This is a genomic window from Pseudomonas sp. SR18 (assembly GCF_023701505.1).
Classification (GTDB): Bacteria; Pseudomonadota; Gammaproteobacteria; order Pseudomonadales; family Pseudomonadaceae; genus Aquipseudomonas; species Aquipseudomonas cyclaminis.
On record NZ_JAMQAU010000002.1, the window covers coordinates 340,459 to 453,030 of the forward strand.

Sequence of the window (112,572 nt, forward strand, 5' to 3'; positions counted from 1 at the left end):
GCGCACCGCCTGGAAAACGGGCACGTCATGGGGTTTTCATGATGCGTGGAGCGCCGGTCTGGTCGGCCCGTATGTGCTGGTGGTGTGGGTGGGTAATTTCGATGGTCGGCCGAACCCGGCGTTTATTGGCGCCAAGACGGCCGCGCCGTTGTTCTTCCGCATTGCGGACGCGTTGCCCCTGGCCTTGCCCAACGTCGCGATCAAAGCCGACAAGCCGCCCGCCGGGCTGGTGCGCATCGATATCTGCGCCGCCTCCGGCGAGCTGCCCAACCGCTGGTGCCCGCAAACCCGCAAAACCTGGTACATCCCCGGCGTCTCGCCGATTCGTGTGTCCAACCTCCACCGCCCAGTGCTGATCGACACACGTACCGGCAAAGCCGCCTGCCCGCCATTCGATCCGCAATACACGCGAGAGGAAATCTTCGAATTCTGGCCCAGCGACGTGCAACGCCTGTACCGCGCTGCCGGCCTGCCCCGCCGCACGCCGCCCAGCGTGATGAAAAACTGCCAACCCAACCGCATCACCGACCAGAGCGAAGCGCCGCAGATTCGCTCACCGCTGACCCAGGTGAGCTACCAACTGCGCCTGTCCCAACCCCAGGAAAGCATCCCGCTGAACGCCAACGCCGCCAGCGATGCGGCGACCCTGTATTGGTTTGCCGACCAGACCCTCATCGGCCAGGGCCCACCGCAAGCCACGCTGAACTGGCGGCCGGGCAAGTCGGGTGAATATCGGTTGCGGGTCAGTGATGATCAGGGGAGGAGTGCGAGCCGGGGGTTGCGGGTGGAGTTTGTGCCGTGAGCTTGGTTCAGTAAAAGCGCCGGTGCAGATCCGGAAATATCATCTGGGCGAACCAGACGGGCAACCCAGGAAAAATTGAGCGTGATTTCGCCGACGGCGCTTCGACCACCCCCAGATCAATCAATTTCTTGAGCTGGTCGCTCGCCACGCGGTCATGCAGACCGGAGAACACTTTGAAGTCCGCACGGGCGATCTCTCCCTGCGTAAGCAAGATATGGATTGCCTTGGCCATTTCTTGCTTGAATCGACGCAGGGAAACCGGGGGACGGCCAGACAGGCTCCAGCCAGTGGTTTCCAGACATGAATTTATGCGTCATTTCGCTCATCTTTTCCGATTTATTTTCGGATCTATTTTTCCTGTAAGTCCAATACTAGCGGGATTAATAGAGAGTTTTATACATCTCTTTCCTCAAGATTTTTCCGATTTATTTTCTGTTTTTTTCTAACCGGCTAATTCAAGGTAGCTCGACTCCCCGCCTCCGGTAGCACCCGACAACCAACCCCATACAAAGCTCAGTCTGGTAAGCCCGGACTTATCCACAGCCACCGTGCCTCGCGACCATCCGGACAGCAGATCACCGTCCAGCGTCAGGCACTGAAACAGCAGCTCAATGGTGTCGGCACCGGTGACGCGACCGACTTGCGTCCCCATGCGGATTCGGCCGCCTTGGTAGGTGCTGGAAATGGCATCGCCGTCGACAAGGTAATGAAACACCGTGCCGGTACCGGAAACGCCATGGGTGTTGCTGGCGACGGCAAACCGGCGATTGTGCAAAAGCTCGCCGGGTTGGGGAAAGGAAGAAGGGGTCAACGTAGCGTCCTTGCGTTGAAACCTGGAGGCCGCGGGGGCCTCCAGGTACGTGGGGTGTTACTCGACTGTCACCGATTTGGCCAGGTTGCGCGGCTGGTCAACGTCGGTGCCCTTGAGCACGGCCACGTAGTACGACAGCAGTTGCAGCGGGATGGTGTAGAGGATCGGCGACAGGGTGTCGTTGATGTGCGGCATGTTGATGACGTGGGTGCCTTCAGCGTTGGTCATGCCAGCTTTCTCGTCGGCGAATACCACCAGTTGGCCGCCACGGGCGCGTACTTCCTGCAGGTTGGATTTGAGTTTTTCCAGCAGTTCGTTGTTCGGCGCCACGGTGACCACTGGCATGTCGTCATCCACCAGGGCCAGTGGGCCGTGTTTGAGCTCGCCGGCTGGGTAGGCTTCGGCGTGGATGTACGAGATTTCCTTGAGCTTGAGGGCGCCTTCCATCGCCACCGGGTATTGCGCGCCACGGCCGAGGAACAGGGTGTGGTTCTTGTCGGCGAATAGCTCGGCGACTTTCTCTACCACGCTGTCCATGGCCAGGGCTTCGCCCAGGCGGGTCGGCAGGCGGCGCAGTTCTTCCACCAAGGTGGCTTCGACGCCTTCGGCCAGGGTGCCGCGCACTTGGCCCAGGGACAGGGTCAGCAGCAACAGGCCGACCAGCTGGGTGGTGAAGGCTTTGGTGGAAGCCACGCCGATTTCGCGACCAGCCTGGGTCAGCAGGGTCAGGTCGGACTCACGCACCAGCGAGCTGATGCTGACGTTGCAGATCGCCAGGCTGGCGAGGAACCCCAGCTCCTTGGCGTTGCGCAGGGCGGCAAGGGTGTCAGCGGTTTCGCCGGACTGGGAGATGGTCACGAACAGGGTGTCGGGCTGCACCACCACCTTGCGGTAGCGGAATTCGCTGGCGACTTCGACCTGGCAAGGGATGCCGGCCAGTTCTTCCAACCAGTAACGGGCAACCATACCCGCGTGGTAGCTGGTGCCGCAGGCGACGATCTGCACATTGCGCACTTTGGCGAACAGCTCGGCGGCTTGTGGGCCGAATGCGTTGACCAGCACTTGGTGCTGGCTCAGTCGACCTTCCAATGTGCGTTGGACCACGGCCGGTTGCTCGTGGATTTCCTTGAGCATGAAGTGACGATATTCGCCTTTGTCGGCGGCTTCGGCACCGTCACGGTATTGCACGGCTTCGCGTTCGACGGAGTTGCCGTTCACGTCCCAGATCGCCACGCTTTCGCGGCGGATGTCGGCAATATCGCCCTCTTCCAGGTACATGAAGCGGTCAGTCACCTGGCGCAGGGCCAGTTGATCGGAAGCGAGGAAGTTTTCCCCCAGGCCCAGGCCGATCACCAGCGGGCTGCCACTGCGGGCGGCAACCACGCGGTCGGGTTGGCTGGCGCTGACCACGGCTAGGCCATAGGCGCCGTGCAGTTCCTTGACCGTGGCCTTGAGGGCGGTGGTCAGGTCGCTGTGGTCCTTGAGCTTGTGGTTGAGCAGGTGGGCGATGACTTCGGTGTCGGTGTCCGAGGTGAACACGTAGCCCAGGCTCTTGAGTTGCTCACGCAGCACTTCGTGGTTTTCGATAATGCCGTTGTGCACCACGGCCAGGTCGCCGGAGAAGTGCGGGTGGGCGTTGCGTTCGCACGGCGCACCGTGGGTGGCCCAACGGGTGTGGGCAATACCCAGGCGGCCGACCAGCGGCTCGCCGGCCAGGGCCTGTTCCAGCTCGCTGACCTTGCCTGGGCGACGCATGCGCTCAAGCTTGCCGGCGTTGCTGAAGACGGCCACACCGGCGCTGTCGTAGCCACGGTATTCCAGGCGCTTGAGGCCTTCGATCAAAATCGCGGTCACGTTACGTTCGGCGACTGCGCCTACAATTCCACACATGGTGCTTCTCCTAGATGATTGCCGCGCATATCAGCGTAATGCCGCGGGCTTGGATCTGGTCGCGGGCCTCAAGCGGCAGGCGATCATCGGTGATAAGGGTATGGACGCTGCTCCAGGGCAGTTCCAGGTTGGGAATCTTGCGGCCGATCTTGTCGGATTCGACCATCACCACCACTTCACGGGCGACCTCGGCCATCACGCGGCTCAGGCCCAGCAGTTCGTTGAAGGTGGTTGTACCGCGCTGCAGATCAATGCCGTCGGCCCCGATGAACAGTTGATCAAAGTCGTAGGAACGCAAAACCTGCTCGGCAACCTGGCCCTGGAACGAGTCCGAGTGGGGGTCCCAGGTGCCGCCGGTCATCAACAGCACTGGCTCATGTTCCAGTTCGCTCAAGGCGCTGGCCACGTGCAGGGAGTTGGTCATCACCACCAGGCCGGGCTGGTGGCCGAGTTCCGGAATCATGGCGGCGGTAGTACTGCCGCTGTCGATGATGATGCGGGCGTGTTCGCGCAGACGCATCACCGCCGCACGGGCAATGGCCCGCTTATGGGCCGAGACCGGTTGAGCGGCATCGCCGACCAGTTCCTGGGGCATGGTGATTGCGCCACCGTAGCGGCGCAGCAGCAGGCCGTTGCTTTCGAGGGCGGCCAGGTCCTTGCGGATGGTCACTTCCGAGGTTTCGAAACGTTTGGCCAGTTCGTCCACGCTGACTTCGCCCTGTTCATTGAGCAAGGCCAGGATGTTGTGGCGTCGTTGGGGTGTATTTCGTTTCGACATGGTGATGATAAGTTTCGTTTCGAAAGATAACGAAGGCAATCAAAACCTATTGAGAAGGTAGCGTCAAGCGTCGGGATAAGATTTTTCGAACAACACATGACAAATGTGGGAGGGGGCAAGACCCCTCCCACATTGGAGCTAAGTTACCTGGGGATGTGGATAACTCAGGTCTTTTTGATTTTGACCGGGCGTTTCCAGCCGTCGATATTGCGTTGGCGGGCGCGTGCTACGGCCAATTGGGACTTATCCACATCCTGGTTGATGGTTGAGCCCGCGGCAGTGTTCGAACCATCGCCGATTGTCACAGGTGCAATCAGCGAATTATTCGAGCCGATGAATACGTCCTCACCAATCGTCGTCTGGTACTTGTTGGCGCCATCGTAGTTGCAGGTGATCGCGCCGGCGCCAATGTTGCTGCGAGCACCGATCACCGCATCACCCAGGTAGGCCAGGTGGCCGGCCTTTGCGTCGTCACCCATTTGCGCGTTTTTCAGTTCGACGAAATTGCCGACATGCGCCCTGGCGCCCATCACCGTACCCGGACGCAACCGTGCAAACGGGCCGGCGTCGCTGCCCTCGCCCATCACGGCACCGTCGATATGACTGTTGGCCTTGACCACCACGCCTTTACGCAAGGTGCTGTCCTTGATCACACAGTTCGGGCCAATCACCACGTCGTCTTCGATGATTACGCGACCTTCCAGGATCACGTTGATGTCGATCAGCACATCTCGGCCCACAGTCACTTCACCGCGCACGTCAAAGCGAGCCGGATCACGCAGGGTCACGCCGAGCGCCATCAGGCGACGGCCTTCGCGCAATTGATAGTGACGCTCAAGCTCTGCAAGCTGCTTGCGGTCGTTGGCGCCCTGCACTTCCATCGGGTCGTGGGGCTGTTCGGTGGCGACCAGCAGGCCATCACTCACGGCCATCTCGATGACGTCGGTGAGGTAGTACTCGCCCTGGGCGTTGTTGTTGGACAGGCGGCTCATCCAGTCAGCAAGCTTGTTCGCAGGGACGGCGAGAATCCCGGTATTGCCTTCGGTGATGGCGCGTTGGGCTTCGCTGGCGTCCTTGTGTTCAACGATGGCGGCGACCTTGCCGTCAGCATTGCGCACGATGCGCCCGTAGCCGGTGGGGTCGTCCAGTTCAACGGTGAGCAGGCCCATCTGGCCAGGCACTACGTGCTTGAGCAGGCGTTGCAGGGTTTCCACTTCGATCAGCGGCACGTCGCCATAGAGGATCAGTACCGTATCGGCGGTGATGAACGGTACGGCTTGCGCGGTGGCGTGGCCGGTGCCCAGTTGCTTGTCCTGCAATACGAAATTCAGGTCGTCCGCGGCCAGGCGCTCACGCACGGCATCGGCACCGTGGCCGATCACCACGTGGATGCGTTGCGGGTCCAACTGCCGGGCGCTGTGGATAACATGGCCAAGCATGGAGTTGCCGGCCACCGGGTGCAGCACCTTGGGCAGGGCTGAACGCATGCGGGTGCCCTGGCCTGCGGCGAGAATGACGATTTCAAGAGACATGAATGGCTACCAATCCTGGGCGGTCCGGGTTCAGACCAGAGAAGTGTTTTGCTAAAAAAGAAAAAGGGTAGCCGAGGCTACCCTTTTTAATCAATCGCGCTTGAAGCATTGCGGCTAGGCCGCTTACTTCTTGCGGATCTGCTGGAGCGTGCGCAGCTGGGCTGCAGCCTCGGCCAGACGTACAGCAGCAGCGCTGTAGTCGAAGTCCGCACCCTTTTCGTTCAGGGCCTTCTCGGCAGCCTTGACGGCTTCCTGAGCGGAGGCTTCATCCAGGTCGCCAGCACGTTGCACAGTGTCGGCAAGTACCTTGACCATGTTCGGCTGAACCTCAAGGAAACCACCGGAGATGTAAAACACCTCACGTTCCCCGCCTTGCTTGGTCAGAGTGATCGGACCTGGCTTCAAGCTGGTGATCAACGGCGCGTGGCCCATGGCAATACCCAGGTCACCGAGTTCGCCGTGTGCAATCACCATTTCTACCAGACCGGAGAAAATTTCCCCTTCCGCGCTGACGATATCGCAATGGACTGTCATAGCCATCTGATTGCCTCAACCTGATGAGCGCCCGTTTCCGGGCGCCTGGATTACAGTTTCTTGGCTTTCTCGATCGCTTCTTCGATGCCGCCGACCATGTAGAACGCTTGTTCTGGCAAGTGGTCGTAGTCACCGTTGAGGATGCCTTTGAAGCCAGCAATGGTGTCTTTCAGGGAAACGTATTTACCCGAAGCACCGGTGAAGACTTCAGCCACGAAGAACGGCTGCGACAAGAAGCGCTGGATCTTACGAGCACGGTTTACCAACTGCTTGTCGGCTTCCGACAGCTCGTCCATACCCAGGATCGCAATGATGTCCTTCAGTTCTTTGTAACGCTGCAGCACGTACTGAACGCCGCGAGCGGTGTCGTAGTGCTCCTGGCCGATCACGTTCGGGTCCAGCTGGCGCGAAGTCGAGTCCAGTGGATCGACCGCTGGGTAAATACCCAGGGAAGCGATGTCACGGGACAGAACGACGGTGGCGTCCAAGTGGGCGAAGGTGGTCGCTGGCGACGGGTCGGTCAAGTCATCCGCAGGTACGTATACCGCTTGGATCGAAGTGATCGAACCTTCCTTGGTCGAAGTGATACGTTCTTGCAGAACGCCCATCTCTTCAGCCAGGGTCGGCTGGTAACCTACTGCAGAAGGCATACGGCCCAGCAGTGCGGATACTTCAGTACCGGCCAAGGTGTAACGGTAGATGTTGTCGACGAACAGCAGAACGTCGTTACCTTCGTCACGGAACTTCTCGGCCATGGTCAGGCCAGTCAGTGCTACGCGCAGACGGTTACCCGGCGGCTCGTTCATCTGACCGTAAACCAGTGCCACTTTGTCCAGAACGTTGGAGTCCTTCATCTCGTGGTAGAAGTCGTTACCCTCACGGGTACGCTCACCCACACCTGCGAACACGGAATAACCGCTGTGCTCGATGGCGATGTTACGGATCAGTTCCATCATGTTTACGGTCTTGCCTACACCGGCACCACCGAACAGACCGACTTTACCGCCTTTGGCGAACGGGCAAACCAGGTCGATAACCTTGATGCCGGTTTCCAGCAGGTCGTTGCCGCCAGCTTGTTCCGCGAACGAAGGTGCTGGACGGTGAATGCCCCAACGCTCTTCGGTGTCGATCGGACCCGCTTCGTCAATCGGGTTGCCCAGTACGTCCATGATCCGGCCCAGGGTCGCTTTACCGACCGGTACGGAAATGGCAGCGCCAGAGTCGATAACGTCCAGACCGCGCTTCAAGCCTTCGGTGGAACCCATCGCAATGGTACGAACTACGCCGTCGCCCAGCTGCTGCTGAACTTCCAGAGTAGTTTCCGCGCCTTGTACTTTCAGCGCGTTGTAGATGCTCGGTACGCTGTCGCGTGGAAATTCCACGTCGATAACGGCGCCGATGATTTGAACGATACGTCCGCTACTCATAGCTGGATCCTCTGAATATTTGAACCGTTAAACCGCGGCAGCGCCGCCGACGATTTCCGAGATCTCTTGGGTGATCGCAGCCTGACGCGCCTTGTTGTAGATCAGCTGCAAATCGCTGATCAGATCACCGGCGTTATCGGTAGCGTTTTTCATCGCGATCATCCGCGCCGCTTGTTCAGCTGCGTTGTTCTCGACCACCGCCTGGTACACCTGCGACTCCACGTAGCGCACCATCAAGCCGTCAAGCAGCTCTTTAGCGTCTGGTTCGTAGAGGTAGTCCCAGTGGTGCTTGAGTTCCTGATCCGGAGTCGCCACCAGTGGAATCAATTGCTCCACGGTTGGCTGCTGGGTCATGGTGTTGATGAACTTGTTGGATACCACGGACAGGCGGTCAATCCGGCCTTCCAGGTACGCATCCAGCATCACCTTCACACTGCCGATCAAATCATTGATCGACGGCTCTTCACCCAGGTGGCTGATAGCTGCAACGACGTTACCGCCGAAGTTGCGGAAAAAGGCCGCACCCTTGCTACCAACGACACACAGATCGATCTCGACGCCGTTTTCGCGGTTTACCGCCATGTCCTTGACCAGGGCCTTGAACAGGTTGGTATTCAAACCACCGCACAAACCACGGTCACTGCTCACTACCACATAACCCACACGCTTAACTTCGCGGTCGATCATGAACGGGTGGCGGTATTCCGGGTTGGCGTTGGCCAGATGCCCAATTACCTGGCGGATACGCTCCGCATAAGGACGGCTAGCAGCCATGCGCATTTGTGCCTTGCGCATTTTGCTGACCGCCACTTTTTCCATGGCGCTGGTAATTTTTTGCGTGCTTTTGATGCTCGCAATCTTACTGCGAATCTCTTTTGCGCCTGCCATGTAACACCTATCAGGTTAGCAAGCGGGAGCCTTGCGGCTCCCGCTGCGGCTTACCAGGTTTGGGTGGCCTTGAACTTCTCGATACCGGCTTTCATGCCAGCGTCGATATCGTCATTGAAGTCACCCTTCACGTTGATCTTCGCCATCAATTCGGCGTGATCGCGGTTGAAGTAAGCAATCAGCGCTTGTTCAAAGCTGCCGACCTTGGCGATTTCAACGTCGGTCAGGAACCCACGCTCAGCGGCATACAGCGACAACGCCATGTCAGCGATCGACATTGGGGCGTATTGCTTCTGCTTCATCAGCTCGGTAACGCGCTGACCATGCTCAAGTTGCTTACGGGTCGCTTCGTCCAGGTCAGAAGCGAACTGGGCGAATGCCGCCAGTTCACGGTACTGAGCCAGAGCGGTACGGATACCACCGGAGAGCTTCTTGATGATCTTGGTCTGAGCGGCACCACCCACACGGGATACCGAAACACCGGCGTTCACTGCAGGACGGATGCCCGAGTTGAACATGGCCGATTCCAGGAAGATCTGACCGTCGGTGATGGAAATCACGTTGGTCGGAACGAACGCGGAAACGTCGCCAGCCTGGGTTTCGATGATCGGCAGTGCGGTCAGGGAACCGGTTTTGCCGGTCACTGCGCCGTTGGTGAACTTCTCTACGTACTCTTCCGAAACGCGGGATGCGCGCTCCAGCAGACGGGAGTGGAGATAGAACACGTCGCCTGGGTAAGCTTCACGGCCTGGTGGACGGCGCAGCAGCAGGGAGATTTGGCGATAAGCCACTGCCTGCTTGGACAGATCGTCATAAACGATCAGCGCGTCTTCACCGCGGTCGCGGAAGAATTCACCCATGGTGCAACCGGAGTACGGTGCCAGGAATTGCAGCGCAGGAGATTCCGAAGCACTGGCAGCCACGATGATCGTGTTGGCCAGGGCGCCGTTTTCTTCCAGCTTGCGAACGACGTTGGCGATGGTCGATTGTTTCTGACCAATAGCTACGTAGACGCAGAAAATGCCGCTGTTCTTCTGGTTGATGATCGCGTCGATTGCCAGAGCGGTTTTACCGATCTGACGGTCACCGATGATCAGCTCACGCTGGCCACGGCCGACAGGAATCATGGCATCGACAGCCTTGTAGCCAGTCTGTACAGGCTGGTCTACCGACTTACGCCAGATCACGCCCGGAGCAACTTTCTCGACCGCGTCGGTCTCGGTGTTGCCCAGTGGACCTTTGCCGTCAACAGGGTTACCCAGTGCGTCGACTACGCGACCCAGCAGTTCCTTACCAACCGGAACTTCCAGGATGCGGCCTGTGCACTTGGCGCTCATGCCTTCAGCCAGACTGGTGTACGCGCCCAATACAACGGCACCTACGGAGTCTTGCTCCAGGTTGAGGGCCATACCGTAGACGCCGCCCGGAAACTCGATCATCTCGCCGTACATTACGTCGGCCAGACCGTGAATCCGCACGATGCCATCAGATACGCTGACGACAGTGCCTTCGTTACGGGCTTGGGAGGTCACATCGAGCTTGTCGATGCGGCCCTTGATAATTTCACTTATTTCGGAAGGATTGAGTTGCTGCATTGCTCTGCTGCCCCTTCAAACTCAAGATTTCAATGCTTCGGCAAGATTCGCGAGTTTGCCGCGAATCGAGCCATCGATAACCAGGTCGCCGGCGCGAATGACAACACCCCCAATGAGGGATGGGTCTTCCGCAACTTGCAGGCGCACTTCCCGGTCGAGTCGTGCACTGAGAACCTTGGCGAGTTTGTCTTGCTGTTCTTGGTTCAATGCAAAAGCACTGGTCACTTCAACGTCTACCGATTTCTCTTGCTCGGCCTTGTACAGGTCGAACAGAGCGGCAATCTCCGGCAGAAGCAGGAGACGGTCGTTTTCGGCAATGACGTTGATGAAGTTCTGTGCCTTCACATCAAACTTGTCGCCGCACACTTCAATAAAAGTGGCGGCCTTGTCTGCGCTCGTCAGTCGCGGGGCCTTGAGCACGCGCTGCATGGTGTCGTCTTGCGACACTGCTGCAGCCAGGCCGAGCATGGCTGACCAAGAGGCCAGCTGCTGGTGGGCCTGGGCGTGCTCGAAGGCTGCCTTAGCGTAAGGTCGGGCCAACGTGGTCAATTCTGCCATGATCGCCCTCGCTTAAATTTCAGCAGCCAGTTTGTTAACCAGCTCCGCGTGCGCGTTTTGATCGATTGTGGCACCCAGGATCTTCTCAGCACCGCCAACGGCCAGAGCACCCAGTTGGGCACGCAGCGCGTCTTTGACACCGTTCAGTTCCTGCTCGATCTCGGCCTGAGCCTGAACCTTCACACGGTCAGCGTCGATACGGGCTTTTTCAACAGCCTCTTCAACGATCTGGTTACCGCGTTTCTTGGCTTGCTCAATGATTTCGGCTGCTTGAGCTTTCGCTTCGCGCAGTTGTTGACCCGCTTTATCTTGGGCCAACTCCAGGTCGCGAGCTGCTCGTGCTGCAGCGTCCAGTCCATCCGCGATCTTCTTCTGACGTTCGTGCAGAGCTGCGATGACCGGAGGCCATACGAACTTCATGCAGAAAACGACAAAAATCAAGAACGCTAAGGACTGACCAATAATGGTTGCATTAATGTTCACGCCAATACCTCGCTCATTCGTTGCACAACACACCAATCACTCGAAAAGACGAGTGATTAACCGGCGAGTTGACCAACGAAAGGGTTCGCGAAGGTGAAGAACAGAGCGATACCAACACCGATCATGGTCACGGCGTCGAGCAGGCCGGCGACGATGAACATTTTAACTTGCAGCATTGGAACCATTTCTGGCTGACGCGCTGCGCCTTCCAGGAACTTGCCGCCCAGCAGGCCGAAACCAATGGCAGTACCCAGGGCGCCCAGGCCGATCAACAGTGCAACAGCGATAGCGGTTAGACCAACTACAGTTTCCATCTTTCCTCCCGACTTTTACGTCGTATGGTTTAGGTTTTTTAGATTTTAAAGCGGTAAAACAAATCGTTTCATAGCCCTGTTGGGCCACCTTCCCGTTTCACCGGGAAGGACATCAGACTAGTCGAGACTGGTCTTAATGGTTCTCTTCGTGCGCCATCGACAGGTAGACGATGGTCAGCATCATGAAGATGAAGGCCTGCAGGGTGATGATCAGGATGTGGAACACAGCCCACGCCCACTGCAGAACAATGCCCAGGCCGCTAAGCCAGAGCAGGCCGCTGCCGAACATCACAGCGATCAGAATGAACACCAGCTCGCCGGCATACATGTTGCCGAACAGTCGCAGAGCCAGGGAAATCGGCTTGGCGATCAGAGTCACGAATTCCAGCAGGAAGTTCACCGGGATCAGCAGGGCTTGAACGAAGATGTTCTTGCTGCCGAACGGGTGCAGGGTCAGTTCGCCGATGAAGCCGCCGATGCCCTTGATCTTGATGCTGTAGAAAATGATCAACGCAAATACCGACAGGGCCATGCCCAGGGTAGCGTTAGGGTCAGTGGTCGATACGGCACGGAATGGAATGTGCGGATCGCCGGAAATCGCCATGGCCAACTGAGGAATCCAGTCAACCGGGATCAGGTCGACGGCGTTCATCAGGAACACCCAGACGAAGATGGTCAGCGCCAGCGGTGCAATCACCGGGCTACGGCCATGGAAGCTGTCTTTCACGCTGCCATCGACGAATTCGACCAATACTTCAACGAAGTTCTGCAAAGCACCTGGCTGACCCGAAGTCGCCTTCTTTGCCGCCATGCGGAAAATCAGGACGAAGATCAGACCCAGTGCGACCGACCAACCCAGAGTGTCCAGGTGGAAAGCCCAGAAGCCCATTTCTTTGGCTTCTGCTGCGGAGTGGGCAAAGCCCCAGCCGCCGTTGGGAAGCTGACCGAAGGTCAGGTTCTGCAAGTGGTGCTGGATATAGCCCGAAGCGGTTGTTTCTGCCATGGTTGCCTCAAACGCCCTAAGGTTTCGAAAGTCTTGTTTTCATTAGCAGGGGAGCGAACCAGCTGACCAGTTGGGTCAACACGAAGACGCCGAATACAGCCAGCGGCGCCAATGGCTTCACACCTGCAAAGGTCAGTGCAAACAGCACTGCCGTCAAAATCAGTTTCCCTGCCTCGCCAGCATAAAAAGACCGGACGATAGCCTGGGCTGCTCGGGCGCCGGAAAACCGAAAGGCCCTGTGAGCAAAATACATATTGGGCAGCAAGGCTATCAGGCCTCCGCAGAGTCCTGAATATCCGGCTACGACTCCATGCCAGTACCAAAGCGCCAATGCGGCGATCAGCAAGATGACAAATTGAGCCAATAAAACCGGAAAAACGGCCAAGCGATGGAACGGCAACGTGTTTGGCGTGCGGGTTTCCATCACTCTTGCTCCTCAATGGTCGGCTGCCGGAAATCAATAACTTGGCATAATTTGTGCCGACAAAATGCGCGCAGAGTATAGGGGCGGTTCTGCCCCTATTCAACTGCCGGGTAGTGATTTCCGATCACGCGCTACATAAGCAAATGTTTCAGCGGATGTGGGCAAGGACGCCCTGAAGCTCATCGAGGGAGTTATATCCGATCACCAATTGGCCTTTGCCCTTCTTGCCGTGGCGAATCTGCACCGCAGAGCCCAGGCGTTCGGCCAGGCGTTGCTCAAGACGCGCGATATCCGGATCAGGTTTGGCGGTTTCGACCGGTGCAGGTTTGCCACTGAGCCACTGGCGAACCAGCGCTTCAGTCTGACGAACGGTGAGCCCTCGTGCGACAACGTGTCGCGCCCCTTCAACTTGTTGATTTTCCGGCAAACCGAGCAAAGCACGGGCATGACCCATTTCCAGATCGCCATGGGACAACATGGTCTTGATGACTTCCGGCAATGCGATCAAGCGCAGCAAGTTAGACACGGTGACGCGGGATTTGCCCACCGCATCGGCCACTTGTTGCTGGGTCAACTGGAATTCCTGCTGCAGACGCTGCAATGCGATCGCCTCTTCGACCGGATTGAGATCTTCACGCTGGATGTTCTCGATCAACGCCATGGCGATGGCGGTTTCATCCGGCACATCACGCACCATCGCAGGGATGGTCTCTTTGCCGGCCTGCTGGCTGGCACGCCAGCGACGTTCACCGGCAATAATTTCAAAACGACCACCGCCAATCGGACGCACCACGATCGGCTGCATCACGCCCTGGGCCTTGATCGAGTTGGCCAGTTCTTCCAGCGCCTGTGGATCCATGTCCCGGCGTGGCTGGTATTTGCCGCGCTGGATCAGGTCCAGGGGCAAGTGCTGCAGCTCGCGCTCGTCGGCCTGCACCGCTTGTTCTTCAAGCGATGTGACGGTCGGACCACTCAACAGTGCATCCAGTCCACGTCCGAGACCTCGTTTCTTGACGGCCATGGGGATTCCTTAAGTTGGCTGGGCTGCAGCGGTGCGAGAGTTGCGGCGTTGGCGGCGAACCATCTCGCCGGCCAGAGCCAGGTAGGCAATGGCGCCACGGGACGATTTGTCGTACGCCAACGCGGGCATCCCATAGCTTGGCGCTTCGGCCAAACGAATGTTGCGCGGGATCACGGTGTCGTAAAGCTGCTCGCCGAAGTGTTCCTTGAGCTGTGCCGACACATCGTTCATCAGGCTCAGGCGCGGGTCGAACATGGTGCGCAGCAAGCCTTCGATCTGCAGGTTCGGGTTGAGCAACTCGGCGATCCGCTTGATGTTATCCACAAGGTCGCTCAAACCTTCCAGCGCGTAGTACTCGCACTGCATGGGGATAATTACCCCATCGGCAGCCACCAACGCGTTGAGTGTCAGCATCGACAGCGACGGTGGGCAGTCGATCAAGATGTAATCGTAGTTCTCGCGGATCGGCGCCAAGGCGCTGCGCAGACGGCTTTCTTTCATCTGCATTTCCAACAGCACCACTTCCGCCGCGGTCAAATCGCGGTTGGCCGGCAGCAGTTGATAACCGCCGTGTTCGGAATAGTGCATGGCCTGGGCCAGGTCGCACTCACCGATCAGCAAGTCATAGACCGAGTTTTCCAGGCCGTGTTTATCCACACCGCTACCCATGGTGGCGTTGCCCTGTGGATCGAGATCGATCAACAGCACCCGGCGCTTGGTCGCGACCAGGGATGCTGCGAGGTTGATGCAGGTGGTGGTTTTGCCCACGCCACCTTTCTGGTTCGCTATCGCGAATACCTTAGCCATTCTTGCTTGTGTTCCCAATCATGCCGTGCGGCGCAGTATCAGCAGATGGCGTTGGCCTTGGCAACCGGGTACGGCCAAGGCGTGTTCGCTATCGAGGTGGAAGTCTGTCGGCAATGCTAACAGCTCATCGCTTGGATGGACGCCCTTCATTGCCAGCCAGCGGGTATCGCGGTCACCCAGGTGGCGTGTCCAGTTGCTGAAGTTCTCCATGCTGCTGAACGCCCGGGAAACAATTCCGTTGAAAGGCAGTTCAGGCTTGAATTCTTCGACACGGCTGTGGATAACATGGAGGTTATCCAGCTTGAGTTCGAGTTTGACCTGGGTCAGGAAGCGGGTTTTCTTGCCGTTGCTGTCCAGGCAAGTCACTTGGGACTCGGGAAACAGGATGGCCAGGGGAATACCCGGCATGCCGCCGCCACTGCCCACGTCCAACCAGCGACCGTTTTCGATAAACGGCATCACGCTCAGACTGTCGAGCAAATGCCGGGACACCATCTCGTCGGGATTGCGCACCGCGGTAAGGTTGTAAGCCTTGTTCCATTTGATCAACAGGGCCAGATAGCCCAGCAGCAACTCGTGCTGGACTGCGGTCAGATCAACGCCCAACTGGCGTGCACCTGTGGATAACTCTTCGGCATGTTGCAAGGTGACCAACGAACTCAAGCGCTTTGCTCCAACTGACGGCCCGCGCCGCGTTTTTTCAAATGAATCATCAACAGCGAAATGGCTGCCGGAGTGACGCCGGGGATACGTGAAGCCTGGCCCAGGGTTTCTGGTCGAGTTATCCCCAGCTTGCTTTGAATTTCTTTCGATAGACCGGAAATTCCGGTGTAGTCGATATCCACAGGCAACTTGGTGTCTTCACTGGCGCGCAGTCGAGCAATCTCGTCCTGCTGGCGATCAATGTAACCGGCATATTTGGTCTTGATTTCGACCTGCTCGGCGACCTGTGGATCTTCTGCGCCGCTCCCCGTCACTTCGACCAAGCCAGCGTAGTCGATTTCCGGACGGGAAAGCAGATTCAGCAAGTTGTACTCGTGGGTCAGCGGCGTGCCGAATTTTTCGGAAATTGCGTCGCCCTGCTCAGTGCCTGGGCGAACCCAGGTGCTTTTCAGGCGCTGCTCTTCCAGTGCAATGCTTTCGCGTTTTTTGCAGAAGGCTGCCCAGCGCGCGTCATCGACCAGACCCAGTTCGCGACCTTTTTCGGTCAAGCGCAAGTCGGCATTGTCTTCACGCAGGATCAGGCGATATTCGGCGCGGGACGTAAACATCCGATACGGTTCCTGGGTACCCAGGGTAATCAGGTCGTCGACCAACACGCCGATGTAGGCTTCATCGCGGCGCGGGCACCAGCTGTCTTTGCCCTGAGCACGCAGTGCCGCGTTGGTTCCGGCCAGCAAGCCTTGGGCGCCGGCCTCTTCGTAACCGGTTGTGCCGTTGATTTGGCCGGCGAAGAACAGCCCGCCGATCACTTTGGTTTCCAGGCTGTACTTCAGATCCCGCGGATCGAAGTAGTCGTACTCGATGGCATAACCGGGGCGCACGATGTGCGCATTTTCCATGCCGCGAATCGATTGCACGATCTGGATTTGCACGTCGAACGGCAGGGAAGTGGAAATCCCGTTCGGGTACAGCTCATGAGTGGTCAAGCCTTCGGGCTCGATGAAGACCTGGTGACTGTCCTTGTCGGCAAAGCGGTGGATCTTGTCTTCGATCGACGGGCAATAACGCGGGCCAATCCCTTCGATCACGCCGGAATACATTGGCGAACGGTCGAGGTTCGCGGCAATGATCTCGTGAGTCCTGGCATTGGTGTGGGTAATCCAGCAGCTCACCTGTTTTGGATGCTGCTCTTTGGAGCCCATGAACGACATCACCGGGATCGGCGTATCGCCGGCTTGCTCGGTCATCATCGAGAAATCCACAGAACGCCCATCGATACGCGGCGGGGTCCCGGTTTTCAGGCGACCGACACGCAGTGGCAATTCACGCAGGCGTTTTGCCAGAGCAATCGACGGCGGATCACCGGCTCGGCCACCGGAATAATTTTGCATGCCGATGTGGATAAGTCCGCCAAGGAACGTACCGGTGGTCAACACCACGGATTCAGCGAAGAAACGCAGACCCATTTGGGTGACAACACCTTTCACCACGTCTTGTTCGACGATCAGGTCATCGGCTGCCTGTTGAAATATCCACAGGTTCGGTTGGTTTTCCAGGGTTTCACGTACCGCAGCCTTGTACAGGATGCGGTCGGCTTGTGCCCGAGTAGCACGCACGGCGGGGCCTTTGCGGCTGTTGAGCACGCGAAATTGAATACCACCTTTGTCGGTCGCCATGGCCATGACGCCGCCAAGGGCGTCGATTTCCTTGACCAGATGGCTTTTGCCGATCCCACCAATGGCGGGGTTGCAACTCATTGCACCGAGGGTTTCCACGTTATGCGTGAGCAACAGGGTTTTTACGCCCATGCGTGCTGACGCCAGTGCTGCCTCGGTACCGGCATGACCGCCGCCGATGACGATCACTTCAAAACGGGAAGGGAAATCCACCACGCACCTCGTGCCTGCTTATGTAGGTAATCAGGAATTGATTGTTGAAAGAGTTTTAGAGCTTTGGCGGCAAGTATAGGGACTTAGCCCTTCCTAAAGAACCCTTTGCACAAAATTTAACCAGCTGTGGATGAATCACTGACAATAGAAATTAAAAAGAAAGAAATTTATAAGATCTTTGTTTTTATGTTTATTTCTACTGAGCAACTTTTCTGTGGATAGATCTATACAGCCCTTTATTTCCGTCGTGTACAGCGATTCAAAAGTCTGTGGTCATGTGCCAATGAGGCCCTTGGATAAGTGCTTTAAGCCTGTGGATTAAACAGGTGGTTATCCACAGATGAGTTTTTGCTCAGGTTTCAGGCCCTGTTATCAACTGGGCACAGGGGCGGTTATTCACAGGGCTTAATCCACAGAAATTGTTGAATTGGGCTGTATTTCACCCACGATGAGGCCATCCAAACTCATCAGTCCGTTGGAGCGGGCGGTAGAAAGAGGGCTATTGTGAGAAAACGATAGGGCAGTTAATAATAGCGATTATCATTAAGCCACCTTGTCTCGCTCCTATGTCTGCTCCTTCGCACACAGCTGTAGTCCAGCACATCTACGAGCAACACCATTCCTGGCTGCACGGGTGGCTCAAAGGCAAGTTGCATAACACCTGCGATGCGGCCGATGTGGCCCACGATACGTTCGTGCGTATCCTGGGCGGTCGTCATGCATCGCAGATCCTGGAACCGCGCGATTACTTGGCGACCATCGCCCGCGGGTTGGTGATTGATCGGTATCGCCGGCACGCCATTGAACAAGCCTATAGGCAGACTTTGGCCGAACGCCCTGAAGTCATGGCCATCAGTGAAGAAGACAAGGCAATCATCATTGAAACGCTGGTGGCTGTGGACAAAGCGCTTTGCGGCCTCGGTGATCGGGCGCGGCGAATCTTCATGCTCTCGCAGATCGACGGGCTGACTTATCAACAGATCGCTGATCAACTGCAGGTTTCACTGACCACGGTGAAAAAGCACATGATCCGCGCACTGACGGAATGCTCGCTGATCATGGCCACCTTGTAATGGCGGCCCCTGATCGCAAAATCTTCGAAGCGGCTGCCAGTTGGTATGTGCAGTTTCAAGCCCAACCACCCACTCCGGCCGAACACCATGCCTGGCAGCAATGGCTCAATGGAGATCCTTCCCACCAGGCCGCGTGGAACCAGATGGAGCAAGTGCAGCGCAGCCTTGGCGCACTGCCTGCGGATTTGACGCGCCGTGCGCTGTCCAACACGCAACAACGCCGCCAGGTACTGAAGTGGATGTTGCTGCTGGGTGGCACCGGGTATTTGGGGTGGAATGTTCAGCAACATACGTCCCTGGGCAACGTGTGGGCCGACTACCGCACCGGCGTAGGTGAACACCGGCGCATCGCGTTGGCCGACGGCACGCAGGTCGATCTCAATACCCACACCTCGATAGACGTGGCGTTCGATGCGCGCCAGCGATTGATCCGCCTGCGTGAGGGGGAAGTACTTATCCACACGGGCAAGTCTGGCGGGCAGACACCGTTTTACGTCGAAACCCGCCAAGGCCGGGTTCAGGCATTAGGCACGCGGTTTACTGTACGCCAGCTGTCGGATTCCACACGCGTTGGGGTACTGGAAGATCGGGTCAGCGTGTCGCCCGCAGATCAACCTGACCACAGCCAAATCCTCAGTGCGGGTGAAAGCGTCGACTTCGACCGCCACAAGGTTGGGGATAACCATCCGTATCGCAGCACTCAAGCCGCCTGGGTCGACGGGCAATTGATTGTGCTGGATGCTCGGCTGGGTGATGTGATCGACGAGCTTGCCCGCTATCGGCCGGGCGTCTTGCAGTGCGACGCAGCCTCTGCACGTCTGCGCGTCTCCGGAACGTTCCGCCTGGATTCCACCGATGCCGTGCTTTCCAACCTGCAAGCGACCCTGCCTATCCAGGTGAAATACTTCACTCGGTATTGGGTATCGGTAAGTCGAACCGGCTGATCGCAAAAATAATCTACAGGGGGGGTTATCTTTTTTTTACCTGGCGCGGCCCTACAGGTAATCACGATGCTACCTTCAGGGCTTACCCACCTATGCGCCTTCTCACCAAGCTTCGCCAGCGACTTTCTTACCACGGCATAACCTACGGCCTGCTGACGGGCACTGTAGCCACAACGGTTGCTTTGCTCTCGACCGGCGCCTTTGCAGCCGTTACGGTGCAGCACTACACCATTGCTGCCGGGCGGCTGGACAATGCCTTAAGCCAATTTGCCGCCAAGGCCAATGTGATTCTGTCGTTCTCGCCTCAGCAGACCGCGAGTTTGAGTACGCCAGGGTTGGAAGGTGACTATTCGGTGGAACAGGGTTTTGCGCTATTACTGCAAACCTCAGGCCTGCTGGCTGTCGTCCAGGCCCCTGGAAGCTATGTGCTGCAAGCCGTGCCATCCGGGCAACTCACGCTCTCACCGACCACCGTGAGTACTTATCAACAGGACGGTTTTAATCAAGAGATTGCCGGGGATGTAGGCTACAAGGCGCTAAACAGCCGCATCGGCACCAAGACCAGTACGCCCTTGTCGGAAACACCGCGCTCGGTATCGGTGGTCACCGGCCAACGCATCAAGGACCAGAAATCCCAGACGCTGACCGAAGTATTGGGTTATGTGCCCGGTATTTTTGCGCCGCCCTTTGCCGCCGGCGATAGCCTGGCAGGGGATTTGTTCTTCATTCGCGGTTTCAACGCCACCGATTACGGCTACGGCCTGCTGCGTGATGGCCTACGTGTACAAGGGAATCGGTACGACACCACTAGCGAACCCTACGGCTTAGAGCGTGTGGAAATCTTCCGTGGGCCCTCTTCACTGCTGTACGGCGAAAATGCCCCAGGTGGGCTGGTGAACCTGGTGAGTAAACACCCTACTGCGACGCCACAGGGTGAGGTGCAGTTGGGTTATGGCTCCCACAACCGTCGCCAGGTGGGTGTGGATATCTCCGGCCCGCTCAATGAAAACGGGAATATCCTCGGGCGGGTGGTGATGCTTGGGCGTAAATCCGATACGCAAACTGACCATGTCCCGGATGATCGGCTCTACATTGCGCCCTCCCTGACCCTTAACTTCGATGACTTCAACACCCTGACCCTGCTGGCCAACTACCAGAAAGACCACACCAACCTTGAACTCGGCCTACCGGCTGCCGGCACCTTGCTCACCAATCCCAACGGCAAGCTGTCCAAACACACCATGCTCGGTGACCCGGATTGGAATACCTTTGAGCGCGAAGCCTGGAACACCGGTTACGAATTCAGCCACAGCTTCAATGACGATTGGCAGTTTCGCCAGAACTCCCGCTACATGCAGTCACGTATCACCCGTCATGAAACCTGGCCGGGCGACTTGAACAACCAAGGCTTCGGCACGCAACTGAACATGAATGCCTACGACCGCTACAACAAGTCGATGGTTTACTCCCTGGATAACCAGCTGGAAGGCAAATTCCAGCTGGGCAGCCTGGAAAACACGCTGCTGTTCGGCGCGAGCTACGACCGTACTTCGTTTAACCAGGACTGGGATGCGGGGTTCGCCGGCACGATCAATGTGTATGACCCGGTGTATCTGCGTGACCCGACCACCCCGCAGGCGGTGCAAAACACCTTGCTCGCGCAACAGATGAAAGGCGTTTATGCACAGATCCAAAGCAAGTACGACCATTGGTTGTTCCTGCTCGGTGGGCGCCAAGATTGGGTCGACAGTGATTTCCGGGACAAGGTAAAAAGCGCCACGGACTCCAGCACCACCGAGCAGAAATTCACCTACCAGGGTGGTGTGATGTACCAGTTCGACAACGGCCTGACGCCGTATGTCAGCTACTCCACCGCATTTGTCCCGGTGCAGCAGATCTCGGTGGCGGGCTCACCGCTCAAGCCCATCACCAGCCGGCAATACGAAGTGGGCTTGAAATACGAACCGATCGGTTGGGACACAGCGATGACGTTGTCGGTGTACGACTTGCGCAAACAAGACGATACCTATCTCGACAGCACCACCAATACCTACCGCCAAGTGGGAGAAAGCCGCGCCAAAGGTGCGGAACTAGAAATCAACAGCAACATCACACCGAACCTGAATCTGACGGCGGCCTATACCTATACCGACGCACGGATTACCAAGGACACGGCCGGTTCGTTGGTCGAAGGGCACCAGATGACAGGTGTTCCACGCAACCAGGCCTCGGTGTGGGGCAAATACCGATTCTTGGATGGCCAACTCAAAGGCCTTTCCCTGGGCGGTGGCGTGCGCTACTTCGATAGCGCCTATTCCTACACCAAGCCGACTCTCTACGGGAAGCTCGACCCCGGCAGTGTCACGTTGGTGGATGCCGCGATTGGTTACCAGATTGATACCCACTGGTCGATCGACCTGAATGCCAAGAACCTCTTCGACAAGGAATATGTATCTGGTTGCAACGACGCAGGGCGCTGCTACTGGGGTGACAGCCGTACCTTGCTCGGTACGGTGTCTTACAACTGGTGAGGCGCTGTGGATAACTCGGTTATTTGCCGATACAGAAACTGGAAAAGATCCGCCCCAGCAAATCATCGGAGCTGAACGCGCCAGTGATTTCCCCCAGCAGCTGCTGTGCCTGACGCAGATCTTCGGCCAGCAGCTCCCCTGCCCCCGCCAAGGTCAGCTGAGCACGTCCGTGCTCCAGGGCTGCGCTGGCATGACGCAGTGCCTCCAAGTGCCTGCGACGGGCACTGAAGCTGCTTTCGGAGGTCTGCTCGTAGCCCATGCAGGCCTTGAGATGGTCGCGCAGCAATTCCAGGCCATTACCTGCCGACTTGGCACTCAGGCTGATCGTGACATGGCCATCCTCGCTGGTTTCCATGGCGATGACTTCGCCCGTCAGGTCGGCCTTGTTGCGGATCAAGGTGACCTTGGCCGGGTCCGGCCGTTGCTCCAGGAATTCCGGCCAGAGTGCAAAAGGGTCCACAGCCTCAGGCGCGGTGGCGTCTACCACGAGCAGCACGCGATCGGCCTCGGCGATCGCCTTGAGCGCTCGTTCCACGCCGATCTTTTCCACCTGGTCATCGGTGTCACGCAGCCCTGCGGTGTCGACCACATGCAGAGGCATGCCGTCGATGTGGATATGTTCCCGCAGGATATCCCGGGTGGTCCCCGCAATCTCGGTAACGATAGCCGCTTCACGGCCGGCCAGTGCATTGAGCAAACTGGATTTGCCGGCATTCGGGCGACCTGCGATCACCACGGTCATACCGTCGCGGAGCAAGGCGCCCTGCCCGGCTTCGCGCAGTACTGTGGATAACTCTTCACGGACTTTATCCAGCATCGCCAGTACGTGGCCATCGGCCAGGAAGTCGATTTCTTCTTCCGGGAAATCAATCGCCGCCTCCACATAGATGCGCAAGCTGATCAATTGCTCCGTCAGGTTATGCACACGCAAGGAAAACGCGCCTTGCAGCGAGCGCAGCGCATTGCGTGCCGCCTGTGCAGAACTGGCTTCGATCAAGTCGGCAATGGCTTCGGCCTGGGCCAGGTCAAGTTTATCGTTGAGGAATGCCCGCTCGCTGAATTCACCTGGGCGGGCCAGCCGGCAGCCGAGTTGCAGGCAGCGCTGCAGCAGCATATCGAGGACTACAGGACCACCGTGGCCCTGCAATTCCAGAACATCTTCACCGGTGAACGAGTTCGGCCCTGGGAAATAAAGGGCCAGGCCCTCATCCAGCACGCTTTGGTCTGCATCCAGAAACGGGCCGTAATGGGCATAACGCGGTTTCAATTCCCGACCACTGATGGCCTGTGCAGCCACGCCAGCGAGCGGCCCTGAAATTCGAACGATGCCCACGCCGCCACGACCTTGAGCGGTAGCGACAGCAGCGATGGTTTCACGAGGAGCGCTCATCAGCAGGTTCCAGAACAAAAGTGACGGAAAGCAAAACGCCCCACTAGGGGGCGTCTTGAGTGGTTATCCACAGAGTAAATTACGCCTCGGCTTTTTTGGTGGCCGCTTCGATTTTACGTGTGATGTACCACTGTTGAGAGATCGACAATACGTTGTTGACCACCCAGTACAGAACCAGACCAGCTGGGAACCACAGGAAGAAGAAGGTGAAGATGATAGGCATCATTTTCATCACTTTGGCCTGCATCGGATCCGGCGGTGTTGGGTTCAGACGCTGCTGGATGAACATGGTCGCGCCCATGATGATCGGCAGGATAAAGAACGGGTCTTTAATCGACAGGTCAGTTATCCACAGCATGAACGGTGCCTGGCGCATTTCTACGCTTTCCAGGAGTACCCAGTACAACGAAAGGAACACTGGCATCTGCACGAGGATAGGCAAGCATCCACCCAGCGGGTTGATCTTCTCTTTCTTGTACAGCTCCATCATGGCCTGCGACATTTTCTGCCGGTCATCACCATGTTGCTCTTTCAACGCAGCCAGCTTCGGGGCAACGGCACGCATACGCGCCATCGACTTGTAGCTGGCAGCCGACAGTGGGAAGAAGATCCCCTTGATCAGCATGGTCAGGAAGATGATCGAGAAGCCCCAGTTACCCACAATGCTGTGGATATGTTGCAGCAGCCAGAAGATCGGCTGGGCAATGAACCACAGAATGCCGTAATCCACAGTCAGTTCCAGACCTGGGGACAACTCTTTCAATACCGCTTGGCTTTTCGGGCCGGCGTAAAGGGTAGCGCTGGTTTCAGCCTTGGCACCTGGTGCGACGTTCAGCACCGGGCCAGTAAAGCCGATGATGTAGTTGCCTTGGCTGTCTTTACGGGTTTGAACCAGGTTGGCTTCACCTTTGTTCGGGATCCATGCGGTCACGAAGTAGTGTTGCAACCAGGCGACCCAGCCGCCTTGGACGGTTTCTTTCAGCGCGCCCTTGTCGATATCTTTCATCGACACTTTTTTGTACGGCTCGCTACTTGTCCACAGGGCTGCGCCCAGGTAAGTCGCGGTGCCGGTGGCGGTGCTGGAAGAAGGATCGGAGCTGCCATCACGCTTGAGTTGGGCAAACAGGTTGCCGCTCCACGGTTTTTCGCTGGTGTTGTCGATCAGGTAAGTGACCTTCAAGTCGTACAAACCGCGAGTGAAACTGAAGCGCTTGATGTAATTGACGCCGTCGAGACTGAATTTCAGGTCGACGTTCAACTGATTTTGGCCATCAGCCAGTTGATAAGTCTTCTTTTCGGTCGAATAAACCGGACGACCGGTAGCACGCGCATCCGGACCATTGGTGCCGGTCAGGCCGCTTTGCGCCAGATAAGTACGTTCACCGCCATTATCGAACAGTTGGAACGGTACATCTGGATGATCTTGGCGACGTGGATAAAGCGGCAGTTTCAACTGCGCGATATCACCACCTTGTGGGTCGATAGCCAGGTCGAGCACATCCGTTTTCACAAGGATGAGGTCTTTATTGGTGACCACTGGCGTTTCTAAAGGGGCGGTTGTCTCGCCATTCGCGCTGGGAACATCGGCACTCGCGGACGCATTGGTACCCAACGGAGTGTCCGGAATAGCCGGCGCAGCCTGATTGGTAGCAACATTCTGAGTCGGCAGGGCAGCTTGGCCATAATCCTGGTTCCACTTAAGAACCATGACATAGGACACGATTGCCAGGGCGACGATCAGGATCGTGCGTTTAATATCCATGATTACTCGGCCATCGAAGAAGAACGGGAGGTAGGGATAGGTGGAACCGGGTCATAACCACCGGGATTCCACGGATGACAGCGACCTAAACGACGAAAGGTCAGCCAGCCACCGCGCAGAAGACCATGATTTTCTATGGCCTCTAACGCGTAGCAGGAACAACTGGGGTAGAAACGACAGTGACTGGCCATCAGAGGACTAATGGCATAGCGATAAAACTGGATCGGAACGAGTGCCAGTTTACGCATCGGTGCTGTCTACCCCTACAGTTTCGGTGCTGACTGCTGGTGCTGGCTTGTTGGTACGCGCCAGACGTTTCCAGAGCTTGCCGAAATGCTGAATCAATTCGGGGTTTTCTACATCCCCCAAGCCTTTGCGCGCGACGATAACAATATCCCAACCAACCAGAGTGTCCTGGTGGAGGCGAAACGATTCGCGCATCAGACGCTTGAGGCGATTGCGCTCAACGGAGAGCTTTACGCTCTTCTTGCCGATCACCAACCCGAGACGGGGGTGATCAAGATCGTTGTTACGCGCAAGGAGCAGGAGATTTTTCCCCGGAACCTTGCCGGTGGGGGAGTCAAAGACTGCCTTGAAGTGCCGGGGGGTTAGCAAACGCTTTTCCCGACTGAAGTCCTGACTCACCACCAGTACCGGATTATCAAACTGCCAGACGCGCACGACCTTTGGCGCGGCGACGCGACAGGACAGCACGGCCGTTCTTGGTAGCCATGCGAGCACGGAAGCCGTGAGTACGGGCGCGTTTGATGGTGCTTGGTTGGAAAGTACGTTTCATGGCGTTGTTACCTGGTTCGTCCACAACGGGCCGGAATGGCCCCCGTTTTAAGAGACCGGCGATTCTAGAGAAAGCAAGCCTCTAGGTCAATTTCCAACCAGCTTTTCCTTCAATTAGATCGCTATAGGGCAAAACGCCCTTTTCTATCCGCCGGCCTTCCACGAGCAATGTCATAGATATAAAAATAAAGAAGGAAGTTATTTAAAGCTTTTCTGTAAAGCTTATAAAAGCTAGGCAGGCCATCCTCTGTGGATAACTGTGTTAAGGCCATATTCCACGTGGTGTACAGAGGATGACAACACGGGGGAGAAGCAGTGCTCTGCCTGTGCTGCGCTGTCGGATAAGCTGTGTGTGGAATGGCATGTTATTCACAGGCCAGTTACCCACAGACTTTCACCCCCACTTGTGCAACGAGCTCAGGGGCGCTTATCCACAGAGCTTATGCACAGACCATTGGTCGCCTTTTTCCCCGATAAGACGTTGATTTTGGGTGCCCTGTGGGCAACCTACATGTGGATAAGTGGGCGGCTCGCCGCTACAATGGCGGCTGTTTTTGCCTCACCGGCTTTCAACTTAGGGGATATCCGTGTCAGTGGAACTTTGGCAGCAGTGCGTGGAGCTTTTGCGCGATGAGCTGCCTGCCCAGCAATTCAACACCTGGATCCGTCCGCTACAGGTCGAAGCCGAAGGCGACGAGTTGCGCGTTTATGCGCCCAACCGTTTCGTTCTCGACTGGGTCAACGAGAAGTACCTGAGCCGCGTTCTCGAATTGCTCGACGAACATGGCAACGGTCTCGCGCCCGTTCTCTCCTTGTTAATAGGCAGCAAACGTAGCTCGGCGCCTCGCGCTGCGCCGAATGCGCCGTTGGCGGCGAGTGCCTCGCAGGCCCAGGCCGCAGTGGCACCTGTTAACAATTCACCCGCGCCGCTTGCCCAGACGCCTTCGAAATCAGCGTCGCAGAAAAATGCGCCTATTAATGAAGAGCCGTCTCGCGACAGCTTCGACCCGATGGCTGGCGCCAGCTCGCAACAGGCACCGGTTCGCGCCGAACAGCGCACCGTGCAGGTAGAAGGCGCGCTCAAGCACACCAGTTACCTGAACCGCACCTTTACCTTCGAGAATTTCGTCGAAGGTAAATCCAACCAGCTTGCTCGCGCCGCGGCCTGGCAAGTGGCGGATAACCCCAAGCACGGTTACAACCCGCTCTTCCTTTATGGTGGCGTTGGCTTGGGTAAGACTCACTTGATGCACGCTGTGGGTAACCACCTATTAAAGAAGAACCCGAATGCCAAGGTCGTGTACCTGCACTCGGAGCGTTTCGTGGCTGACATGGTCAAGGCCTTGCAGCTCAATGCCATCAACGAGTTCAAGCGCTTCTATCGCTCCGTTGACGCCTTGCTGATCGATGACATCCAATTCTTCGCGCGCAAAGAGCGTTCCCAGGAAGAGTTTTTCCATACGTTCAACGCCCTGCTCGAAGGCGGCCAACAGGTCATCTTGACCAGTGACCGTTATCCGAAGGAAATCGAAGGTCTGGAAGAGCGCTTGAAATCGCGCTTCGGCTGGGGTCTGACCGTTGCGGTCGAGCCGCCGGAACTCGAAACCCGCGTTGCGATCCTGATGAAAAAAGCTGATCAGGCTAAGGTCGATCTACCGCACGACGCGGCGTTCTTTATCGCCCAACGCATTCGCTCCAACGTGCGTGAGCTGGAAGGCGCGCTCAAGCGGGTCATCGCTCACTCGCACTTCATGGGTCGCGACATCACCATCGAACTGATCCGCGAATCCCTGAAAGACTTGCTGGCACTGCAGGACAAACTGGTGAGTGTGGATAACATCCAGCGCACCGTGGCCGAGTACTACAAGATCAAGATTTCCGATCTGCTGTCCAAGCGCCGTTCGCGCTCGGTGGCTCGTCCGCGCCAGGTGGCCATGGCTCTCTCCAAGGAGTTGACCAACCATAGCCTACCGGAAATCGGCGATGTGTTTGGTGGTCGCGACCACACTACGGTCTTGCACGCATGCCGCAAGATCAACGAACTTAAGGAATCCGACGCGGATATTCGCGAGGACTACAAGAACCTGCTGCGTACACTGACCACTTGATGACACCAGCGCAGCTTATTAAGGCAAGGGACTAGACCATGCATTTCACCATTCAACGCGAAGCCCTGTTGAAACCCCTGCAACTGGTCGCAGGCGTCGTCGAGCGCCGACAGACCTTGCCGGTGCTCTCCAACGTATTGCTGGTTGTCGAAGGCCAGCAGTTGTCCCTGACTGGCACCGACCTGGAAGTCGAACTGGTTGGTCGTGTACAGCTGGAAGAGCCTGCCGAGCCGGGCGAAATCACGGTACCGGCGCGCAAGCTGATGGACATCTGCAAGAGCCTGCCGAACGACGCGCTGATCGACATCAAGGTTGATGAGCAGAAGTTGGTGGTGAAGGCCGGCCGTAGTCGTTTCACCTTGTCGACACTGCCAGCCAATGATTTCCCGACGGTAGAAGAAGGCCCTGGCTCGCTGACCTGCAGCCTGGAGCAAAGCAAATTGCGCCGTTTGATCGAGCGCACCAGCTTCGCCATGGCCCAGCAGGACGTGCGTTACTACCTCAACGGCATGCTGCTGGAAGTGTCCGAGGGCATTATCCGCGCCGTAGCCACTGACGGTCACCGTCTGGCGATGTGCTCGATGCGCGCCGATATCGGCCAGCCGGACCGTCACCAGGTGATCGTGCCGCGTAAAGGTATTCTTGAGCTGGCGCGCCTGCTCACTGAGCCGGATGGCAATGTCAGCATCGTATTGGGTCAGCACCACATTCGCGCCACCACCGGCGAGTTCACCTTCACGTCCAAGCTGGTCGACGGTAAATTCCCGGATTACGAGCGCGTGCTGCCTAAAGGCGGTGACAAGTTGGTGATCGGCGATCGTCAGGCACTGCGTGAAGCGTTCAGCCGCACAGCGATTCTGTCCAACGAAAAATACCGTGGTATTCGTCTGCAACTGGCCAACGGTCAGCTGAAAATTCAGGCCAATAACCCGGAGCAGGAAGAGGCGGAAGAAGAAGTAGGCGTTGACTACAACGGCGGTTCGTTGGAAATCGGCTTCAACGTGAGCTACCTGCTGGACGTACTTGGCGTGATGACCACTGAACAGGTGCGCCTGATCCTGTCGGACTCCAACAGCAGCGCCTTGGTGCAGGAATCCGACAACGACGATTCGGCTTATGTTGTTATGCCGATGCGCCTGTAATCATGCTCAGCAGACGCTAGATGTCCCTCAGTCGCGTTTCAGTCACCGCGGTGCGCAACCTGCACCCGGTGACCTTCTCCCCCTCCCCCCGCATTAATATCCTCCACGGTGCCAACGGCAGTGGAAAAACCAGCGTGCTGGAAGCTATCCACTTGCTGGGGCTCGCCCGTTCCTTTCGCAGTGCGCGCTTGTTACCGGTTATCCAGTACGAACAATTGGCGTGTACTGTCTTTGGCCAGGTTGAACTGGCGGAGGGCGGATACAGCAGCCTGGGGATATCACGTGATCGTGGCGGTGAATTTCAGATTCGTATCGACGGGCAAAATGCGCGCAGTGCTGCGCAATTGGCAGAGATCCTGCCATTGCAGTTGATAAACCCTGACAGCTTTCGGCTGTTGGAAGGCGCACCCAAAATCCGCAGGCAATTCCTCGATTGGGGAGTGTTCCACGTGGAACCGCGCTTCATGGCCACTTGGCAGCGCCTGCAGAAGGCCCTGCGGCAGCGGAACTCGTGGCTGCGGCATGGTACACTTGACGCCGCTTCGCAAGCGGCCTGGGACCGGGAACTGTGCCTGGCCAGCGACGAAATAGATGAATACCGCCGCGCCTACATCAAAGCCTTGAAACCAGTCTTTGAGCAGACTTTGAGTGAGTTGTTGGATCTCGAAGGGCTGACGCTGAGCTACTACCGTGGTTGGGACAAAGAGCGTGAACTGAGCGCAGTGCTCGCCACGTCCCTGCAGCGGGATCAGCAAATTGGCCATACCCAGGCCGGACCCCAACGGGCAGATTTGCGTCTTAGATTAGGCGCTCATAACGCTGCGGATATCTTGTCCCGCGGCCAGCAGAAGTTGGTGGTGTGTGCGCTGCGTATCGCTCAAGGCCACTTGGTTAGCCAAGCCCGACGCGGCCAGTGTATTTATCTGGTGGATGACTTGCCGTCTGAACTCGACGAGCAACACCGCCGCGCGCTATGCCGCTTATTGGAAGACTTACGCTGCCAGGTGTTTATCACTTGTGTAGACCATGAATTATTGAGGGAAGGCTGGCAGACGGAAACGCCAGTCGCTTTGTTCCACGTGGAACAAGGCCGTATCACCCAGACCCACGACCATCGGGAGTGAAGGCATGAGCGAAGAAAACACGTACGACTCGACCAGCATTAAAGTGCTGAAAGGTTTGGATGCCGTACGCAAACGTCCCGGTATGTACATTGGCGACACTGATGACGGTAGCGGTCTGCACCACATGGTGTTCGAGGTGGTCGACAACTCCATCGACGAAGCTTTGGCCGGTCACTGCGACGACATCAGCATCATCATCCACCCGGATGAATCCATTACCGTGCGCGACAACGGTCGTGGCATTCCGGTAGATGTGCACAAAGAAGAAGGCGTTTCGGCGGCAGAGGTCATCATGACCGTGCTCCACGCTGGCGGTAAGTTCGACGATAACTCCTATAAAGTATCCGGCGGTTTGCACGGTGTAGGTGTTTCGGTAGTGAACGCGCTGTCCGAAGAGTTGATCCTGACCGTCCGCCGTAGCGGAAAGATCTGGGAACAGACTTACGTCCACGGCGTTCCACAGGAGCCGATGAAAATCGTCGGCGACAGTGAATCGACCGGCACGCAGATTCACTTCAAGCCATCGGCTGAAACTTTCAAGAATATCCACTTCAGCTGGGATATTCTGGCCAAGCGTATCCGTGAACTGTCCTTCCTCAACTCCGGTGTGGGTATCGTCCTCAAAGACGAGCGCAGCGGAAAGGAAGAGCTGTTCAAGTACGAAGGCGGTCTGCGGGCATTCGTTGAATACCTGAACACCAACAAGACTGCGGTCAACCAGGTGTTCCACTTCAACATCCAGCGTGAAGACGGCATCGGCGTAGAAATCGCCCTGCAGTGGAACGACAGCTTCAACGAGAACCTGTTGTGCTTCACCAACAACATTCCACAGCGCGACGGCGGTACTCACCTGGTGGGTTTCCGTTCCGCACTGACGCGCAACCTGAACACCTACATCGAAGCCGAAGGCTTGGCCAAGAAGCATAAAGTCGCCACCACGGGTGACGATGCACGCGAAGGCCTGACCGCGATCATCTCGGTAAAAGTGCCGGATCCCAAGTTCAGTTCCCAGACTAAAGACAAGCTGGTGTCTTCCGAAGTGAAGACAGCTGTTGAACAGGAGATGGGTAAGTACTTCTCCGACTTCCTGCTGGAGAACCCGAACGAAGCCAAGTTGGTCGTCGGTAAGATGATCGATGCCGCGCGTGCCCGTGAAGCCGCACGTAAGGCTCGTGAGATGACCCGCCGCAAAGGCGCGCTGGATATCGCCGGCCTGCCGGGCAAACTGGCTGACTGCCAGGAGAAGGACCCTGCCCTCTCCGAACTGTACTTGGTGGAAGGTGACTCTGCTGGCGGTTCCGCCAAGCAGGGTCGTAACCGTCGCACCCAGGCCATTCTTCCGTTGAAGGGCAAGATCCTCAACGTTGAAAAGGCCCGCTTCGACAAGATGATTTCCTCCCAGGAAGTCGGCACCTTGATCACGGCGCTGGGCTGCGGCATCGGCCGCGATGAATACAACATCGACAAGCTGCGCTATCACAACATCATCATCATGACCGATGCTGACGTCGACGGTTCGCACATCCGTACCCTGCTGCTGACCTTCTTCTTCCGTCAGTTGCCGGAGTTGATCGAGCGCGGCTACATCTACATCGCCCAGCCACCGTTGTACAAAGTGAAAAAGGGTAAGCAAGAGCAATACATCAAAGACGACGACGCCATGGAAGAGTACATGACGCAGTCGGCTCTGGAAGATGCGAGCCTGCACTTGAACGATGAAGCCCCGGGTATTTCCGGCGAAGCATTGGAGCGTCTGGTTAACGACTTCCGCATGGTGATGAAGACCCTCAAGCGCCTGTCGCGCCTGTACCCTCAGGAGCTGACCGAGCACTTCATTTACCTTCCGGCCATCACCCTGGAACAGTTGGGCGATCATGCACACATGCAGGATTGGCTGGCCCAGTACGAAGTACGTCTGCGCACTGTCGAGAAGTCTGGCCTGGTGTACAAAGCCAGTCTGCGTGAAGACCGTGAACGTAACGTGTGGCTGCCAGAGGTTGAACTGATCTCCCACGGCCTGTCGAACTACGTCACCTTCAACCGCGACTTCTTCGGCAGCAACGACTACAAGACCGTGGTTACCTTGGGTGCCCAACTCAGCACCCTGTTGGACGACGGCGCTTACATTCAGCGTGGCGAGCGTAAGAAAGCAGTCAAGGAGTTCAAAGAGGCTCTGGACTGGTTGATGGCCGAAAGCACCAAACGTCACACCATCCAGCGATACAAAGGTCTGGGCGAGATGAACCCGGATCAACTGTGGGAAACCACCATGGACCCTGCCCAGCGTCGCATGCTGCGCGTGACCATCGAAGACGCCATTGGTGCGGATCAGATCTTCAACACCCTGATGGGTGATGCGGTCGAGCCTCGCCGTGACTTCATCGAAAGCAACGCTCTGGCAGTGTCTAACCTGGACTTCTGATCCAGGCGGGACCCGCAAAACAAAAAGGCCAACGTTATGCGTTGGCCTTTTTTATTACGTGGAAATCAGTATTTTTTGAATGCTCCACGTGGAACATCACCCTTTTCAACCATGGGAAGCAGTCGCCACGCTCTCCAACCGGTACCCATACCCATAAATCGTCAACAGCTGCCAACCTCTATCAGCAGTAAGGCCGAGCTTGTTGCGCAGTCGATAGATATGCGTATCCAATGGCCGTGAGGACACCATTTCTTCATGGGTCCAGAACCGCTCGTAAAGGTACTCGCGAGACAACGGTCGCGCTAAGTTGGCGAACAAGCAACTCGCCAAGCGGTATTCGCGTTCAGTAAGGTTGATCGGTTTTCCCGCGCGGGTGACGGTCAACTCGGCGTCGTCGAAGGTCAGATCGTTGAAACTTTGTACTTCCTGGGTCGCCGACTTCTGCAGGCCATGGCGACGTAGAACGGCGGTAACCCGAGCCTTGAGTTCGTTGGGACGAAAGGGTTTGCTGACGTAGTCATCGGCGCCACTGTTCAACGCGGTGACGATATCGCTTTCCGCATCCCTGCTGGTGAGCATGATCACGGCGGGTGGCGACTCCATGTGCTCACGGGTCCAGCGCAGCAACGCAATGCCGGTGATATCGGGCAGTTGCCAATCGAGTATCAGCAGATCAAAGGTTTCCCGCCGCAACTGACGCAGCAGGTCCTCACCACGCTCGAAGCAATGCAGGGTCCAGGGCTGTTCGGCGGTGCTGGGGATTTGTCGCAGTGTCTGTTCCACCCTTCGCAATTCAGCGGGTTCGTCATCCAGTATTGCGACACGCATGGGTGGGTCCTTTCATTTTGAAGAGTACGGCAGTCGTAGTGAGGGCACGTACTGCGCAGATGCCAGCCATCGAATCTGAAGAATTGTGCGCAGATTCGTTAGCCCCTTGGATCTCTCGGTAGGCTGGGTTCAATGAGTGATCAACCCAGTTAAAGTCCTCGGTACCGATGTGGGAAAGATACCGGCTCCAGGCCGTAAGGAAAAGGATCAGCCGACGCGTGCGCTGTCGTAGACTTCTGTGCCCCAATGGTAGATACCTTGGTGCTTCTACCTTTATGAGCCTCACGCAGGAAAACTTTTCCACTGCCGCGAAAATGAGCTTCACTGGGCGCTATGCCACTTCCTTTCGTATGCCAACAACAGGGAAACGCTGATCAATGATGCTCTGGGGCAAGGCTGAAAAACGTCAACCCACCCATGCCCAACGGCTGTTCCACGGTTTGGTTCGTGAGTGGTTGTGGATCGGTTTGCTGTTGTTGCCGATCACGGCCTACCTTTCGACGAGTGCTGGCCTGGCGTTGAACAATCCGCTGTACGACAGCCTTCGCCGTCTGACACCGCTGCCGGTGGACCCACGTATCTTATTGGTGACCATCGATGACGCCAGCTTGAAGAAGCTCGGGCAGTGGCCTTGGCCCCGTAGTTTGCATGCCGACCTGATCGACCGCCTGAGTGCTGCACAACCCACCGCCATCCTGTTCGACGTGATATTCAGCGATCCTGCCGATCTCGCTGCTGACAAACGCTTGGCCGACGCGCTGTGCAGCGCCGGCAACGTACTGTTGCCCCTGGCGCGTGATGATTCTGCCAGCGATAGCCAGCCCAGAGGAGAGCTGCAGCCACTGCTTAAATGTGCCAAAGGCATAGGGCATATCAACGTGGAAGCGGACAGCGATGGCGTGGTGCGCAGGCTGTATTTGCGCGAGGGCCCACCCGATGCCACGGCGCCTCAGTTGGCATGGCTAGCGTTCACGATGAGTGGCCAACCCTCAGAGATGCCAGGTGAGCCTCGCGATTCGAACTCCCAGGGCTGGCATCAGGAACATGCAGTTCGCATCCCGTATATCGACCCCGACAGCCGTTTTCCGAGTGTGTCTTATGTCAGCGTATTACGCGGCGAAGTCCCTCCTGAGCAGTTGCGTAACCGCCTTATTTTGGTAGGCGCCCCAGGTTCGGGCATGGGCGATCGTTTTGTCACTCCGCTTTCCCCCATGATGGGCACTACAGCGGGTGTGGAGATCCAGGCCAACGTGCTCAACGGCCTACTGCAAGGGCGTAGCGTCGTGGATATGCCGCAATGGCTGTCAGCCGTGATGGCAACGTCCTGGGTGGCGCTGCTGCTGGGCCTGCTGCTCTACCGTCCACGCTATGCGCTATGGATGACGCTGGGGTGTATGTTTACGGCCTTGCTCGGCTCATTTGCCCTACTGCGTATGGGCTACTGGTGGTCGCCTGCGGCATGCCTGATCGGCTTGCTGCTCAGCTACCTGATCTGGAATTGGCGGCGTCTCAGCGTGATCCTGGCCTACTTTGGCTGGGAGCTGGCGCGGTTGGATAACGAACCCAAAGTCTTGCCCGAACGCCGCCGTGCGCCAGCCAGCAAAGGTGATGTGTTGCAGGGGCGCATCTTTGCCCTGGAGCAAGCGGTGAGCCGCACGCGGGACACCCGGCGCTTTATGGCCGACGGCCTTGAGTGCCTGCCGGTGGCGACGCTGATCACGGACACCCAAGGCAATATATTGCTGGCTAACCGTATTGCCCGCGACGTGTTCGGTAATGATCTGGTCAACCAAAACCTGTTGGACCAGCTGGTTGATCTGGGTTATCCACCCCTGCACAACGGCGTGCGCCCTGCCCTTTCGGCATTGGAATTGGTTGAGTTTCGGGATATCCACCAACGCAGCCTGCGCATGGAGCTTGCACCTCTGCTACCGGCCGAAGGGGACGTGGCGCTGGGTTGGCTGCTGAGCCTCACTGACCTCAGCAAGGAGCGTGAGGCCCAGCAGCACCGAGAAACCATGTTGCGTTTCCTGTCCCATGATCTTCGTGCGCCGCACTCGGCGATCCTTGCACTGCTCGACGTACACAGCGCCGAGTCGCCAGTGTTTGCGCAGATAGAGCAGCAGGTACGCCGCGCCTTGAGCCTGACTGAATCTTTTGTTCAGTTGGCAAAAGCCGAGGCCGACGGTTACCACTTCCAGCCAACGCTGTTCGCCATGCTGGTTATGGATGCTTTTGACCAAGTGGCGCTGATCGCACAGCTCAAGGGCATTCACCTGGTCCACGATCTGGATGAGGCAGATGAGGGGATGGTGTCAGCCGATCAGTCGCTGCTCACCCGTGCGTTATTCAACGTGCTGGAGAACGCGATCAAATACTCGCCGTCCGGCACCACCGTCCGGTTGAGACACAGCAGCACGCAAGGCTGGTTGGAATGCCGGATCAGTGACCAGGGCCCGGGTATAGCTGCCGAAGATTTACCGGAGTTATTCAGCCAGTACAAACGCTTTGATTCAGCCCAAGGCAGCGATGGGTTGGGACTCGGGCTGACCATGGTCAAAGCGGTCGTGGAGCGTCATGGAGGACGTATCGAATGTGAAAGCAGTGTGGGCAAAGGCACCACATTCAGCCTGCAATTGCCCTTGCTGGACGAGTGCTAAAACGTGCTTTTGCGCTGTGCATAAAAAACCGGTCACAAGGACCGGTTTTTTTATGCGGAAAAAACTTATGCACGTTTTTAGAGATTTTCAGGTCTCTGGAAATATGTAAGTAAATCAGCTTGTTATGAAGCAAAAAAGCCAATTCGCCAACAATCCGTGCACAGGTTATCCACAGATGCTCATACCACCGGAGTGTCTACCACAACCGGCTCCGGCGGCAGGGAACCCATGGCCCGTTGCTGCGCTTCATTCCACGCCTGCGCGCGCTCATTCAGCGCGGCAATGGCGCGTGGGCCTTCGCCTTCTGCGTACATAGGTTCGCCAATCACCACGGTGATGGTGCCTTCGCGTTTTGCCCAACCAGTCTTCGGCCAGAACTTGCCGGCGTTATGCGCAATCGGCAACACCGGCAGATGGGCGTTGACCGCCAGGGCCGTACCACCTCGGGAGAATTTACCCACGGTGCCAAAGGGCACCCGCGTACCTTCCGGGAAGATCAGCACCCAAACGCCGTCCTTGAGCAGCTCGTCGCCCTTCTTGGCCACGTGCTTGAGCGCCGCCTTGGGGTTGTCACGGTCGATGGCGATCGGGCGCAACATGGCCATGGCCCAGCCAAAGAACGGTACGTACAGCAATTCGCGCTTGAGCACCTGGCTCAACGGCGAGAAGTACGCCGAGAGGAAGAACGTCTCCCAGGTGCTCTGATGGTTAGACAAAATCACGCAGGGCTGGTCCGGGACGTTTTCAGCGCCCTTGATCTCAAAACGGATGTTCAGGAACACCTTGGTCAGCCACAACGCGCAGCGGCACCAATAGACGTTGATAAAGCGATAGCGCGCCTTGAACGGCAGGAAGGGTGCAATAAAAAAGCTCAGGGTGCACCAGAGAAGCGAACTGGTGCCCAGCAGCAGGTAAAAGAAAAAGGTTCTGATGGCCTGCAAGATCGACATGGCGGCATTTACCGTTGCGGGACACGGCCCGCCTGTTGAAAAGCGCACTCCCGAACACTCCTTGGCCAGGATGTTGAGGGCGGCTAGTTGTTGATAAGTTCTGCGGCAACGGCCGCCAGATCGTCAAAAATCAAAGTGCCTACCGGCAGGTTTTTCGCCTGGGTCTTTTCGCCTTTCCCGGTCTTTACCAAAACTGGCTGAGAGTCGACGGCTTTGGCCGCCTCCAGGTCACCGAGGCTGTCCCCGACGAACCATATCCCAGCTAACGGCACCTTGTAATGTTCTGCAATGGTTTTCAACATGCCAGGCTTGGGTTTACGGCAATCGCAGCCCTCATCCGGCCCGTGGGGGCAGTACGTCACCAACCCCACCTCACCGCCCTGCTCCGCCACTAACGTGCGCAAGCGCGCGTGCATGGCGTCCAGGGTAGCGATGTCGTAGTAGCCACGGGCAATGCCGGACTGGTTGGTGGCAATCGCCACTGTCCAACCGGCTTTGCTCAACTGCGCGATGGCCTCGATCGAGCCGGGCAGCGGTATCCACTCCGCCACTGACTTGATGTAAGCGTCGGAGTCGTAGTTGATCACCCCGTCCCGATCGAGAATCAGCAGTTTCACCATGGTCAGCTCAGGGTCGAAATGTCGGCGATGTTGACGAACAAGCCGCGCAGACGCGCCAGCATGGCGTAGCGGTTTTTCCGCACGCCGGCGTCTTCGGCATTGATCATCACCGCTTCAAAGAACGCATCCACCGGCTCACGCAATGTGGCCAGGCGCGCCAGTGCTTCGGCGTAGTTACGCTCGGCGATCAGCGGCTTCACGGCGTTTTCTGCCTTGGCGATGGCCGAGTTCAGCGAGAACTCCTTGGCATCGGCAAACAGGCCAGGGTCGACATCGGCGTTGCCCAGGCCTTCGGCCTTGCTCAGCAGGTTCGACACACGCTTGTTCACAGCGGCCAGGGCATCGGCTTCCGGCAACTTGCGGAAGGCCTGCACGGCTTGTACGCGCTGATCGAAGTCCAGCGCCGAACCCGGTTGCAGGGCACGTACCGACAGGTAGACGGAAACGTCCACGCCTTCGTCTTCGTAGCGCGCACGCAGGCGGTCGAACACAAACTCCAGCACTTGCTCGGCCAGGCCGGCTTGCTTGACCTTGGTACCGAACTGGCCGACCGCGAACACCACGGCCTGGGTCAGGTCGAGGTCGAGCTTCTTGTCGATCAGGATACGCAGCACACCCAGGGCTGCACGGCGCAGGGCATAGGGGTCTTTGCTACCGGTAGGCAGCATGCCGATACCGAAGATACCCACCAGGGTATCCAGCTTGTCGGCGATGGCCACGGCCGCGCCGGTCAGGGTGGTTGGCAGCTCTGCACCGGCACCGCGTGGCATGTACTGCTCGTTCAGTGCCAGGGCAACGTCTTCGGCCTCGCCATCGTTGAGGGCGTAGTAGTAGCCGGCAACGCCTTGCATCTCAGGGAATTCGCCGACCATCTCGGTGGCCAGGTCGCACTTGGACAGCATACCGGCGCGGGCGGCCGAGGCCGCATCGCCGCCAATGCGGGGTGCGATATAGGCAGCGAGCTTGGAAACGCGCGCAGCCTTGTCGTAGACGCTGCCGAGCTTTTCCTGGAACACCACGTTTTGCAGGCGCAGGTTGAAGTCTTCAAGCTTCGACTTCTTGTCTTGCTTGAAGAAAAACTCGGCGTCGGTCAGGCGCGGGCGGACGACTTTCTCGTTACCGGCGATGATCTGCTGCGGGTCTTTGCTTTCGATGTTGGCCACGGTAATGAAGCGCGGCAGCAACTTGCCGTCCACATCCAGCAGGCAGAAGTACTTCTGGTTGTCCTGCATGGTGGTGATCAGGGCTTCTTGCGGCACGTCGAGGAAGCGCTCTTCGAACGAACACACCAGCGGCACTGGCCATTCAACCAGCGCGGTCACTTCGTCGAGCAGGCTTGGCGGCACGATGGCCGTGCCTTCCTGCAGGCGGGCCAGCTCTTCGGTGCGCTTGCTGATCAGCTCGCGACGCTCATTGGCGTCGGCCAGTACGTAAGCGGCACGCAGGTCGGCGGCATAGCTCGCCGGCGAGGTGATGCGTACGGCTTCAGGATGATGGAAGCGGTGACCACGGGAATCGCGGCCAGCCTTCTGGGCGAGGATGGTGCAGTCGATGACCTGGTCACCGAGCAGCATCACCAGCCATTGGGTTGGGCGGACGAATTCTTCTTTGCGTGCACCCCAGCGCATGCGCTTGGGGATCGGCAGGTCGTTCAGGGAGTCTTCAACGATGGTCGGCAGCAGGCTGGCAGTCGGCTTGCCGGTGATGACCTGGCTGAAGCGCAGTTTCGGACCGCTCTGATCGATCTCGCTCAGCTCCACGCCACACTTCTTGGCAAAACCAAGGGCGGCCTGGGTCGGGTTGCCTTCAGCGTCGAAAGCCGCCTGGCGCGGCGGGCCGTCGAGGTTGATGCTGCGGTCCGGTTGCTGGGTTTCCAGCGCAGTCAGCAACACCGCCAGGCGACGTGGCGCGGCGTAGACTTTCTTGGCTTCAAACTTCAGGCCGGCAGTCTGCAGGCCTTTTTCGATACCGGCCAAAAATGCATCGGCCAGGGTGTTGAGGGCCTTGGGTGGCAGCTCTTCGGTGCCCAGTTCAACCAGGAAATCTTGAGCACTCATTGTGCAGCCTCCAGCTTAGCCAACACTTCATCACGCAGGTCCGGGGTGGCCATCGGGAAGCCCAGCTTGGCGCGAGCCAGCAGGTAGGCTTGGGCGACGGAACGCGCCAGGGTGCGTACACGCAGGATGTATTGCTGGCGCGCGGTTACCGAAATGGCACGGCGGGCGTCCAGCAGGTTGAAGGTGTGGGATGCCTTCAGGACCATTTCATAGCTTGGCAACGGCAGCGGCTGGTCGAGTTCGATCAGGCGCTTGGCTTCGCTTTCATAGAAGTCGAACAGTTCGAACAGCTTCTCGACGTTGGCGTGTTCGAAGTTGTAGGTCGACTGCTCCACTTCGTTCTGGTGGAACACATCGCCATAAGTCACTTTGCCGAACGGGCCGTCCGCCCATACCAGGTCGTAGACCGAGTCCACGCCCTGCAGGTACATGGCCAGGCGTTCCAGGCCGTAGGTGATCTCGCCGGTCACCGGGTAGCACTCGATGCCGCCCGCTTGCTGGAAGTAAGTGAATTGCGTCACTTCCATGCCGTTGAGCCAGACTTCCCAGCCCAGGCCCCAGGCGCCCAGCGTCGGCGATTCCCAGTTGTCTTCGACGAAACGGATATCGTGGACCAGCGGGTCCAGGCCAACATGCTTGAGCGAGCCCAAGTACAGTTCCTGGAAGTTGTCCGGGTTCGGCTTCAATACCACCTGGAATTGGTAGTAGTGCTGCAGACGGTTCGGGTTTTCGCCGTAGCGGCCGTCAGTCGGGCGACGACTGGGCTGCACATAAGCGGCGTTCCAGGTTTCCGGGCCAATGGCCCGCAGGAAGGTAGCGGTGTGGAAAGTGCCGGCGCCTACTTCCATATCGTAGGGCTGAAGTACCACACAACCTTGCTCGGCCCAGTATTGCTGGAGGGCGAGGATCAAGTCTTGGAAGGTACGCACGGCTGGCGTAGGCTGGCTCACGAAATTCACCTGTTACTTGGGCTGCGATTTAAAGAGCGGGAGTATACCCGATTCGGCCGCGCCACCATCCCCTGGAGCCTTATGCCACGCTGCTTTTGGTGTTCTGAAGATCCGCTGTACATGGCTTATCACGATCAGGAGTGGGGAACGCCGCTGCGCGATGCGCAGGGCTTGTTCGAGTTGCTTTTACTCGAAGGGTTCCAGGCGGGCCTTTCCTGGATCACCGTTTTACGCAAACGCGAGCATTACCGAAAGGTCTTGTTTGGTTTTGATGCGCAGCGCCTGGCGCACTTGAGCGACGACGAGATCGAAGCGCTGATGCTCGACCCTGGTATCGTGCGCAACCGCCTCAAGCTCAACGCCACTCGCCGCAACGCCGCGGCCTGGCTGGCGCTGGAAGATCCGGTGGGCTTGCTCTGGTCGTTTGTCGGCGGCGTGCCCAAGGTCAATCACTTCAAGGATCGCAGCGAAGTCCCGGCGATCACCCCCGAGGCTGAAGCCATGAGCAAAGCCCTGAAAAAGGCCGGCTTCACCTTCGTCGGACCGACCATTTGCTACGCGTTCATGCAGGCCTCGGGCATGGTCATGGACCACACTCAGGACTGCGACCGTTACGCGGACTTGGTCAACGCCGGTTAGAATGCGTGCTTTGCGCACCACACACGAACGGGAGTGACCTGTGGAAAAGTTTAAAGGCGCCTTGCTGGTAGGCGCTCTTCGGTTGTTTGCCCTGCTGCCCTGGCGTGCCGTCCAGGCCGTCGGCACGGCGATTGGCTGGATCATGTGGAAAACCCCCAACCGCTCTCGCGAGACGGTGCGGATCAACCTCTCCAAATGTTTCCCGGACATGGACCCGGCCGCCCGCGAACGCCTGGTTGGCCAGAGCCTGATGGACATCGGTAAGTCCCTGACCGAAAGCGCCTGTGCCTGGATCTGGCCGGCGCAACGCTCCATCGACCTGGTGCGTGAAGTCGAAGGCCTCGAAGTGCTGCACGAAGCATTGGCCTCGGGCAAAGGCGTGGTCGGCATCACCAGCCACCTGGGTAACTGGGAGGTGTTGAACCACTTCTATTGCAACCAGTGCAAACCGATCATTTTCTATCGCCCGCCCAAGCTCAAGGCGGTGGATGAGTTGCTGCGCAAACAGCGCGTGCAGTTGGGCAACCGCGTGGCGGCGTCCACCAAGGAAGGCATTCTCAGTGTGATCAAGGAAGTGCGCAAAGGTGGCCAGGTGGGTATTCCCGCTGACCCGGAGCCGGCGGAATCGGCAGGGATCTTCGTGCCGTTCTTTGCCACCCAGGCGCTGACCAGCAAGTTCGTGCCCAACATGCTCGCGGGCCACAAGGCTGTTGGTGTGTTCCTGCACGCCCTGCGACTGCCGGACGGTTCTGGCTACAAAGTAATCCTCGAAGCGGCGCCGGAAGACATGTACAGCACCGACACGGCCACGTCCTGCGCGGCGATGAGCAAGGTGGTGGAGCGCTATGTCGGCGCCTACCCGAGCCAGTACATGTGGAGCATGAAACGCTTCAAGAAACGCCCACCGGGTGAAGCGCGGTGGTACTGATTCACCGCTGATCTAAAGAACAACACAAACCAAATGTGGGAGGGGGCTTGCCCCCGATTGCAGTCTGTCAGCTACTGATATTTGGCTGATACACCGCTATCGGGGGCAAGCCCCCTCCCACATTTGATTTGCGCTTAGGCTTGGCGGTCGAGTTTCTTCAGGAACACCGTCATTTCTTTTTCCGCCTGTTTGTCGCCATGGGCCTGGGCCGCTTCTATGCCCTTTTCCCATGCCAGCCGTGCGGCGGTCAGATCATTCAAGCCAAGTTGCGCCTTACCCAACAACTTCCACGCTGCCGAATACTTCGGGTCGAACTCCACGCATTTCTGCAAATGCTCGGCCGCCTTGGCATTGTCCTTCAGATCCAGATAACCCTTGCCCAGCCCAAAGCGCAGCAGCGAATTATCCACACCCTTGGCGAGCATTTTTTCCAGGGATTCGAGCATGTCGGTCACTCCGGTTGATCAGAAAAAGCTCAAACCCACGTGGAACAACTTCTCCACATCGCGGATATGTTTTTTATCCACCAGGAACAGGATCACGTGGTCACCCGTGGCGATCACCGTATCGTCGTGGGCAATGATCACTTCTTCATCGCGAATAATCGCGCCAATGGTGGTGCCCGGTGGCAGGCCAATATCGCGGATGGCCTTGCCGATCACTTTGCTCGACTTCGCATCGCCGTGTGCGATCGCTTCGATGGCTTCCGCCGCGCCACGGCGCAGGGAGTGCACGCTGACGATATCGCCACGGCGTACGTGGGCCAGCAAGGTGCCGATAGTCGCCAGTTGCGGGCTGATAGCGATGTCGATATCGCCGCCCTGGATCAAGTCGACATAAGCCGGGTTGTTGATGATGGTCATCACCTTCTTGGCCCCCAGCCGCTTGGCCAGCAGCGAGGACATGATGTTGGCTTCGTCATCGTTGGTCAGGGCCAGGAAAATGTCGGCGTCGGCGATGTTTTCTTCCATCAACAGGTCGCGGTCCGAGGCGCTGCCTTGCAGGACGACCGTGCTGTCGAGGGTGTCGGACAAATGCCGGCAGCGCGCCGGGTTCATCTCGATGATCTTCACTTGATAGCGGCTTTCGATGGCCTCGGCCAGGCGCTCACCGATCTGCCCGCCGCCGGCGATGACGATGCGTTTATAGTTTTCGTCAAGCCGGCGCATTTCGCTCATCACGGCGCGAATATTCGCTTTAGCCGCGATGAAAAACACTTCGTCGTCGGCCTCGATCACCGTATCGCCCTGGGGCAGGATCGGCCGGTCACGCCGGAAAATCGCTGCTACGCGGGTTTCCACATTGGGCATGTGTTCGCGCAGCTGGCGCAGCTGCTGGCCGACCAGTGGGCCGCCATAATAGGCCTTCACTGCGACCAACTGCGCTTTGCCACCCGCGAAGTCGATCACCTGCAGGGCGCCCGGAATTTCGATCAGGCGCTTGATGTAGTGGGTCACCACCTGCTCCGGGCTGATCAGCACGTCGACCGGGATGGCGTCGTTATCGAACAGGCCGGCGCGGGTCAGGTAGGCGGCTTCGCGGACACGGGCGATCTTGGTCGGGGTGTGGAACAGAGTGTGGGCGACCTGGCACGCGACCATGTTGGTCTCGTCGCTGTTGGTCACGGCCACCAGCATGTCGGCATCGTCGGCTCCGGCCTGACGCAGCACCGTAGGAAACGACGCACGACCTTGTACGGTGCGGATGTCCAGGCGGTCGCCCAAGTCGCGCAGGCGCTCAGCGTCAGTGTCCACCACGGTGATGTCATTGGCTTCGCTGGCCAAATGTTCCGCCAGTGTGCCGCCCACCTGCCCTGCCCCAAGGATGATGATTTTCATCCGGTCACTCCCTCAAAAACCATTCAGCCGCGTGCGGCGGCAATCTTGATCAGTTTGGCGTAGTAGAAGCCGTCGTGCCCGCCTTCTTGCGCGAGCAATTGGCGACCGTGCGGCTGCTTGATGCCAGCCGTCGTGGCGAGGTCCAGCTCCCGGGCGCCGCTGGTGCGGGCGAGGAAGGCTTCGATCACCTCGGTGTTTTCGGTAGGCAAGGTGGAGCAGGTGGCGTAGAGCAGGATGCCGCCGACTTCCAGGGTCGGCCACATGGCGTCCAGCAGCTCACCTTGCAGGGTGGCCAGGGCGACGATGTCGTCGGGTTGGCGGGTGAGCTTGATGTCCGGGTGGCGGCGGATCACGCCGGTGGCCGAGCATGGCGCGTCGAGCAGGATGCGCTGGAATGGTTTGCCGTCCCACCAGGTGGCGGTGTCACGGCCATCGGCGGCGATCAGGTCGGCACTCAGGCCCAGGCGTGCGAGGTTTTCTCGTACGCGCACCAGGCGCTTGGCTTCCAGGTCGACAGCGACGACACCGGCCAGGTCTTTTTCGACTTCCAGGATGTGACAGGTCTTGCCGCCCGGGGCGCAGCAGGCGTCGAGTACGCGTTGGCCGGGCGCCAGGTCGAGCAAATCGGCGGCCAATTGCGCGGCTTCGTCCTGCACGCTGATCCAACCCTCGGCAAAACCCGGCAGGCTGCGCACGTCAGTGGCGGCTTCAAGCACAATGCCATCGACGCTGTACACGCACGGCGTGGCGTTGATGCCCGCATCGGTGAGCAATTGCAGGTAGGCGTCACGTGCGTGATGACGACGGTTGACCCGCAAAATCATCGGTGGATGCGCATTGTTGGCCGCGCAAATCGCTTCCCACTGCTCGGGCCAGAACGCCTTCAGGGACTTTTGCAGCCAGCGCGGGTGGGCGGTACGCACCACTGGGTCATGTTCCAGCTCGGCCAGCAGCGCTTCGCTTTCGCGCTGGGCGCGGCGCAGTACGGCATTGAGCAAGGCCTTGGCCCAGGGTTTTTTCAGCTTGTCGGCGCAACCGACGGTTTCACCGATGGCGGCATGGGCCGGCACGCGGGTGTAGAGCAACTGATAAAGCCCCACCAGCAGCAGCGCTTCGACGTCAGCATCGGCCGCCTTGAATGGCTTTTGCAGCAGCTTGGCCGCCAGCGCCGACAAGCGCGGCTGCCAACGGGCGGTGCCAAAAGCCAGGTCCTGGGTAAAGCCGCGATCGCGGTCCTCGACCTTATCCAACTGCGTCGGCAGTGAACTGTTCAGCGAAGCCTTGCCGTTGAGTACGGCGGCGAGAGCCTTGGCGGCGGCCAGACGTGGGTTCATTGCGCGGCCACCCCAAGTACGGTGCCCAGGGAAAACTTCTCACGGCGGCTGTTGAACAAATCGCTGAAATTCAGCGCCTTGCCGCCGGGCAATTGCAGACGGGTCAGGCACAGGGCCTGCTCGCCACAGGCGACCAACAGGCCGTCTTTGCTGGCGCCAATGATTTCACCGGGGGTGCCTTTGCCGTCGGCTAACGTGGCGGCCAACACTTTCAAGGCTTCGCCATTGAGGGTGCTGTGGCAGACCGGCCACGGGTTGAAGGCACGCACCAGGCGCTCCAGCTCCACGGCCGGGCGGCTCCAGTCGATGCGTGCTTCGTCTTTGTTCAATTTGTGGGCGTAGGTGGCCAGGTTGTCGTCCTGCACTTCGCCTTCCAGGGTGCCGGCAGCGAGGCCAGCGATCGCTTGGATCACGGCGGGCGGGCCCATTTCGGCCAGGCGGTCGTGCAGGCTGCCGCCAGTGTCTGCGGCGGTGATCGGCGTCACCACTTTGAGCAGCATCGGGCCGGTGTCCAAACCCGCCTCCATGCGCATCACGGTTACACCGCTTTGAGCATCACCGGCTTGCACCGCGCGCTGGATTGGCGCCGCACCGCGCCAGCGTGGCAGCAGTGACGCATGACTGTTGATGCAGCCCAGGCGCGGGATATCCAGCACCACTTGCGGCAGGATCAAGCCGTAAGCCACCACCACCAGCAGGTCAGGCTTTAGCGCAGCGAGCTCGGCCTGTGCCTCGGCGTTGCGCAGGGTCGGCGGCTGCAGCACAGCAATGTTGTGCTCCAGCGCCAACTGCTTGACCGGGCTCGGCATCAGTTTTTGCCCGCGACCGGCCGGGCGATCCGGCTGGGTATACACCGCAATGACATCGTAAGGGCTGGCAAGCAGCGCCTTGAGGTGTTCGGCGGCGAATTCGGGGGTGCCAGCAAAAACAATGCGCAGTGGCTCGGTCATGGGAGGTCTCGGTTAAAAGCAGTCACAAAAGAAAAAGGCTTGCCGCAGCAAGCCTTTGGAAGGAGGGCATCAAGCTTGCTGGCGATGCTTTTTTTCCAGCTTCTTCTTGATCCGATCACGCTTGAGCGTGGACAGGTAATCGACAAACAGCTTGCCGTTGAGGTGGTCGCATTCGTGTTGGATGCACACCGCCAGCAGGCCTTCGGCAATCAGCTCGAACGGCTTGCCGTCGCGGTCCAGGGCCTTGATCTTGACGCGCAGCGGGCGCTCGACGTTCTCGTAGAACTCCGGCACCGACAGGCAGCCTTCCTGGTATTCGCCCATCTCTTCGGTCAGCGGTTCGAACTCTGGGTTGATGTACACCATCGGTTCGCTGCGGTCTTCCGACAGGTCCATGACCACGATGCGCTGATGCACGTTGACCTGGGTGGCGGCGAGGCCGATACCCGGGGCTTCATACATTGTTTCAAACATGTCATCGACCAACTGACGAACCTTGTCGTCCACTACGGCCACCGGTTTGGCGATCGTGCGCAGGCGCGAGTCGGGGAATTCGAGGATGTTCAAAATAGCCATAAGCGTAATTGCTGCACATGTGAGGTAAAGGCAAATCGGCGGTGGGATGGACCCATACGGCCGGTGTGAAAGGCTCGAAAGCCGCGAAGGCTCTGGCATTTCACGCGAACGCACATAATAAAGGAGATTCACCCCATGAGGAAATCGCTACTCGTCTTGCTGCTGTGGGTTCCGTTTGCCGCAGCCCTGGTTCCCCAACCTGGCCCGCGTCTGGATCTACCGACGCAACAGGCCATCCAGCGCTTTTTATTGCACAACCGCATTCTGGATACTCCCCGGGATCTGGACACAGCGCCTTACATTGTCGCGGCCGAGGCCGGGCGCGTGCTGGGCACCCAGGGCGAGCGTTTGCACGCCAGGGGCGACCTGGACCCGGCCCAGCCGAGCTATGGGATCTTTCGCCGAGGCAAGGTCTATACCGACCCCCAGACCCAAGAATTGCTGGGTATCAATGCCGATGACATCGGTACTGCTCGTTTTGTGATGGCGGGGGACCTCAGCACTCTCGCCGTGCAACGGGCCACCCAGGAGGTGCGTCCTGGGGACCGTCTGCTCCGCGCGCAATTGCCCACGGCGCTGGAGCCTCAGAAATCAGCGCCTTTCATTGAAGGAAAAATCATCGATATCCCGAGGGGCGTGACCCAGATCGGCGTGCTGGACGCCGTCACCCTGAACAAGGGCCGGCGCGACGGGCTGGTCGAGGGCCAATTGCTGGCCGTCATCAAAACCGGCGCCACCGTCCGTGACCCGCTAACCGGCGCCCCCACGAAGCTACCCGATGAGCGCGCCGGCACGCTGCTGGTGTTCCGCACCTACGAAAAACTCAGTTATGGCCTGGTTCTCAACGCCTCGCGCCCACTGGCCGTGATGGACCGTTTCGAGACTGCTGAGCAAACGCAATAAATAGCCTGCTAAATAAGTTACCAACAGAGTTATCCACAGCTTGTTCCGGTCAAGGATGATCAGATGTTTCCGATAAACAGCAGTGAAATTTCCCCGTCAGAACTGGAGGCCCGACTACGCTTGCACAGGCTGCCGGAGGTAGGGCCGAAGCGTTTCAGGTTGTTGATCGAAGCGTTCGGCAGCGCTTCAAAGGCTATCAGTGCACCGGCCAGTGCCTGGCGTGCGCTGGGGTTGCCCCCCGTCAGCGCCGACGCCCGGCGCAGTCCGCAAATCCGTGATGGCGCCAGTCAAGCATTGGCCTGGTTAGGGCGCCCGGCCCAGCATTTGCTGATGTGGGACCAACCGGAGTACCCCGCTCTGCTCGCCCAGATCGACGATGCGCCACCGCTGTTATTCGTCGCTGGCGACCCTTCAATCCTCGAAAAACCGCAACTGGCGATGGTCGGCAGCCGGCGCGCGTCGCGCCCTGGCATGGACACTGCCGCGGCGTTTTCTCGCAGTTTGGCCAGTGCTGGTTTTGTCATCACCAGTGGCCTTGCGCTGGGTATCGATGGCGCGGCGCATCAAGCGGCATTGGATGTGGGTGGACATACCATCGGCGTGCTTGGCACGGGCCTGGAAAATTTTTATCCACAGCGCCACCGGCGGCTCGCCGAGGCGATGATTGCCCAAGGCAGTGCCGTGGTGTCCGAGTTCCCGCTGGATGCCGGGCCCCAGGCGAACAACTTTCCCCGGCGCAATCGCATCATCAGTGGCCTGTCGTTGGGCGTACTGGTGGTGGAGGCCAGCGTGGCCAGTGGCTCGCTGATCACCGCGAAGCTGGCCGCCGAGCAGGGCCGTGAGGTGTACGCGATCCCTGGCTCCATCCATCACCCTGGGGCCAAGGGTTGTCATCAGTTGATCCGCGAGGGTGCGACGCTGGTGGAAACCATCGAGCACATCCTTGAAGGCTTGCGGGGCTGGCAGGCATTGTCGCGCCCCACGCCGATGCCAGTGACCCATCCGTTGGTGGCTTTGCTGCACGCGGCACCTCACACCAGCGAAGCCCTGGCGATTGCCAGCGGCCGGCCTTTGTCCCAGGTGCTGGCGACCCTCACCGAGTTGGAACTGGAAGGCTTGGTCATCTGCGAAAGCGGGCGCTGGCTTGCACGCTGCTAGGTTTTGTAACGAAGATCGGTAAACTGCGCAGAGCTTTAGTCCGGAGAGTAAACAATGGTCAACAGGTGGCGTGTGCTGGAAGCCGCACGGGAAATTCGCGCAGGCGCGGTGATTGCCTATCCAACCGAGGCGGTCTGGGGCCTGGGTTGCGACCCTTGGAACGAAGAAGCGGTGGACCGGCTGCTGGCGATCAAGAATCGCTCGGTGGACAAGGGCCTGATCCTGGTTGCCGACAATATCCGTCAGTTCGACTTCCTGTTCGAAGACTTCCCGGATACCTGGATCGACCGCATGGCCAGCACCTGGCCTGGGCCGAATACCTGGTTGGTGCCGCATCAGGATTTACTGCCGCAATGGGTTACCGGTGTGCATGACACCGTGGCGCTGCGGGTCAGCGATCACCCCTTGGTGCGTGATTTATGCGCGCAGGTGGGGCCGTTGATTTCCACCTCGGCCAACCCGCAAGGCCGCCCGGCTGCCCGTACGCGGATTCGTGTGGAGCAGTATTTCCGTGGCCAGGTTGACTTGGTGTTGGGTGGCGCCTTGGGCGGGCGCAAGAACCCCAGCCTGATTCGCAACCTGGCGACGGGTGAGGTGGTGCGGCCTTCCTGAGACCGCGTCGAATCGTCGAACCGCCCCTCCCACATTTGAACCGTGTCCTTCAGGACAACACGGTCAACTGTGGGAGGGGGCTTGCCCCCGATGGGGCCCTCAAGGCAACAGAATGGTCGACCCCGTGGTACGCCGCCCCGACAACTCCGTCTGCGCCTTCGCCGCCTCCGCCAACGAATACCGCTGGTTGATATCAATGCGCACCTTGCCGCCTCGGATCATCGAAAACAGATCATTCGCCATCGCCTGCAAGTTCGTCGGGTTGTTGGCGTAGGTCGCCAAGGTCGGCCGGGTGACGTACAGCGAGCCTTTGGCCGACAGTATCCCCAGGTTCACGCCATCCACCGCGCCCGACGCGTTCCCGAAGCTCACCACCAATCCACGTGGCGCAACGCTGTCCAGGGACGTCAGCCACGTATCCTTGCCGACGCCGTCGTACACCACCGGGACCTTTTTGCCGTCGGTCAATTCCAGCACGCGCTTTGCCACGTCTTCCTTGCTGTAATCAATGGTTTCCCAGGCGCCGAGGGATTTGGCCAAAGCGGCCTTTTCTGGCGAACTCACGGTACCGATCAACTTCACGCCCAGCGCCTTGGCCCATTGGCAGGCCAGGGAGCCCACACCCCCGGCAGCGGCGTGGAACAGGATGGTTTCGCCGCCCTTCAGTTCATAGGTCTGGCGCAGCAGGTACTGCACGGTCAGACCTTTAAGCATGGCCCCGGCGGCTTGTTCGAAGCTGATATCGTCCGGCAGGTGCACCAGGTTGGCGGCGGGCAATACGTGCAGTTCGCTGTAGGCACCAAGCGGGCCGCTGCCATAGGCCACGCGGTCGCCGACCTTGAATTGGCTGACTTCGCTGCCGACGGCGTCAACCACGCCGGCGCCTTCTGCACCCAGGCTGGACGGCAAGGCGGGCGGCGCATACAGGCCGCTGCGGAAATAGGTGTCGATGAAGTTCAGGCCAATGGCCTCGTTACGCACCCGAACCTGCTGCGGGCCCGGCTCCGCCGGCGTGTAGTCGACATATTCAAGTACATCGGGGCCGCCATGGGCGCTGAACTGGATACGTTTTGCCATCTGCCTTCTCCTTGGTTCGAACTCGCGTAGCCGCTTATCGAACTCCTAAGCTTGATCTTCGTCAACTGCGACGGCATAGGGTGCGGTGTTATCCTGTGCGCCCATTTGCCGCCGACGCCCAATGGCCTCGCGTAGCTTTGCCCGATTCAAGGTGATGCCATGACTACCCGCACCGAGGCTGTAAAGGCCTACCTGCTTGACCTGCAAGACCGCATTTGCAGCGCCCTGGAAACCTTCGAGACGGACACTCGCTTTATCGAAGACGCCTGGACCCGGCCTGCCGGCGGCGGCGGTCGCACCCGTGTGATCGAAAACGGCGCGGTGATCGAAAAAGGCGGCGTTAACTTTTCCCACGTCTTCGGCAGCGGCCTCCCACCCTCCGCCAGCGCGCACCGCCCTGAACTGGCCGGTCGCGGCTTTGAAGCCCTCGGCGTGTCGCTGGTGATCCACCCGCACAACCCCCATGTGCCGACGTCCCACGCCAACGTGCGCTTTTTCATCGCCGAAAAAGAGGGCGAAGAGCCGGTGTGGTGGTTCGGCGGCGGCTTTGACCTCACCCCGTATTACGGCAACGAAGAAGACTGCATCCACTGGCACCGCGTGGCCGAGCAGGCCTGCGCGCGGTTCGGTCCGGATGTGTACTCGCGCTACAAGGCCTGGTGCGATACCTATTTCCACATCAAGCACCGCAACGAGCCCCGTGGCATCGGCGGGCTGTTTTTCGATGACTTGAACGAGTGGGACTTCGACACCTGCTTCGCCTTCATCCGCGCCATCGGCGATGCCTATATCGATGCCTATCTGCCGATCGTGCAGCGCCGCAAGGCCACGGCCTATACCGAGCAGCAGCGCCAGTTCCAGGAATTCCGGCGTGGCCGCTATGTTGAATTCAACCTGGTCTACGACCGTGGCACGCTGTTCGGCCTGCAATCGGGCGGGCGTACCGAGTCGATCCTGATGTCGTTGCCGCCGCAAGTGCGCTGGGGCTATGACTGGAAAGCCGAGGCCGGCAGCGAAGAAGCGCGCCTCACCGATTACTTCCTGCAAGACCGCGACTGGCTCGGCCTTGCCGCGCCTAAGGCGACCGTCTGATGGATCGTTATGTCGTATTCGGCAACCCCATCGGCCACAGCAAATCGCCGCTGATTCACTGCATGTTCGCCGAGCAGACCGGCGAACAATTGGACTACAGCACCTTGCTTGCTCCCCTGGAGGATTTCACCGGGTGTGCCCGTGAGTTTTTCCTGCAAGGGCGTGGCGCCAACGTCACCGTACCGTTCAAGGAAGAGGCCTACCGCCTGGCCAACAACCTCACCCAACGCGCCCAACGCGCCGGGGCGGTGAACACGCTGAGCAAGTTGGCCGATGGCACGCTGCTGGGTGATAACACCGACGGCGCCGGCCTGGTGCGCGACCTGACGGTCAACGCCGGGCTGAGCCTGCAAGGCAAACGCATCCTGTTGCTGGGTGCCGGTGGCGCGGTACGCGGGGTGTTGGAGCCGTTGCTGGCTGAGCGACCTGCTTCCTTGATCATCGCCAACCGCACCGTGGCAAAGGCCGAGTTGCTCGCTGAACTGTTCGACGACTTGGGCCCGGTGTCTGCCAGTGGTTTCGACTGGCTGCGTGAGCCGGTGGACGTGATCATCAATGCCACGTCTGCCAGTCTGTCAGGCGATGTACCGCCGATTGCCGGCAGCCTGATCGAACCGGGTAAGACCTTTTGCTACGACATGATGTACGCCAAGGAGCCGACCGCGTTTTGCCGTTGGGCGTCCGAGCAGGGTGCTGCGGTGGCGATGGATGGCCTGGGCATGCTGGTTGAGCAGGCGGCCGAAGCGTTTTTCCTGTGGCGCGGTGTGCGCCCGGATTCGGCGCCGGTGTTGGCTGAGCTGCGCCGTCAGTTGGCCTGATACATTTGAACTGCGTTCAGTTCTCGAAATGGAGGGGGCATTTGTCGGCCCCTTCCAGCTTCTTCAGTTCTTCCACTACCTGCGGCCGCGCCCCGCGCAATGTCAGGCTACGCCCCAGCCCCTTCAATCGCCGCGCCTCCTGGTGCAGCATCTCCACCCCGGAATAGTCGATAAAGTTGATCTGCTGCGCTTCGATCACCACCCGCTCGCCCTGCAAACGTTGCAGGCGCACTTGCAGGTAGTGGCTGGCGCCGAAAAAGATCGAGCCGCCGACGCGCAATACGTCGTCGCGACCGTCGCGCCATTGCTGAACCCGTGGCTGCGATGTGCGTTTGAGATAGAAAAACAGTGACGCCAGCACCCCCGCATAGATCGCCGTTTGCAACTCCAGCAGCAAGGTGGCGACGAAGGTCAGGCTCATCACCACAAACTCGGCGCGGCTGACCCGGAACAATGCGCGAATCCCGCGGTGATCCACCAGACCCCAGCAAATCAGCAGGATGCTCGCCGCCATGCTCGGGATCGGAATATGCGCGATCAGCGCAGCGCCAAACAACGCAAACAGCGCCACCCACAACGCGGAAAACATCCCGGCCAACGGCGAGCAGGCACCCGCCTCATAGCTGAGGCCCGAGCGGGTAAAGGACCCGGCCGACAAGTAGCCGGAGAAAAACCCGCCGACGATATTGGATAAACCCTGCGCGCGAACTTCCTGATTCGCGTCGAGCAACTGTTGCGAACGTGCCGACAACGAGCGGGCAATCGACAGGCTGGTCACCAGCCCCAGCATGCCCACCGCCACGGCGCTGGGCAGCAGGCGCAGGATCATGTCCAGGTCCAACGGTAACGGGCTGAACGGCGGCAGTTTGCCGATAAACGAACTGACCAATGCCACATGCCCGAACATCGCCGGCCACAGCCATGCGGCGACGCTGCTTAAGGCCAGTGCGATCAACAGTGTCGGCCAGCGCGGCACCAGGTACTTGAGCACTGCGCCCACCAGCAATGTACTCAAGCCCAGGGCGAGCGAGGCGTGGTCCCATTGGCCGCCATGCTCGATCAACGCCAGCAGGCTATTGATCGCCGTGGCCTGGCTCGGCAAGTCCAGCCCCAGCAGATTGGGCAGCTGACCGAGCGCGATCACGACGGCGGCGCCCAAGGTGAAGCCCAGCACTACCGAATGAGAGACAAAGTTCACCAGCGCGCCAAAGCGCAGCATGCCCAGCAACCACTGGAACACCCCCGCGAGGAACGTCAGCAACAGGATCAAGGTGATGTAGTCCTGTGAGCCCGGTACGGCCAGTGGACTGACACTGGCATACAGCACGATGGAAATCGCCGCCGTAGGGCCGCAGATCAGATGCCAGGACGAGCCCCACAGGCAGGCGATCAGCACCGGAATGATGGCGGCATACAGGCCGTACTCCGGTGGGAGACCGGCGATCAGCGCGTAGGCAATCGACTGCGGCAGGGCAAGCACGGCGCCACTGAGGCCCACCAGCGCATCCCGGCCGACACTGGCACGGGTTTGGCGTGGGAGCCAGCTGAGGAAGGGGAACAGTGTGTGGCGGTTGGGCCGTGGCATCAGAGGCTCGGATTTAAAGGGTTAAACCAGAATAACATTGGGCTGCACGTAGATACCGTCTTGACCTCTCACCGGGCAAGCGCGCGTTTCGCCCTGTAGCAGCTGTCGAGCGCAAGCGAGGCTGCGTTGGCGTCCCCGCAGATCGCGAGGTGTCAATACGTCCGCCACGCAGCCTCGCTTGCGCTCGACAGCTGCTACGACCCGAAACTTGCAGAAGACGGGATCTACGGGGGAAAGGGGGCAGGCGTTAGAGTTTGGCTTTGACTGCGGCCAATGCATCCTGGCCATCCACGGTTTTAACCCCATCAAGCCACTTATTCAGCACAGCCGGATTGGCCTTGATCCACGCCTTCGCAGCCTCGGCATTGCTGACCTTGTTGTTGGCCACCTCGGCCATGATGCTGTTCTCCATTTCCTGGGTAAAACTCAAGTTGGTCAGCAGTTTTCCTACGTTCGGGCAGGCCTGTGCATAACCCTTGCGAGTCAGGGTGTACACGCTGCCTGTGTCACCAAAGTACTTTTCCCCGCCTTTGAGGTAGTGCATTTTCAACTGCACGTTCATTGGGTGCGGGGTCCAACCGAGGAAGGTGACGAAGCGTTGTTTTTTCACCGCCCGTGACACTTCAGCCAGCATCGCCTGTTCGCTGGACTCGATCAGTTTCCATTGGCCGAGCTCGAAGTCGTTCTTCTTGATGATTTCCTGCAACGAGATATTCGCCGGCGCGCCGGAGCCGATGCCGTAGATCTTCTTGTCGAACTTGTCGGCGAATTTGTTCAGGTCGGCAAAGTCATGCACACCCGCGTCCCACACGTAGTCCGGCACGGCGAGGGTGAACTCGGTGCCGTCGAGGTTTTTTGCCAGTTGCACCACATCGCCGTTGGCCACGAACTTGTCGTAAAACCCCTGCTGCGCGGGCATCCAGTTGCCCATGAAGACATCCACCTGGCCGTCCTTGAGCCCGCCAAAGGTAATCGGCACCGCGAGGGTGTCGACCTTGGGTTTGTAGCCCATGCCCGTCAGCAGAAAACCGGTGATGGCGTTGGTGGCCGCGATATCGCTCCAGCCTGGATCGGCCATTTTCACGGTTTCACAGCTGGTGTCTGCATACACGTTGGCGCTGCCCAGCACCAGCATGCCCACTATCACAGATAACTTTTGCATGGCCTTCCCTCTGTATTTATTGGTTTTGGCAGGGTTGTGGATAACGTGCCTTGCGCTCCAGGTCATCGAGGTCGATATGGTTGCGCATGTACTGCTGACTGGCGTCTACCAGTGGCTGGTGATCCCAGCTCTTCAGCTTGCCTTGGGTCAGCGCCTCGAATACCAGGCGCCGACGGCGTTGGCTGGCGAGCACCTGCTGGTGGATCGCCGGGATGTCCCATTTGGCCCGCGCTTCACTTAAAAACGCCTCGAACAGTGACCGATGCTGCGGTGACTGGCTGAGATCTTCCTGCTCGTGCGGGTCGTTGTGCACATCGAACAGCAGGCAGGGATCGTCTTCGCTGTAGATGAATTTATAGGCGCCCCGGCGAATCATCATCAGCGGGCTGATGGTGCCTTCGGCCATGTACTCGCCAAACACTTCGTCGTGCCCGCCCTGCCCTTGCAAGTGCGGGACCAGTGAGCGGCCATCCAGTGGCAGGTGTGGGTCGAGTTCGCCGCCGGCCAGTTCCACCAGGGTCGGCAGCAGGTCGGCGGTGGACACCGCGTGGGAAACGCGGCCCGCCGCAAACTGCCCCGGTGCACAGACCAGCAGCGGCACGCGGGCGGCCATTTCAAACCAGTGCATTTTGTACCAGAGGCCGCGCTCGCCGAGCATGTCGCCGTGGTCACCGGAGAACACGATGATGGTGTCGTCGGCCAGGCCGGTGTCTTGAAGGGTTTGCAGCAGCTTGCCGACATTGCTGTCGATGTAGCTGCAGGCACCGAAGTAAGCCCGGCGAGCATCGCGGATCTTATCCACAGGCAGCGGCTTGTCCCATAGGTCGTAGACCTTGAGCAGGCGTTGGGAATGCGGGTCGAGATCAGCTTGCGCGGGTGTTGCAGGCAACGGGATGTCGTTGTCGTCGTACAGATCCCAGAATGGCTTGGGAATCGTGTACGGGTCGTGGGGATGGGTCATCGACACGGTCAGGCAGAACGGCTGGTCGCCGTCTTCACGAATATGGTCGAACAGGTACTGTTGAGCCTTGAACACCACCTCTTCGTCGAAATCCAGCTGATTGGTGCGCACGCAGGGACCGGCTTGCAGTACCGAGGACATATTGTGATACCAACTGGGGCGCACGTCCGGCTCATCCCAGTTCACCGCCCAGCCGTAGTCAGCGGGGTAGATGTCGCTGGTCAGGCGTTCTTCATAGCCGTGCAACTGGTCCGGCCCGCAGAAGTGCATCTTGCCCGACAGCGCGGTGCGGTAACCGAGGCGACGCAGGTAGTGGGCATAAGTCGGTACATCGGCGGGCAAATCCGCCGCATTGTCGTAGGCGCCGATCTTGCTCGGCAACTGGCCGCTGACCAAGGTGAAGCGCGACGGCGCGCACAGTGGGCTATTGCAATAGGCAGCGTCGAACACCACGCCTTGTTCGGCGAGGCGGCTGAGATTTGGCAGCTTGATCGGGGAAGATCCGTAGAACGGCAGCATCGGCGCGGCCATTTGATCGGCCATGATGAAAAGAATGTTCTTGCGCTTCATGGGTTCTCGGCATTCCATAGGCGGTGTTTATGCGAATGAGCATGCGGCCCATTGAAAATGGGGTAAAGCCCATAAAAAGCAATGTCTAGGATAAGCACAGCTTATGTATGAGTCCCTGGGTGACCTGTCTCTCGACCTGCTGCGCGCATTTGAAGCGGCGGCACGCCATCGCAGTTTTACCGCCGCCGCGATGGAGCTGGGCACCACCCAGCCCGCGATCAGCCAGCAGATCAAGCGCCTCGAAGAACAGCTGGCGGTGCGCCTGTTTGATCGCATCTATCGCGGTATCGAACTGACGGACGCCGGCGCCCTGCTGTTCGAGCACGTGCAAGGTGGCCTGCAGAGCATCAATCAGGGCCTCAGCGCCATCACCCAGCAGGACCAGCACGAAGTGCTGCAAGTGGCCACCGACTTCGCCTTCGCCGCCTACTGGCTGATGCCGCGCCTGCACCGCTTCCACCAGGCCAATCCTCAGGTCGATGTGAGCCTGGTGACCAGTGAACGCAACCACGCGACCCTGCGCAGCGACATTGACGTGGCGGTGCTGTTTGGCGACGGCCGCTTCAAACAGGGCGACAGCCTGTGGCTGTTCAATGAGGAAGTGTTCCCGGTGTGCAGCCCGCAGTGGCTCAACGCCCAACCCGCACCACTGACCCTGCATAACTTGCACGATGTGCCGCTGCTGCACCTGCGCCAGGAAAACAACAGCCAGTGGTTCGACTGGAGCGGCGTGTTCCGCGAGCTGGGCATCACCGCGGCGCCCACCCCCGGCCAGTTGCGTTTCGACAATTACACCCTGCTGATCCAGGCGGCGATTGCCGGCCAGGGCGTGGCCATCGGCTGGCGCCATTTGGTGGATAACCTGCTGGAGCAGAACTGGCTGTGCCGACCGATCAGCGACACCGTGATCTCACGTTTCGGCTACTACGTGGTACAGCCCCAGCGCAAACGCCGGGGGCAGTTGGTCGAGCGTTTTGTCGAGTGGCTGGTGGCCGAGCAGGCCAGCAGCGCGCAGTCGTTGACCGGGCTGGCTCTGCCGTCGATTGCGGTCTAGGATTTGGCGCATATTGGATCCGGAGTCCGTCATGCAACGTATCAAGGGCTATCACGCCCATATCTACTTTGACGCAAACACCCTTGAGCAGGCGCGCACCCTGTGCGAAGACGCTGCCAAACTCTTCCCGCTGCGCATGGGGCGTGTACACGAAAAGCCCGTCGGCCCGCACCCGGACTGGAGTTGCCAATTGGCATTCGACGCCGAATACATCGGCGTCGTGCTGCCGTGGCTGGTGATCCATCGCGACGGCTTGGTGGTGTTCCTGCACCCGGATACCGGCGACGATTTAAAGGATCACACCGACTACGCGATCTGGATGGGCGCCATGCGTGACCTGAACTTGTCAGCCTTTTCTTAAATTTCGTCCCTGAATGTGGGATTGATATTTATATATTGAGACTTTCTCGCCCATAGGTTTATATTCGCGGCATCCGCTCTGAACTCAGGTGAAGCGATGCAGGCGCAATTGATCGCGCTCGATTGGGGGACCAGCTCCCTTCGTGCTTACAAACTCGGCCCCGCTGGCGTGGTGTTGGAACAACGCTCGCTGGCGTCGGGCATCATGCATTTGCCCAGTGAGCCCCGGGACATCGCCGGCGTGCGTTGCAGTGACGGTTTTGAATTGGCCTTCGACGCGGCCTGCGGTGACTGGCTCGACGCCCAACCCGGCTTGCCGGTGATTGCTTGCGGTATGGTCGGCAGCGCCCAAGGCTGGAGCGAAGCGGCTTATCGCAATACTCCGGTTGATGTCGCCAGCCTCGGCCAGGCTCTGCATACGGTGCGCAGCTTGCGCGGTGTCGATGTGCACATCGTGCCGGGTGTGATCGAGCAGGTCGGTTTGCCCAATGTGATGCGCGGCGAAGAAACCCAAGTGCTGGGCGTGCTGCAGGGTCTGGGCGCTGAAGTGTTGATTGGCCTGCCGGGCAGCCACTCCAAGTGGGTCGAGGTCGTCGATGGCCGTATCACTCACTTCGATACGTTCATGACCGGTGAAGTCTTCGCCGTGCTGAGCAAGCACAGCATCCTCGGCCGCACCCAAAAGACCCCCGAAGCCTTCCAGGCCGACGCCTTTGACCGCGGCGTGCACGTGGCGTTGTCCCAAGACGGCCAGCGCGGCGTGCTGTCGACCTTGTTCAGCGCCCGCACCCTGGGGCTCACCAAGGAACTCGCTGGCGACCAGCAGCCCGATTATCTGTCTGGCCTGTTGATCGGCCACGAACTTGCCGGCCTGCCGGCCAGTGCCCGCAAGACCCCCATCATCCTGGTGGGCGCCGCACCGCTGTGCGCCCGCTATCAACGCGCCCTCGCCCTTTGCGGTTTCGCCCACGTCAGCCTGGCGCAGGAAGCCACCGAGCGCGGCCTGTGGCAACTGGCCGTGGCGGCCGGGCTGGTTCAACCTGTATCGGAGGCCTGACATGCTCAAGCAAGCACTCGCACAAAACGGTTTGATCGCAATCCTGCGCGGCCTGCGCCCGGATGAAGCCCAGGCGGTCGGCCAGGTGTTGTATGACGCCGGTTTCCGCGTGATCGAAGTCCCGCTGAATTCGCCGGACCCGTACACCAGCATCCGCACCCTGCGCGACAGCCTGCCCGCCGATTGCCTGATCGGTGCCGGCACGGTGTTGACGCCCGAGCAGGTCGGGCAGGTCAAAGCGGCTGGCGGCCAAGTGATCGTCATGCCCCACAGCGATGCCAAGGTGTTGCGCGCCGCCAAAGCGGCGGGCCTTTACCTGTCGCCGGGTGTGGCCACGCCGACCGAAGCCTTTGCGGCCCTCGCCGAAGGCGCCGACGTGTTGAAGTTGTTCCCAGCCGAGCAAATGGGCCCGGCAGTGATCAAGGCGTGGCTGGCGGTACTGCCGGCGGGCACGCTGCTGTTGCCGGTAGGCGGCATTACCCCGGACAACATGCAGGTGTTTACCGACGCCGGCGCCAAGGGGTTCGGGCTGGGTTCCGGGTTGTTCAAGCCGGGTATGACAGTGGATCAGGTAGCGAGCCGTGCCCAGGCTTATGTCGCCGCCTGGAAAGCCCTGAGCTGATATCAAGTTCCGCGCCCACAGGCGCCGCATCTATAAGAGAGATAACAGATGAAAATCACCAAACTGACGACCTATATCGTCCCGCCGCGCTGGTGCTTCCTCAAGGTCGAGACCGACCAGGGCGTGACCGGCTGGGGTGAGCCCGTGGTCGAGGGCCGCGCACACACCGTGGCGGCTGCCGTTGAAGAATTGTCTGACTACCTGATCGGCAAAGACCCACGCAATATCGAAGACATCTGGACCGTGCTCTATCGCGGCGGCTTCTACCGTGGCGGCGCCGTGCACATGAGCGCCCTCGCCGGTATCGACCAGGCGCTGTGGGACATCAAGGGCAAGGCCCTCGGTGTGTCCGTCAGCGACCTGCTGGGCGGCCAGGTGCGCGACAAGATCCGCGTGTACTCGTGGATCGGCGGCGACCGTCCGGCCGACACCGCTCGCGCTGCCAAAGAGGCCGTGGCTCGCGGTTTTACCGCCGTGAAAATGAACGGCACCGAAGAATTGCAGTTCGTCGACAGCTTCGAAAAAGTCGACCTTGCCTTGGCCAACGTGGCGGCCGTGCGAGATGCGGTCGGCCCTAACGTGGGTATCGGCGTCGACTTCCATGGCCGGGTGCACAAGCCCATGGCCAAGGTCCTGATGAAAGAACTGGACCCGTACAAACTGATGTTTATCGAAGAACCGGTGCTCAGCGAAAACTACGAAGCGCTCAAGGAACTCGCACCGCTGACCAGCACGCCGATTGCCCTGGGCGAGCGTCTGTTCTCACGGTGGGACTTCAAGCGCGTGCTCAGCGAAGGCTACGTCGACATCATCCAGCCGGACGCCTCCCACGCCGGCGGCATCACCGAAACCCGCAAGATCGCCAACATGGCCGAAGCCTACGACGTGGCCCTGGCCCTGCACTGCCCGCTGGGCCCGATCGCCCTGGCGGCTTGCCTGCAACTGGACGCGGTTTGCTACAACGCGTTTATCCAGGAGCAAAGCCTGGGCATTCACTACAACGAGAGCAACGACTTGCTCGACTACGTGCGGGATCCAGGCGTGTTCGACTACGACAAGGGCTTCGTGAAGATCCCCAACGGGCCGGGCCTGGGCATTGAGATCAACGAGGAATACGTGATCGAACGCGCGGCTATCGGCCACCGCTGGCGCAACCCGATCTGGCGCCATGCCGACGGCAGCTTTGCCGAGTGGTGATTTCTGCCTGAAAGAACAGGGGTCAAAAAATGTGGGAGGGGGCTTGCCCCCTCCCACACTTGATCCGGTTTTTTCAGAAGGCCCACCTCAATAAACATAAGAAGAGGCAACCCCCATGCACCCTGAATCCCTCACCGGACAGGCGTCTTTAGTCACGCCTACCCGAAAGCGCTACTTCATCATGGTGTTGCTGTTTATCACCGTGGTTATCAACTACCTCGATCGCAGCAACCTGTCGATTGCCGCGCCGGCGTTGACCAGTGAGTTGGGGATCGACCCGGTGCACGTCGGCCTTATTTTCTCCGCGTTCGGCTGGACCTACGCTGCCATGCAGATCCCCGGCGGCTGGCTGGTGGACCGCGTGCCGCCGCGCATCCTCTACACCGCCGCCTTGCTGTTGTGGTCCATCGCGACCGTGATGCTCGGTTTCGCCGCCAGCTTCATTGCGCTGTTTGTACTGCGCATGGCCGTGGGGGCGCTGGAAGCCCCGGCCTACCCGATCAACAGCCGCGTGGTCACCACCTGGTTCCCTGAGCGCGAGCGCGCGACGGCGATCGGTTTCTACACCTCCGGGCAGTTTGTCGGGCTGGCGTTCCTCACGCCCGTACTGGCCTGGCTGCAACACTATTACGGCTGGCATATGGTGTTTGTCGTCACCGGTGGCGTCGGTATTTTGTGGGCGGCGATCTGGTACGCGGTGTACCGCGAGCCAAAGGACTTCAAAGGCGCCAACGAGGCTGAAATCCAACTGATCCGCGACGGTGGTGGCCTGGTGGATATGCAGGCGCAAACCGTCAAGGCGCCGTTCAGCTGGGTCGACCTGGGCATCGTGCTGAGCAAGCGCAAACTCTGGGGTATCTACCTGGGGCAGTTCTGCCTCAACTCTACCCTGTGGTTCTTCCTGACCTGGTTCCCAACCTACCTGGTGAAATATCGCGGCATGGACTTCATCAAGTCCGGTTTGCTGGCATCGCTGCCGTTCCTGGCTGCGTTCGTGGGTGTGCTGTGCTCGGGGATTTTTTCCGACTGGCTGATTCGCCGGGGTGCGTCGGTAGGCTTTGCGCGTAAGTTGCCGATCATTGGCGGGTTGTTGATTTCCACAGCAATCATCGGCGCCAACTATGTGGACTCAACCGCATGGGTGATCGCGTTCCTGGCGGTGGCGTTCTTTGGTAACGGCCTGGCGTCGATTACCTGGTCACTGGTGTCGACCCTGGCACCGGCACGGTTGCTGGGCCTGACGGGGGGCGTGTTCAACTTCATCGGCAACCTGTCCGCGATTGCCACGCCGATCGTGATTGGTTTTCTGGCCAGCGGCGATTCGTTCGCGCCAGCGATTACCTATATTGCGGTGCTGGCGTTGCTTGGGGCGTTGTCCTACATCCTGCTGGTGGGCAAGGTCGAACGGATCCAGTTGTAAAAAAAGGTCAATAGCGGCCAGTCCCATTCCAGCATCAGCCAAAGCACCTCTTTGGGTGCGTCCGGCATTGCCTTGAAATAATAGGTGGTTAGACGGCAAGCGGCATGAAGTGCGTTGAAGGGTGAGCAAAACGCTCACCCTTCAAGCCTAGCGGACATTCGAGAGGTTATTCGGTCAGTTCAGCACACCGTCCAGAATCTCGTAGACGATGCCTGTACCCACAGCAATCAACACCACATCCGGTCCCGAACGGCGCCATTCGTAACCCTGGTACACCGGCAGGCGGGCCAGGGCGCGGTTGTCCAGGCGTTCGCCGTAATAGCCGCGAGGCAGTGGCTCGCCGCGAACCAGGCGCACATTTGGCGGCGGCGGTGCGCCCCGGGAGAACTGGCCATGGTTGTCGTGGATGATCTGGCGCACCGGGCCGAAGTCCTGGGGTGGGCCGCCGCGACGGTTGGCCTGTGGGCCGCGATGGTCGTCGCCCCGTTGCTCGTGCTGGCCTTGCGGGCCGCCACGGTCATCACCTCGCTGGTCAGGCGGCGCGGCTTGCACCAGGGCGCTGGCGCCAAGCACCAGCACGCCAAGACCTGCAATCACGGATTTGGGCATTTTCATCGGGTATTCCTCAGGGCACACAAACAAAAAAGGGACGTCGAACGCAGTTCGAAATCCCTTGGTCTTGCTGTTTAGGCCGTGAAGCGGCGAGTTGATTCCTCTGTATCAGGAACTTTACCTCTGGCTACATGGCGCTTACTTACGGGCGTTACGCACACCTTCCGACAGCGCCGCGCAATGGCTCAACACCCCGTCGATGGCTTGCTGGTCGTTGCTGGCATTGGCGATGTGATCGATCAACGCCGATCCCACTACCACACCGTCCGCCAGGCGAGCGATGGCCGCGGCTTGTTCCGGCGTGCGGATACCAAAACCGATGCTGATCGGCAGGTCGGTATGGCGGCGCAGGCGGGCCACGGCTTCTTCGACGTGCTCCAGGGTGGCGGCACCGGCACCGGTCACACCGGCCACCGAGACGTAGTACACAAAACCGGAGCTGCCGTTGAGGACGGTCGGCAGGCGCACGTCGTCGGTGGTCGGCGTGGTCAGGCGGATAAAGTCGATACCTGCCGCCTGGGCCGGGTCGCACAGCTCGCCGTTATGTTCCGGGGGCATGTCGACCACGATCAGGCCGTCGACACCGGCTTCCTTGGCGTCGGCGATGAACGTGGGCACGCCGTATTTGTGGATCGGGTTGAAGTAGCCCATCAACACCAGCGGGGTGTCGTTGTTGTCTTTGCGGAACTCGCGAACCATCTGCAGGGTTTTCAGCAGGTTCTGCTTGGCTTCCAACGCCCGGATGTTGGCCAACTGGATGGCTGGGCCGTCGGCCATCGGATCGGTGAAGGGCATGCCCAGCTCGATCACATCGGCGCCGGCGGCCGGCAGGCCCTTGAGGATTGCCAGGGACGTGTCATAGCCAGGGTCGCCAGCGGTGACGAAGGTCACCAGGGCGGCGCGGTTTTGTTCTTTGAGTTGGTCAAAGCGCGTTTGCAGGCGGCTCATCAGTGTTTCTCCTGCTGGGACTGTTCCATATGGTGCATCACGGTCTGCATGTCTTTGTCGCCACGGCCGGACAGGTTGACCACCATCAGGTGATCCTTGGGCAGGGTCGGTGCGCGTTTGAACACTTCGGCCAGGGCATGGGCGCTTTCCAGGGCAGGGATAATCCCTTCCAGGCGGCAGCATTTGTGGAAGGCATCCAGCGCTTCGTCGTCGGTCACCGAGGTGTACTGGACGCGGCCGATGTCGTGCAACCAGGCGTGTTCCGGGCCGATGCCAGGGTAATCCAGGCCGGCGGAAATCGAGTGGGCGTCGATGATCTGGCCGTCGTCGTCCTGCAGCAGGAAGGTACGGTTACCGTGCAGTACACCCGGTACGCCACCGTTGAGGCTGGCCGCGTGCTTGCCGGTTTCGATGCCGTGGCCGGCGGCTTCCACGCCGATGATCTCGACGCTGGTGTCGTCCAGGAACGGGTGGAACAGGCCCATGGCGTTGGAACCGCCGCCGATGCACGCCACGAGGCTGTCCGGCAGGCGGCCTTCCTGGGCTTGCAGCTGGGTGCGGGTTTCCTTGCCGATCACGGCCTGGAAGTCGCGCACCATCGCCGGGTACGGGTGTGGGCCGGCCACGGTGCCGATCAGGTAGAAGGTGTCGTCGACGTTGGTCACCCAGTCACGCAGCGCTTCGTTCATGGCGTCTTTCAGGGTGCCGGTGCCGGCAACCACCGGGATCACTTCGGCGCCCAGCAGCTTCATACGGAACACGTTGGCCTGCTGGCGCTCGATGTCGGTGGTGCCCATGTAGATCACGCATTGCAGGCCGAAACGCGCGGCGACGGTGGCGGTGGCCACACCGTGCATGCCGGCGCCGGTCTCGGCAATGATGCGTTTTTTGCCCATGCGCCGCGCCAGCAGGATCTGGCCGATGCAGTTGTTGATCTTGTGCGCGCCGGTGTGGTTGAGCTCTTCGCGCTTGAGGTAGATCTTGGCGCCGCCGCAGAACTCAGTCAGGCGCTCGGCGAAATACAGCGGGCTTGGACGGCCCACATAGTCGCGCTGGAAGTAGGCCAATTCTTCGTTGAATGCCGGATCGATCTTGGCCGCTTCGTATTCGCGGGCCAGGTCGAGGATCAACGGCATCAGGGTTTCGGCAACGTAGCGGCCGCCGAATGCGCCAAACAGGCCGCTGGCGTCAGGGCCGTTGCGTAGATCGGTCTGGGATTGAGTCATGGGACGCTCCAGGAAAAAAGGTGTGTAACTGACAATGAGGGCCACTCTACCCCTGACGCTCCCGACTGAAAACCGATAAGATCGCCGAAACCTGTCAGGAAAACTCACAGATGAGCCGAGACCTTCCACCCCTCAATGCCCTGCGCGCGTTTGAAGCCACCGCGCGGCTCAACAGTGTCAGCCAAGCGGCTGAGCAGTTGTACGTGACCCACGGAGCAGTCAGCCGACAGTTGAAGGTGCTTGAGGAACACTTGGGGGTCAGTCTGTTCATCAAAGACGGGCGCGGCCTTAAACTCACAGATTCCGGCGTTCGGCTACGGGATGCCAGCTTCGAGGCATTCGAGCGGTTGAGGGATGTATGCGCCGAACTGACCCAGGCCAGCGCCGACGCGCCGTTTGTGCTCGGCTGCTCGGGGAGTTTGCTGGCGCGCTGGCTGATCCCGCGCTTGGGGCGTTTGAACTCAGACTTGCCGGACTTGCGTCTGCACCTGTCAGCAGGTGACGGCGACCTTGATCCTCGGCGCCCCGGCCTGGATGCCCTGCTGGTCTTCGCCGAGCCACCGTGGCCGGCGGACATGCAGGTGTATGAGCTGACCAGTGAGCGCATCGGCCCGGTGATGAGCCCGCGCTTCAACGGTTACGAACGGCTGCGCCAGGCGCCCGCCTCGTCTTTATGTGGCGAAGCGCTGCTGCACACGACCTCGCGCCCCCAAGCCTGGCCCAGTTGGGCGCAGCAACACGGCATCGAACCCGGCGCGTTGAAACACGGCCAGGGTTTTGAGCATTTGTATTATTTGCTGGAAGCGGCAGTGGCCGGGCTGGGTGTGGCGATCGCGCCGCAGCCGTTGGTGGCCGAGGACGTGCGTGCAGGTCGGCTGGTGGCGCCGTGGGGTTTCAGTGAAACCCCGGCGCACCTGGCTTTGTGGCTGCCCAAACGCGCCGCAGACGGGCGCGCCGGGCAACTGGCGCAGTGGCTCAAGGCTGAGCTTTCGCGCCAGCCGGGGAGCCAGCCGGGAAGTTAGTCACCACGCTTGCACAGCAGATAAGCGGCGAGCAGGCCCAAGGCACCCACAGCAACACCGGCTGTAGTCCATGGGTGCTCTTGCGCGTAATCCCGGGTAGCGACACCGGTTTCACGGATTTTGACTTTGCTTTCTTCATAGGCGTCGCTGATCAGGTGGCGGGAGTGCTTGAGGGCATTCTCGGCATTGCTTTTCAGGGCCTTCAAGGTTTTGCGCGACTCATCCGACGCATCGTCCTTGAGGCTTTCAAGGGACTTGAGCAGGCTCGAAATCTCGGCTTCCATGCTTTCCAGCGACGCTTTGCGTAAAGAAGTGTTGGCCATGTGGACTCTCCTGAAGTGATTGAGTGGCGTGTGTAGATACCGACTCCAGCGGTTTCAGAAAGTGCAGTAAATCTGAACTTTCGAATAGGAATGGCCGCCAGAAGCAGTACGAACATTGACTGCTACGCTTGCTTAACGACCCTAGGAGAACTGCCATGAGTGATCACCACACCTACAAGAAAGTCGAATTGGTTGGCTCATCGACCACGAGTATCGAGGACGCCATCAACAATGCCATTGCTGAAGCCAACAAGAGCATCAAGCACCTGGAGTGGTTTGAGGTGACTGAAACCCGCGGGCATATCGAAAACGGCAAGGTCGCCCACTACCAGGTCACCCTCAAGGTGGGGTTCCGAATTGCCAGTAGTTGATCGGGCGAGTTGAACTTTGCCGGCTGGCCGATTGCCATAACCTGCGCTACAACCAATGGGTGCCGACGCCACAAGCGTCGGCACGCTCTTTTTGATCAGCGCAAGGAAAGTAACGGATGAAGAAGTTCCTGTTAGCGGTAGGTTTGTTGAGCATTGCCGGCACAGCCCTGGCGGCGGGCAAGCCTTGTGACGAGCTGAAAAGCGAAATTGCCGCGAAAATCGACGCCAAGGGCGCTTCGGGTTATTCGCTGGAAGTGGTGGATAAAGGCGCCTCGACCGACGCTAAAGTGGTCGGTAGCTGTGAAGGCGGCACCAAGGAAATCGTCTACAAACGCGGTTGATTGCGTGTTTCAGACATAAAAAACCGACGCAGGTGCGTCGGTTTTTTTTCGCCTGGGTTTTAGCCCTTCATCAACTGCGCCAGCAGCTCGTAGGAATGAATCCGGTCGGCGTGTTCATACAGGTCGCTGGTAAAGATCAGCTCGTCGGCGCCGGTTTGCTCGATCAACACCTCCAGTTTGGCGCGGATCTTCGCCGGGCTGCCGACCATTGCCAGGCCGAGGAAGCTTCCCACCGCATCTTTCTCATGGGGCAGCCACAGGCCGTCCATGGTATCGACCGGCGGGCGCTGCACCAGGCTTTGCCCGCGCATCAACGCGAGGATGCGTTGGTACACCGAGGTGGCCAGGTAGTCGGCCTGTTCATCGGTGTCAGCGGCCACCAGCGGAATGCCGAGCATCACATAGGGCTTGTCCAGCACCGCCGATGGTTTGAAGTGATTGCGGTACACGCGAATCGCTTCATGCATCAGGCGAGGTGCGAAATGGGAGGCGAAGGCGTAGGGCAAACCCCGCTCGCCTGCCAGTTGTGCGCTGAACAGGCTGGAACCGAGCAACCAGACCGGCACGTTGGTGCCGGTGCCGGGTACGGCAATGATGCGTTGGTCGGGTGTCCGTGGGCCCAGGTAGGCCATCAGCTCGGCAACATCTTCAGGGAACTCATCGGCGCTGCCGGAGCGTTCTCTGCGCAGAGCGCGCGCGGTCATTTGATCGGAACCCGGCGCACGGCCCAGGCCCAGATCGATACGGCCGGGGTAGAGGCTTTCCAGGGTGCCGAACTGTTCGGCGATCACCAGCGGCGCGTGGTTGGGCAGCATCACGCCACCGGAGCCGACGCGGATCGTCGACGTACCGCCCGCCAGATAACCCAGCAACACCGAGGTGGCCGAGCTGGCGATGCCGTCCATATTGTGGTGTTCAGCCACCCAGAAACGGTTGTAGCCAAACTTTTCCACATGCTGGGCCAGGTCCAGGGAATTGCGCAGCGACTGCGCCACACTGCCATTGGCCCGCACGGGCACCAGGTCGAGGGTCGAGAACTTCACGTCGGACAGCGATTTCATAAGCCTGCTTCTCCAATAGGGGCGCAGGCTTTTTAGACGATCCAAAACCTGCCGCTTCATGTGCATGCTCTATGCAATGAGGGCATATACCCGAGATTCAATAGCTGAGCAGAAATTTCCTACTGGATTGCTAGGTTTCTCCGACAAGAAGATGAACTTTGCCAAGCGGTCTATCCTCAGAACCCTTACTGACGCAAAACCACCGTTCGAGGAGACCGCTATGAGTATCGTTAAAAAAGCATCCGCGCATTGGGAAGGTGACCTGAAGACGGGCCTGGGGTCTATCTCCACGGAAACCGGCGTGTTGCGCGAAGCGCCCTACGGCTTCAAGGCACGTTTTGAAGGCGGCAAGGGTACTAACCCGGAAGAACTGATTGGTGCGGCGCATGCCGGCTGTTTCTCCATGGCGTTTTCCATGATTCTGGGCGATGCGGGGCTCAAGGCTGACAGCATCGACACCCAGGCCGAAGTGACGCTGGACCCGGTCGATGGCGGCTTTGCTATTACGGCTGTGCACCTGATCCTGAAAGCCAAGATCCCAGGCGCGAGCCAGGCGCAGTTCGATGAGCTGAGCAAGAAGGCGAAGGAAGGCTGCCCGGTGTCCAAAGTGTTGAATGCAACAATCAGCCTGGACGCCACGCTGGTCAACTGACCGCGTAGGTCCACTGTGGGAGGGGGCTTGCCCCGATAGCGGTCTTTCAGTCATATAAATGTCGACTGATCCACCGTTATCGGAAGCAAGCCCCCTCCTACATTCAGTTCTGCGTTAAATCAGAACTCGTGTTTCCAAACTGTGGTCGAATAGCCATATGCAGCCTAGGCGCACACCCGTGCGCAGTGCATTCAGGGAGCTTCACACATGAAACGTTTTGCCTTGGCGATCATCTGCGGTGTGTTGGCCACTTCGGCCGTGGCCGCGCCGAAAGATTGTGAAGAGCTCAGGAAAGAGATCGAGGTCAAGATTCAGGCTAACGCGGTGCCGTCCTACACCCTGGAGATTGTCAGCAAGGAAGAAGCTGATAAGCACGACGTAGCCATGGTCGTCGGCAGTTGTGAGAACGGCACCAAGGCGATCGTCTACCAAAAAAATAACGACTGATCAGAGGCAGTTCACGCTGCGCTCTTCAGCCAGTAACTGGCGGGCGGCGTTATACAGGCGAATATTCGGCGTGTAGCCCAACGAGCGTCCTTCCAGGCGATAACGTTGGCCTGCTTCGAAATGGTCGTACTGCAGGGTAATGAAGCAGGTTCGCTCGGTCGTTTGGCCAAAACTGCTGAAATTTCCGCCCGTAGGCACTTCAAAATCAAAACGTACCATCAGCTCGTGGCCGCCAGGCGGGACTTGGAAGTAGCGTCCGTCATTAAGGTTCTTGCCGTCCAGGCGCTGTGCCATCACCAGCTTGGCGCCCGGCGTTGGCGTGGCAAAATCAACCCATGCTTGTTGCGGATCGGCGGGAGGCATCGGGGTTGACGTACAGGCGCTGATGAACACGGCGGCGACGCAAAGCAAGAGCTGACGCATGACAGGCACTCGATGACAGGACGGGTATCTCGGTCAGTATAAACACGAACCCATCAGCCAAGAGCAGTCAGGTATGGTCAGGCGTTTTCTTCCAGGGTTGATGGTGTTGCTGCTCAGTGGCTGTTCCAGTGTCAGCTACTACAGCCAATTGGCGGGTGGCCAGTGGCAGCTGTTGCAGGCTCGGGAGCCCGTTTCAAAGGTCGTCGCTGACCCATCCCGCCCGCAGCAACTGCGCGAGCATCTCGCCCAATCCCAAAAAGCGCGAACCTTCGCCAGCGAACACCTGCACCTGCCTGACAACCAGAGTTACCGGCTGTACGCCGATATTGGCCGGCCTTATGTGGTCTGGAATGTCTTCGCCACGCAGGAGTTTTCCCTGTCTCCTGAAAATCACTGCTTCCCCATTGCCGGTTGCGTGGCCTATCGCGGTTATTACAGCCAAGGTGCCGCACGGGGTGAGGCGGCGTTATTGCGTCAGCAAGGCATGGATGTTTCGATTGGCGGGGTCGAAGCCTATTCCACGCTGGGTTGGTTCAATGACCCGATCATCAGTTCGATGATGCACTGGGGTGATGAACGCCTGGCCACGCTGATTTTTCATGAGCTCGCGCACCAGCGTTTTTATGTGAAGGACGACACTGAGTTCAACGAATCATTTGCCAGCTTTGTCGAGCAGGAAGGTACCCGACAATGGCGCGCCGCCCGTGGTTTGGGGCCTCTGAGCAATTTGACGTTGAAGCAGCGTGACCAGTTTATCCAGCTGATCCTCGACACGCGCAAACGCCTGGAAAAACTCTACGCGCAGCCGCTGTCTGCCGAGTCGATGCGCCGGGCCAAGGCGGCCGAATTCGAGCACTTGCGCCGTAAGTACCGGCAGATGCGCGACAGCCAGTGGGGTGGCGACAAGCGTTATGACGCCTGGATCAACCTGCCGATGAACAATGCGCGGCTGCTGCCGTTCGGGCTGTATGACCAGTGGGTGCCGGCGTTTGCGGCGTTGTTTGCGCGTGAAGGCGGGGATTGGGTGAAGTTCTATGCGGCGGTGGAGAAGTTGGGTGGATCGCCGGTGGCGCAGCGCAAGGCGGCGTTGAGGCAGTTGGCGGGGGGTTGATCTTTAGGGACTCATCGGGGGCAAGCCCCCTCCCACCTTGTCCGGTGTACACCTTTCAAAAATGTGGGAGGGGGCGGCGGCCTCAAGCCCGCTGCAAAAACGCCTGATGCATCTCTGCCAACGTCTCAAAGTGCCAGGTCGGCGCCTCGGCATTCAACTCTTCAAAGCTGCCAAACCCATAACCGACGGCCGCTGAATCCAGCCCATTGCTACGCGCTCCGATCAGGTCGTGCTTGCGATCACCAATCATCAAGGTCGTGGCCGGGTCCAGGCCTTCCTCGCACATCAGATGCGCGATCAGCTCGACCTTGTTGGTCCGCGTCCCGTCCAATTCGCTGCCGTAGATCACCTTGAAGTGCTTGGCAAAGTCGAAATGTCGGGCGATTTCACGGGCAAATTCCCACGGCTTGGAGGTGGCTACGTACAGCTGGCGGCCCTGGCTGCTCAAGTCTTCCAGCAGCGGCGTCACCCCGTCGAACACGCGGTTTTCATACAGCCCCGTGACTTTGAAGCGCTCGCGGTAAAAATTCAGCGCCTCCCAGGCCTTGGCTTCATCGAAGGCGTAGAACTGCATGAACGCTTGCAGCAACGGCGGGCCGATGAAATGTTCGAGTTTGGTCAGGTCCGGCTCGTCGATGCCCAGTTTGCCGAGGGCATACTGGATCGAGCGGGTGATGCCCTCGCGTGGATCGGTGAGGGTGCCGTCCAGGTCGAACAACACGGTTTGGTAAGGCAGGCTCATTGGTCAAATCCCTCAGCCAGGTGCAGGTCTTTGAGCTTCACGTAGTTCGCGGCGCTGTAGGTGAAAAAGGCGCGCTCCTTGTCAGTCAGCGCCCGGACCTGTTTAACCGGGCTGCCCACATACAAGAAGCCGCTGTCGAGTTTCTTGCCTGGCGGCACCAGGCTGCCGGCGCCGATGATCACGTCGTCTTCCACCACGGCGCCGTCCATCACGATGCTGCCCATGCCGATCAGGATGCGGTTGCCCACGGTGCAACCATGCAGCATGACTTTGTGAGCGATGGTCACGTCGTCGCCGATCAGCAGCGGGAAACCATCAGGATTGAAGGGGCCTGCGTGGGTGATGTGCAGCACGCAGCCATCCTGCACGCTGGTGCGCGCACCGATGCGGATGCGGTGCATGTCGCCGCGAATCACGGTCAGCGGCCAAACCGAGCTGTCGGTGCCGATTTCGACATCGCCGATCACCACCGCCGAAATATCGACAAAAGCCCCGGCGCCCAGGGTTGGCGTGTGGTTCTGATAGGTGCGAAGGGTCACGATAGCCTCTCTCTCTTCTGCTGATAGCTGCGGTGGGCGTTGATTGTAATTAAGATGGCCCCATCTTTGTTCTTACATGTTTCTTCAGCCAAGGTGCCAACCGTGAGCGCGAACAACCCTCTTCTGCAGTCCTACGACCTGCCGCCGTTCTCGGCGATCCGTGCCGAGCACGTGCAGCCGGCCATCGAACAGATCCTCGCCGACAACCGCGTTGCCATCGCAGGCATCCTGCAAAGCCAGGGTAAAAATCCGACATGGGCCGGGCTGGTACTGGCCATGGACGAACTGAATGACCGCCTGGGCGCCGCCTGGAGCCCGGTCAGCCATCTCAACGCGGTGTGCAACAGCGCCGAATTGCGCGAGGCCTATGAAAGCTGCCTGCCCGCATTGAGCGCGTATTCCACCGAAATGGGCCAGAACCGCGAGCTGTTCCAGGCCTTCGAAGCCTTGGCCAACAGCCCCGAAGCCGCCGGTTTCGACGTGGCGCAAAAAACCATTCTTGAGCACTCCCTGCGCGATTTCCGCCTGTCGGGCATTGACCTGCCACCTGAGCAGCAGAAGCGTTATGCCGAAGTGCAGAGCAAACTGTCCGAGCTGGGCAGCAAGTTCTCCAACCAACTGTTGGACGCCACCCAGGCCTGGACCAAACATGTCACCGATGAGGCTACGCTCGCCGGCCTGACCGACTCGGCCAAGGCGCAAATGGCCGCTGCCGCACAGGCCAAAGGCCTCGACGGCTGGCTGATCACCCTGGAATTCCCCAGCTACTACGCGGTGATGACCTACGCCCACGACCGTACCCTGCGTGAAGAAATCTACGCGGCCTACTGCACTCGTGCGTCGGACCAAGGCCCGAATGCCGGTCAGAACGATAACGGCCCGGTGATGGAGCAGATCCTCGACCTGCGTCAGGAACTGGCGCAACTGCTCGGTTTCGCGTCGTTCTCCGAACTGAGCCTGGCCACCAAAATGGCTGAATCCAGCGATCAGGTCCTGAGCTTCCTGCGCGACCTGGCCAAGCGCAGCAAGCCGTTTGCCGCCCAGGATCTGCAACAGCTCAAGGCTTACGCCGCCGAACAAGGTTGCGCCGACCTGCAAAGCTGGGACAGCGGTTTCTACGGCGAAAAACTGCGCGAGCAGCGCTACAGCGTGTCCCAGGAAGCCCTGCGCGCCTACTTTCCGATCGACAAAGTGCTGGGCGGCCTGTTCGCCATTGTGCAGCGCCTGTATGGCATCGAGATCGCCGAGCAGAAAGGCTTCGACACCTGGCACCCGGATGTTCGCCTGTTTGAAATCAAGGAAAACGGCCAGCACGTCGGCCGCTTCTTCTTTGACCTTTACGCCCGCGCCAACAAGCGTGGCGGTGCCTGGATGGACGGCGCCCGCGACCGTCGTCGCACCGTTGACGGTGTGCTGCAAAGCCCGGTGGCCAATCTGGTGTGCAACTTCACCCCGGCTGACAGCGGCAAGCCTGCCCTGCTGACCCACGATGAAGTCACCACGCTGTTCCACGAATTCGGCCACGGCCTGCATCACCTGCTGACCCGCGTCGAGCACGCCGGCGTGTCCGGCATCAACGGGGTGGCCTGGGATGCGGTGGAGTTGCCGAGCCAATTCATGGAGAACTGGTGCTGGGAGCCAGAAGGCCTGGCGCTGATCTCCGGCCATTATGAAAGCGGTGAGCCGCTGCCCCAGGACCTGCTGCAAAAAATGCTCGCGGCGAAGAATTTCCAGTCCGGCCTGATGATGGTGCGCCAGCTGGAATTTTCGTTGTTTGACTTCGAAATGCACGCCACCCACGGTGATGGCCGCAGCGTGGCGCAGGTGTTGGAAGGCGTACGCGACGAGGTGTCGGTCATGCGTCCGCCGGCCTACAACCGCTTCCCCAACAGCTTTGCGCACATCTTCGCCGGTGGTTATGCGGCTGGTTACTACAGCTACAAGTGGGCAGAAGTGCTGTCGGCGGATGCCTTTTCCAAGTTCGAAGAGGACGGCGTACTCAACGCTGACACCGGTCGTGCATTCCGCGAGGCGATCCTGGCCCGTGGTGGTTCACAGGCGCCGATGGTGCTGTTCGTCGACTTCCGCGGACGCGAACCGTCGATTGACGCACTCTTGCGCCACAGCGGCCTGAGTGAGGACGCGGCAGCATGAGTGAAGGGCCTGTGATTACCAAAAAACAATTCATCGCCGGGGCGGTCTGCCCGGCGTGCAGCGAGCCGGACAAGCTGAAAATGTGGACCGAGGACAACGTGCCGCACCGCGAATGCGTGGCCTGTGGCTATACCGACACCTTGAATGATCAAGGGCTGTCAGTGCCCAAGGAGCTGGGGACGCGGGTCAATACCTCGGCACTCAAAGCGCCGGCGGACCCCAAGGTTCAGGCAGTGCAATTCTTTCCGAACCCGAAGCTGAAAAAAGACTAAAAGTTTCACGCACACCTAATGTGGGAGGGGGCTTGCCCCCGATAGCGCAGTGTCAGGCAGCCTATGTATCGGCTGACCCACCGCTATCGGAGCCAAGCCCCCTTCCACATTTTTTTGCCTGCGTTTATTCGACTTAGGTCGTTGAATCCTTTCTCCACATCCTTAGCCTGCTATCATTTGTAACCATTGATTGCCAAAAATAGACGAGCCGCTCCCCAGAAGCGACCGAATAAACCCGTGACCACATGATGAGGTGCACCCATGTCTGATCAAGATCAAGACAACCCCCGGCGTGACTTTTTGCGCAAATCCTTGACCTTGATCCCGGTGGTCACGGTTGCCAGTACCGGCCTTGGCGGCTCGATATTGATGGCCACGCCTGAGCCTGCCCAGGCCGCGCCGGCCAAGCCTGCGGCGAGCGACAAGGCCTACGAGCCAAGCTATTTCACCGCAGAAGAATGGGCGTTTATCAACGCCGCCGTCGAGCGCTTGATCCCCGCCGACGCCCAAGGCCCAGGTGCCCTGGAAGCCGGTGCGCCGGAATACATCGACCGTCAGATGAACACGCCGTATGCCAGTGGCGCGCTGTGGTTCATGCAAGGTCCGTTCAACGCCGACGCCGCGCCAGAGATGGGCTGGCAGAGCAAGTTGGTGCCCAAAGAGATCTATCGCCTGGGCATTGCTGCGACGGATGCCTGGTCGAAAGCCTTCAACGGTAAAGCTTTTGCTGCGCAAGACAGCGCTACCCGAGACGATATGCTGCGCCGTCTAGAGGCTGGCGGCAGTGAAGTAACGGCGCATTTCGAGGCGGTGCCGCCAAAGATGTTCTTCAACCTGTTACTGCAAAACACCAAGGAAGGCTTCTTCTGCGACCCGATCCACGGGGGCAATAAAGGCATGGTCGGCTGGACCATGATCGGCTTCCCCGGCGCCCGCGCCGACTTTATGGATTGGGTGGAACGCAACGAGCAATACCCCTTCCCGGCTGTTTCCATCCGTGGCGAGAGGGCATAACCGTGGCGACCATCATGAAGAAAGTGGATGCAGTGATCGTAGGCTTCGGCTGGACTGGCGCGATCATGGCCAAGGAGCTGACGGAGGCGGGCCTCAACGTGCTGGCGCTGGAGCGCGGCCCGATGCAGGACACGTACCCGGACGGCAACTATCCCCAGGTCATCGACGAATTGACCTACAGCGTGCGCAAGAAACTCTTCCAGGACATCTCCAAGGAGACGGTGACCATTCGCCACAGCGTGAATGACGTCGCCCTGCCTAACCGTCAGCTCGGTGCTTTTTTGCCGGGCAATGGCGTGGGCGGCGCGGGTTTGCACTGGTCGGGTGTGCACTTTCGTGTCGACCCGATCGAGCTGCGCATGCGCAGCCATTACGAAGAACGCTACGGGAAAAATTTCATTCCCAAGGACATGACCATCCAGGACTTCGGCGTCAGCTATGAAGAACTGGAGCCGTTCTTCGACTACGCGGAAAAGGTCTTCGGCACCTCCGGCCAGGCCTGGACCGTCAAAGGCCAACTGGTGGGCGAAGGCCGTGGCGGCAACCCTTACGCGCCAGATCGCTCCAACCCGTTTCCGTTGCAGGCGCAGAAAAACACCGTCTCCGCACAGCTGTTTCAGAAAGCGGCTGCCGACGTGGGTTACAAACCCTACAACCTGCCCTCGGCCAACACCTCGGGGCCTTACACCAACCCTTACGGCGCGCAAATGGGGCCGTGCAACTTCTGCGGTTTTTGCAGTGGCTACGTGTGCTACATGTACTCCAAGGCCTCGCCGAACGTGAACATCCTGCCGGCCTTGCGCCGGGTGCCGAACTTCGAACTGCGCCCCAATTCCCACGTGCTCAAGGTCAACCTCGACAGCACCAAGAAGAAAGCCACGGGCGTGACCTATATCGACGCCCAAGGACGCGAAATCGAGCAGCCGGCGGACCTGGTGATCCTCGGCGCGTTCCAGTTCCACAACGTGCGGCTGATGCTGCTGTCGGGCATCGGCAAGCCGTACGACCCGATCACCAATGAAGGCGTGGTGGGCCGCAACTTCGCCTACCAGAACATGGCCACCATCAAAGCCTTTTTCGACAAAGACACTCACACCAACAACTTCATCGGCGCGGGCGGTAATGGCGTGGCGATGGACGACTTCAACGCGGACAACTTCGACCATGGGCCCCATGGCTTTGTGGGCGGTTCGCCGATGTGGGTCAACCAGGCCGGCAGCCGGCCGATTGCCGGGACGTCCAACCCGCCTGGCACCCCGGCCTGGGGCAGTGCGTGGAAGCGCGCCACCGCCGATTACTACACCCATCAGGTGTCGATGGATGCCCACGGCGCCCATCAATCCTACCGGGGCAACTACCTGGATCTGGACCCGGTTTACCGCGATGCCTACGGCTTGCCGCTGCTGCGGATGACGTTCGATTGGCAGGAAAACGACATCAAGATGAACCGCTTCATGGTCGAGAAAATGGGCAAGGTCGCCCAAGCGATGAACCCCAAGGCCATTGCGGTACTTGGTAAAAAAGTCGGTGAGCATTTCAACACTGCGTCCTACCAGACCACCCACCTCAACGGTGGCGCGATCATGGGCACCGACCCGAAAACCAGTGCGTTGAACCGTTACCTGCAGAGCTGGGATGTACACAACGTGTTTGTCCCAGGCGCGTCCGCTTTCCCACAGGGCCTGGGCTACAACCCTACTGGCCTGGTGGCGGCGCTGACCTACTGGTCGGCTCGGGCGATCCGTGAGCAGTACCTGAAAAACCCCGGCCCACTGGTTCAGGCATAAGGAGCGATGACCATGAAAGCATTTGTTATCGCGACGTTGGCGCTGCTCAGCAGTTGCTCCATAAGCGCTGCCGAAACCGACCTGATCCAGCAGGGCGAATACCTGGCCCGCGCCGGTGACTGCGTGGCCTGCCACACTGCCAAGGGTGGCAAACCCTTTGCGGGTGGGCTGCCGATGGAAACCCCGATTGGCGTGATCTACTCCACCAATATCACCCCGGACAAGACCGGCCTGGGCGACTACAGCTTCGACGACTTCGACAAGGCCGTGCGCCATGGTGTCGCCAAAAGCGGTAGTACGCTTTACCCGGCGATGCCCTATCCGTCTTATGCGCGTGTCAGCGACAGCGATATGCAGGCGCTGTATGCGTACTTCATGAAGGGTGTGGAACCCGTTGCCCAAGACAACAAGGACAGCGACATTCCGTGGCCCTTGAGCATGCGTTGGCCGTTGGCGGCGTGGCGTTGGATGTTTGCCCCTGAAGTGGCGGATACACCGGCTGAGGCAGCGACTGACCCGGTTATCGGCCGTGGCGCCTACCTGGTGGAAGGTTTAGGCCACTGCGGCGCGTGCCATACACCGCGTGCCCTGACCATGCAGGAAAAAGCCCTGAGTGCTACCGATGGCACCGCGTTCCTGTCCGGCAGTGCGCCGTTGGAAGGTTGGATCGCCAAGAGCTTGCGTGGCGACCACAAGGACGGCCTCGGCAGCTGGAGCGAGGAGCAGCTGGTGCAATTCCTCAAGACCGGTCGCAGTGATCGCAGCGCGGTGTTTGGTGGCATGAGCGACGTGGTCGTCCACAGCATGCAGTACATGTCGCAAGACGACCTGACCGCTATCGCCCGTTACCTCAAGAGCCTGCCGGCGGTCGATCCCCAGGATCAGCCCCATGTGTACGACAAGCAGGTAGCCCAGGCGCTGTGGAAAGGCGATGACAGCCAGCGGGGTGCCTCGGTGTATATCGACAACTGCGCGGCCTGCCACCGAACCGATGGCCATGGCTATACACGGGTGTTCCCGGCCCTGGCGGGTAACCCGGTAGTGCAGACGGCGGATGCCACCTCGTTGATCAACATTGTGTTGAACGGCGGCACTTTGCCGGCTACGCACGCGGCGCCGTCGACCTTCACCATGCCGGCGTTTGCCTGGCGCCTGTCGGACCAGGAAGTCGCCGACGTGGTCAGTTTCATCCGTGGCAGCTGGGGCAACAAAGGTGCGCCAGTGAACGCCAGCGACGTCGCCGACCTGCGCAAGAACGATATGCGCACCACTTCGGGCGATGATTTGGGGCAGGCCACGCAAAAGCACTAAATCCTGGCTGGCCGCCAAACGGCACTGGTCAGACACCTCGCGCCTCGATACTGTATATAAAAACAGTATCGAGGCGCTTTTATGTCTACGCCGTTGCCGCCCCGTGGCCGGGGCACGGCCACCAACCTGCACAACCGCTTTGCGCCAACGGTCAGCGTGGCCGAGGACGACGGCTGGTACCAGGAAGTACCGCCGACCCAGGGCACCGAAGTGCGTATTGAGACGGCCAAGACCATCATCACCCGCAATAACTCGCCGGACCTGCCGTTTGATCGCTCGATCAACCCGTATCGCGGTTGCGAGCATGGCTGTATCTACTGCTATGCGCGGCCCAGCCATGCCTATTGGGACATGTCACCGGGGCTGGATTTCGAAACCAGACTGATCGCCAAGAGCAATGCGGCCGATGTGCTGGAGCAGCAGTTGTCCAAGCCCGGCTACGTGTGTGCGCCGATCAACCTGGGTTCCAATACCGACCCGTACCAGCCCATCGAGCGCGAATACAACATCACGCGGCAGACCCTCGAAGTGTTGCTGCGCTACCGACACCCGGTGACCATCATCACCAAGGGTTCGCTGATCCTGCGTGATCTCGACCTGCTCACCGAGTTGGCCCGCCAGCGCCTGGTGGCGGTGATGATCAGCCTCACCAGCCTGGACGATGAGCTCAAGCGCATCCTGGAACCGCGCACCGCCGCGCCCAAGGCGCGGTTGCGAGCGATCCGGGTGATGCGTGAGGCGGGGATTCCGGTGGGCGTGCTGTGCTCGCCGATGATCCCGATGATCAACGACAGTGAACTGGAAAGCCTGCTGACCGAAGCGCACGCCGCTGGTGCGCAGAGTGCGGCGTACATGATGCTGCGCTTGCCGCTGGAGGTGGCGCCGCTGTTTGAAGAGTGGCTGGCAGCCCATTATCCGCAGCGTGCGGCCCATGTAATGAGCCTGGTTCGGCAGGTGCGCGGTGGTGAGGTGTATGACAGCCGCTTCGGCGTGCGCATGCGGGGCGAAGGGCCGTTCGCCGATTTGCTGGCCCAGCGTTTCAGCAAGGCGATCAAACGCCTGGGGCTCAATCGCCGTGAAGGATTCAACCTGGATTGCACGGCGTTCTGTCCACCGGGCAGACAGATGGCATTGTTGTAGACTGATCAGCAAGAATGCACCTTGCTTGTAGGAATAGTCGCGTTTTGACATCACTGAAACCCGCGATCTAGAGCGGTTCATTCAGTTTGAGTTAAGTTTCGACGGTTACCTTGCTCAGCGAGTGACTGATGAGTCGGCGCCTGGATTTTGGAGTTTTACAACTATTCCACTGGCCGGGCGTCGAACTGTCCTGAACACTCCCCTGCACTAATCAAGAGGATGAATCATGAGTGATAAGGATAAACAGCCGTTGGCTGCGTCGGCTTCAGCCCCTCAAGTGGCGGAGTCCGCCGATGCAGCGCTAAAGCATATCGTTGACGGTTTTTTGCATTTCCATCACGACGTCTTCCCCCAGCAGGAAGAACTCTTCAAGAAACTCGCCACGGCCCAGAGCCCACGGGCGATGTTCATTACCTGTGCCGACTCGCGCATCGTGCCCGAGCTGATCACCCAAAGCTCGCCCGGCGACCTGTTCGTGACCCGTAACGTCGGCAACGTGGTGCCACCCTACGGCCAGATGAACGGCGGTGTTTCAACCGCTATCGAGTACGCGGTACTTGCCCTGGGTGTGCAGCACATCATCGTCTGCGGTCACTCCGACTGTGGCGCCATGCGTGCGGTACTCAACCCCGACAGCCTGGAAAAAATGCCGACGGTACGGGCCTGGCTGCGGCACGCCGAGGTGGCCAAGTCGATGGTCGAGGACAACTGCGACTGCGCCAACGAAGGCGAGAGCATGAAGGTGCTGACCGAAGAAAACGTCATCGCCCAGTTGCAACATTTGCGTACCCACCCTTCCGTGGCCTCACGCATGGCCAATGGTCAGTTGTATATCCACGGTTGGATCTACAACATCGAGACCAGCGAAATCCGCGCCTACGATGCCGACCAGTCGGCGTTCCGACCGTTGAGCGGCGACGGGCCGATTCCTTGCGCGACGCCTAAAGCGCGCTTCTAAAACACTTCCCTGCCGGGTAATGCGGTGGCTGCCATGGATGCAGCCAGGCTTTACCGCGCCCGGCGAATGCCTCGGGAGAGTCATCATGCGTGCTGCTCAATTGAAAGCTGTATTGCCACGGGAGCTGCTCGCCTCGGTGGTTGTGTTTCTGGTCGCCCTGCCGCTGTGCATGGGCATCGCGATTGCGTCCGGCATGCCGCCGGCCAAAGGTCTGATCACCGGGATTATCGGTGGCCTGGTGGTGGGTTGGCTGGCGGGTTCGCCGCTGCAGGTCAGTGGCCCGGCGGCGGGTCTGGCGGTGCTGGTGTTCGAATTGGTGCGCCAGCACGGCATGTTGATGCTGGGGCCGATCCTGCTGCTGGCGGGCTTCCTGCAATTGGTGGCCGGACGCTTGCGCCTGGGCTGCTGGTTCCGCGTGACGGCGCCCGCAGTGGTGTACGGCATGCTGGCGGGGATTGGCGTGTTGATTGTGCTGTCGCAGATTCATGTGATGCTTGACGGCGCGCCCAAGCCTTCTGGGCTGGACAACCTGGCGGGCTTCCCGGCTGCACTGTCCGAAGCCATCCCGACCCTTGGTGGCGGGCTCGGCTGGCAAGCGGGTTTGCTGGGCCTGTCGACGATGCTGGTGATGTACCTGTGGGATAAATTCCGCCCGCAACCGCTGCGGTTCGTGCCGGGTGCGTTGCTCGGCGTCGGCCTGGCTACGGTCACCAGCCTGGTGCTGGCGTTGCAGGTCAAACGCGTGGAAGTCCCGGAAAACCTGGCTGACGCCATTGATTGGCTGCGCCCCAGCGACCTGCTGAACCTGGCTGATCCTCAACTGCTGATTGCAGCCTTTGCCGTGGCATTTATCGCCAGCGCCGAAACCCTGCTCTCGGCGGCGGCTGTCGACCGCATGCACAACGGCCAACGTTCCGACTTCGACAAAGAGCTGTCCGCCCAAGGCGTCGGCAACATGCTCTGCGGGCTGGTCGGTGCCTTGCCGATGACCGGCGTGATCGTGCGCAGTTCGGCCAACGTCCAGGCGGGTGCAACCACCCGTCTGTCGGCAATGTTCCACGGCGTCTGGTTGCTGGGTTTCGTGTTGCTGCTGTCGAGCGTGTTGCAAAGCATCCCGGTGGCGAGCCTCGCCGGGGTGCTGGTGTACACCGGGATCAAGCTGGTCGACGTCAAGGCGTTCAAGGCTTTGGGGCGCTACGGGCGGATGCCGATGTTCACCTATGCGGCCACGGCGCTGGCGATCATCTTTACCGACCTGCTGACGGGGGTGCTGGTGGGCTTTGGTCTCACGTTGGTCAAGTTGGCGTTCAAGGCGTCGCGGCTGAAAGTCAGCCTGATCGACTTGCCCCAGGAGGGCGAGATGGAGCTGCGTTTGATTGGTGCGGCGACCTTTCTGAAAGTGCCGGCGTTGACCCAGGTGCTGTCGACGGTGCCTGCGGGGACCACGGTGCATGTCCCGCTCAACAACCTCAGCTATATCGACCATTCCTGCCTGGAATTGCTGGAGGAATGGGGTCGGGCCAACGCGGCGAAGGGTTCGAAGCTGGTGATTGAGGCGCGTGGGTTGAAGCGACGGTTGGAAGGCAGGATTCGCACGACGACGGGGATCGGCTCGGCGCCATCAATCGGCTGACGGAACCGGATCAACATGTGGGAGGGGGGCAAGCCCTCTCCCACATTTGTTCTGAGTCGAATTCAAGGTTTAAGCCGGCTGATCCAACGCCAACTCCACCCCCAACTGCCGCGACAGGCACGGCCAGCGCTTCCAGGCGGCCTCGGTGTCCGGGCTTTTCAGTTGCTCGCGATACGCTTCGACCGACTCCAGAGCGAAGTTCTCTTCGTTAAGCATCTCATCCACCGCCAGGTGCACGGCTTGATCCAACTGGTTGGCGAAATCTTCACCGATCAATTGATGGGCAATCACGTTAGCCACGGTGGTATCCGCCGGAATCAACGGCTGACCGAAATGCTTGATATACACATCGTTGACTTCTTCCACCAGCCGGTGTGCCAGGTAGGCCTCGTCCAGCAGCCCGTCCAGGCCTTCATGGCCTGCCAGAATTGCGGGCGGTTGCAGGAAAAAATGCTCGGCAATCTTCAGTACCGGCTTGATCTGGCTTTCGATCCCGGCTTCGCGAGCCACGTCATTGGCAGCATCGAGCAACTCCGGCACGAGGTCGATGTAGGCAGTGACAAAGCGGGTCATGACCACGTTGCGATCACCTTCAGCCAGGGAAATGGCTGCATGAAGGTGCGGCAATTGTTTTTCCAGCTGCTGGGCAAGCTGGCCCGTAGTGGCTTCGTGTTGATGGGCACGGGAAATCTGCTCGCGCAATGCGGCGGTGTTCATGAAGGCTCCAGTGAATCAGGCGTAGGAAAAGGGAGAAGTTAAGGTAGCTCGTTTATACGAGCGCCTAAGACGCATTTGTCATAATTATTTCATGGTTATGCACAGGCGTTATATCGAATTGCCATCGTTCGTCGGAAAATCGATTCCGCACCCGGTTTTATTGGCTCCGGCCGTGCGTTTTTGCCTCATTTGTCCCTACACATTGCGGGGTTGCAGTCCCTGTCTATACTCGGATTTGTACGCGATTAGCTGATGACGCCAGACTGCATAAGCAGGCAAGGCTAAGCGGTTGTAAGCAGTATGGAAGCCGCTCCCTTCGACGCAGGTGCAAACCGGCGGGATAACAAGAACGATAAGGGGAACCCGCAATGATGCGACATCCACACGTTTGGATGGGCCTCCTGTTGTGGTCGGTATTCGGCCAGGCGCACGCCGCCTGGACAACGAATATGGCGCCAGGGGCAACAGAAGTCAGTCACGCTGTGTTCGACCTGCACATGACCATTTTCTGGATCTGTGTGGTGATCGGCATCATCGTGTTTGGCGCCATGTTCTGGTCGATGATGGTCCACCGGCGTTCTACCGGTCAGGTCGCGGCCAAGTTCCACGAGAGCACCACCGTGGAAATCCTCTGGACCGTCGTGCCCTTGCTGATCCTGATTGCGATGGCCATTCCGGCGACCAAGACCCTGATCAACATCTACGACAGCAGTGAGTCGGATATCGATATCCAGGTCACCGGCTACCAGTGGAAGTGGCATTACAAATACCTGGGCCAGGATGTGGAGTTCTTCAGCAACCTGGCCACGCCCGCCGAGCAGATCCACAACCAGGCCACCAAGGGCGAACACTACCTGCTGGAAGTCGACCAGCCGCTGGTGCTGCCGGTGGGCGCCAAAGTGCGCTTCCTGGTCACAGCCGCCGACGTGATCCACTCCTGGTGGGTGCCGGCGTTTGCGGTCAAGCGCGACGCCATTCCGGGTTTCGTCAACGAGGCTTGGACCCGTGTCGAGAAGCCCGGTATCTACCGTGGCCAGTGCGCCGAGCTATGCGGCAAGGACCATGGATTCATGCCCATCGTGGTCGAGGTCAAGTCCAAGGCCGACTACGACACCTGGCTGGGTGAGCGTAAGGCCGAGGCCGCCAAGCTCAAGGAGCTGACCTCCAAAGAATGGACCCTTGAAGAACTGGTGGCCCGTGGCGACAAGGTCTATCACACCACCTGCGTGGCCTGTCACCAGGCCGAAGGCCAGGGCCTGCCGCCGATGTTCCCGGCGCTCAAAGGTTCGAAAATCGCCACCGGGCCTGCTGCCGATCACCTGAGCATCGTCTATCACGGCAAGCCCGGCACTGCCATGGCGGCCTTCGGCAAGCAACTGTCGGAAGTGGATATCGCGGCCGTGGTGACCTACGAGCGCAACGCCTGGGGCAACAACAAAGGCGACATGGTCACGCCGAAAGACGTGCTGGCCATCAAACAGGCGGAAAGCAAATGACAGCCCTCATTGCGTTTGCCCCGACCCGCCCCGCCCATTCGTTTGCAGGAGAACGGCCATGAGCGCTGTGATCGATGACCATGGCCACGCTGGTGACCATGCCCACGGCCCCGCCAAGGGCTTGATGCGTTGGGTGCTGACCACCAACCACAAAGACATCGGCACGATGTACCTGTGGTTTGCGTTTGCGATGTTCCTGCTCGGCGGTTCGTTCGCCATGGTGATCCGGGCCGAGCTGTTCCAGCCCGGCCTGCAGATCGTCGAACCGGCATTTTTCAACCAGATGACCACCATGCATGGCCTGATCATGGTGTTTGGTGCGGTGATGCCGGCGTTTGTCGGCCTGGCCAACTGGATGATCCCGCTGATGATCGGCGCGCCCGACATGGCCCTGCCGCGCATGAACAACTTCAGTTTCTGGCTGTTGCCGGCGGCGTTCCTGCTGCTGGTCTCGACGCTGTTCACCCCCGGCGGCGGGCCGAACTTCGGCTGGACCTTCTACGCCCCGCTCTCCACCACCTACGCGCCGGAAAGCGTGACGTTCTTTATCTTTGCCATCCACCTGATGGGCATCAGTTCGATCATGGGCGCGATCAATGTGGTCGCCACCATCCTCAACCTGCGTGCGCCCGGCATGACCCTGATGAAAATGCCGCTGTTTGTGTGGACCTGGCTGATCACCGCGTTCCTGCTGATCGCCGTGATGCCGGTGCTGGCGGGCTGCGTGACAATGATGCTGATGGACATCCACTTCGGCACCAGCTTCTTCAGTGCCGCCGGTGGCGGTGACCCGGTGTTGTTCCAGCATGTGTTCTGGTTCTTCGGCCACCCCGAGGTGTACATCATGATCCTGCCGGCCTTCGGCGCCGTCAGCTCGATCATTCCGACCTTTTCACGCAAGCCGCTGTTCGGCTACACCTCGATGGTCTACGCCACGGCGAGCATCGCGTTCCTGTCGTTTATCGTGTGGGCGCACCACATGTTCGTGGTCGGCATCCCGCTGGTGGGCGAGTTGTTCTTCATGTACGCCACGCTGCTGATCGCTGTGCCGACCGGTGTGAAGGTGTTCAACTGGGTCAGCACCATGTGGCAAGGCTCGTTGACGTTCGAGACGCCGATGCTGTTTGCGGTGGCCTTCGTGATCCTGTTCACCATCGGCGGCTTCTCCGGGTTGATGCTAGCGATTGCCCCGGCGGACTTCCAGTACCACGACACCTACTTCGTGGTGGCGCACTTTCATTACGTACTGGTGCCCGGCGCGATCTTTGGCATCTTCGCATCGGCCTACTACTGGCTGCCGAAATGGACCGGCCACATGTACGACGAAACCCTGGGCAAGCTGCACTTCTGGCTGTCTTTCGTGGGCATGAACATGGCGTTCTTCCCGATGCACTTTGTGGGGCTGGCGGGCATGCCGCGTCGGGTGCCGGACTACAACCTGCAGTTCGCCGATTTCAACATGGTCTCGTCGATTGGCGCGTTTATGTTTGGTGCCACGCAGATCTTCTTCTTGTTCATCGTGATCAAGTGCATCCGTGGCGGCCCACCGGCGCCGGCCAAGCCGTGGGATGGGGCTGAAGGCCTGGAGTGGAGCGTGCCTTCGCCGGCGCCGTACCACACCTTCACCACGCCGCCGGAGGTCAAATGAACACCTTTTTTCGGTGTGAACACCGTCAATGTGGGAGGGGCGGTGCGACGATTCGACTTGCCCCCGATGGCGGTGTATCGGCCTACAACTTCATTGGCTGTGAAATCGCAATCGGGAGCAAGCCCCCTCCCACCTTGACCGAGTTCGGCTTAGGTGATCGCCATGGCTGACTCCGTGCCCCTCAAGCGCCTCGTCACTCGGCTGCTGATCCTGGTGGTGGCGATGTTCGCCTTCGGCTTTGCGCTGGTGCCGATCTACGACGTGATGTGCAAGGCGTTCGGCATCAACGGCAAGACCGCCGGGCAGTACGAGGGTTCGCAAGTGGTGGACCCGACACGTCAGGTGCGCGTGCAGTTCTTATCCACCAACGCTATCGACATGGTCTGGGACTTCTACGCCAAGGCCGACGAGGTGGTGGTCAACCCTGGCGCCGTGACCGAGATGCTGTTCGTGGCCCACAACCCCACCGACAAGCCGATGACTGCTCAGGCCGTACCGAGCATTTCCCCGGCCGAAGCGGCGATGTATTTCCACAAGACCGAATGTTTTTGCTTCACCCAGCAGGTGTTGCAGCCAGGCGAGCGTATCGAGATGCCGGTGCGCTTTATTGTCGATCGCGACATGCCCAAGGATGTGAAGCATTTGACCCTGGCGTACACGCTGTTTGATATCACTGCGCGCCAACCGCCCGTGGCTGCCCACACCGGCGGCTAGCTACTGTTTGCCCCCTCAATCGGGAGAGTGAATACATGTCGAATCATGATACGTACTACGTACCGGCGCAGAGCAAATGGCCGATAATTGCCACGTTTGGACTGCTGATCACGGTGTATGGCCTGGGTGTGTGGTTCAACGATCTCAAGGCGGCGCGCCCGGAATCCCACGGCCCGTGGATCTTTTTCGTCGGCGGACTGCTACTCGCCTACATGTTGTTCGGCTGGTTTGGTGCGGTGATCAAGGAAAGCCGCGCCGGTTTGTACAGCCCCCAGATGGACCGCTCGTTTCGCTGGGGCATGAGCTGGTTCATCTTTTCCGAAGTGATGTTCTTTATCGCGTTCTTCGGTGCGCTGTTTTATGTGCGGCACATGTCCGCGCCCTGGCTGGCCGGTGAAGGCTCGAAGGGCGTCGCGCATATGCTGTGGCCAAATTTCGAATTTGCCTGGCCGTTGCTCAACAATCCTGACCCAAAACTCTACCCCGCCCCCGAGGGCACCATCAGCCCGTGGGGGTTGCCGCTGGTCAACACCATCCTGCTGGTGAGTTCCAGCGTGACCATTACCATCGCTCACCACGCACTGCGCAAAGGCCATCGCGGCGCGCTGAAGATCTGGCTGGCGCTCACCGTGCTGCTGGGCCTGGCATTTCTCGGGTTCCAGGCCGAGGAGTACATCCATGCCTATAAAGAGCTGGGCCTGACGCTGGGCTCCGGTGTATATGGCGCGACGTTCTTTATGCTCACCGGTTTCCACGGCGCCCACGTGACCATCGGCACGATCATTTTGTTTGTGATGCTGATGCGCGTCCTGCGTGGGCACTTCAACGCCGAGCATCAGTTTGGTTTCGAGGCGGCCAGTTGGTATTGGCACTTTGTGGATGTGGTGTGGATCGGGCTGTTTTTCTTCGTTTACGTGCTGTGAGGCTTCTTACCACGGCGCGTGGGAAACCAACTGGCCGCTGAAAAATCCCCAGGTGATCAGCGCCAGGGTGATCACGGCCAGTACGACACGCACGGTCAAGGCAGTGACGAGGCGATTGGAGTTGCCCTCGTCCTTCACCAGAAAGAACAAGCCACTGAACAGGCTTACGACAGTTGCGATCAGCATCAGGGCAATGGCTGCTTTGAGCATGGTCGGGCTCCTGGACATTGAAGAAGAGCTGCGGGCAATGAAAACAAGTATAGCCAGCGCCATAAAACAGTTTCGTCCCGGTATTGCGCCGACAGTGGTGGTGTTGCTGCTGCTGCCGTTGATGGTGGGCTTGGGGTTCTGGCAGCTGTCACGCGGGCATGAAAAGCAACACTTGCTCGACAGTTACGCCGAGCGCCGCGTGGCGGCGCCGATGAGCAGCGCCCAACTCAACGACTCCACAGATCCGGCATTTCGCCGTGTGCATCTGCGCGGTCAATTCGACGCCGATCACAGCGTATTGCTCGACAACCGCATGCGCGATGGCAAGGCCGGTGTCGAGTTGCTGCAACCCTTCCACGACCAGGCCAGCGGCCTGTGGTTGTTGCTCAATCGCGGCTGGCTGCCCTGGCCGGATCGGCGTATCCCGCCCGCCTTCACCACACCAGAACAACCGCTGAATCTCGATGCCTGGGTGTACGTCGCTCCCGGCGAAGCCTTCCAGTTGCAGGCCGACCCGGCGGGCGCGCCATGGCCGCGATTGCTCACCGCCCTGCATCCCGCGGCGCTTTGGGCGGAGTTGGGCCGCAACGGTTTTGCCTATGAGCTGCGCGCTGACGCCGGCCCTGGTACCTATGAAACGACTTGGCCGGTGGTCGCCATGGGCCCTGAGAAACACCTGGCTTATGCCGTGCAGTGGTTCGCAATGGCGCTGGCGCTGCTGGTTCTTTACCTCTACCTCGGATCGCACAACAAGAAGGAGAAGCCCCATGGGAGCGGCCACGAATCGACTCAACATGTCTGACCTGCCCGATCGGCGCAAAGGCCGCTGGCAACTGCTGCTGATCCTGCTGATGGTGATCGGCCCGATGGTGCTGGCCACCTTTATGTACAAGCTGCAGTTCTGGGTGCCGGACAGCCGCAGTTATCACGGCGAGATGATCGGCAATGGCCAGACCCGAGCCGACATTGGCGTGCAAGCGGATGAACAGCGCTGGCAACTGCTGGTCACCGCGCCCACGGCGTGTGCAGCCGATTGCCAGCAACTGGTGTACCTCGCCCGGCAATTGCAGATCGGCCTGGGGCGCGATGCCTCGCGCGCCAGTCATGCGTTGGCGAGTGCGCAGCCGGTGGGCGCCGACTACGAAACCAGGTTGAAAGCCGAATACCCTCAATTGCAGCGTTACGCGCTGGATGTTTCGACCTTTACCAAAAACGCTGCCGCGCCGGGCGATGCGCAGCTGTGGATCGTCGACCCCCACGGCAACCTGGTGCTGCGCTACGACGCCAGGGTCAAGGGCAAGGACCTGCTGAACGACCTGCGCCACCTGCTGAAACTGTCGAATATCGGATAAGGGCATCGTCATGGCCAAACCTGGATTTCGCCTCGCGTTGTTTGCCACCTTGCTGGCGCTGATCGTCGTGCTGCTCGGCGCCTACACGCGCCTGACCCACGCCGGCCTCGGATGCCCGGACTGGCCCGGTTGCTACGGCTTTATCAGCGTGCCGCAAAGCGAGGCCCAATTGGCCCATGCCGAGTTGCATTTTCCCGACACGCCGGTGGAGGCCGACAAAGGCTGGGCCGAGATGACCCATCGCTACTTTGCTGGCACTTTGGGTCTGTTGATTGTGTTATTGGCGGCGCGCTCGTGGAGTCACCGGCGTGATCCTGGCCAGCCAGTCAAATTGCCGCTGTTTCTGCTGGCCGTGGTATTTGCCCAGGCAGCATTTGGCATGTGGACGGTGACGCTCAAGCTGTGGCCGCAAGTGGTGACGGGCCATCTGCTGGGCGGCTTTGCCACCTTGAGCCTGCTGTTTTTGCTGACCTTGCGCCTGTCCGGCGTGCTGCCCGCGTTGATCGTGCCCAGGCGCCTGCAGTATTGGGCGACGGCCGGGTTGGTGTTGGTGATCGGGCAGATTGCGCTCGGCGGCTGGGTCAGCTCCAACTACGCGGCCGTCGCCTGTGTCGACTTGCCCACCTGCCATGGCGAATGGTGGCCGGCGGCCGACTTTGCCAATGGCTTTCACCTGACCCAGCACATCGGTCCGAATTACCTGGGCGGCCAACTCGACAGCGAGGCGCGCACGGCCATTCACCTGACCCATCGCCTCGGCGCGGTGCTGGTAACCCTGGTTCTGCTGGGCCTGGCCTGGCAACTGCGTGCGGTGGGCATGACGCGGCTGGCGGGGTTGTTGTTGATCGCCCTCGCTGCGCAAATCTGCCTGGGCGTGAGCAATGTAGCGTTCGGCCTGCCGCTGGCGGTCGCGGTCGGGCATAACGCGGGCGGTGCTGGCTTGCTGCTGACGCTGGTGCTGGTCAATTACCACGCGCGAACCAGCCTGGTCAGGGTGCGCAATCAATCGCCGTTCGGCTGGCGATTTATCCCGCGCAAACACGTATCGGGGCTCATCACCCTTAAAGGAGAGATGCCATGGCGACCGTGATCGGCGCGCGTCACGATCAGGCGATCTGGCGTGATTACCTGCAGCTGACCAAGCCGAAAGTAGTGGTGCTGATGCTCATCACCTCGCTGGTAGGCATGTTCCTCGCGACCCGTGCCGGCGTGCCATGGACGGTGCTGATTTTTGGCAACCTGGGCATTGCCCTGTGTGCCGGCGGCGCGGCGGCGGTCAACCATGTGGTGGATCGGCGGATCGATGCGGTAATGGCGCGCACTCACAAGCGGCCGCTGGCACAAGGGCGGGTGTCGCCGATGGCGGCGCTGGCCTTTGCATTGTTTCTGGCTGTTGCAGGCTTGGGCCTGTTGCTGGCGTTCACCAATGCCCTGGCGGCGTGGCTGACCTTGGCCTCGCTGCTTGGTTACGCCGTGATCTACACCGGGTTCCTCAAGCGTGCGACGCCGCAGAATATCGTCATCGGCGGGCTGGCCGGCGCTGCGCCGCCGCTGTTGGGGTGGGTCGCTGTCACGGGGCACATCAGCGCCGAGCCGCTGCTGCTGGTGCTAATCATCTTCGCCTGGACCCCGCCGCACTTCTGGGCCCTGGCCATCCATCGCAAGGAGGAATACGCCAAGGCCGACATCCCGATGCTGCCGGTGACCCACGGCGAGCATTACACCAAGGTGCATATCCTGCTCTACACCTTTGCCCTGCTGGCCGTGAGCCTGATGCCCTATGTGATCCATATGAGCGGCCCGTTGTACCTGGCGTGCGCGCTGGTGTTGGGTGCACGCTTTCTGCAATGGGCCTGGGTGTTGTACCGTGGCGGTCGGCCGCACGCGGCGATCAACACCTTCAAGTACTCTATCTGGTACTTGCTGCTGCTGTTTATCGCCCTGCTCGTAGACCATTACTTATTGTTGAACCTATGACTCGAACTCAAAAAACCGTCTTCATCCTGGTGGCCATCGTCGCGTTGATCATGGGCCTGACCGTCAACAAAGTGCTCAGCGGCAAAGGCCAGGGCGACCCCACCGCGCTGATCGACGCGGGCATCATCCTGCTGCCGCAAAGCCGGCAGTTGCCGCCTGTGAGCATGACCAATCAGGACGGCCAGCCGGTGGTCATCAACGAGTTGAAGGGTAAGTGGAGCCTGTTGTTCTTCGGCTACACCTTCTGCCCGGATATCTGCCCGACAACCCTCGCCCAGTTGCGCCAGATCAAGAGCGAACTGCCGAAGGAGGCTGTGGATAAGTTGCAAGTGATCCTGGTCAGCGTTGACCCGCATCGCGACACGCCGACTCAGCTCAAGCAGTACCTGGGCTATTTCGATCCGCAATTTGTGGGCCTGACCGGCGCGAATGTGGAGGATGTGCAGAAGGTGTCGAATGCGGTGAGCATTCCGTTTATTCCGGCCGATACCAGCAAACCGAACTACACCGTGGATCACAGCGGCAACCTGGCACTGATCGGCCCGGACGGGACGCAGCGTGGGTTTATCCGTGCGCCGTTGAACAACCAGAAGCTGGTGGCGCAGTTGCCGGGGTTGTTGCAGCGCAAGTGAAGACAACACAAAGCAAATGTGGGAGGGGGCTTGCCCCCGATAGCAGTGGGTCAGTCACTCGATACAGTGGCTGACACTCAGCAATCGGGGGCAAGCCCCCTCCCACATTTTTGATCTCCAGTGTTTTGGAGATTGAGGGTTGGATCAGAACGCCGGCTTGATCGCGCCTTTGTACTTTTCTTCGATGAATTTCTTCACTTCAGGCGTGTGCAGGGCGGCTACCAGTTTCTTCACCGCATCCGAATCCTTGTTGTCTTCGCGGGTGACCAGGATGTTCACGTAAGGCGAGTCGCTGCCTTCGATGACCAGTGCGTCCTTGGACGGGTCCAGCTTGGCTTCCAGGGCGTAGTTGGTGTTGATCAGCGCCAGGTCGACCTGGGTCAGCACGCGCGGCAGCGTGGCGGCTTCCAGTTCGCGGAACTTCAGGTTTTTCGGGTTTTCGGTGATGTCCTTGATGGTCGACAGGATGTTGGTCGAGTCCTTCAAGGTGATCAGGCCGTTCTTGGCCAGCAGCAACAGCGCACGGCCGCCGTTGGTGGCGTCGTTGGGGATCACCACGTTGGCGCCGCTTGGCAGGTCGTCCAGCTTCTTGTACTTGCTGGAGTAGGCGCCCAGGGGCTCCAGGTGCACCGCGCCGACGCTCACCAAGTGAGTGCCCTTGGCTTTGTTGAATTCATCCAGGTACGGCTGGTGCTGGAAGAAGTTCGCGTCCAGACGCTTTTCCGCGACCTGTACGTTGGGCTGCACGTAGTCGGTGAAGACCTTGACCTGCAGGTCCACGCCTTCCTTGGCCAGGGCAGGTTTCACGAATTCGAGGATTTCCGCATGCGGCACCGGCGATGCGGCGACCGTAATGGTTTCGGCGTGGGCGGAAAACGCGGCAACGGCGGCGAAAGCAACCAGTAGTTTTTTCATCCAACAAGCTCCTTGTTCGGGCATGTGCCGGCTTTTTACCGGCAATGGCCGTTATTTTCGAGAAAAGTGCACCACCAGCCGGTCGCCGACGGTTTGCAGAATTTGCACCAGGATCAACAGCATCACCACGGTGACCACCATTACATCGGTCTGAAAACGCTGATAACCGAAACGGATCGCCAGGTCACCCAGGCCGCCGGCACCGACCACACCGGCCATTGCCGTGTAGGACACCAGCGTAATCGCCGTCACCGTAATCGCCGCGAAGATGCCAGGGCGTGCTTCGGGCAACAGGGCGTTGGTGATGATCTGACGGGTGGTGGCGCCCATGGACTGGGTGGCTTCGATAATGCCGCGATCAACTTCACGCAAGGCGGTTTCCACCAGTCGCGCAAAGAACGGCGTAGCGCCTACGACCAACGGCGGGATCGCCCCGGCCACACCCAGGGAGGTGCCGGTGATCAGTACGGTGAAGGGAATCATCACGATCAGCAGGATGATGAATGGCAGCGAACGCAGGATATTCACGATCAGCGACAGCAGCGCGTACAGGCCCTTTTGCTCGAACAGCTGGCGCGGGCTGGTCAGGAACAGCAGCACGCCCAGCGGCAGGCCCAGTAGCACGGTGAAAAACAGCGAGCCGAACAGCATGATCATGGTGTCGCCGGTGGCGAGCCAGATTTCGGACCAGTCGATATTGGCGAAGAAACTCAGGAACATTTCCATTAGCGCAGCACCTCCATGTGGACGTCTGCGGCGGTGAAGCGGGCAAAGGCCGCTTCCATGTCACCGCCGGTGACCGCGAGGGTCAGTTGCCCATAGGGGATGTCTTTGATGCGGTCGATACGGCCGGCGAGGATGCTGTAGTCCACCCCCGTTTCGCGGGCGACGGTGCCCAGCAGCGGCGCGTAGGTCGCGTCGCCCTGGAACGTCAGGCGCACGATGCGGCCCGGTACGTGGGCGAAGTCGTCACGCTGCTCGCCTTCGTCGACCTGCTCGGCTTCTTGTACAAAGCGCTTGGTGGTCGGGTGCTTGGGGTGCAGGAATACGTCCGCCACCGAGCCTTGCTCGACGATCACGCCGGCGTCCATCACGGCCACCTGGTCGCACACGCGGCGGATCACGTCCATTTCATGGGTGATCAGCACGATGGTCAGTTTCAACTCGCGGTTGATCTCGGCCAGCAGTTGCAGGACCGACGCTGTGGTTTGCGGGTCGAGGGCGCTGGTGGCTTCGTCGCACAGCAGGATCTTTGGCTTGGTCGCCAGGGCACGTGCGATGCCGACGCGCTGCTTCTGGCCGCCGGACAACTGCGCCGGGTATTTCCTGGCATGGTCCGACAGGCCAACGCGGGCGAGCAGTTCAGCCACGCGCAAGTCGATGTCCTTGCGCGACAGTTCGCCGGCCAGGGTCAGCGGCAGTGCCACGTTATCAGCGACAGTCTTGGACGCCAGGAGGTTGAAGTGCTGGAAGATCATCCCGACCTGCTGACGGAAACGGCGCAGGCCGTTGGCGTCCAGCGCGGTGACTTCTTCGCCGTCCACCGTGATCTGGCCGCCACTGGGCTCTTCCAGGCGGTTGATCAGGCGCAGCAATGTACTTTTGCCCGCACCCGAGTGGCCGATCAGGCCAAACACCTGGCCGTTCTCGACGCGCAGGCTGGTGGGGTGCAATGCGGGAATATCCTTACCGGCGACGCGGTAGGTTTTATGGACGTTTTGAAACTCGATCACGTAGCGAACCTTGTGGGGCGCATTGAAAAGGGATCAGCGGTTAGCCGGGCGCGCATTTTAGCCTGTCCATCCAGTGTTTCTTAGCATTTATTTCGCATTCAACCTGTGATTTGGCAATAACGCGATCAAAGGTCATAAAAAAGGAACGGCCCAAAACCCCGTCAGTCACTACTAAAGCAACTCGATTTCCCAGGTGCCGTGCCTGGGGTTTTGCTCAAACGAGCCGGGGACCGCTCTGGCCACTTTGAATAAGGAGTTTTGACTGATGAGTACCAACAAGCCAGCCACCCCGCCGAAGAGTGAACTTGCGGGCACCGACACCCTGGACCGTGGCAACACCAACGCCAAATTGCAAAGCCTGGAACAGTTTCGCTCAGACGCCACTGGCCAAGCCTTGCGCACCAACCAGGGCGTGAAGATTTCCGACAACCAGAACAGCTTGAAGGTCGGCGCGCGCGGGCCTTCGCTGCTGGAAGACTTCATCATGCGTGAAAAAATCACGCACTTTGACCATGAGCGTATCCCCGAGCGCATCGTGCATGCTCGCGGCACAGGCGCCCATGGCTATTTCCAATCCTACGAGAACCATTCGGCGCTGACCAAAGCTGGTTTCCTACGCGACCCAGGGCATAAAACCCCGGTATTCGTGCGCTTTTCCACCGTGCAAGGGCCGCGCGGTTCCGGCGATACGGTGCGTGACGTGCGCGGTTTTGCGGTGAAGTTCTTTACTGATGAAGGCAACTTCGACCTGGTGGGCAACAACATGCCCGTGTTCTTCATTCAGGACGCGATCAAGTTTCCGGACTTCGTGCACGCGGTCAAACCTGAGCCGCACAACGAAATTCCTACCGGCGGCTCGGCCCACGATACCTTTTGGGATTTCGTCTCGCTGCAGCCGGAGTCGGCGCACATGGTGATCTGGGCTATGTCCGACCGTGCGATTCCAAAAAGCCTACGGAGCATGCAGGGCTTCGGCGTGCACACCTTTCGCTTTATCAATGCGAAGGGTGAGTCCAATTTCGTCAAGTTCCACTGGCGCCCTACGGTCGGCACCTGCTCCCTGGTGTGGGATGAGGCGCAAAAGCTGGCGGGTAAAGACACCGACTATCACCGTCGCGACCTGTGGGAGTCCATTGAAGGCGGCGACTATCCCGAGTGGGAGCTGGGTGTTCAGGTGATTCCGGAAGACAAGGAGCATGCCTTCGACTTTGACATCCTCGACCCCACCAAGCTGATTCCCGAAGAGCTGGTGCCGATTACGCCACTGGGCAAGATGGTGCTCAACCGCAACCCGGATAACTTCTTTGCCGAGGTCGAGCAGGTTGCGTTCTGTCCAGGCCATATCGTGCCGGGGATCGACTTTTCCAACGATCCGTTGCTGCAAGGTCGTCTGTTTTCCTACACCGATACGCAGATCAGCCGACTCGGTGGCCCGAACTTTCACGAACTGCCCATTAACCGGCCGGTGGCGCCGTTTCACAATGGCCAGCGCGATGCCATGCACCGCATAACGGTTGATAAGGGCCGTGCTGCCTACGAGCCGAATTCGATTGATGGCGGTTGGCCGAAAGAAACCCCGCCTGCGGCGCAGGACGGCGGCTTTGAGTCGTATCACGAGCGCATCGATGCCCATAAAGTGCGTGAGCGCAGCGAGTCGTTCGGTGATCACTTCTCCCAGGCGCGTCTGTTTTTCCACAGCATGAGCAAGCACGAGCAGGAGCACATCATCGCGGCCTACAGCTTTGAGCTGGGCAAGGTAGAGCGTGAGTTCATTCGTGCGCGGCAGGTTAACGAGATTCTGGCCAATATTGACTTGGAACTGGCTAAGCGCGTGGCGCAGAACCTGGGTTTGCCGGCGCCGAAAAAAGGCACTGTGCCGCAGCGCGAGTCGTCGTTGGCGCGCTCTCCTGCGTTGAGTCAGGCCAACTTGCTGTCGGGTGATATCAAGACGCGCAAAGTGGCGATCCTGGCTGCCAACGGGGTTGATGGTGCGGCGATTGATGCGTTGAAAAAGGCGCTGGAAGCTGAAGGCGCGCAGGCCAAGGTGCTGGGGCCGACATCGGCACCGGTGACCACGGCGGATGGCAAGCAACTGCCGGTGGATGCTTCCATGGAAGGGTTGCCGTCGGTGGCCTTTGACGCGGTGTTCGTGCCGGGTGGTAAAGACTCGGTCAAGGCGTTGAGCGGGGATGGCGTGGCGTTGCACTACCTGCTGGAGGCGTACAAGCATTTGAAGGCGATTGCTGTCGCCAGTGATGTGAAGCCGTTGTTGGACCAGCTCAAGCTTGAAGCGGATGCGGGGCTGATCGTTGGCTCGGATGCGAAAGCGTTCAAGGCGTTTTTTGCCGCGATTGCCCAGCATCGGGTTTGGGATCGTGAGGCTAAGGCCAAGGCGATTCCGGCTTAAGTTTTTGGTTGGTTGTTAGATCGCTATCGGGGGCAAGCCCCCTCCCACATTTGAATGTATTCACAGTTCAATTGTGGGAGGGGGGGTGCGACGATTCGACTTGCCCCCGATGGCTTCACTCCGCCTTGCGCGGAATCAAAACCACCTGCGCCGGAATGTTCTTCAGAATCTGCCGGTGAATCTTCAGTTCATACGCCGAATCAATGTGCTTCACCCGTTTGGTCAGCAACGTGGCCAACCACGGGTAATCTTCGGTGCGCGGCGCCTGGATGCTCACGTCACACTGGTAATTCACCACGTCGGTGGCGATTGCGTCCAACTGATGGCGCAGCTCTTCGATATTGGTGAGGTTCAAGGCCACCGTGGTGCCGGGCGCTGCCGGGTCGATGACCTTGGCGGCGGGTTTGGCTTCGGCGGCTTTGAGGGCCTCTTCGGCTTTATCCAGTTCGACCTTGCGGGCGTGGGTGATGGCGCTGTTGACGCCGCCGGTCAGGGCCGGTGCCTTGGGCATCAGCGCGCGGGCGCGGCTCAGGGCGGTGGCGGCGGCATTGACGTCGCCTTTTTGCAGCACGATTTGGCTGCGCTGCAGGTAGGCTTCGGCCAATTGGCGCTGGTAAGGCTCCAGCGTCGGGTCGTTGGGCGACTGGGCCTGTAGCGTGGCCAGTTGGTCTTCGGCAGTGGCAAGCTCGCTGCTGGCGAGGTTTTGCTCCAGCTGCGCGATTGCGGCAGCACGCGGGTCCGTGGCCTCGGGGGCGGCGGGCGGTGTGCTTTGACAGGCGCCCAGCAGCAGGGAAAATGCGGCAAGGAGCAGATAACGGGAGGTGAACAGCTTCATTCCTGCGACTCTCTATTTGCGCAAAAAGCGAGCAAGTCTACACCCCTCGACGGGGCAGGACAAAACTCAGCAGAAACAGGGCGGCCGCCGCGACCACAATCGACGGCCCAGCCGGCGTGTCCTTGAACCAGGACAGCGCCAAGCCCCCGCACACTGCCAGCATCCCCAGCAGGCTGGCGCCAATTGCCATCTGCTCGGGTGAGCGGGCGTGGCGTTGGGCGGCGGCAGCGGGAATGATCAGCAGCGACGTGATCAACAATACGCCGACAATCTTCATCGCGACAGCGATCACCACGGCGATCAACAGCATCAGGGCCATGCGCAACCCCGACACGGGCAGGCCTTCGACCCTGGCCAATTCTTCGTGCACCGTGATTGCCAGCAGCGGGCGCCACAGGGCAACCAGCAGCACCAGCACGGCTGCACTGCCGCCGAGGATCCAGGCAAGATCGGTGGGGCTGATGGCCAACAGATCGCCGAACAGATAGGCCATCAGGTCGATGCGCACTTCATGCATGAAGCTCAGTACTACCAGGCCCAGGGACAGCGTGCTCGGCGCCAGGATGCCCAGCAGGGTGTCCGAGGCCAGTGGCTGGCGCTGTTGCAGGGTCACCAGCAGTACCGCCAGCAGCAGGCAGCCTACAGTCACGGCGATGGTCGGGCTCACATCCAGCAAGAAGCCCATGGCCACGCCCAGCAACGCGGCGTGGGACAAGGTGTCGCCAAAATACGCCATGCGCCGCCAGACCACGAACGAGCCCAGTGGGCCTGCCACCAGCGCCAGAGCCAATCCTGCCAGCAGGGCGTAAAGCAGAAAATCAGCCATGCTTGCAGCCATCTCCATGAACGTGGGTGTGGGGCGTCGCGCTATCGTCCACGACTGCGCCATGCAGGTCATGGGCGTGGTCGTGATGGTGGTGGTAGATCGCCAGGCTCTGGGCGTTCTTGCCGAACAACTCGACGAACGCCGGGTCGCCGCTGACCTGTTCCGGGTGGCCGGAACAGCACACGTGGCGGTTGAGGCATACCACCTGGTCGGTGGTGCTCATCACCAAGTGCAGATCGTGGGAGACCATCAGCACGCCGCAGCCGTGGCGGTCGCGCAGGCGGGTGATCAGGCTGTACAGCTCGGCTTGGCCGGCGACATCAACGCCCTGTACGGGCTCATCCAGCACCAGCAACTCGGGCTCGCGCAACAGGGCGCGGGCCAGCAGCACGCGCTGCATTTCGCCGCCGGAGATGCTTTGCACGGGGCTGTCGATCACCTGTTCGGCACCGACTTCCTTGAGTGCAGCTTGTGCGCGGACGCGATCTACGCCGGGCACCAGGCGCAGGAAGCGCAGCACGGAGAGCGGCAAGGTTGGATCGACGTGCAGTTTCTGCGGCATGTACCCGACGCGCAGCTTGGGCTTGCGCCACACGCTGCCGGTGTCGGGCTTGAGCAGGCCAAGCACGGCACGCACCAAGGTGGTCTTGCCGGCGCCATTCGGGCCGATCAGGGTAACGATCTGCCCCGGCTCTACGCTCAGTGCGATGTTATCCAGCACATTTTGCCCGGCGAACGTGACCCCAACCTGCTCCAGGCGGATTAACGCGTTGCTCATCAAGCCCCCTGGCAGCCCGAGCACAGGCCGACCACTTCGACCGTTTGCCCCTCGACCTTGAACCCAACGTCGGCGGAGCTTTTGATAATCGCGTCACTGATGCTTTTTTGTTCAAGCTCGATGGCGGCGTGGCACTCGCGGCAGATCAGGAACTGGCCCTGGTGCGCGTGTTCCGGGTGGTTGCAGCCAACAAAGGCGTTGAGCGAGGCGATGCGGTGCACCAGGCCGTTTTCCAGCAGGAAATCCAGCGCGCGGTACACGGTGGGCGGCGCGGCGCGGCGGCCGTCCTGCTCGCTGAGCACGCCCAGGATGTCGTAGGCGCCCAGCGGCTTATGGCTCTGCCACACCAGTTCCAGCACCCGGCGACGCAAGGCGGTAAGGCGCAGGCCCTTCTGCGCACAGAGAGTGTCGGCTTCCGACAGCGCAGTGTGCACGCAGTGAGAGTGGTCGTGGGGACGGCTGGCAAGCGGTGTTTTAGGCATGAGCGGCGACAGACATTTGATAGAGACGTTATTATGTTACCCGTTCCTACGCCATTGAGTGGTCATCGTGTCCCGACTTTTTCCCGTTTTTGTCGTTTTTATCACCAGTTTGTTTATCACAGGCCCAGTTCAGGCCGAGGTCCGGGTACTCACCAGCATCAAGCCACTGCAACTGATTGCCACGGCTGTGCAGGACGGTGTGGCTGTTCCGGAGGTGCTGTTGCCGCCCGGTGCATCGCCGCATAACTTCGCGTTGCGCCCATCCGACGTACAGCGTGTGCAGTCGGTGGATCTGCTGTACTGGATCGGGCCGGATATGGAGAGTTTTCTGCCTCGCGTGCTGAAAGGTCGCACAGCGACCACGGTAGCGGTGCAAGATCTTCCGGGAATGAAATTGCGTCGTTTCGGCGAAGATAGCCATTCCCACGCCGACGATGCCGACGAACATGACCACGATCACCGCCCAGGCAGCTTGGATGCGCATTTGTGGTTGTCCACGGTGAATGCGCGGGTGATCGCGGCGCGCATGGCCGCGGACCTGAGCGCAGCCGACCCGCAGAATGCGGAGCGTTATCAGAGCAACGCACGAGCCTTCGAGGGTCGATTGGACGCGTTGGATGCCCGACTGAAAAAGCGTATGGCGGGCATCGCTGGCAAGCCTTACTTCGTGTTCCATGAAGCCTTTGATTACTTCGAAGAAGCTTACGGCTTGAAGCACGCGGGTGTATTCAGCGTCGCGGCCGAAGTGCAGCCAGGCGCCCAGCATGTGGCGGCAATGCGTACGCGATTGCAGGAAGTGGGCAAGACGTGTGTGTTCAGCGAGCCGCCGTTGCGCCCGCGTTTGGCCGAGACGCTGGTGGCTGGGCTGCCGGTGAAGCTGGCGGAATTGGATGCGTTGGGCGGGTACACCCCGGCGACAGCTCAGGGTTATGAGCAGGTGCTGGATAAGCTGGGGAATGATTTGGCTGGGTGCCTGGAATCGCTGTAACCCACAGCGCAGATCAAATGTGGGAGGGGGCAAGCCCCTCCCACATTTTTAGAGCGCGAACGGCAGTTGGACAGTGACCTGTTGGCGTTGCGCCAGCCGATGCTCAAACTCCGCAGGGTCATGAATCAGCACATCCTGTCCGGCAAACGACTCTGCGGCAATCAGGCGTGACAGCCAGAACCGCACGCATGCCACGCGCAGCATCGTCGGCCACAACTCGGCTTCCTTCGCGGTAAACGGCCGCAGTCCAGCATAAGCGCCCAACAATGCACGAGCGCGTTGCCCGTCGATGACGCCATCGGCATCCGAACACCAGTCATTCAGGGCGATGGCCACGTCGTAGAGCATCGGGCCCGAGCAGGCGTTGTAGAAGTCGATCAGGCCCGTCAGGTGAGTGCCTTCGAACATCGCGTTATCACGGAATAAGTCGGCGTGAACGTTGGCGCGTGGCAGGGCGAGGATGTGCGCTTTGTGCGCCGCAATCTCATCCAATGCATCTTGCAGCAGGCGCTGCTGTGCGTCATTCAGGTGCGAAATCAACTGCGCGCCTTCGCTGAGCATCCAGTCCAGGCCGCGATCGGTCTTGCGCTCCAGCACCTTTTCGCCTTGGGTCGCCAGGTGCAGGTGGCCAAGCAACTCCCCCACCTGGGCGCAATGTTGCGCGTTGGCTTCCTTGATGTGCTTGCCGGCCAGGCGCGGTTGCAGCAGCGCCGGTTTGCCTTTGAGTTCGCGCAATGCCAGACCGTCGGTGGTGCGCAGGGCGTAAGGCACGGGCAGGTCGGCGTCGTGGAGCACGTCGAGCAGCTCGATGAAGAACGGCATCTCGGCGACAGGGCCGCGCTCAACCAGGGTCAGCACGAACTCGCCCTGTTCCAGGCTGATAAAGAAATTGGTGTTTTCGCTACCGGCAGCAATCCCCTGGAAATCAAGCAGGCGGCCGAGCCCGTAAGGGGCGAGAAAGGTTTCTAGCTCGGGCCGAGCCAGGGGGGTGAACACAGACATGGTTAAAACTGCCAGTACGGGCGCCGCAGTGGCCGGCGCCAATTGAAATTAAGAAATCATTTCCATTCGAAGATCTTCCATGACGGGATCAGCATATCCGGCTGGTCAGAACGGATGAAGTTCGCGTCGGTTCCGTCCGCGCGTACCAGGAAATACGGTGGAGCGCCTTTTGGCGTGACCTTGATCGCGTACAAAAAGCCGTTTTGGCGGTATTCCTGGATGGTCTTGTCGCCTTCCGTGCGAATGGTCACTTCCGGATCGCCCGAAGGCGCATCGTCTGCCGCCATGGCAGCCATCGGAGCGAGTGCAATCAAGCCAGTCAACAGCAGGCGATTGAATGTACGCATGATAACCTTGTCCCTTTGTTTTCATTGGTCCGGCTATTCTAGCGCCTGACCCGCCGAAAAGGTTGATCCTGCTCATGAGCCAAGCGCCCCTCGTCCTGGTGGACGGTTCTTCTTACCTGTACCGCGCCTTCCACGCGTTGCCACCGCTGACCACCTCCAAAGGCCTGCCGACCGGTGCGGTCAAGGGCGTGTTGAACATGCTCAAAAGCCTGCGCAAACAGTACCCGGACAGCCCGTTCGCCGTGGTATTCGACGCCAAGGGTGGGACTTTTCGCGATGACATGTACGCCGAATACAAGGCCAACCGCCCAAGCATGCCCGATGACATGCGCGTGCAGATCGAGCCCCTGCACCAGAGTGTGATCGCCCTGGGCTTTCCGTTGCTGTGCGTCGAAGGCGTCGAGGCCGATGACGTGATCGGCACCCTGGCCCGCAGCAGCGCGGCCGCTGACCGTCCGGTGGTGATCTCCACCGGCGACAAGGACATGGCGCAACTGGTCGACGGGCACATTACCTTGGTCAACACCATGACCGGTAGTGCCATGGACGTGGACGGCGTAAAGGAGAAATTTGGCGTCGCTCCGGAGCAGATCATCGACTATCTGGCATTGATGGGCGATTCATCCGACAACATTCCAGGCGTTCCGGGCATCGGTCCTAAGACCGCTTCCGGCTTGCTGGTGGGTGTGAATGGCGGCCTCAAAGAGCTTTATGAACAGTTGGATATTGTGCCGACCCTGCCGATCCGCGGCGCCAAGACGCTGCCTGCCAAGCTTGAAGAGCACCGGGAGATGGCGTTCCTTTCGTACCAGTTGGCGACGATCAAGATCGATGTGCCATTGGACGTAGGCCTGGGTGATTTGCACCTGATTGAACCGAACCGCGAGAAGCTGCTGGAGCTGTACACGCTGCTGGAGTTCAAGAGCTGGATTGATGAGATCCAGCGCGATGCCAAGCGAGTTGAGCTGAAGGCGGCGCCCGTTGTTGAGGCAGCCGTTGAGCTCGCAGCGCCGGTAGAAACGTCCTACACCACGATTCTCGACCAAGCCACGTTCGATCTGTGGCTGAAGAAGCTCAACGACGCGAAGTTGTTCGCGTTCGACACCGAAACCACCGGAATCGACGCCCAGCAGGCGCAGTTGGTTGGCGTTTCCTTCGCCGTGCAGCCTCATGAGGCGGCCTATATTCCGCTGACCCACTCCTACATCGGCGCGCCGGAACAGCTTGATCGTGACGCCGTACTGCTGGCGTTGAAGCCGTTACTGGAAGATCCGGCCAAGCTGAAGGTCGGCCAGCACGCCAAGTTCGACATGAACATCCTGGCCAACTGCGCCATCGGCGGCGACCCGGCAAATGGCATCACTGTGCGCGGCATCGCCTTCGACACAATGCTTGAATCCTACGTGTTGAACTCCACTGCGACGCGCCATGATATGGACAGTCTGGCCAAGAAGTACCTGGACCACGACACCGTCAGCTTCCAGGACATCGCCGGCAAAGGCGCCAAGCAGCTGACGTTCGACCAGATCGCGCTTGAGCAGGCCGGCCCCTATGCGGCCGAGGATGCGGATGTGACCTTGCGGTTGCACCAGGCGCTGCACGCGCAGTTGGCTGCTATCCCGAGCCTGGCCAGTGTGCTGACGGACATCGAAATCCCTCTGGTGCCGGTGCTGGCGCGTATCGAACGCCAGGGCGCCTTGGTGGATGCCCAGTTGCTTGGCGTTCAGAGCATCGAGTTGGGCAACAAGATGGTAGAGCTGGAGCGCCAGGCATTCGAGATCGCCGGTGAGGAGTTCAACCTGGGCTCGCCCAAGCAGCTCGGGGCGATTCTCTATGAAAAGCTGGGCCTGCCGGTACTGAAGAAGACGGGCAAGGGGCAGGCGTCTACTGCCGAAGAAGTACTGGCCAAGCTGGCCGAAGATGATTACCCGCTGCCCAAGGTACTGATGCGGTACCGCAGCATGAGCAAGCTGAAAAGCACCTACACCGACCGCCTGCCCGAGCAGATCAACCCGCGCACCGGGCGGGTTCACACCTCTTATCACCAGGCCGTGGCGGCGACCGGGCGCTTGTCTTCCAGTGACCCGAACCTGCAGAACATCCCGGTGCGTACCGCCGAAGGGCGGCGGATTCGTCAGGCATTCGTGGCGCCAAAGGGCTACAAACTGCTGGCGGCGGACTATTCGCAGATCGAGCTGCGGATCATGGCGCACTTGTCCAAGGACGAGGGCTTGATGAATGCGTTCCGCAACGATCTGGACGTGCACACCGCCACGGCAGCCGAGGTGTTTAAGGTTGAATTGACTGAGGTCACGTCCAATCAGCGTCGCAGCGCCAAGGCGATCAACTTCGGCCTGATCTACGGCATGGGCGCGCAAAAACTCGGCAAGGACATCGGCGTCGATACCAAGACGGCCAAGGCCTATATCGACGTGTACTTTGCCCGCTACCCTGGCGTTCGCGAGTACATGGAGCGCACCCGCGCCCAGGCTGCCGACCAGGGTTATGTAGAAACCTTCTTCGGTCGCCGGCTGTATCTGCCGGATATCAATTCCAATAAGCCTCAGGAGCGCGCAGCCGCAGAACGCACGGCGATCAACGCGCCGATGCAGGGCACCGCGGCGGACATCATCAAGAAAGCCATGGTGCTGGTGGACAACTGGCTGACCGACTCGGGCCTGGATGCCAAGGTGATCCTGCAGGTACACGACGAATTGGTGCTGGAGGTGCGAGAGGATCTGGTCGCGCAAGTCAGCGAGAAGATTCGCGAACACATGAGCGCGGCAGCACAGTTGGATGTGCCTTTGGTTGTCGACGTGGGCGTGGGCGATAATTGGGACGAAGCCCACTGATATCGGGCATTTGCCACCGCCGAGGGTGGTGGCAGAGTGCTTTAGTTCAGAAGTCGCCGTGGGTTATTTCCAATAGTTTTTTGATCCTGTCGGAACTTAACCCGTGAACTGCTACTCAGAGTTACTGAATGGGTGGTGAAGCCCTTCAATGCTCCTATGTTGTGTTAAGTGTTGGCAGATATCTGGACCCCGCCCTAGCGGTCCAGTACTTGAACCCCGAACTTCCCCTCCCCATACGAAGTCCGGGGTTTTTTTTGCCCCCAAGAAAGTGAATCGCGAAAGTTACTCCGCGATTTCCGCGCCCTTGTCGGCCAATTCCATCCAGCCGGCCAGCACGGTGTAGGCGTCTTCCAGGCCCATGCGCTTAGGCGCCGAGAACAGCTGGATGGTGATCGCATCGCCCCAACCCTTGCGGATTTCTGACTGCACTTTGAGCAGCGTGTTCTTGGCGGCGCCGTAGGTCAGCTTGTCGGCCTTGGTCAGCAGGATATGCATCGGCATGCCGCTGGCGACGGCCCAGTCGAGCATTAGCAGGTCGAAATCGGTCATTGGATGACGGATGTCCATCATCAGAATCAATCCCTTCAAACTCTCCCGGCCACCCAGGTAAGCCTCAAGGTGACGCTGCCAGTGCAGCTTCAGCGGGATAGGTACTTTTGCATAACCGTAGCCGGGCAGGTCGACCAGACGCCGATCATCGTCTAGCTTGAAGAAATTGAGCAGTTGCGTGCGACCCGGAGTTTTAGAGGTGCGCGCGAGGCTGGCGTGGGTCAGGGTGTTCAGCGCGCTGGACTTACCGGCGTTGGAACGGCCGGCAAAGGCGACTTCAAAGCCCTCGTCATCGGGGCATTGGTCCACTTTGGCGGCGCTGAGCATGAAGGTGGACTGTTGGCACAGGCCGAGGATGGGATTCTTGAGTTGCATGAGATTTCCGATGTGGGCGGTGCCGAGAAAGGGTGCGGCAAGCGGTGTCGTTTCCGTTTCAGTAGCGCCAGTATATAATGCCGCAGATTTTGTGTGTGCTTTGTCCCAGCGAAGGATGAGGTACACGGGAGCGAAAGACCTTTATTGCGCATTAGAACGCAAAACGCTCTCAAACCCTGAAAAGGTCGATGTATGACCTGATGGTTGCTCGCTTTTGGTGCCCTGATGCCGCTTTAAGGCGCTCAGGCTACACAGGAACCGGAAGCGCTGTACAACCGAGTTTGCGTGGCTACGCTGATGCAACACGTGACCCAGGGTTTCAAGGCAATGCCGCCGCGTGGTTTGTGCATGGACTGCAGTACTGAGGATTACCAGGCCGTCATTGAGTTGGCGGTGAGTAAACCCGGTAGATAACTCTTAAACCCTTAGCCGTAGTTGGATTAGCTGATGAACAAACTGATCGTGAGTCTGCTGTTGACCATGGGCATCACTGGCGCTGCCGTCGCTGCAGAGGGCCCCCTTAAAGGTGATGCCGCTGCCGGTCAGGCGAAAGCCGCCGTATGTGGTGCTTGCCACGGGCCGGATGGCAACAGCCCGGCGCCGAACTTTCCCAAACTGGCGGGCCAGGGTGAACGCTACCTGACCAAGCAGATGCAGGATATCAAGAGCGGCAAGCGCACGGTGCTGGAAATGACCGGCCTGCTGGCGAACTCCAGCGATCAGGACCTGGCAGACATTGCGGCGTATTTTGCCAAGCAGAAAGGCAGTGTGGGAGCTGCCGATCCTAAGTTGGTTGCCCGCGGCGAGAAGCTGTTCCGCGGTGGCAATCTGGATAAAGGTCTTCCTGCCTGCACCGGCTGCCACTCACCGAATGGCGCTGGTCTTGAGGCTGCGGCCTTTCCACACTTGAGTGGCCAGCACGCTCAATACATTGCCAAGCAACTGACGGATTTCCGCAAGGAAGAAGGCGGCCGGGCAAACGATGGCGACGCAATGATCATGCGCACCATCGCCCGCAAGCTGAGCGACGAAGACATCGCAGCCCTGTCCAGTTACATCCAGGGCCTGCACTAAGCGCCTTCAACGTTAACGCTCGATTAATCGCGCGATGCAAGCATAAAAAGGGTGGCCCAGGCCGCCCTTTTTTGTGGCCGGTGCCGTTACACTAACGAACTCATGCCCGCGTAGACCTGTCACACCTAAAGGTCGCGTGAGGCGACTTTATTTGTCCAGGAGTAAAGCATGCGTAATCTGATCCTCAGCGCCGCTCTCGTCACTGCCAGCCTCTTCGGCATGACCGCGCAAGCTGCCGACGTGCCGCTTGAAGCCGGTAAAACCTACGTTGAATTGTCCAACCCAGTGCCGGTCTCGGTGCCGGGCAAGATCGAAGTGGTAGAGCTGTTCTGGTACGGCTGCCCGCATTGCTACGCGTTTGAGCCAACCATCAACCCATGGGTTGAGAAGCTGCCTAAGGACGTGAACTTCAAGCGCATCCCGGCCATGTTCGGCGGCCCGTGGGATGCCCACGGCCAACTGTTCCTGACCCTCGAAGCCATGGGTGTGGAGCACAAGGTCCACAACGCGGTATTCGACGCCATTCAAAAACAAGGCAAGCGCCTGACCAATCCAGACGAAATGGCTGACTTCGTTGCGACCCAAGGTGTCGACAAGGACAAGTTCCTGGCCACCTTCAATTCGTTCGCCATCAAGGGCCAGATCAAGCAGGCCAAGGAGCTGGCGCAGAAGTACGGCGTGCAAGGCGTGCCGACCATGATCGTCAACGGCAAGTATCGTTTCGACCTGGGCACCACTGGCGGTCCTGAAAATACCCTCAACGTTGCCGACCAGCTGATCGCCAAAGAGCGCGCAGCCAAGTAAGGGGCTTCCCATGCGCCGCTGGGGTACCACCGAACGTGTCGTTGGCCTGCATGACCCGCAGGTCAATGAACATCATCTGGAATCGACAGGCTTGCCGGCAGACAATCGCCTGCGCCTGCTCAGTTTCAATATCCAGGTGGGTAACAGTACCGAGAAGTACCGGCACTACCTCACCCGTGGCTGGCAGCACTTGCTGCCCCACAACGGGCGGGCCGGTAACCTGCAGAAGATCGGCGACCTGCTGAATGATTTCGACCTGGTCGCCCTGCAGGAAGCCGACGGCGGCAGCATACGCTCGGGCTACATCAATCAGGTGGAGCATCTGGCCCACCTTGGGGCTTTCCCCTACTGGTATCAGCAACTCAATCGCAACTTGGGGCGCCTGGCGCAGCACAGCAATGGTGTGCTCAGCCGCTTGAAACCAACTGCGATCGAAGACCATCCGTTGCCGGGCCCCAAGGGGCGTGGGGCGATCCTCGTGCGTTTTGGCGAAGGGCCTGAAGCCTTGGTGGTGGTGATGATGCACCTGGCACTTGGCGGGCGTACGCGCAACCTGCAGTTGGCTTATGTGCGCGAGTTGATTGGCAAATACAAGCACCAGGTATTGATGGGGGATATGAACACCCACGCCAACGACCTGCTGCAGAATTCCCCGTTGCGCGACCTCGGGCTGCTGGCGCCGCAAGTCGAGGCCACGTTTCCCAGTTGGCGCCCGCAGCGCTGTCTTGACCATATCCTGCTCAGCCCGAGCCTCACACTGGAACGTGTGCAGGTGCTGGCACAGCCCATTTCCGATCACCTGCCGGTCGCGGTAGAGATTCGTCTGCCGGGTTCGCTCACGGCTGATGCGTTACCCGCATTGAGCCCAGGCACCAGCGGACCCCTTGCATGAGCGACGACGCCCAGCGCTGGAAAGAAAAATACCTGTTAAGCATCGAGCAACAAGAAAAGCTCGAACGGCGTTGGGCTGCCCGTCTCGACCTGCTGCGCCGTGGGCTGGTGCGCAGCACGCTGGCGGCGGAGGGTACCGACCGCGCCGTTGACCAATGCATGAAGGAAATGCGCGATGTGGTGCGCACCGACGACATGGACGCCGCCCTCGCCGCCTTGCTGCCGCGCCTGGAAAAGGCCGTGCTGGACTCGGAGCAGCGCCGCGAAACCCGTGTCGATCAGATCAGCACCGCGCTGACGTCGCTGGTTACGCAATTGCAAAAGCTGCCGTTGCCCCGTGAGGTGGCACGTCCGCTGAAGACCTTTGCCAAGCAGTTGGATAGCCGCGTCAGCCAGGCCCGTGAGATTCCTCTGTTGCTCAGCGAGTTGAGCGGCTTGCAAGGGCAGGCGTTGAATAACCTGGAGCCGGACGGTGAGACCACGCGTCCTGGGCCAGGTTTGTTGCAGCGTTTGTTTGGGGCCAAGGAAGCCACGAGCGAAGCGGTAGCCGGCGAGCCCGTTGCCAGCCCATCGCTGCCGCCCGTTGTATCCAAGCCCTGCGCTGAGCCTCAGGAGCCCGAAGAATCCGAGGAACTGACGCAAGCCTTGCGGGCCTTTGCGCCACCGTCTCAGGAACCGCTGGCTGCTCAGCCCGAGCCTGCCAAGGCCATCAGTGAAACCTTCGTGTATGAGGCGCCTGCGCAGCGGGCCGAAGAGGCTGCGCCTGTGGCCCAAGCGTCAGCTCCAGATGAGCCAGTGCCACAGGATCAAGAGCCCGCTACCGAAAGTGCTCTCGCCGCCTTTATCGAGACACCACCGGTTGCGGTAGAGACGCCGGATGAGACCGTCATCGGCAGCCTCTCCCTTCCGCCTGTGCTGGAGACCGAAGAGCCGGACCCCGACGAGCTGCAGTCGGACGGTCCCTATTCTCTACCGGACTCACCCGAGCCGTCCTACAGCTCCGTGGCCAAGCATATTGAAGACACCCTGCTCGGCCTGCTGGAAGAGTTGTCCCTGCCCGAGCGCCATCAGCCACAAGCCGAAGCCATGCGCGAGCGCCTGGCCCACGGGTTGAACTGGTACGAACTGCTGCCGATCCTCGATGACCTGGCGGTGCTGATGCTGGCGATCACCGACAGCGGCCAGCACGAGTTCGAGGCCTACCTGAAACAGCTCAACGAGCGTCTCGAAGCCTTCCAGGGCCATCTGCAGGTGGCCAGCGACGGCCATGCTGACAGCCACTCCGCCGCCAGGGAGCTGGACACGCAGATTCGCGAGCAGGTCGACGGCCTGCAAAGCAGCGTGCAGGAAGCTGCGGATCTGGACAGCCTCAAGCACGTGCTGGAAAGCCATCTTGAAGGTTTGCTCGGCACCATGGACGAGCACCAGCAGCAGCGTGACCAGCGTGAGCAGGAAGTCACGGCGCGCTTGAAAGGGCTGGCCGAGCGGGTTGCCAATATGGAGCAGGAAGCCCAGGGCTATCGTGAGCACCTGGAGGTGCAGCGCCAGAAAGCCCTGATCGATCCGCTCACCGGCTTGCCTAACCGCGCCGCCTGGAGCGAACGCCTTGATCAGGAGGTCAATGCCTGGCACCAGCACGGCAATAGCCTGTCGCTGGCGATGCTGGATCTTGACCACTTCAAGCGTATCAACGATGGCTACGGCCACCTGGCCGGCGACAAGGTGTTGAAGATCATCGCCAATGTGCTGCGCAAGCGCCTGCGGCCCAACGACTTTATCGCGCGGTTTGGCGGTGAGGAGTTTGTGTTGCTGATGCCTGATTCATCCCTGTCGGACGCCTTGGGCGTGGGTGAAGTGCTGCGTGCCGCCATTGAGGCATGCCCGTTCCACTTCAAAGGCGAGCCGGTGACCATCACGGTATCCATGGGAGTGGCGCAGTTCCAGTCGGGTGAGCGCAGTGACCTGGCGCTCAAACGTGCGGATGAGGCGCTGTATCGGGCCAAGGCGGCGGGGCGTAATCAGGTGCAGGCGGCGTAAAAGATGTTCCATTTTGTAATTTGACCGTCTGACCACGGACGGTACGTTACACTGTTGCATTATCGTCTTCAGCGTACCGCCTACCGCCATGAAATCCCTGTACTTCGCCTTTGTGTTTCTCCTGCTCGCCGGCTGCGCCAGCGGTCCCCGCCTGGACACCAGCCACCCTTCGGCGAACCACGACAACCGTGTGCAGTTCGTGGTCGTCCACTACACCTCCACCAATCTTGAGCGATCCCTGGCCTTGCTGACCCATGGCGAGGTCAGCGCGCATTACCTGATCGGCGACGACGCCTCCGCTACCATCTACAAGCTGGTGGACGAAAGCCAGCGCGCCTGGCACGCGGGAGAAAGCGAGTGGATGGGGCGTACGTGGCTCAATTCCAGCTCCATCGGGATCGAAATTGTAAACCCTGGCTACAAGGACACGCCCACAGGCCGCCTGTGGTACCCGTACTCCGAGGCCCAGGTGAAATCGCTGGTTGTGCTGCTCAAGGACATCAGCAAGCGCAATGGCATCGATCCCAAGAACATCATCGGTCACAGCGATATAGCACCGCTGCGCAAACTGGATCCGGGGCCGTTGTTCCCCTGGAAGCGCCTGGCAGATGAGGGTCTGGGTGTATGGCCGGATGCCCAGGCCGTTGCGCGTTTCCAGGTGCAATATGCTGCGCAACTGCCGAGCATTGCCTGGTTTCAGGAAGAGCTGGCGCTGCTGGGTTATCCGACGCCCCAGACCGGCGAACTGGATGTCGCAACGCGCCACGTGATCGCGGCGTTCCAGATGCGTTTCCGGCCTTCCCTGTTCGTCGGTGAGCCGGATGCCGAAAGTGCCGCCATCCTGCGTGTCCTCAACCGGCGCTAAGTTTTAAAGCGGCAACGCCATGTAGAACTGTGTGCCCTGCCCCGGCCGCGAATACACGCCCATGCGGCCGCCGTGCAATTGCACGATCTCTTTGCACAGCGCGAGCCCCAGGCCGGCGCCGCCCTTCTTGCGGCCCACCTGGACGAAGGGTTCGAAAATGCGCCCTTGCTGGCCATACGCGATGCCTTCGCCGTTGTCTTCGACACTGATGATGACCCGCTCGCCATGGCGCCGCGCCTGCAGATGAATCTGCCCGCCGTCGGCGGTGTGGCGCAAGGCATTGCCCAGCAGGTTGTCGAGCACGCGCTCCAGTTGCGCCCGGTCGGCATACAGCCGCGGCAGGCCGGATTGGACTTCTACCAGTAACT

Annotated in this window: 111 protein-coding genes and 1 pseudogene (2 of these 112 cut by a window edge); 54 read left to right on the top strand and 58 right to left on the bottom strand. The window is 59.7% G+C overall.

The features are described 5' to 3' along the window. On the top strand, nt 1-802 hold the 3' end of the coding sequence (gene pbpC, locus NDJ82_RS05385; RefSeq protein ID WP_250925054.1) for a penicillin-binding protein 1C. It extends 1,496 nt beyond the left edge of the window; the window shows 802 of its 2,298 coding nt (coding positions 1,497-2,298); its start codon lies beyond the left edge, outside the window; the stop codon is at nt 800-802. A 7-nt stretch (nt 803-809) separates the two neighbouring features. On the opposite strand, the gene NDJ82_RS05390 is transcribed toward pbpC, so the two are convergent. From NDJ82_RS05390 to mnmG, 18 genes are all read right to left on the bottom strand, one after another. Continuing rightward, nucleotides 810-1,034 carry a hypothetical protein gene (locus NDJ82_RS05390; protein ID WP_191946652.1) on the bottom strand — a complete coding sequence of 75 codons (225 nt, stop codon included), beginning with the start codon at nt 1,032-1,034 and terminating at the stop codon, nt 810-812. 210 nt (nt 1,035-1,244) lie between these two features. After that, a complete protein-coding gene (locus NDJ82_RS05395) occupies nt 1,245-1,613 on the bottom strand; it encodes an avidin-fold protein (RefSeq protein WP_250925055.1) in 369 nt (122 codons plus the stop codon). A gap of 57 nt (nt 1,614-1,670) precedes the next feature. Further along, nucleotides 1,671-3,503 (bottom strand): glutamine--fructose-6-phosphate transaminase (isomerizing), encoded by a 1,833-nt coding sequence (gene glmS / locus NDJ82_RS05400; RefSeq protein ID WP_099586129.1) that lies wholly within the window; start codon nt 3,501-3,503, stop codon nt 1,671-1,673. A gap of 10 nt (nt 3,504-3,513) precedes the next feature. After that, entirely contained in the window at nt 3,514-4,281 is a 768-nt protein-coding gene (locus tag NDJ82_RS05405) for a DeoR/GlpR family DNA-binding transcription regulator (RefSeq protein WP_099586130.1), read from the bottom strand. A gap of 164 nt (nt 4,282-4,445) precedes the next feature. Further along, the gene (gene glmU / locus NDJ82_RS05410) at nt 4,446-5,813 is read right to left on the bottom strand and encodes a bifunctional UDP-N-acetylglucosamine diphosphorylase/glucosamine-1-phosphate N-acetyltransferase GlmU (protein ID WP_250925056.1); all 1,368 of its coding nucleotides are present in this window, start codon (nt 5,811-5,813) and stop codon (nt 4,446-4,448) included. Between the two features lie 123 nt (nt 5,814-5,936). Continuing rightward, entirely contained in the window at nt 5,937-6,353 is a 417-nt protein-coding gene (locus tag NDJ82_RS05415) for a F0F1 ATP synthase subunit epsilon (protein ID WP_032885166.1), read from the bottom strand. 44 nt (nt 6,354-6,397) lie between these two features. Beyond that, on the bottom strand, nt 6,398-7,774 hold the full coding sequence (gene atpD, locus NDJ82_RS05420) for a F0F1 ATP synthase subunit beta (RefSeq protein ID WP_003177062.1): 1,377 nt from the start codon (nt 7,772-7,774) through the stop codon (nt 6,398-6,400). 27 nt (nt 7,775-7,801) lie between these two features. Beyond that, the gene (gene atpG / locus NDJ82_RS05425; RefSeq protein WP_010565870.1) at nt 7,802-8,662 is read right to left on the bottom strand and encodes a F0F1 ATP synthase subunit gamma; all 861 of its coding nucleotides are present in this window, start codon (nt 8,660-8,662) and stop codon (nt 7,802-7,804) included. Between the two features lie 50 nt (nt 8,663-8,712). Further along, nucleotides 8,713-10,257: a F0F1 ATP synthase subunit alpha gene (gene atpA / locus NDJ82_RS05430; RefSeq protein ID WP_003177064.1), complete on the bottom strand. Its 1,545-nt coding sequence runs from the start codon at nt 10,255-10,257 to the stop codon at nt 8,713-8,715. A 21-nt stretch (nt 10,258-10,278) separates the two neighbouring features. Further along, a complete protein-coding gene (locus NDJ82_RS05435; protein ID WP_017528669.1) occupies nt 10,279-10,815 on the bottom strand; it encodes a F0F1 ATP synthase subunit delta in 537 nt (178 codons plus the stop codon). A 12-nt stretch (nt 10,816-10,827) separates the two neighbouring features. Further along, nucleotides 10,828-11,298 carry a F0F1 ATP synthase subunit B gene (locus NDJ82_RS05440; RefSeq protein ID WP_008439543.1) on the bottom strand — a complete coding sequence of 157 codons (471 nt, stop codon included), beginning with the start codon at nt 11,296-11,298 and terminating at the stop codon, nt 10,828-10,830. A gap of 56 nt (nt 11,299-11,354) precedes the next feature. Further along, the gene (gene atpE, locus NDJ82_RS05445; protein ID WP_002555987.1) at nt 11,355-11,612 is read right to left on the bottom strand and encodes a F0F1 ATP synthase subunit C; all 258 of its coding nucleotides are present in this window, start codon (nt 11,610-11,612) and stop codon (nt 11,355-11,357) included. Between the two features lie 133 nt (nt 11,613-11,745). After that, nucleotides 11,746-12,615, bottom strand: a complete 870-nt coding sequence (gene atpB / locus NDJ82_RS05450; protein WP_017736231.1) for a F0F1 ATP synthase subunit A — start codon at nt 12,613-12,615, stop codon at nt 11,746-11,748. 16 nt (nt 12,616-12,631) lie between these two features. Then, nucleotides 12,632-13,039, bottom strand: a complete 408-nt coding sequence (locus tag NDJ82_RS05455) for a F0F1 ATP synthase subunit I (protein WP_010565865.1) — start codon at nt 13,037-13,039, stop codon at nt 12,632-12,634. Nucleotides 13,040-13,187: 148 nt separating this feature from the next. Beyond that, the gene (locus tag NDJ82_RS05460; protein WP_017135124.1) at nt 13,188-14,060 is read right to left on the bottom strand and encodes a ParB/RepB/Spo0J family partition protein; all 873 of its coding nucleotides are present in this window, start codon (nt 14,058-14,060) and stop codon (nt 13,188-13,190) included. 9 nt (nt 14,061-14,069) lie between these two features. Then, nucleotides 14,070-14,867: a ParA family protein gene (locus tag NDJ82_RS05465; protein ID WP_032885161.1), complete on the bottom strand. Its 798-nt coding sequence runs from the start codon at nt 14,865-14,867 to the stop codon at nt 14,070-14,072. Between the two features lie 18 nt (nt 14,868-14,885). Continuing rightward, entirely contained in the window at nt 14,886-15,530 is a 645-nt protein-coding gene (gene rsmG / locus NDJ82_RS05470; RefSeq protein WP_112192821.1) for a 16S rRNA (guanine(527)-N(7))-methyltransferase RsmG, read from the bottom strand. Beyond that, nucleotides 15,527-17,419: a tRNA uridine-5-carboxymethylaminomethyl(34) synthesis enzyme MnmG gene (gene mnmG, locus NDJ82_RS05475; protein ID WP_250925057.1), complete on the bottom strand. Its 1,893-nt coding sequence runs from the start codon at nt 17,417-17,419 to the stop codon at nt 15,527-15,529. The genes rsmG and mnmG overlap by 4 nt, the downstream gene beginning before the upstream one ends. A 566-nt stretch (nt 17,420-17,985) precedes the next feature. Here mnmG and NDJ82_RS05480 point away from each other — a divergent pair. The 3 genes from NDJ82_RS05480 (at nt 17,986) to NDJ82_RS05490 (ending at nt 21,967) form a co-directional block, all read left to right on the top strand. Continuing rightward, on the top strand, nt 17,986-18,492 hold the full coding sequence (locus NDJ82_RS05480; protein WP_112192822.1) for a sigma-70 family RNA polymerase sigma factor: 507 nt from the start codon (nt 17,986-17,988) through the stop codon (nt 18,490-18,492). After that, a complete protein-coding gene (locus NDJ82_RS05485) occupies nt 18,492-19,436 on the top strand; it encodes a FecR domain-containing protein (RefSeq protein WP_099586135.1) in 945 nt (314 codons plus the stop codon). The genes NDJ82_RS05480 and NDJ82_RS05485 overlap by 1 nt, the downstream gene beginning before the upstream one ends. A 92-nt stretch (nt 19,437-19,528) precedes the next feature. Next, nucleotides 19,529-21,967 carry a TonB-dependent siderophore receptor gene (locus tag NDJ82_RS05490; RefSeq protein WP_250925058.1) on the top strand — a complete coding sequence of 813 codons (2,439 nt, stop codon included), beginning with the start codon at nt 19,529-19,531 and terminating at the stop codon, nt 21,965-21,967. Between the two features lie 19 nt (nt 21,968-21,986). Here the strand turns inward: NDJ82_RS05490 and mnmE are convergent, their stop codons facing one another. The 5 genes from mnmE to rpmH all read right to left on the bottom strand — a co-directional run bounded on the left by mnmE (nt 21,987) and on the right by rpmH (nt 25,915). Next, nucleotides 21,987-23,357, bottom strand: a complete 1,371-nt coding sequence (gene mnmE, locus NDJ82_RS05495) for a tRNA uridine-5-carboxymethylaminomethyl(34) synthesis GTPase MnmE (protein ID WP_250925059.1) — start codon at nt 23,355-23,357, stop codon at nt 21,987-21,989. A 79-nt stretch (nt 23,358-23,436) separates the two neighbouring features. Further along, on the bottom strand, nt 23,437-25,119 hold the full coding sequence (gene yidC / locus NDJ82_RS05500) for a membrane protein insertase YidC (protein WP_099586138.1): 1,683 nt from the start codon (nt 25,117-25,119) through the stop codon (nt 23,437-23,439). Between the two features lie 2 nt (nt 25,120-25,121). Further along, entirely contained in the window at nt 25,122-25,367 is a 246-nt protein-coding gene (gene yidD, locus NDJ82_RS05505) for a membrane protein insertion efficiency factor YidD (protein ID WP_010207715.1), read from the bottom strand. After that, entirely contained in the window at nt 25,360-25,764 is a 405-nt protein-coding gene (gene rnpA, locus NDJ82_RS05510; RefSeq protein WP_053128141.1) for a ribonuclease P protein component, read from the bottom strand. Before rnpA ends, yidD begins: the two co-directional genes overlap by 8 nt. A gap of 16 nt (nt 25,765-25,780) precedes the next feature. Then, the gene (gene rpmH / locus NDJ82_RS05515) at nt 25,781-25,915 is read right to left on the bottom strand and encodes a 50S ribosomal protein L34 (protein ID WP_003213577.1); all 135 of its coding nucleotides are present in this window, start codon (nt 25,913-25,915) and stop codon (nt 25,781-25,783) included. Between the two features lie 586 nt (nt 25,916-26,501). On the opposite strand from rpmH, the gene dnaA reads away from it, so the two are divergent. Genes dnaA through gyrB form a run of 4 tightly spaced genes read left to right on the top strand, consistent with a single transcriptional unit; the run spans nt 26,502 to nt 32,710 of the window. Beyond that, nucleotides 26,502-28,022: a chromosomal replication initiator protein DnaA gene (dnaA, locus tag NDJ82_RS05520; RefSeq protein ID WP_099586139.1), complete on the top strand. Its 1,521-nt coding sequence runs from the start codon at nt 26,502-26,504 to the stop codon at nt 28,020-28,022. Nucleotides 28,023-28,060: 38 nt separating this feature from the next. After that, entirely contained in the window at nt 28,061-29,164 is a 1,104-nt protein-coding gene (gene dnaN, locus NDJ82_RS05525) for a DNA polymerase III subunit beta (protein ID WP_005783345.1), read from the top strand. 20 nt (nt 29,165-29,184) lie between these two features. Further along, a complete protein-coding gene (gene recF / locus NDJ82_RS05530; RefSeq protein ID WP_099586140.1) occupies nt 29,185-30,288 on the top strand; it encodes a DNA replication/repair protein RecF in 1,104 nt (367 codons plus the stop codon). A 4-nt stretch (nt 30,289-30,292) separates the two neighbouring features. Next, entirely contained in the window at nt 30,293-32,710 is a 2,418-nt protein-coding gene (gyrB, locus tag NDJ82_RS05535; protein WP_099586141.1) for a DNA topoisomerase (ATP-hydrolyzing) subunit B, read from the top strand. A gap of 105 nt (nt 32,711-32,815) precedes the next feature. Here the strand turns inward: gyrB and NDJ82_RS05540 are convergent, their stop codons facing one another. Beyond that, nucleotides 32,816-33,538 (bottom strand): response regulator transcription factor, encoded by a 723-nt coding sequence (locus tag NDJ82_RS05540; protein ID WP_099586142.1) that lies wholly within the window; start codon nt 33,536-33,538, stop codon nt 32,816-32,818. Nucleotides 33,539-33,915: 377 nt separating this feature from the next. Here NDJ82_RS05540 and NDJ82_RS05545 point away from each other — a divergent pair, with 377 nt between their 5' ends. After that, on the top strand, nt 33,916-36,198 hold the full coding sequence (locus NDJ82_RS05545) for a CHASE2 domain-containing protein (protein WP_250925060.1): 2,283 nt from the start codon (nt 33,916-33,918) through the stop codon (nt 36,196-36,198). Between the two features lie 179 nt (nt 36,199-36,377). Here the strand turns inward: NDJ82_RS05545 and NDJ82_RS05550 are convergent, their stop codons facing one another. From NDJ82_RS05550 to glyQ, 4 genes are all read right to left on the bottom strand, one after another. Next, nucleotides 36,378-37,148, bottom strand: coding sequence for a lysophospholipid acyltransferase family protein (locus tag NDJ82_RS05550; protein WP_017528685.1), 771 nt, complete (start codon nt 37,146-37,148; stop codon nt 36,378-36,380). An 83-nt stretch (nt 37,149-37,231) separates the two neighbouring features. Further along, nucleotides 37,232-37,768, bottom strand: coding sequence for a D-glycero-beta-D-manno-heptose 1,7-bisphosphate 7-phosphatase (gmhB, locus tag NDJ82_RS05555; RefSeq protein WP_178075384.1), 537 nt, complete (start codon nt 37,766-37,768; stop codon nt 37,232-37,234). 2 nt (nt 37,769-37,770) lie between these two features. After that, a complete protein-coding gene (glyS, locus tag NDJ82_RS05560; RefSeq protein WP_250925061.1) occupies nt 37,771-39,825 on the bottom strand; it encodes a glycine--tRNA ligase subunit beta in 2,055 nt (684 codons plus the stop codon). Beyond that, complete coding sequence (gene glyQ / locus NDJ82_RS05565; RefSeq protein ID WP_003213601.1) at nt 39,822-40,775, bottom strand: glycine--tRNA ligase subunit alpha; 954 nt, start codon at nt 40,773-40,775, stop codon at nt 39,822-39,824. Before glyQ ends, glyS begins: the two co-directional genes overlap by 4 nt. 81 nt (nt 40,776-40,856) lie before the next feature. On the opposite strand from glyQ, the gene NDJ82_RS05570 reads away from it, so the two are divergent. Both NDJ82_RS05570 and NDJ82_RS05575 read left to right on the top strand, forming a co-directional pair. Continuing rightward, a complete protein-coding gene (locus tag NDJ82_RS05570; protein WP_099586145.1) occupies nt 40,857-41,414 on the top strand; it encodes a DNA-3-methyladenine glycosylase I in 558 nt (185 codons plus the stop codon). 40 nt (nt 41,415-41,454) lie between these two features. Beyond that, nucleotides 41,455-42,342: a lysophospholipid acyltransferase gene (locus NDJ82_RS05575; RefSeq protein ID WP_099586146.1), complete on the top strand. Its 888-nt coding sequence runs from the start codon at nt 41,455-41,457 to the stop codon at nt 42,340-42,342. A gap of 134 nt (nt 42,343-42,476) precedes the next feature. On the opposite strand, the gene NDJ82_RS05580 is transcribed toward NDJ82_RS05575, so the two are convergent. From NDJ82_RS05580 to def, 5 genes are all read right to left on the bottom strand, one after another. Further along, nucleotides 42,477-42,788 carry a tetratricopeptide repeat protein gene (locus NDJ82_RS05580; RefSeq protein WP_250925062.1) on the bottom strand — a complete coding sequence of 104 codons (312 nt, stop codon included), beginning with the start codon at nt 42,786-42,788 and terminating at the stop codon, nt 42,477-42,479. An 18-nt stretch (nt 42,789-42,806) separates the two neighbouring features. Continuing rightward, nucleotides 42,807-44,180, bottom strand: a complete 1,374-nt coding sequence (trkA, locus tag NDJ82_RS05585) for a Trk system potassium transporter TrkA (RefSeq protein ID WP_112192829.1) — start codon at nt 44,178-44,180, stop codon at nt 42,807-42,809. 23 nt (nt 44,181-44,203) lie between these two features. Further along, complete coding sequence (gene rsmB, locus NDJ82_RS05590) at nt 44,204-45,514, bottom strand: 16S rRNA (cytosine(967)-C(5))-methyltransferase RsmB (RefSeq protein ID WP_099586149.1); 1,311 nt, start codon at nt 45,512-45,514, stop codon at nt 44,204-44,206. Beyond that, nucleotides 45,511-46,464: a methionyl-tRNA formyltransferase gene (gene fmt, locus NDJ82_RS05595; RefSeq protein WP_112192831.1), complete on the bottom strand. Its 954-nt coding sequence runs from the start codon at nt 46,462-46,464 to the stop codon at nt 45,511-45,513. The genes rsmB and fmt overlap by 4 nt, the downstream gene beginning before the upstream one ends. A gap of 69 nt (nt 46,465-46,533) precedes the next feature. Continuing rightward, the gene (def, locus tag NDJ82_RS05600; RefSeq protein WP_099586151.1) at nt 46,534-47,040 is read right to left on the bottom strand and encodes a peptide deformylase; all 507 of its coding nucleotides are present in this window, start codon (nt 47,038-47,040) and stop codon (nt 46,534-46,536) included. Between the two features lie 135 nt (nt 47,041-47,175). On the opposite strand from def, the gene NDJ82_RS05605 reads away from it, so the two are divergent. The 3 genes from NDJ82_RS05605 to tsaC all read left to right on the top strand — a co-directional run bounded on the left by NDJ82_RS05605 (nt 47,176) and on the right by tsaC (nt 49,713). Further along, a complete protein-coding gene (locus NDJ82_RS05605; protein WP_250925063.1) occupies nt 47,176-47,943 on the top strand; it encodes a peptidoglycan-binding protein in 768 nt (255 codons plus the stop codon). A gap of 63 nt (nt 47,944-48,006) precedes the next feature. Then, a complete protein-coding gene (gene dprA, locus NDJ82_RS05610; RefSeq protein WP_112192833.1) occupies nt 48,007-49,101 on the top strand; it encodes a DNA-processing protein DprA in 1,095 nt (364 codons plus the stop codon). A 54-nt stretch (nt 49,102-49,155) separates the two neighbouring features. Then, nucleotides 49,156-49,713: an L-threonylcarbamoyladenylate synthase type 1 TsaC gene (gene tsaC / locus NDJ82_RS05615; RefSeq protein ID WP_099586154.1), complete on the top strand. Its 558-nt coding sequence runs from the start codon at nt 49,156-49,158 to the stop codon at nt 49,711-49,713. Between the two features lie 99 nt (nt 49,714-49,812). On the opposite strand, the gene NDJ82_RS05620 is transcribed toward tsaC, so the two are convergent. Beyond that, entirely contained in the window at nt 49,813-50,790 is a 978-nt protein-coding gene (locus NDJ82_RS05620; protein ID WP_158879284.1) for a quinone oxidoreductase family protein, read from the bottom strand. A 159-nt stretch (nt 50,791-50,949) separates the two neighbouring features. Between NDJ82_RS05620 and hemF the strand changes: the two genes are divergently transcribed. After that, complete coding sequence (gene hemF / locus NDJ82_RS05625; RefSeq protein ID WP_158879285.1) at nt 50,950-51,882, top strand: oxygen-dependent coproporphyrinogen oxidase; 933 nt, start codon at nt 50,950-50,952, stop codon at nt 51,880-51,882. Beyond that, on the top strand, nt 51,882-52,700 hold the full coding sequence (gene aroE / locus NDJ82_RS05630) for a shikimate dehydrogenase (RefSeq protein WP_250925064.1): 819 nt from the start codon (nt 51,882-51,884) through the stop codon (nt 52,698-52,700). The genes hemF and aroE overlap by 1 nt, the downstream gene beginning before the upstream one ends. Nucleotides 52,701-52,716: 16 nt before the next feature. Here aroE and NDJ82_RS05635 read toward each other — a convergent pair whose 3' ends face one another. The 3 genes from NDJ82_RS05635 to betC all read right to left on the bottom strand — a co-directional run bounded on the left by NDJ82_RS05635 (nt 52,717) and on the right by betC (nt 56,978). After that, on the bottom strand, nt 52,717-54,285 hold the full coding sequence (locus tag NDJ82_RS05635; protein ID WP_191946638.1) for a SulP family inorganic anion transporter: 1,569 nt from the start codon (nt 54,283-54,285) through the stop codon (nt 52,717-52,719). 247 nt (nt 54,286-54,532) lie between these two features. After that, on the bottom strand, nt 54,533-55,447 hold the full coding sequence (gene choX / locus NDJ82_RS05640; RefSeq protein ID WP_250925065.1) for a choline ABC transporter substrate-binding protein: 915 nt from the start codon (nt 55,445-55,447) through the stop codon (nt 54,533-54,535). Nucleotides 55,448-55,463: 16 nt separating this feature from the next. Then, the gene (gene betC / locus NDJ82_RS05645) at nt 55,464-56,978 is read right to left on the bottom strand and encodes a choline-sulfatase (protein ID WP_099586160.1); all 1,515 of its coding nucleotides are present in this window, start codon (nt 56,976-56,978) and stop codon (nt 55,464-55,466) included. Nucleotides 56,979-57,081: 103 nt separating this feature from the next. Between betC and NDJ82_RS05650 the strand changes: the two genes are divergently transcribed. The 6 genes from NDJ82_RS05650 to NDJ82_RS05675 all read left to right on the top strand — a co-directional run bounded on the left by NDJ82_RS05650 (nt 57,082) and on the right by NDJ82_RS05675 (nt 62,688). Beyond that, nucleotides 57,082-58,032: a choline sulfate utilization transcriptional regulator gene (locus NDJ82_RS05650; protein WP_250925066.1), complete on the top strand. Its 951-nt coding sequence runs from the start codon at nt 57,082-57,084 to the stop codon at nt 58,030-58,032. A 31-nt stretch (nt 58,033-58,063) separates the two neighbouring features. Beyond that, nucleotides 58,064-58,393 carry a DOPA 4,5-dioxygenase family protein gene (locus NDJ82_RS05655; RefSeq protein ID WP_099586162.1) on the top strand — a complete coding sequence of 110 codons (330 nt, stop codon included), beginning with the start codon at nt 58,064-58,066 and terminating at the stop codon, nt 58,391-58,393. A gap of 96 nt (nt 58,394-58,489) precedes the next feature. After that, nucleotides 58,490-59,449: a 2-dehydro-3-deoxygalactonokinase gene (locus NDJ82_RS05660; protein WP_112192838.1), complete on the top strand. Its 960-nt coding sequence runs from the start codon at nt 58,490-58,492 to the stop codon at nt 59,447-59,449. A 1-nt stretch (nt 59,450) separates the two neighbouring features. After that, a complete protein-coding gene (locus tag NDJ82_RS05665) occupies nt 59,451-60,071 on the top strand; it encodes a 2-dehydro-3-deoxy-6-phosphogalactonate aldolase (RefSeq protein WP_112192839.1) in 621 nt (206 codons plus the stop codon). 48 nt (nt 60,072-60,119) lie between these two features. Continuing rightward, a complete protein-coding gene (dgoD, locus tag NDJ82_RS05670; RefSeq protein ID WP_099586165.1) occupies nt 60,120-61,268 on the top strand; it encodes a galactonate dehydratase in 1,149 nt (382 codons plus the stop codon). A gap of 115 nt (nt 61,269-61,383) precedes the next feature. After that, nucleotides 61,384-62,688 carry an MFS transporter gene (locus NDJ82_RS05675; protein ID WP_112192840.1) on the top strand — a complete coding sequence of 435 codons (1,305 nt, stop codon included), beginning with the start codon at nt 61,384-61,386 and terminating at the stop codon, nt 62,686-62,688. A 174-nt stretch (nt 62,689-62,862) separates the two neighbouring features. On the opposite strand, the gene NDJ82_RS05680 is transcribed toward NDJ82_RS05675, so the two are convergent. The 3 genes from NDJ82_RS05680 to trpB all read right to left on the bottom strand — a co-directional run bounded on the left by NDJ82_RS05680 (nt 62,863) and on the right by trpB (nt 65,474). Further along, nucleotides 62,863-63,303, bottom strand: a complete 441-nt coding sequence (locus tag NDJ82_RS05680; RefSeq protein ID WP_112192842.1) for an anti-virulence regulator CigR family protein — start codon at nt 63,301-63,303, stop codon at nt 62,863-62,865. Nucleotides 63,304-63,438: 135 nt separating this feature from the next. Further along, on the bottom strand, nt 63,439-64,248 hold the full coding sequence (trpA, locus tag NDJ82_RS05685; RefSeq protein ID WP_158879292.1) for a tryptophan synthase subunit alpha: 810 nt from the start codon (nt 64,246-64,248) through the stop codon (nt 63,439-63,441). Then, nucleotides 64,248-65,474: a tryptophan synthase subunit beta gene (gene trpB / locus NDJ82_RS05690; protein WP_112192844.1), complete on the bottom strand. Its 1,227-nt coding sequence runs from the start codon at nt 65,472-65,474 to the stop codon at nt 64,248-64,250. The genes trpA and trpB overlap by 1 nt, the downstream gene beginning before the upstream one ends. 110 nt (nt 65,475-65,584) lie before the next feature. Between trpB and NDJ82_RS05695 the strand changes: the two genes are divergently transcribed. Beyond that, a complete protein-coding gene (locus NDJ82_RS05695) occupies nt 65,585-66,496 on the top strand; it encodes a LysR family transcriptional regulator (RefSeq protein ID WP_250925067.1) in 912 nt (303 codons plus the stop codon). Here the strand turns inward: NDJ82_RS05695 and NDJ82_RS05700 are convergent. Next, the gene (locus tag NDJ82_RS05700) at nt 66,493-66,819 is read right to left on the bottom strand and encodes an ElaB/YgaM/YqjD family protein (RefSeq protein ID WP_003170746.1); all 327 of its coding nucleotides are present in this window, start codon (nt 66,817-66,819) and stop codon (nt 66,493-66,495) included. The two genes, NDJ82_RS05695 and NDJ82_RS05700, sit on opposite strands and share 4 nt — an antisense overlap. Before the next feature lie 155 nt (nt 66,820-66,974). On the opposite strand from NDJ82_RS05700, the gene NDJ82_RS05705 reads away from it, so the two are divergent. After that, on the top strand, nt 66,975-67,190 hold the full coding sequence (locus NDJ82_RS05705; RefSeq protein WP_032885105.1) for a dodecin: 216 nt from the start codon (nt 66,975-66,977) through the stop codon (nt 67,188-67,190). Nucleotides 67,191-67,306: 116 nt separating this feature from the next. Beyond that, nucleotides 67,307-67,531, top strand: a complete 225-nt coding sequence (locus NDJ82_RS05710) for a DUF1161 domain-containing protein (protein ID WP_032885104.1) — start codon at nt 67,307-67,309, stop codon at nt 67,529-67,531. A 59-nt stretch (nt 67,532-67,590) separates the two neighbouring features. Here NDJ82_RS05710 and NDJ82_RS05715 read toward each other — a convergent pair whose 3' ends face one another. After that, nucleotides 67,591-68,592 carry an LLM class flavin-dependent oxidoreductase gene (locus tag NDJ82_RS05715; RefSeq protein WP_099586172.1) on the bottom strand — a complete coding sequence of 334 codons (1,002 nt, stop codon included), beginning with the start codon at nt 68,590-68,592 and terminating at the stop codon, nt 67,591-67,593. Nucleotides 68,593-68,812: 220 nt separating this feature from the next. Here NDJ82_RS05715 and NDJ82_RS05720 point away from each other — a divergent pair, with 220 nt between their 5' ends. Beyond that, on the top strand, nt 68,813-69,244 hold the full coding sequence (locus NDJ82_RS05720; RefSeq protein ID WP_250925068.1) for an OsmC family protein: 432 nt from the start codon (nt 68,813-68,815) through the stop codon (nt 69,242-69,244). A gap of 207 nt (nt 69,245-69,451) precedes the next feature. Beyond that, nucleotides 69,452-69,691: a DUF1161 domain-containing protein gene (locus NDJ82_RS05725; protein ID WP_034110558.1), complete on the top strand. Its 240-nt coding sequence runs from the start codon at nt 69,452-69,454 to the stop codon at nt 69,689-69,691. Here NDJ82_RS05725 and NDJ82_RS05730 read toward each other — a convergent pair whose 3' ends face one another. Continuing rightward, on the bottom strand, nt 69,692-70,114 hold the full coding sequence (locus NDJ82_RS05730; protein ID WP_158879294.1) for a PA0061/PA0062 family lipoprotein: 423 nt from the start codon (nt 70,112-70,114) through the stop codon (nt 69,692-69,694). A gap of 73 nt (nt 70,115-70,187) precedes the next feature. On the opposite strand from NDJ82_RS05730, the gene NDJ82_RS05735 reads away from it, so the two are divergent. Next, a complete protein-coding gene (locus tag NDJ82_RS05735) occupies nt 70,188-71,225 on the top strand; it encodes an aminopeptidase (protein ID WP_250925069.1) in 1,038 nt (345 codons plus the stop codon). Between the two features lie 82 nt (nt 71,226-71,307). Here the strand turns inward: NDJ82_RS05735 and NDJ82_RS05740 are convergent, their stop codons facing one another. Together NDJ82_RS05740 and NDJ82_RS05745 are read right to left on the bottom strand one after the other, a co-directional pair. Beyond that, nucleotides 71,308-71,967 carry an HAD family hydrolase gene (locus tag NDJ82_RS05740; RefSeq protein WP_250925070.1) on the bottom strand — a complete coding sequence of 220 codons (660 nt, stop codon included), beginning with the start codon at nt 71,965-71,967 and terminating at the stop codon, nt 71,308-71,310. Further along, complete coding sequence (locus NDJ82_RS05745) at nt 71,964-72,506, bottom strand: gamma carbonic anhydrase family protein (RefSeq protein ID WP_099586177.1); 543 nt, start codon at nt 72,504-72,506, stop codon at nt 71,964-71,966. The genes NDJ82_RS05740 and NDJ82_RS05745 overlap by 4 nt, the downstream gene beginning before the upstream one ends. 54 nt (nt 72,507-72,560) lie before the next feature. Here NDJ82_RS05745 and prlC point away from each other — a divergent pair, with 54 nt between their 5' ends. The 8 genes from prlC to NDJ82_RS05785 all read left to right on the top strand — a co-directional run bounded on the left by prlC (nt 72,561) and on the right by NDJ82_RS05785 (nt 82,775). Then, nucleotides 72,561-74,660 carry an oligopeptidase A gene (gene prlC, locus NDJ82_RS05750; protein WP_178117161.1) on the top strand — a complete coding sequence of 700 codons (2,100 nt, stop codon included), beginning with the start codon at nt 72,561-72,563 and terminating at the stop codon, nt 74,658-74,660. Then, complete coding sequence (locus NDJ82_RS05755) at nt 74,657-74,932, top strand: YheV family putative zinc ribbon protein (protein WP_010207776.1); 276 nt, start codon at nt 74,657-74,659, stop codon at nt 74,930-74,932. The genes prlC and NDJ82_RS05755 overlap by 4 nt, the downstream gene beginning before the upstream one ends. A gap of 261 nt (nt 74,933-75,193) precedes the next feature. Next, nucleotides 75,194-75,946, top strand: a complete 753-nt coding sequence (locus tag NDJ82_RS05760) for a gluconate 2-dehydrogenase subunit 3 family protein (RefSeq protein WP_099586179.1) — start codon at nt 75,194-75,196, stop codon at nt 75,944-75,946. A gap of 2 nt (nt 75,947-75,948) precedes the next feature. Beyond that, a complete protein-coding gene (locus tag NDJ82_RS05765; protein ID WP_250925071.1) occupies nt 75,949-77,733 on the top strand; it encodes a GMC family oxidoreductase in 1,785 nt (594 codons plus the stop codon). Between the two features lie 12 nt (nt 77,734-77,745). Next, entirely contained in the window at nt 77,746-79,044 is a 1,299-nt protein-coding gene (locus NDJ82_RS05770; RefSeq protein ID WP_250925072.1) for a cytochrome c, read from the top strand. An 81-nt stretch (nt 79,045-79,125) separates the two neighbouring features. Continuing rightward, entirely contained in the window at nt 79,126-80,184 is a 1,059-nt protein-coding gene (locus tag NDJ82_RS05775; protein WP_112192851.1) for a PA0069 family radical SAM protein, read from the top strand. 226 nt (nt 80,185-80,410) lie between these two features. Further along, nucleotides 80,411-81,142, top strand: coding sequence for a carbonic anhydrase (locus tag NDJ82_RS05780; protein WP_099586183.1), 732 nt, complete (start codon nt 80,411-80,413; stop codon nt 81,140-81,142). An 85-nt stretch (nt 81,143-81,227) separates the two neighbouring features. Further along, nucleotides 81,228-82,775 (top strand): SulP family inorganic anion transporter, encoded by a 1,548-nt coding sequence (locus tag NDJ82_RS05785; RefSeq protein WP_099586184.1) that lies wholly within the window; start codon nt 81,228-81,230, stop codon nt 82,773-82,775. Between the two features lie 69 nt (nt 82,776-82,844). Here the strand turns inward: NDJ82_RS05785 and NDJ82_RS05790 are convergent, their stop codons facing one another. Then, nucleotides 82,845-83,492, bottom strand: coding sequence for a hypothetical protein (locus tag NDJ82_RS05790; protein ID WP_250925073.1), 648 nt, complete (start codon nt 83,490-83,492; stop codon nt 82,845-82,847). A gap of 368 nt (nt 83,493-83,860) precedes the next feature. Here NDJ82_RS05790 and coxB point away from each other — a divergent pair, with 368 nt between their 5' ends. From coxB to NDJ82_RS05810, 4 genes are all read left to right on the top strand, one after another. After that, nucleotides 83,861-84,988 (top strand): cytochrome c oxidase subunit II, encoded by a 1,128-nt coding sequence (gene coxB / locus NDJ82_RS05795; RefSeq protein ID WP_112192853.1) that lies wholly within the window; start codon nt 83,861-83,863, stop codon nt 84,986-84,988. A gap of 58 nt (nt 84,989-85,046) precedes the next feature. After that, nucleotides 85,047-86,636 carry a cytochrome c oxidase subunit I gene (gene ctaD / locus NDJ82_RS05800; protein ID WP_099586187.1) on the top strand — a complete coding sequence of 530 codons (1,590 nt, stop codon included), beginning with the start codon at nt 85,047-85,049 and terminating at the stop codon, nt 86,634-86,636. A gap of 162 nt (nt 86,637-86,798) precedes the next feature. Further along, the gene (locus NDJ82_RS05805) at nt 86,799-87,350 is read left to right on the top strand and encodes a cytochrome c oxidase assembly protein (protein WP_099586188.1); all 552 of its coding nucleotides are present in this window, start codon (nt 86,799-86,801) and stop codon (nt 87,348-87,350) included. Nucleotides 87,351-87,385: 35 nt separating this feature from the next. Beyond that, nucleotides 87,386-88,273: a cytochrome c oxidase subunit 3 gene (locus NDJ82_RS05810; RefSeq protein ID WP_099586189.1), complete on the top strand. Its 888-nt coding sequence runs from the start codon at nt 87,386-87,388 to the stop codon at nt 88,271-88,273. A gap of 6 nt (nt 88,274-88,279) precedes the next feature. Here NDJ82_RS05810 and NDJ82_RS05815 read toward each other — a convergent pair whose 3' ends face one another. After that, entirely contained in the window at nt 88,280-88,483 is a 204-nt protein-coding gene (locus tag NDJ82_RS05815; protein WP_012721507.1) for a twin transmembrane helix small protein, read from the bottom strand. 37 nt (nt 88,484-88,520) lie between these two features. On the opposite strand from NDJ82_RS05815, the gene NDJ82_RS05820 reads away from it, so the two are divergent. From NDJ82_RS05820 to NDJ82_RS05840, 5 genes are read left to right on the top strand one after another with little or no spacing between them, the layout of a single operon-like run. Next, a complete protein-coding gene (locus tag NDJ82_RS05820) occupies nt 88,521-89,285 on the top strand; it encodes an SURF1 family protein (protein WP_250925074.1) in 765 nt (254 codons plus the stop codon). Beyond that, entirely contained in the window at nt 89,251-89,835 is a 585-nt protein-coding gene (locus tag NDJ82_RS05825) for a PA_0111/PP_0108 family redox-active disulfide protein (RefSeq protein ID WP_158879302.1), read from the top strand. Before NDJ82_RS05820 ends, NDJ82_RS05825 begins: the two co-directional genes overlap by 35 nt. A gap of 10 nt (nt 89,836-89,845) precedes the next feature. Beyond that, nucleotides 89,846-90,925: a COX15/CtaA family protein gene (locus NDJ82_RS05830; RefSeq protein ID WP_099586192.1), complete on the top strand. Its 1,080-nt coding sequence runs from the start codon at nt 89,846-89,848 to the stop codon at nt 90,923-90,925. Further along, entirely contained in the window at nt 90,913-91,812 is a 900-nt protein-coding gene (cyoE, locus tag NDJ82_RS05835; RefSeq protein WP_250925075.1) for a heme o synthase, read from the top strand. Before NDJ82_RS05830 ends, cyoE begins: the two co-directional genes overlap by 13 nt. Next, nucleotides 91,809-92,444: an SCO family protein gene (locus tag NDJ82_RS05840; protein ID WP_112192858.1), complete on the top strand. Its 636-nt coding sequence runs from the start codon at nt 91,809-91,811 to the stop codon at nt 92,442-92,444. Before cyoE ends, NDJ82_RS05840 begins: the two co-directional genes overlap by 4 nt. A gap of 144 nt (nt 92,445-92,588) precedes the next feature. On the opposite strand, the gene NDJ82_RS05845 is transcribed toward NDJ82_RS05840, so the two are convergent. From NDJ82_RS05845 to NDJ82_RS05855, 3 genes are read right to left on the bottom strand one after another with little or no spacing between them, the layout of a single operon-like run. Continuing rightward, entirely contained in the window at nt 92,589-93,359 is a 771-nt protein-coding gene (locus NDJ82_RS05845) for a MetQ/NlpA family ABC transporter substrate-binding protein (RefSeq protein WP_250925076.1), read from the bottom strand. Between the two features lie 51 nt (nt 93,360-93,410). Continuing rightward, a complete protein-coding gene (locus NDJ82_RS05850) occupies nt 93,411-94,085 on the bottom strand; it encodes a methionine ABC transporter permease (RefSeq protein WP_099586196.1) in 675 nt (224 codons plus the stop codon). Beyond that, entirely contained in the window at nt 94,085-95,092 is a 1,008-nt protein-coding gene (locus NDJ82_RS05855) for a methionine ABC transporter ATP-binding protein (RefSeq protein WP_099586197.1), read from the bottom strand. The genes NDJ82_RS05850 and NDJ82_RS05855 overlap by 1 nt, the downstream gene beginning before the upstream one ends. A gap of 265 nt (nt 95,093-95,357) precedes the next feature. On the opposite strand from NDJ82_RS05855, the gene katE reads away from it, so the two are divergent. Further along, complete coding sequence (gene katE, locus NDJ82_RS05860) at nt 95,358-97,499, top strand: catalase HPII (protein WP_158879304.1); 2,142 nt, start codon at nt 95,358-95,360, stop codon at nt 97,497-97,499. Between the two features lie 115 nt (nt 97,500-97,614). On the opposite strand, the gene NDJ82_RS05865 is transcribed toward katE, so the two are convergent. The 4 genes from NDJ82_RS05865 to zur are packed head-to-tail and all read right to left on the bottom strand — an operon-like array spanning nt 97,615 to nt 100,420. After that, a complete protein-coding gene (locus NDJ82_RS05865) occupies nt 97,615-98,334 on the bottom strand; it encodes a PA5502 family lipoprotein (RefSeq protein ID WP_250925077.1) in 720 nt (239 codons plus the stop codon). Between the two features lie 37 nt (nt 98,335-98,371). Next, a complete protein-coding gene (gene znuB / locus NDJ82_RS05870) occupies nt 98,372-99,160 on the bottom strand; it encodes a zinc ABC transporter permease subunit ZnuB (protein WP_099586200.1) in 789 nt (262 codons plus the stop codon). Next, nucleotides 99,153-99,938 carry a zinc ABC transporter ATP-binding protein ZnuC gene (znuC, locus tag NDJ82_RS05875; RefSeq protein WP_099586201.1) on the bottom strand — a complete coding sequence of 262 codons (786 nt, stop codon included), beginning with the start codon at nt 99,936-99,938 and terminating at the stop codon, nt 99,153-99,155. Before znuC ends, znuB begins: the two co-directional genes overlap by 8 nt. Beyond that, nucleotides 99,938-100,420 carry a zinc uptake transcriptional repressor Zur gene (gene zur / locus NDJ82_RS05880; RefSeq protein WP_017528744.1) on the bottom strand — a complete coding sequence of 161 codons (483 nt, stop codon included), beginning with the start codon at nt 100,418-100,420 and terminating at the stop codon, nt 99,938-99,940. Before zur ends, znuC begins: the two co-directional genes overlap by 1 nt. A gap of 58 nt (nt 100,421-100,478) precedes the next feature. Here zur and NDJ82_RS05885 point away from each other — a divergent pair, with 58 nt between their 5' ends. Continuing rightward, nucleotides 100,479-101,408, top strand: a complete 930-nt coding sequence (locus NDJ82_RS05885) for a zinc ABC transporter substrate-binding protein (protein ID WP_250925078.1) — start codon at nt 100,479-100,481, stop codon at nt 101,406-101,408. Nucleotides 101,409-101,456: 48 nt separating this feature from the next. Here NDJ82_RS05885 and NDJ82_RS05890 read toward each other — a convergent pair whose 3' ends face one another. After that, complete coding sequence (locus NDJ82_RS05890) at nt 101,457-102,410, bottom strand: homoserine kinase (RefSeq protein WP_099586203.1); 954 nt, start codon at nt 102,408-102,410, stop codon at nt 101,457-101,459. A gap of 56 nt (nt 102,411-102,466) precedes the next feature. Continuing rightward, nucleotides 102,467-102,757: a DUF2782 domain-containing protein gene (locus NDJ82_RS05895; RefSeq protein WP_017528747.1), complete on the bottom strand. Its 291-nt coding sequence runs from the start codon at nt 102,755-102,757 to the stop codon at nt 102,467-102,469. 74 nt (nt 102,758-102,831) lie between these two features. On the opposite strand from NDJ82_RS05895, the gene polA reads away from it, so the two are divergent. After that, complete coding sequence (gene polA / locus NDJ82_RS05900) at nt 102,832-105,609, top strand: DNA polymerase I (protein ID WP_250925079.1); 2,778 nt, start codon at nt 102,832-102,834, stop codon at nt 105,607-105,609. Between the two features lie 282 nt (nt 105,610-105,891). Here polA and yihA read toward each other — a convergent pair whose 3' ends face one another. After that, entirely contained in the window at nt 105,892-106,533 is a 642-nt protein-coding gene (yihA, locus tag NDJ82_RS05905) for a ribosome biogenesis GTP-binding protein YihA/YsxC (RefSeq protein WP_042943980.1), read from the bottom strand. A gap of 225 nt (nt 106,534-106,758) precedes the next feature. Here yihA and NDJ82_RS27420 point away from each other — a divergent pair. The 6 genes and pseudogenes from NDJ82_RS27420 to NDJ82_RS05930 all read left to right on the top strand — a co-directional run bounded on the left by NDJ82_RS27420 (nt 106,759) and on the right by NDJ82_RS05930 (nt 112,204). Next, nucleotides 106,759-106,947 (top strand): annotated as a pseudogene (locus NDJ82_RS27420) (c-type cytochrome). Between the two features lie 33 nt (nt 106,948-106,980). Next, nucleotides 106,981-107,607: a c-type cytochrome gene (locus NDJ82_RS05910; RefSeq protein ID WP_250925080.1), complete on the top strand. Its 627-nt coding sequence runs from the start codon at nt 106,981-106,983 to the stop codon at nt 107,605-107,607. Nucleotides 107,608-107,775: 168 nt separating this feature from the next. Beyond that, nucleotides 107,776-108,411, top strand: a complete 636-nt coding sequence (gene dsbA / locus NDJ82_RS05915) for a thiol:disulfide interchange protein DsbA (protein WP_250925081.1) — start codon at nt 107,776-107,778, stop codon at nt 108,409-108,411. A 10-nt stretch (nt 108,412-108,421) separates the two neighbouring features. Further along, nucleotides 108,422-109,303, top strand: a complete 882-nt coding sequence (locus tag NDJ82_RS05920) for an endonuclease/exonuclease/phosphatase family protein (protein WP_099586208.1) — start codon at nt 108,422-108,424, stop codon at nt 109,301-109,303. Next, nucleotides 109,300-111,339, top strand: a complete 2,040-nt coding sequence (locus tag NDJ82_RS05925; protein ID WP_250925082.1) for a diguanylate cyclase — start codon at nt 109,300-109,302, stop codon at nt 111,337-111,339. Before NDJ82_RS05920 ends, NDJ82_RS05925 begins: the two co-directional genes overlap by 4 nt. 88 nt (nt 111,340-111,427) lie before the next feature. Next, nucleotides 111,428-112,204, top strand: a complete 777-nt coding sequence (locus NDJ82_RS05930) for an N-acetylmuramoyl-L-alanine amidase (RefSeq protein WP_099586210.1) — start codon at nt 111,428-111,430, stop codon at nt 112,202-112,204. A 3-nt stretch (nt 112,205-112,207) separates the two neighbouring features. Here NDJ82_RS05930 and NDJ82_RS05935 read toward each other — a convergent pair whose 3' ends face one another. Beyond that, a protein-coding gene (locus tag NDJ82_RS05935) for an ATP-binding protein (RefSeq protein WP_250925083.1) crosses the window boundary here: on the bottom strand, nt 112,208-112,572 show its 3' end. 1,423 nt of this gene lie beyond the right edge of the window; 365 of the gene's 1,788 nt are visible here — the last part of the coding sequence; its start codon lies beyond the right edge, outside the window — the gene reads right to left on this strand; it ends in the stop codon at nt 112,208-112,210.

Coding starts and splice junctions, on each gene's coding strand:
- NDJ82_RS05390 (WP_191946652.1), bottom strand. CDS start 1,034: ATGGCCAAGGCAATCCATATCTTGCTTACGCAGGGAGAGATCGCCCGT.
- glmS (WP_099586129.1), bottom strand. CDS start 3,503: ATGTGTGGAATTGTAGGCGCAGTCGCCGAACGTAACGTGACCGCGATT.
- NDJ82_RS05405 (WP_099586130.1), bottom strand. CDS start 4,281: ATGTCGAAACGAAATACACCCCAACGACGCCACAACATCCTGGCCTTG.
- glmU (WP_250925056.1), bottom strand. CDS start 5,813: ATGTCTCTTGAAATCGTCATTCTCGCCGCAGGCCAGGGCACCCGCATG.
- NDJ82_RS05415 (WP_032885166.1), bottom strand. CDS start 6,353: ATGGCTATGACAGTCCATTGCGATATCGTCAGCGCGGAAGGGGAAATT.
- atpD (WP_003177062.1), bottom strand. CDS start 7,774: ATGAGTAGCGGACGTATCGTTCAAATCATCGGCGCCGTTATCGACGTG.
- atpG (WP_010565870.1), bottom strand. CDS start 8,662: ATGGCAGGCGCAAAAGAGATTCGCAGTAAGATTGCGAGCATCAAAAGC.
- atpA (WP_003177064.1), bottom strand. CDS start 10,257: ATGCAGCAACTCAATCCTTCCGAAATAAGTGAAATTATCAAGGGCCGC.
- NDJ82_RS05435 (WP_017528669.1), bottom strand. CDS start 10,815: ATGGCAGAATTGACCACGTTGGCCCGACCTTACGCTAAGGCAGCCTTC.
- atpE (WP_002555987.1), bottom strand. CDS start 11,612: ATGGAAACTGTAGTTGGTCTAACCGCTATCGCTGTTGCACTGTTGATC.
- atpB (WP_017736231.1), bottom strand. CDS start 12,615: ATGGCAGAAACAACCGCTTCGGGCTATATCCAGCACCACTTGCAGAAC.
- NDJ82_RS05455 (WP_010565865.1), bottom strand. CDS start 13,039: ATGGAAACCCGCACGCCAAACACGTTGCCGTTCCATCGCTTGGCCGTT.
- NDJ82_RS05460 (WP_017135124.1), bottom strand. CDS start 14,060: ATGGCCGTCAAGAAACGAGGTCTCGGACGTGGACTGGATGCACTGTTG.
- NDJ82_RS05465 (WP_032885161.1), bottom strand. CDS start 14,867: ATGGCTAAGGTATTCGCGATAGCGAACCAGAAAGGTGGCGTGGGCAAA.
- NDJ82_RS05480 (WP_112192822.1), top strand. CDS start 17,986: ATGTCTGCTCCTTCGCACACAGCTGTAGTCCAGCACATCTACGAGCAA.
- NDJ82_RS05485 (WP_099586135.1), top strand. CDS start 18,492: ATGGCGGCCCCTGATCGCAAAATCTTCGAAGCGGCTGCCAGTTGGTAT.
- NDJ82_RS05490 (WP_250925058.1), top strand. CDS start 19,529: ATGCGCCTTCTCACCAAGCTTCGCCAGCGACTTTCTTACCACGGCATA.
- mnmE (WP_250925059.1), bottom strand. CDS start 23,357: ATGAGCGCTCCTCGTGAAACCATCGCTGCTGTCGCTACCGCTCAAGGT.
- yidC (WP_099586138.1), bottom strand. CDS start 25,119: ATGGATATTAAACGCACGATCCTGATCGTCGCCCTGGCAATCGTGTCC.
- yidD (WP_010207715.1), bottom strand. CDS start 25,367: ATGCGTAAACTGGCACTCGTTCCGATCCAGTTTTATCGCTATGCCATT.
- rpmH (WP_003213577.1), bottom strand. CDS start 25,915: ATGAAACGTACTTTCCAACCAAGCACCATCAAACGCGCCCGTACTCAC.
- dnaN (WP_005783345.1), top strand. CDS start 28,061: ATGCATTTCACCATTCAACGCGAAGCCCTGTTGAAACCCCTGCAACTG.
- recF (WP_099586140.1), top strand. CDS start 29,185: ATGTCCCTCAGTCGCGTTTCAGTCACCGCGGTGCGCAACCTGCACCCG.
- gyrB (WP_099586141.1), top strand. CDS start 30,293: ATGAGCGAAGAAAACACGTACGACTCGACCAGCATTAAAGTGCTGAAA.
- NDJ82_RS05540 (WP_099586142.1), bottom strand. CDS start 33,538: ATGCGTGTCGCAATACTGGATGACGAACCCGCTGAATTGCGAAGGGTG.
- NDJ82_RS05545 (WP_250925060.1), top strand. CDS start 33,916: ATGATGCTCTGGGGCAAGGCTGAAAAACGTCAACCCACCCATGCCCAA.
- NDJ82_RS05550 (WP_017528685.1), bottom strand. CDS start 37,148: ATGTCGATCTTGCAGGCCATCAGAACCTTTTTCTTTTACCTGCTGCTG.
- gmhB (WP_178075384.1), bottom strand. CDS start 37,768: ATGGTGAAACTGCTGATTCTCGATCGGGACGGGGTGATCAACTACGAC.
- glyS (WP_250925061.1), bottom strand. CDS start 39,825: ATGAGTGCTCAAGATTTCCTGGTTGAACTGGGCACCGAAGAGCTGCCA.
- NDJ82_RS05570 (WP_099586145.1), top strand. CDS start 40,857: ATGCCACGCTGCTTTTGGTGTTCTGAAGATCCGCTGTACATGGCTTAT.
- NDJ82_RS05580 (WP_250925062.1), bottom strand. CDS start 42,788: ATGCTCGAATCCCTGGAAAAAATGCTCGCCAAGGGTGTGGATAATTCG.
- trkA (WP_112192829.1), bottom strand. CDS start 44,180: ATGAAAATCATCATCCTTGGGGCAGGGCAGGTGGGCGGCACACTGGCG.
- rsmB (WP_099586149.1), bottom strand. CDS start 45,514: ATGAACCCACGTCTGGCCGCCGCCAAGGCTCTCGCCGCCGTACTCAAC.
- fmt (WP_112192831.1), bottom strand. CDS start 46,464: ATGACCGAGCCACTGCGCATTGTTTTTGCTGGCACCCCCGAATTCGCC.
- def (WP_099586151.1), bottom strand. CDS start 47,040: ATGGCTATTTTGAACATCCTCGAATTCCCCGACTCGCGCCTGCGCACG.
- NDJ82_RS05605 (WP_250925063.1), top strand. CDS start 47,176: ATGAGGAAATCGCTACTCGTCTTGCTGCTGTGGGTTCCGTTTGCCGCA.
- dprA (WP_112192833.1), top strand. CDS start 48,007: ATGTTTCCGATAAACAGCAGTGAAATTTCCCCGTCAGAACTGGAGGCC.
- tsaC (WP_099586154.1), top strand. CDS start 49,156: ATGGTCAACAGGTGGCGTGTGCTGGAAGCCGCACGGGAAATTCGCGCA.
- NDJ82_RS05620 (WP_158879284.1), bottom strand. CDS start 50,790: ATGGCAAAACGTATCCAGTTCAGCGCCCATGGCGGCCCCGATGTACTT.
- hemF (WP_158879285.1), top strand. CDS start 50,950: ATGACTACCCGCACCGAGGCTGTAAAGGCCTACCTGCTTGACCTGCAA.
- aroE (WP_250925064.1), top strand. CDS start 51,882: ATGGATCGTTATGTCGTATTCGGCAACCCCATCGGCCACAGCAAATCG.
- NDJ82_RS05635 (WP_191946638.1), bottom strand. CDS start 54,285: ATGCCACGGCCCAACCGCCACACACTGTTCCCCTTCCTCAGCTGGCTC.
- choX (WP_250925065.1), bottom strand. CDS start 55,447: ATGCAAAAGTTATCTGTGATAGTGGGCATGCTGGTGCTGGGCAGCGCC.
- betC (WP_099586160.1), bottom strand. CDS start 56,978: ATGAAGCGCAAGAACATTCTTTTCATCATGGCCGATCAAATGGCCGCG.
- NDJ82_RS05650 (WP_250925066.1), top strand. CDS start 57,082: ATGTATGAGTCCCTGGGTGACCTGTCTCTCGACCTGCTGCGCGCATTT.
- NDJ82_RS05655 (WP_099586162.1), top strand. CDS start 58,064: ATGCAACGTATCAAGGGCTATCACGCCCATATCTACTTTGACGCAAAC.
- NDJ82_RS05660 (WP_112192838.1), top strand. CDS start 58,490: ATGCAGGCGCAATTGATCGCGCTCGATTGGGGGACCAGCTCCCTTCGT.
- NDJ82_RS05665 (WP_112192839.1), top strand. CDS start 59,451: ATGCTCAAGCAAGCACTCGCACAAAACGGTTTGATCGCAATCCTGCGC.
- dgoD (WP_099586165.1), top strand. CDS start 60,120: ATGAAAATCACCAAACTGACGACCTATATCGTCCCGCCGCGCTGGTGC.
- NDJ82_RS05675 (WP_112192840.1), top strand. CDS start 61,384: ATGCACCCTGAATCCCTCACCGGACAGGCGTCTTTAGTCACGCCTACC.
- NDJ82_RS05680 (WP_112192842.1), bottom strand. CDS start 63,303: ATGAAAATGCCCAAATCCGTGATTGCAGGTCTTGGCGTGCTGGTGCTT.
- trpA (WP_158879292.1), bottom strand. CDS start 64,248: ATGAGCCGCCTGCAAACGCGCTTTGACCAACTCAAAGAACAAAACCGC.
- trpB (WP_112192844.1), bottom strand. CDS start 65,474: ATGACTCAATCCCAGACCGATCTACGCAACGGCCCTGACGCCAGCGGC.
- NDJ82_RS05695 (WP_250925067.1), top strand. CDS start 65,585: ATGAGCCGAGACCTTCCACCCCTCAATGCCCTGCGCGCGTTTGAAGCC.
- NDJ82_RS05700 (WP_003170746.1), bottom strand. CDS start 66,819: ATGGCCAACACTTCTTTACGCAAAGCGTCGCTGGAAAGCATGGAAGCC.
- NDJ82_RS05705 (WP_032885105.1), top strand. CDS start 66,975: ATGAGTGATCACCACACCTACAAGAAAGTCGAATTGGTTGGCTCATCG.
- NDJ82_RS05710 (WP_032885104.1), top strand. CDS start 67,307: ATGAAGAAGTTCCTGTTAGCGGTAGGTTTGTTGAGCATTGCCGGCACA.
- NDJ82_RS05715 (WP_099586172.1), bottom strand. CDS start 68,592: ATGAAATCGCTGTCCGACGTGAAGTTCTCGACCCTCGACCTGGTGCCC.
- NDJ82_RS05720 (WP_250925068.1), top strand. CDS start 68,813: ATGAGTATCGTTAAAAAAGCATCCGCGCATTGGGAAGGTGACCTGAAG.
- NDJ82_RS05725 (WP_034110558.1), top strand. CDS start 69,452: ATGAAACGTTTTGCCTTGGCGATCATCTGCGGTGTGTTGGCCACTTCG.
- NDJ82_RS05730 (WP_158879294.1), bottom strand. CDS start 70,114: ATGCGTCAGCTCTTGCTTTGCGTCGCCGCCGTGTTCATCAGCGCCTGT.
- NDJ82_RS05735 (WP_250925069.1), top strand. CDS start 70,188: ATGGTCAGGCGTTTTCTTCCAGGGTTGATGGTGTTGCTGCTCAGTGGC.
- NDJ82_RS05740 (WP_250925070.1), bottom strand. CDS start 71,967: ATGAGCCTGCCTTACCAAACCGTGTTGTTCGACCTGGACGGCACCCTC.
- prlC (WP_178117161.1), top strand. CDS start 72,561: ATGGCCCCATCTTTGTTCTTACATGTTTCTTCAGCCAAGGTGCCAACC.
- NDJ82_RS05755 (WP_010207776.1), top strand. CDS start 74,657: ATGAGTGAAGGGCCTGTGATTACCAAAAAACAATTCATCGCCGGGGCG.
- NDJ82_RS05760 (WP_099586179.1), top strand. CDS start 75,194: ATGTCTGATCAAGATCAAGACAACCCCCGGCGTGACTTTTTGCGCAAA.
- NDJ82_RS05770 (WP_250925072.1), top strand. CDS start 77,746: ATGAAAGCATTTGTTATCGCGACGTTGGCGCTGCTCAGCAGTTGCTCC.
- NDJ82_RS05775 (WP_112192851.1), top strand. CDS start 79,126: ATGTCTACGCCGTTGCCGCCCCGTGGCCGGGGCACGGCCACCAACCTG.
- NDJ82_RS05780 (WP_099586183.1), top strand. CDS start 80,411: ATGAGTGATAAGGATAAACAGCCGTTGGCTGCGTCGGCTTCAGCCCCT.
- NDJ82_RS05785 (WP_099586184.1), top strand. CDS start 81,228: ATGCGTGCTGCTCAATTGAAAGCTGTATTGCCACGGGAGCTGCTCGCC.
- NDJ82_RS05790 (WP_250925073.1), bottom strand. CDS start 83,492: ATGAACACCGCCGCATTGCGCGAGCAGATTTCCCGTGCCCATCAACAC.
- coxB (WP_112192853.1), top strand. CDS start 83,861: ATGATGCGACATCCACACGTTTGGATGGGCCTCCTGTTGTGGTCGGTA.
- ctaD (WP_099586187.1), top strand. CDS start 85,047: ATGAGCGCTGTGATCGATGACCATGGCCACGCTGGTGACCATGCCCAC.
- NDJ82_RS05805 (WP_099586188.1), top strand. CDS start 86,799: ATGGCTGACTCCGTGCCCCTCAAGCGCCTCGTCACTCGGCTGCTGATC.
- NDJ82_RS05810 (WP_099586189.1), top strand. CDS start 87,386: ATGTCGAATCATGATACGTACTACGTACCGGCGCAGAGCAAATGGCCG.
- NDJ82_RS05815 (WP_012721507.1), bottom strand. CDS start 88,483: ATGCTCAAAGCAGCCATTGCCCTGATGCTGATCGCAACTGTCGTAAGC.
- NDJ82_RS05820 (WP_250925074.1), top strand. CDS start 88,521: ATGAAAACAAGTATAGCCAGCGCCATAAAACAGTTTCGTCCCGGTATT.
- NDJ82_RS05825 (WP_158879302.1), top strand. CDS start 89,251: ATGGGAGCGGCCACGAATCGACTCAACATGTCTGACCTGCCCGATCGG.
- NDJ82_RS05830 (WP_099586192.1), top strand. CDS start 89,846: ATGGCCAAACCTGGATTTCGCCTCGCGTTGTTTGCCACCTTGCTGGCG.
- cyoE (WP_250925075.1), top strand. CDS start 90,913: ATGGCGACCGTGATCGGCGCGCGTCACGATCAGGCGATCTGGCGTGAT.
- NDJ82_RS05840 (WP_112192858.1), top strand. CDS start 91,809: ATGACTCGAACTCAAAAAACCGTCTTCATCCTGGTGGCCATCGTCGCG.
- NDJ82_RS05845 (WP_250925076.1), bottom strand. CDS start 93,359: ATGAAAAAACTACTGGTTGCTTTCGCCGCCGTTGCCGCGTTTTCCGCC.
- NDJ82_RS05850 (WP_099586196.1), bottom strand. CDS start 94,085: ATGGAAATGTTCCTGAGTTTCTTCGCCAATATCGACTGGTCCGAAATC.
- katE (WP_158879304.1), top strand. CDS start 95,358: ATGAGTACCAACAAGCCAGCCACCCCGCCGAAGAGTGAACTTGCGGGC.
- NDJ82_RS05865 (WP_250925077.1), bottom strand. CDS start 98,334: ATGAAGCTGTTCACCTCCCGTTATCTGCTCCTTGCCGCATTTTCCCTG.
- znuB (WP_099586200.1), bottom strand. CDS start 99,160: ATGGCTGATTTTCTGCTTTACGCCCTGCTGGCAGGATTGGCTCTGGCG.
- znuC (WP_099586201.1), bottom strand. CDS start 99,938: ATGAGCAACGCGTTAATCCGCCTGGAGCAGGTTGGGGTCACGTTCGCC.
- zur (WP_017528744.1), bottom strand. CDS start 100,420: ATGCCTAAAACACCGCTTGCCAGCCGTCCCCACGACCACTCTCACTGC.
- NDJ82_RS05890 (WP_099586203.1), bottom strand. CDS start 102,410: ATGTCTGTGTTCACCCCCCTGGCTCGGCCCGAGCTAGAAACCTTTCTC.
- NDJ82_RS05895 (WP_017528747.1), bottom strand. CDS start 102,757: ATGCGTACATTCAATCGCCTGCTGTTGACTGGCTTGATTGCACTCGCT.
- polA (WP_250925079.1), top strand. CDS start 102,832: ATGAGCCAAGCGCCCCTCGTCCTGGTGGACGGTTCTTCTTACCTGTAC.
- yihA (WP_042943980.1), bottom strand. CDS start 106,533: ATGCAACTCAAGAATCCCATCCTCGGCCTGTGCCAACAGTCCACCTTC.
- NDJ82_RS05910 (WP_250925080.1), top strand. CDS start 106,981: ATGAACAAACTGATCGTGAGTCTGCTGTTGACCATGGGCATCACTGGC.
- dsbA (WP_250925081.1), top strand. CDS start 107,776: ATGCGTAATCTGATCCTCAGCGCCGCTCTCGTCACTGCCAGCCTCTTC.
- NDJ82_RS05920 (WP_099586208.1), top strand. CDS start 108,422: ATGCGCCGCTGGGGTACCACCGAACGTGTCGTTGGCCTGCATGACCCG.
- NDJ82_RS05925 (WP_250925082.1), top strand. CDS start 109,300: ATGAGCGACGACGCCCAGCGCTGGAAAGAAAAATACCTGTTAAGCATC.
- NDJ82_RS05930 (WP_099586210.1), top strand. CDS start 111,428: ATGAAATCCCTGTACTTCGCCTTTGTGTTTCTCCTGCTCGCCGGCTGC.